This window comes from Streptomyces sp. NPDC005017, assembly GCF_042873115.1.
GTDB lineage: Bacteria > Actinomycetota > Actinomycetes > Streptomycetales > Streptomycetaceae > Streptomyces.
In genome coordinates this window covers 226,529-338,432 of record NZ_JBIALD010000001.1, presented here as the reverse complement: position 1 = coordinate 338,432, position 111,904 = coordinate 226,529, and the positions used below count along the sequence as shown (strand labels likewise).

At 72.4% G+C, this 111,904-nt stretch carries 101 protein-coding genes and 1 pseudogene (1 of these 102 only partly in view); 47 read left to right on the top strand and 55 right to left on the bottom strand.

Going from position 1 to position 111,904, the window contains the following annotated elements:
- Positions 1 to 113: 113 nt before the first annotated feature.
- From murJ to ACFYR0_RS01410, 5 genes are read left to right on the top strand one after another with little or no spacing between them, the layout of a single operon-like run.
- On the top strand, positions 114 to 1,886 hold the full coding sequence (gene murJ, locus ACFYR0_RS01430; protein WP_389321101.1) for a murein biosynthesis integral membrane protein MurJ: 1,773 nt from the start codon (positions 114 to 116) through the stop codon (positions 1,884 to 1,886).
- Positions 1,870 to 2,622, top strand: a complete 753-nt coding sequence (locus ACFYR0_RS01425) for a polysaccharide deacetylase family protein (RefSeq protein WP_389320421.1) — start codon at positions 1,870 to 1,872, stop codon at positions 2,620 to 2,622. The genes murJ and ACFYR0_RS01425 overlap by 17 nt, the downstream gene beginning before the upstream one ends.
- A complete protein-coding gene (locus tag ACFYR0_RS01420; protein ID WP_389320418.1) occupies positions 2,619 to 3,767 on the top strand; it encodes a glycosyltransferase in 1,149 nt (382 codons plus the stop codon). The genes ACFYR0_RS01425 and ACFYR0_RS01420 overlap by 4 nt, the downstream gene beginning before the upstream one ends.
- Positions 3,767 to 4,423: a lipopolysaccharide biosynthesis protein gene (locus ACFYR0_RS01415; RefSeq protein ID WP_389320415.1), complete on the top strand. Its 657-nt coding sequence runs from the start codon at positions 3,767 to 3,769 to the stop codon at positions 4,421 to 4,423. Before ACFYR0_RS01420 ends, ACFYR0_RS01415 begins: the two co-directional genes overlap by 1 nt.
- The gene (locus ACFYR0_RS01410; RefSeq protein ID WP_389320413.1) at positions 4,420 to 5,529 is read left to right on the top strand and encodes a GNAT family N-acetyltransferase; all 1,110 of its coding nucleotides are present in this window, start codon (positions 4,420 to 4,422) and stop codon (positions 5,527 to 5,529) included. Before ACFYR0_RS01415 ends, ACFYR0_RS01410 begins: the two co-directional genes overlap by 4 nt.
- A 31-nt stretch (positions 5,530 to 5,560) precedes the next feature.
- Here the strand turns inward: ACFYR0_RS01410 and ACFYR0_RS01405 are convergent, their stop codons facing one another.
- Entirely contained in the window at positions 5,561 to 6,805 is a 1,245-nt protein-coding gene (locus ACFYR0_RS01405; protein WP_389320410.1) for a glycoside hydrolase family 26 protein, read from the bottom strand.
- Between the two features lie 132 nt (positions 6,806 to 6,937).
- Here ACFYR0_RS01405 and ACFYR0_RS01400 point away from each other — a divergent pair, with 132 nt between their 5' ends.
- On the top strand, positions 6,938 to 8,224 hold the full coding sequence (locus ACFYR0_RS01400; RefSeq protein WP_389320408.1) for an ATP-grasp domain-containing protein: 1,287 nt from the start codon (positions 6,938 to 6,940) through the stop codon (positions 8,222 to 8,224).
- A 106-nt stretch (positions 8,225 to 8,330) separates the two neighbouring features.
- Here the strand turns inward: ACFYR0_RS01400 and ACFYR0_RS01395 are convergent, their stop codons facing one another.
- From ACFYR0_RS01395 to ACFYR0_RS01385, 3 genes are all read right to left on the bottom strand, one after another.
- The gene (locus ACFYR0_RS01395; protein WP_389320405.1) at positions 8,331 to 9,131 is read right to left on the bottom strand and encodes an LPXTG cell wall anchor domain-containing protein; all 801 of its coding nucleotides are present in this window, start codon (positions 9,129 to 9,131) and stop codon (positions 8,331 to 8,333) included.
- Between the two features lie 109 nt (positions 9,132 to 9,240).
- The gene (locus tag ACFYR0_RS01390) at positions 9,241 to 9,468 is read right to left on the bottom strand and encodes a chaplin (protein WP_386380628.1); all 228 of its coding nucleotides are present in this window, start codon (positions 9,466 to 9,468) and stop codon (positions 9,241 to 9,243) included.
- Positions 9,469 to 9,772: 304 nt separating this feature from the next.
- Positions 9,773 to 10,186, bottom strand: a complete 414-nt coding sequence (locus ACFYR0_RS01385) for a rodlin (RefSeq protein WP_389320402.1) — start codon at positions 10,184 to 10,186, stop codon at positions 9,773 to 9,775.
- Positions 10,187 to 10,478: 292 nt separating this feature from the next.
- Between ACFYR0_RS01385 and ACFYR0_RS01380 the strand changes: the two genes are divergently transcribed.
- The 3 genes from ACFYR0_RS01380 (at position 10,479) to ACFYR0_RS01370 (ending at position 12,619) form a co-directional block, all read left to right on the top strand.
- The gene (locus ACFYR0_RS01380) at positions 10,479 to 10,877 is read left to right on the top strand and encodes a rodlin (protein WP_389320399.1); all 399 of its coding nucleotides are present in this window, start codon (positions 10,479 to 10,481) and stop codon (positions 10,875 to 10,877) included.
- Between the two features lie 107 nt (positions 10,878 to 10,984).
- Positions 10,985 to 11,998 (top strand): LCP family protein, encoded by a 1,014-nt coding sequence (locus ACFYR0_RS01375; protein WP_389320396.1) that lies wholly within the window; start codon positions 10,985 to 10,987, stop codon positions 11,996 to 11,998.
- A 225-nt stretch (positions 11,999 to 12,223) separates the two neighbouring features.
- Positions 12,224 to 12,619 carry a rodlin gene (locus ACFYR0_RS01370; protein WP_386380632.1) on the top strand — a complete coding sequence of 132 codons (396 nt, stop codon included), beginning with the start codon at positions 12,224 to 12,226 and terminating at the stop codon, positions 12,617 to 12,619.
- Between the two features lie 551 nt (positions 12,620 to 13,170).
- Here the strand turns inward: ACFYR0_RS01370 and ACFYR0_RS01365 are convergent.
- From ACFYR0_RS01365 to ACFYR0_RS01355, 3 genes are all read right to left on the bottom strand, one after another.
- Complete coding sequence (locus tag ACFYR0_RS01365) at positions 13,171 to 14,727, bottom strand: von Willebrand factor type A domain-containing protein (protein WP_389320393.1); 1,557 nt, start codon at positions 14,725 to 14,727, stop codon at positions 13,171 to 13,173.
- A 151-nt stretch (positions 14,728 to 14,878) separates the two neighbouring features.
- The gene (locus ACFYR0_RS01360; protein WP_389320390.1) at positions 14,879 to 15,733 is read right to left on the bottom strand and encodes an ABC transporter permease; all 855 of its coding nucleotides are present in this window, start codon (positions 15,731 to 15,733) and stop codon (positions 14,879 to 14,881) included.
- Complete coding sequence (locus ACFYR0_RS01355; RefSeq protein WP_389320387.1) at positions 15,730 to 18,381, bottom strand: alpha/beta fold hydrolase; 2,652 nt, start codon at positions 18,379 to 18,381, stop codon at positions 15,730 to 15,732. The genes ACFYR0_RS01360 and ACFYR0_RS01355 overlap by 4 nt, the downstream gene beginning before the upstream one ends.
- Before the next feature lie 115 nt (positions 18,382 to 18,496).
- On the opposite strand from ACFYR0_RS01355, the gene ACFYR0_RS01350 reads away from it, so the two are divergent.
- Positions 18,497 to 18,907, top strand: a complete 411-nt coding sequence (locus tag ACFYR0_RS01350) for a GNAT family N-acetyltransferase (RefSeq protein WP_389320385.1) — start codon at positions 18,497 to 18,499, stop codon at positions 18,905 to 18,907.
- Between the two features lie 85 nt (positions 18,908 to 18,992).
- Positions 18,993 to 19,829: a hypothetical protein gene (locus tag ACFYR0_RS01345; RefSeq protein WP_389320382.1), complete on the top strand. Its 837-nt coding sequence runs from the start codon at positions 18,993 to 18,995 to the stop codon at positions 19,827 to 19,829.
- A gap of 39 nt (positions 19,830 to 19,868) precedes the next feature.
- Here the strand turns inward: ACFYR0_RS01345 and mmsA are convergent, their stop codons facing one another.
- From mmsA to iolC, 5 genes are all read right to left on the bottom strand, one after another.
- Positions 19,869 to 21,377: a CoA-acylating methylmalonate-semialdehyde dehydrogenase gene (gene mmsA / locus ACFYR0_RS01340; protein ID WP_389320380.1), complete on the bottom strand. Its 1,509-nt coding sequence runs from the start codon at positions 21,375 to 21,377 to the stop codon at positions 19,869 to 19,871.
- Between the two features lie 14 nt (positions 21,378 to 21,391).
- Complete coding sequence (gene iolD, locus ACFYR0_RS01335; RefSeq protein WP_389320377.1) at positions 21,392 to 23,269, bottom strand: 3D-(3,5/4)-trihydroxycyclohexane-1,2-dione acylhydrolase (decyclizing); 1,878 nt, start codon at positions 23,267 to 23,269, stop codon at positions 21,392 to 21,394.
- The gene (iolB, locus tag ACFYR0_RS01330) at positions 23,266 to 24,078 is read right to left on the bottom strand and encodes a 5-deoxy-glucuronate isomerase (RefSeq protein ID WP_389320374.1); all 813 of its coding nucleotides are present in this window, start codon (positions 24,076 to 24,078) and stop codon (positions 23,266 to 23,268) included. The genes iolD and iolB overlap by 4 nt, the downstream gene beginning before the upstream one ends.
- 8 nt (positions 24,079 to 24,086) lie before the next feature.
- Entirely contained in the window at positions 24,087 to 24,971 is an 885-nt protein-coding gene (locus tag ACFYR0_RS01325; RefSeq protein WP_389321098.1) for a deoxyribose-phosphate aldolase, read from the bottom strand.
- Between the two features lie 266 nt (positions 24,972 to 25,237).
- A complete protein-coding gene (gene iolC, locus ACFYR0_RS01320) occupies positions 25,238 to 26,188 on the bottom strand; it encodes a 5-dehydro-2-deoxygluconokinase (RefSeq protein ID WP_389320371.1) in 951 nt (316 codons plus the stop codon).
- 145 nt (positions 26,189 to 26,333) lie between these two features.
- Here iolC and ACFYR0_RS01315 point away from each other — a divergent pair, with 145 nt between their 5' ends.
- From ACFYR0_RS01315 to ACFYR0_RS01305, 3 genes are all read left to right on the top strand, one after another.
- On the top strand, positions 26,334 to 27,260 hold the full coding sequence (locus tag ACFYR0_RS01315; protein ID WP_389320368.1) for a sugar phosphate isomerase/epimerase family protein: 927 nt from the start codon (positions 26,334 to 26,336) through the stop codon (positions 27,258 to 27,260).
- A 504-nt stretch (positions 27,261 to 27,764) separates the two neighbouring features.
- On the top strand, positions 27,765 to 27,965 hold the full coding sequence (locus tag ACFYR0_RS01310) for a helix-turn-helix transcriptional regulator (protein WP_386380643.1): 201 nt from the start codon (positions 27,765 to 27,767) through the stop codon (positions 27,963 to 27,965).
- Positions 27,966 to 28,016: 51 nt separating this feature from the next.
- Positions 28,017 to 28,580 (top strand): GNAT family N-acetyltransferase, encoded by a 564-nt coding sequence (locus ACFYR0_RS01305; protein ID WP_389320364.1) that lies wholly within the window; start codon positions 28,017 to 28,019, stop codon positions 28,578 to 28,580.
- Here ACFYR0_RS01305 and ACFYR0_RS01300 read toward each other — a convergent pair.
- Positions 28,561 to 29,604 carry a zinc-dependent alcohol dehydrogenase family protein gene (locus ACFYR0_RS01300; protein ID WP_389320361.1) on the bottom strand — a complete coding sequence of 348 codons (1,044 nt, stop codon included), beginning with the start codon at positions 29,602 to 29,604 and terminating at the stop codon, positions 28,561 to 28,563. The two genes, ACFYR0_RS01305 and ACFYR0_RS01300, sit on opposite strands and share 20 nt — an antisense overlap.
- A gap of 176 nt (positions 29,605 to 29,780) precedes the next feature.
- Between ACFYR0_RS01300 and ACFYR0_RS01295 the strand changes: the two genes are divergently transcribed.
- The 3 genes from ACFYR0_RS01295 to ACFYR0_RS01285 all read left to right on the top strand — a co-directional run bounded on the left by ACFYR0_RS01295 (position 29,781) and on the right by ACFYR0_RS01285 (position 33,388).
- Positions 29,781 to 30,728, top strand: coding sequence for a PrsW family intramembrane metalloprotease (locus ACFYR0_RS01295; RefSeq protein ID WP_389320358.1), 948 nt, complete (start codon positions 29,781 to 29,783; stop codon positions 30,726 to 30,728).
- 73 nt (positions 30,729 to 30,801) lie between these two features.
- Positions 30,802 to 31,032: a heavy-metal-associated domain-containing protein gene (locus ACFYR0_RS01290; RefSeq protein WP_389320356.1), complete on the top strand. Its 231-nt coding sequence runs from the start codon at positions 30,802 to 30,804 to the stop codon at positions 31,030 to 31,032.
- 79 nt (positions 31,033 to 31,111) lie between these two features.
- Positions 31,112 to 33,388 carry a heavy metal translocating P-type ATPase gene (locus tag ACFYR0_RS01285; protein ID WP_389320353.1) on the top strand — a complete coding sequence of 759 codons (2,277 nt, stop codon included), beginning with the start codon at positions 31,112 to 31,114 and terminating at the stop codon, positions 33,386 to 33,388.
- A gap of 691 nt (positions 33,389 to 34,079) precedes the next feature.
- On the opposite strand, the gene ACFYR0_RS01280 is transcribed toward ACFYR0_RS01285, so the two are convergent.
- The 6 genes from ACFYR0_RS01280 to ACFYR0_RS01255 form a co-directional block, all read right to left on the bottom strand.
- Complete coding sequence (locus ACFYR0_RS01280; RefSeq protein WP_386380649.1) at positions 34,080 to 35,369, bottom strand: citrate synthase; 1,290 nt, start codon at positions 35,367 to 35,369, stop codon at positions 34,080 to 34,082.
- 277 nt (positions 35,370 to 35,646) lie between these two features.
- Positions 35,647 to 37,902: an ATP-dependent RecD-like DNA helicase gene (locus tag ACFYR0_RS01275; protein WP_389320349.1), complete on the bottom strand. Its 2,256-nt coding sequence runs from the start codon at positions 37,900 to 37,902 to the stop codon at positions 35,647 to 35,649.
- 77 nt (positions 37,903 to 37,979) lie between these two features.
- Positions 37,980 to 38,390, bottom strand: a complete 411-nt coding sequence (locus ACFYR0_RS01270; RefSeq protein ID WP_389320346.1) for a cytidine deaminase — start codon at positions 38,388 to 38,390, stop codon at positions 37,980 to 37,982.
- Between the two features lie 396 nt (positions 38,391 to 38,786).
- A complete protein-coding gene (locus tag ACFYR0_RS01265) occupies positions 38,787 to 39,650 on the bottom strand; it encodes a sugar phosphate isomerase/epimerase family protein (protein ID WP_389320343.1) in 864 nt (287 codons plus the stop codon).
- Positions 39,617 to 40,768, bottom strand: coding sequence for a dihydrodipicolinate synthase family protein (locus tag ACFYR0_RS01260; protein WP_389320340.1), 1,152 nt, complete (start codon positions 40,766 to 40,768; stop codon positions 39,617 to 39,619). Before ACFYR0_RS01260 ends, ACFYR0_RS01265 begins: the two co-directional genes overlap by 34 nt.
- Positions 40,765 to 41,922 (bottom strand): Gfo/Idh/MocA family protein, encoded by a 1,158-nt coding sequence (locus tag ACFYR0_RS01255; protein ID WP_389320337.1) that lies wholly within the window; start codon positions 41,920 to 41,922, stop codon positions 40,765 to 40,767. Before ACFYR0_RS01255 ends, ACFYR0_RS01260 begins: the two co-directional genes overlap by 4 nt.
- Positions 41,923 to 42,258: 336 nt before the next feature.
- Between ACFYR0_RS01255 and ACFYR0_RS01250 the strand changes: the two genes are divergently transcribed.
- A complete protein-coding gene (locus tag ACFYR0_RS01250) occupies positions 42,259 to 43,305 on the top strand; it encodes a LacI family DNA-binding transcriptional regulator (protein ID WP_389320334.1) in 1,047 nt (348 codons plus the stop codon).
- A 266-nt stretch (positions 43,306 to 43,571) separates the two neighbouring features.
- Here ACFYR0_RS01250 and ACFYR0_RS01245 read toward each other — a convergent pair whose 3' ends face one another.
- Entirely contained in the window at positions 43,572 to 43,949 is a 378-nt protein-coding gene (locus ACFYR0_RS01245; protein WP_389320331.1) for a VOC family protein, read from the bottom strand.
- 122 nt (positions 43,950 to 44,071) lie between these two features.
- On the opposite strand from ACFYR0_RS01245, the gene ACFYR0_RS01240 reads away from it, so the two are divergent.
- From ACFYR0_RS01240 to ACFYR0_RS01230, 3 genes and pseudogenes are all read left to right on the top strand, one after another.
- Entirely contained in the window at positions 44,072 to 44,506 is a 435-nt protein-coding gene (locus ACFYR0_RS01240; protein WP_389320328.1) for a nuclear transport factor 2 family protein, read from the top strand.
- A 106-nt stretch (positions 44,507 to 44,612) separates the two neighbouring features.
- Positions 44,613 to 44,948 (top strand): annotated as a pseudogene (locus ACFYR0_RS01235) (GNAT family N-acetyltransferase); the annotation flags it as partial.
- Positions 44,949 to 44,998: 50 nt separating this feature from the next.
- Complete coding sequence (locus ACFYR0_RS01230) at positions 44,999 to 45,799, top strand: sugar phosphate isomerase/epimerase family protein (protein WP_389320325.1); 801 nt, start codon at positions 44,999 to 45,001, stop codon at positions 45,797 to 45,799.
- Positions 45,800 to 45,839: 40 nt separating this feature from the next.
- Here the strand turns inward: ACFYR0_RS01230 and ACFYR0_RS01225 are convergent, their stop codons facing one another.
- The 14 genes from ACFYR0_RS01225 to ACFYR0_RS01160 all read right to left on the bottom strand — a co-directional run bounded on the left by ACFYR0_RS01225 (position 45,840) and on the right by ACFYR0_RS01160 (position 56,995).
- Positions 45,840 to 46,454, bottom strand: coding sequence for an OmpA family protein (locus tag ACFYR0_RS01225; RefSeq protein WP_389320322.1), 615 nt, complete (start codon positions 46,452 to 46,454; stop codon positions 45,840 to 45,842).
- Between the two features lie 8 nt (positions 46,455 to 46,462).
- Positions 46,463 to 47,044, bottom strand: a complete 582-nt coding sequence (locus ACFYR0_RS01220) for a hypothetical protein (protein ID WP_389320319.1) — start codon at positions 47,042 to 47,044, stop codon at positions 46,463 to 46,465.
- A 37-nt stretch (positions 47,045 to 47,081) separates the two neighbouring features.
- Entirely contained in the window at positions 47,082 to 47,678 is a 597-nt protein-coding gene (locus tag ACFYR0_RS01215; RefSeq protein ID WP_389321095.1) for a pilus assembly protein TadG-related protein, read from the bottom strand.
- Entirely contained in the window at positions 47,675 to 47,863 is a 189-nt protein-coding gene (locus tag ACFYR0_RS01210; protein ID WP_389320317.1) for a Flp family type IVb pilin, read from the bottom strand. The genes ACFYR0_RS01215 and ACFYR0_RS01210 overlap by 4 nt, the downstream gene beginning before the upstream one ends.
- Before the next feature lie 69 nt (positions 47,864 to 47,932).
- Entirely contained in the window at positions 47,933 to 48,697 is a 765-nt protein-coding gene (locus ACFYR0_RS01205; protein ID WP_389320314.1) for a response regulator, read from the bottom strand.
- Positions 48,694 to 49,971, bottom strand: coding sequence for a sensor histidine kinase (locus ACFYR0_RS01200; protein WP_389321092.1), 1,278 nt, complete (start codon positions 49,969 to 49,971; stop codon positions 48,694 to 48,696). Before ACFYR0_RS01200 ends, ACFYR0_RS01205 begins: the two co-directional genes overlap by 4 nt.
- 47 nt (positions 49,972 to 50,018) lie before the next feature.
- Positions 50,019 to 50,906 (bottom strand): DUF5936 domain-containing protein, encoded by an 888-nt coding sequence (locus ACFYR0_RS01195; protein WP_389320311.1) that lies wholly within the window; start codon positions 50,904 to 50,906, stop codon positions 50,019 to 50,021.
- A gap of 10 nt (positions 50,907 to 50,916) precedes the next feature.
- Complete coding sequence (locus tag ACFYR0_RS01190; protein ID WP_389320308.1) at positions 50,917 to 51,864, bottom strand: type II secretion system F family protein; 948 nt, start codon at positions 51,862 to 51,864, stop codon at positions 50,917 to 50,919.
- Positions 51,865 to 51,873: 9 nt separating this feature from the next.
- Complete coding sequence (locus tag ACFYR0_RS01185; RefSeq protein WP_389320305.1) at positions 51,874 to 53,211, bottom strand: CpaF family protein; 1,338 nt, start codon at positions 53,209 to 53,211, stop codon at positions 51,874 to 51,876.
- Positions 53,208 to 53,549, bottom strand: coding sequence for a TadE/TadG family type IV pilus assembly protein (locus ACFYR0_RS01180; RefSeq protein ID WP_389320302.1), 342 nt, complete (start codon positions 53,547 to 53,549; stop codon positions 53,208 to 53,210). Before ACFYR0_RS01180 ends, ACFYR0_RS01185 begins: the two co-directional genes overlap by 4 nt.
- Before the next feature lie 220 nt (positions 53,550 to 53,769).
- Complete coding sequence (locus tag ACFYR0_RS01175) at positions 53,770 to 54,153, bottom strand: TadE family protein (protein ID WP_389320299.1); 384 nt, start codon at positions 54,151 to 54,153, stop codon at positions 53,770 to 53,772.
- Positions 54,150 to 55,385: a CpaE family protein gene (locus ACFYR0_RS01170; RefSeq protein WP_389320296.1), complete on the bottom strand. Its 1,236-nt coding sequence runs from the start codon at positions 55,383 to 55,385 to the stop codon at positions 54,150 to 54,152. The genes ACFYR0_RS01175 and ACFYR0_RS01170 overlap by 4 nt, the downstream gene beginning before the upstream one ends.
- 10 nt (positions 55,386 to 55,395) lie before the next feature.
- Positions 55,396 to 56,103 (bottom strand): Flp pilus assembly protein CpaB, encoded by a 708-nt coding sequence (cpaB, locus tag ACFYR0_RS01165; RefSeq protein ID WP_389320293.1) that lies wholly within the window; start codon positions 56,101 to 56,103, stop codon positions 55,396 to 55,398.
- Between the two features lie 49 nt (positions 56,104 to 56,152).
- Positions 56,153 to 56,995 (bottom strand): hypothetical protein, encoded by an 843-nt coding sequence (locus tag ACFYR0_RS01160; protein ID WP_389320290.1) that lies wholly within the window; start codon positions 56,993 to 56,995, stop codon positions 56,153 to 56,155.
- Between the two features lie 490 nt (positions 56,996 to 57,485).
- Here ACFYR0_RS01160 and ACFYR0_RS01155 point away from each other — a divergent pair, with 490 nt between their 5' ends.
- Positions 57,486 to 59,198: a chitinase gene (locus tag ACFYR0_RS01155; protein WP_389320287.1), complete on the top strand. Its 1,713-nt coding sequence runs from the start codon at positions 57,486 to 57,488 to the stop codon at positions 59,196 to 59,198.
- Between the two features lie 43 nt (positions 59,199 to 59,241).
- Here the strand turns inward: ACFYR0_RS01155 and ACFYR0_RS01150 are convergent, their stop codons facing one another.
- Positions 59,242 to 59,481 carry a hypothetical protein gene (locus tag ACFYR0_RS01150; RefSeq protein ID WP_389320285.1) on the bottom strand — a complete coding sequence of 80 codons (240 nt, stop codon included), beginning with the start codon at positions 59,479 to 59,481 and terminating at the stop codon, positions 59,242 to 59,244.
- A gap of 659 nt (positions 59,482 to 60,140) precedes the next feature.
- Between ACFYR0_RS01150 and ACFYR0_RS01145 the strand changes: the two genes are divergently transcribed.
- On the top strand, positions 60,141 to 61,496 hold the full coding sequence (locus ACFYR0_RS01145; protein WP_389320282.1) for a M14 family metallopeptidase: 1,356 nt from the start codon (positions 60,141 to 60,143) through the stop codon (positions 61,494 to 61,496).
- Between the two features lie 6 nt (positions 61,497 to 61,502).
- On the opposite strand, the gene ACFYR0_RS01140 is transcribed toward ACFYR0_RS01145, so the two are convergent.
- From ACFYR0_RS01140 to ACFYR0_RS01125, 4 genes are all read right to left on the bottom strand, one after another.
- Positions 61,503 to 62,033, bottom strand: coding sequence for a hypothetical protein (locus tag ACFYR0_RS01140; RefSeq protein ID WP_389320279.1), 531 nt, complete (start codon positions 62,031 to 62,033; stop codon positions 61,503 to 61,505).
- Positions 62,034 to 62,148: 115 nt separating this feature from the next.
- Positions 62,149 to 62,559, bottom strand: coding sequence for a RidA family protein (locus tag ACFYR0_RS01135; protein ID WP_389320276.1), 411 nt, complete (start codon positions 62,557 to 62,559; stop codon positions 62,149 to 62,151).
- Entirely contained in the window at positions 62,559 to 63,320 is a 762-nt protein-coding gene (locus tag ACFYR0_RS01130) for an IclR family transcriptional regulator (RefSeq protein ID WP_389320273.1), read from the bottom strand. The genes ACFYR0_RS01135 and ACFYR0_RS01130 overlap by 1 nt, the downstream gene beginning before the upstream one ends.
- Positions 63,317 to 64,477, bottom strand: coding sequence for a sugar kinase (locus tag ACFYR0_RS01125; RefSeq protein ID WP_389321089.1), 1,161 nt, complete (start codon positions 64,475 to 64,477; stop codon positions 63,317 to 63,319). Before ACFYR0_RS01125 ends, ACFYR0_RS01130 begins: the two co-directional genes overlap by 4 nt.
- A 121-nt stretch (positions 64,478 to 64,598) precedes the next feature.
- On the opposite strand from ACFYR0_RS01125, the gene ACFYR0_RS01120 reads away from it, so the two are divergent.
- Both ACFYR0_RS01120 and ACFYR0_RS01115 read left to right on the top strand, forming a co-directional pair.
- Positions 64,599 to 65,864 carry an amino acid deaminase gene (locus ACFYR0_RS01120; RefSeq protein ID WP_389320270.1) on the top strand — a complete coding sequence of 422 codons (1,266 nt, stop codon included), beginning with the start codon at positions 64,599 to 64,601 and terminating at the stop codon, positions 65,862 to 65,864.
- A gap of 13 nt (positions 65,865 to 65,877) precedes the next feature.
- Positions 65,878 to 67,488 carry an amidohydrolase family protein gene (locus ACFYR0_RS01115; RefSeq protein WP_389320268.1) on the top strand — a complete coding sequence of 537 codons (1,611 nt, stop codon included), beginning with the start codon at positions 65,878 to 65,880 and terminating at the stop codon, positions 67,486 to 67,488.
- A gap of 20 nt (positions 67,489 to 67,508) precedes the next feature.
- Here ACFYR0_RS01115 and ACFYR0_RS01110 read toward each other — a convergent pair whose 3' ends face one another.
- Positions 67,509 to 68,354 (bottom strand): serine protease, encoded by an 846-nt coding sequence (locus tag ACFYR0_RS01110; protein WP_389320265.1) that lies wholly within the window; start codon positions 68,352 to 68,354, stop codon positions 67,509 to 67,511.
- Between the two features lie 411 nt (positions 68,355 to 68,765).
- Positions 68,766 to 69,509 carry a hypothetical protein gene (locus tag ACFYR0_RS01105; protein ID WP_389320262.1) on the bottom strand — a complete coding sequence of 248 codons (744 nt, stop codon included), beginning with the start codon at positions 69,507 to 69,509 and terminating at the stop codon, positions 68,766 to 68,768.
- 124 nt (positions 69,510 to 69,633) lie between these two features.
- On the opposite strand from ACFYR0_RS01105, the gene ACFYR0_RS01100 reads away from it, so the two are divergent.
- The 6 genes from ACFYR0_RS01100 (at position 69,634) to ACFYR0_RS01075 (ending at position 76,371) form a co-directional block, all read left to right on the top strand.
- Positions 69,634 to 70,845 (top strand): pyridoxal phosphate-dependent aminotransferase, encoded by a 1,212-nt coding sequence (locus ACFYR0_RS01100; RefSeq protein WP_386380689.1) that lies wholly within the window; start codon positions 69,634 to 69,636, stop codon positions 70,843 to 70,845.
- Positions 70,846 to 70,962: 117 nt separating this feature from the next.
- Complete coding sequence (locus ACFYR0_RS01095; protein ID WP_386380690.1) at positions 70,963 to 71,367, top strand: hypothetical protein; 405 nt, start codon at positions 70,963 to 70,965, stop codon at positions 71,365 to 71,367.
- Between the two features lie 417 nt (positions 71,368 to 71,784).
- Positions 71,785 to 72,852, top strand: a complete 1,068-nt coding sequence (locus ACFYR0_RS01090) for a hypothetical protein (RefSeq protein ID WP_389320258.1) — start codon at positions 71,785 to 71,787, stop codon at positions 72,850 to 72,852.
- Between the two features lie 219 nt (positions 72,853 to 73,071).
- Entirely contained in the window at positions 73,072 to 74,235 is a 1,164-nt protein-coding gene (locus ACFYR0_RS01085) for a toxic anion resistance protein (RefSeq protein WP_389320255.1), read from the top strand.
- On the top strand, positions 74,232 to 75,767 hold the full coding sequence (locus tag ACFYR0_RS01080; protein WP_389320252.1) for a substrate-binding domain-containing protein: 1,536 nt from the start codon (positions 74,232 to 74,234) through the stop codon (positions 75,765 to 75,767). The genes ACFYR0_RS01085 and ACFYR0_RS01080 overlap by 4 nt, the downstream gene beginning before the upstream one ends.
- The gene (locus tag ACFYR0_RS01075; protein ID WP_389320249.1) at positions 75,754 to 76,371 is read left to right on the top strand and encodes a hypothetical protein; all 618 of its coding nucleotides are present in this window, start codon (positions 75,754 to 75,756) and stop codon (positions 76,369 to 76,371) included. The genes ACFYR0_RS01080 and ACFYR0_RS01075 overlap by 14 nt, the downstream gene beginning before the upstream one ends.
- 190 nt (positions 76,372 to 76,561) lie before the next feature.
- Here ACFYR0_RS01075 and ACFYR0_RS01070 read toward each other — a convergent pair whose 3' ends face one another.
- On the bottom strand, positions 76,562 to 78,385 hold the full coding sequence (locus tag ACFYR0_RS01070) for a phosphoenolpyruvate carboxykinase (GTP) (protein WP_389320246.1): 1,824 nt from the start codon (positions 78,383 to 78,385) through the stop codon (positions 76,562 to 76,564).
- A 328-nt stretch (positions 78,386 to 78,713) separates the two neighbouring features.
- Here ACFYR0_RS01070 and ACFYR0_RS01065 point away from each other — a divergent pair, with 328 nt between their 5' ends.
- Positions 78,714 to 79,427: a hemolysin III family protein gene (locus ACFYR0_RS01065; RefSeq protein ID WP_389320243.1), complete on the top strand. Its 714-nt coding sequence runs from the start codon at positions 78,714 to 78,716 to the stop codon at positions 79,425 to 79,427.
- A 495-nt stretch (positions 79,428 to 79,922) separates the two neighbouring features.
- A complete protein-coding gene (locus ACFYR0_RS01060) occupies positions 79,923 to 80,666 on the top strand; it encodes a Mut7-C RNAse domain-containing protein (RefSeq protein WP_389320240.1) in 744 nt (247 codons plus the stop codon).
- Here the strand turns inward: ACFYR0_RS01060 and ACFYR0_RS01055 are convergent.
- Together ACFYR0_RS01055 and ACFYR0_RS01050 are read right to left on the bottom strand one after the other, a co-directional pair.
- Positions 80,653 to 83,142 (bottom strand): galactose oxidase-like domain-containing protein, encoded by a 2,490-nt coding sequence (locus ACFYR0_RS01055; RefSeq protein ID WP_389320237.1) that lies wholly within the window; start codon positions 83,140 to 83,142, stop codon positions 80,653 to 80,655. The two genes, ACFYR0_RS01060 and ACFYR0_RS01055, sit on opposite strands and share 14 nt — an antisense overlap.
- 116 nt (positions 83,143 to 83,258) lie before the next feature.
- The gene (locus tag ACFYR0_RS01050; protein WP_389320234.1) at positions 83,259 to 84,614 is read right to left on the bottom strand and encodes a phospholipid carrier-dependent glycosyltransferase; all 1,356 of its coding nucleotides are present in this window, start codon (positions 84,612 to 84,614) and stop codon (positions 83,259 to 83,261) included.
- A 603-nt stretch (positions 84,615 to 85,217) separates the two neighbouring features.
- Between ACFYR0_RS01050 and ACFYR0_RS01045 the strand changes: the two genes are divergently transcribed.
- Together ACFYR0_RS01045 and ACFYR0_RS01040 are read left to right on the top strand one after the other, a co-directional pair.
- The gene (locus ACFYR0_RS01045) at positions 85,218 to 86,444 is read left to right on the top strand and encodes a glycosyltransferase (RefSeq protein ID WP_389321086.1); all 1,227 of its coding nucleotides are present in this window, start codon (positions 85,218 to 85,220) and stop codon (positions 86,442 to 86,444) included.
- Positions 86,441 to 87,637 (top strand): glycosyltransferase, encoded by a 1,197-nt coding sequence (locus tag ACFYR0_RS01040; RefSeq protein WP_389320231.1) that lies wholly within the window; start codon positions 86,441 to 86,443, stop codon positions 87,635 to 87,637. Before ACFYR0_RS01045 ends, ACFYR0_RS01040 begins: the two co-directional genes overlap by 4 nt.
- 127 nt (positions 87,638 to 87,764) lie before the next feature.
- Here ACFYR0_RS01040 and ACFYR0_RS01035 read toward each other — a convergent pair whose 3' ends face one another.
- Entirely contained in the window at positions 87,765 to 89,795 is a 2,031-nt protein-coding gene (locus tag ACFYR0_RS01035) for a thioredoxin domain-containing protein (RefSeq protein ID WP_389320229.1), read from the bottom strand.
- A 249-nt stretch (positions 89,796 to 90,044) separates the two neighbouring features.
- On the opposite strand from ACFYR0_RS01035, the gene ACFYR0_RS01030 reads away from it, so the two are divergent.
- Complete coding sequence (locus ACFYR0_RS01030) at positions 90,045 to 93,233, top strand: tetratricopeptide repeat protein (RefSeq protein WP_389320227.1); 3,189 nt, start codon at positions 90,045 to 90,047, stop codon at positions 93,231 to 93,233.
- Between the two features lie 550 nt (positions 93,234 to 93,783).
- On the opposite strand, the gene ACFYR0_RS01025 is transcribed toward ACFYR0_RS01030, so the two are convergent.
- Complete coding sequence (locus tag ACFYR0_RS01025) at positions 93,784 to 94,032, bottom strand: hypothetical protein (protein ID WP_389320224.1); 249 nt, start codon at positions 94,030 to 94,032, stop codon at positions 93,784 to 93,786.
- On the bottom strand, positions 94,025 to 94,885 hold the full coding sequence (gene mca / locus ACFYR0_RS01020) for a mycothiol conjugate amidase Mca (RefSeq protein WP_389321083.1): 861 nt from the start codon (positions 94,883 to 94,885) through the stop codon (positions 94,025 to 94,027). The genes ACFYR0_RS01025 and mca overlap by 8 nt, the downstream gene beginning before the upstream one ends.
- Before the next feature lie 170 nt (positions 94,886 to 95,055).
- On the opposite strand from mca, the gene ACFYR0_RS01015 reads away from it, so the two are divergent.
- Together ACFYR0_RS01015 and greA are read left to right on the top strand one after the other, a co-directional pair.
- Positions 95,056 to 95,454 carry a DUF4307 domain-containing protein gene (locus ACFYR0_RS01015; protein ID WP_386380704.1) on the top strand — a complete coding sequence of 133 codons (399 nt, stop codon included), beginning with the start codon at positions 95,056 to 95,058 and terminating at the stop codon, positions 95,452 to 95,454.
- A 187-nt stretch (positions 95,455 to 95,641) separates the two neighbouring features.
- Positions 95,642 to 96,148, top strand: a complete 507-nt coding sequence (gene greA, locus ACFYR0_RS01010; RefSeq protein WP_389320221.1) for a transcription elongation factor GreA — start codon at positions 95,642 to 95,644, stop codon at positions 96,146 to 96,148.
- Between the two features lie 140 nt (positions 96,149 to 96,288).
- Here greA and ACFYR0_RS01005 read toward each other — a convergent pair whose 3' ends face one another.
- The 3 genes from ACFYR0_RS01005 to ilvA all read right to left on the bottom strand — a co-directional run bounded on the left by ACFYR0_RS01005 (position 96,289) and on the right by ilvA (position 99,947).
- Positions 96,289 to 97,134, bottom strand: a complete 846-nt coding sequence (locus ACFYR0_RS01005; RefSeq protein ID WP_389320218.1) for an ABC transporter permease — start codon at positions 97,132 to 97,134, stop codon at positions 96,289 to 96,291.
- Positions 97,131 to 98,153 (bottom strand): ATP-binding cassette domain-containing protein, encoded by a 1,023-nt coding sequence (locus ACFYR0_RS01000; protein WP_389320215.1) that lies wholly within the window; start codon positions 98,151 to 98,153, stop codon positions 97,131 to 97,133. Before ACFYR0_RS01000 ends, ACFYR0_RS01005 begins: the two co-directional genes overlap by 4 nt.
- 564 nt (positions 98,154 to 98,717) lie before the next feature.
- Complete coding sequence (ilvA, locus tag ACFYR0_RS00995) at positions 98,718 to 99,947, bottom strand: threonine ammonia-lyase (protein WP_389320212.1); 1,230 nt, start codon at positions 99,945 to 99,947, stop codon at positions 98,718 to 98,720.
- A gap of 163 nt (positions 99,948 to 100,110) precedes the next feature.
- On the opposite strand from ilvA, the gene ACFYR0_RS00990 reads away from it, so the two are divergent.
- The 3 genes from ACFYR0_RS00990 (at position 100,111) to ACFYR0_RS00980 (ending at position 101,723) form a co-directional block, all read left to right on the top strand.
- Entirely contained in the window at positions 100,111 to 100,620 is a 510-nt protein-coding gene (locus ACFYR0_RS00990; RefSeq protein WP_389321080.1) for a MarR family winged helix-turn-helix transcriptional regulator, read from the top strand.
- A 299-nt stretch (positions 100,621 to 100,919) separates the two neighbouring features.
- Complete coding sequence (locus ACFYR0_RS00985) at positions 100,920 to 101,429, top strand: sigma factor-like helix-turn-helix DNA-binding protein (protein WP_389320209.1); 510 nt, start codon at positions 100,920 to 100,922, stop codon at positions 101,427 to 101,429.
- Between the two features lie 45 nt (positions 101,430 to 101,474).
- Positions 101,475 to 101,723, top strand: a complete 249-nt coding sequence (locus tag ACFYR0_RS00980; protein WP_386380710.1) for a hypothetical protein — start codon at positions 101,475 to 101,477, stop codon at positions 101,721 to 101,723.
- A gap of 3 nt (positions 101,724 to 101,726) precedes the next feature.
- Here ACFYR0_RS00980 and ACFYR0_RS00975 read toward each other — a convergent pair whose 3' ends face one another.
- Positions 101,727 to 102,881, bottom strand: coding sequence for a cystathionine gamma-synthase (locus ACFYR0_RS00975; protein WP_389320206.1), 1,155 nt, complete (start codon positions 102,879 to 102,881; stop codon positions 101,727 to 101,729).
- Between the two features lie 264 nt (positions 102,882 to 103,145).
- Between ACFYR0_RS00975 and ACFYR0_RS00970 the strand changes: the two genes are divergently transcribed.
- The 5 genes from ACFYR0_RS00970 (at position 103,146) to ACFYR0_RS00950 (ending at position 107,048) form a co-directional block, all read left to right on the top strand.
- Positions 103,146 to 104,264, top strand: coding sequence for a hypothetical protein (locus ACFYR0_RS00970; RefSeq protein WP_389320203.1), 1,119 nt, complete (start codon positions 103,146 to 103,148; stop codon positions 104,262 to 104,264).
- A gap of 129 nt (positions 104,265 to 104,393) precedes the next feature.
- Positions 104,394 to 105,059 (top strand): peptide-methionine (S)-S-oxide reductase MsrA, encoded by a 666-nt coding sequence (msrA, locus tag ACFYR0_RS00965; protein ID WP_389320200.1) that lies wholly within the window; start codon positions 104,394 to 104,396, stop codon positions 105,057 to 105,059.
- Positions 105,060 to 105,148: 89 nt separating this feature from the next.
- A complete protein-coding gene (locus ACFYR0_RS00960; protein ID WP_389320197.1) occupies positions 105,149 to 105,739 on the top strand; it encodes a hypothetical protein in 591 nt (196 codons plus the stop codon).
- Positions 105,740 to 105,779: 40 nt separating this feature from the next.
- Entirely contained in the window at positions 105,780 to 106,103 is a 324-nt protein-coding gene (locus ACFYR0_RS00955; protein WP_389320194.1) for an antibiotic biosynthesis monooxygenase, read from the top strand.
- A gap of 312 nt (positions 106,104 to 106,415) precedes the next feature.
- On the top strand, positions 106,416 to 107,048 hold the full coding sequence (locus tag ACFYR0_RS00950; protein WP_389320192.1) for a hypothetical protein: 633 nt from the start codon (positions 106,416 to 106,418) through the stop codon (positions 107,046 to 107,048).
- Positions 107,049 to 107,080: 32 nt separating this feature from the next.
- Here the strand turns inward: ACFYR0_RS00950 and ACFYR0_RS00945 are convergent, their stop codons facing one another.
- Positions 107,081 to 107,464, bottom strand: a complete 384-nt coding sequence (locus tag ACFYR0_RS00945; protein ID WP_389320189.1) for a VOC family protein — start codon at positions 107,462 to 107,464, stop codon at positions 107,081 to 107,083.
- 313 nt (positions 107,465 to 107,777) lie between these two features.
- On the bottom strand, positions 107,778 to 108,818 hold the full coding sequence (locus ACFYR0_RS00940) for an NAD(P)-dependent alcohol dehydrogenase (RefSeq protein WP_389320186.1): 1,041 nt from the start codon (positions 108,816 to 108,818) through the stop codon (positions 107,778 to 107,780).
- Positions 108,819 to 108,988: 170 nt separating this feature from the next.
- On the opposite strand from ACFYR0_RS00940, the gene ACFYR0_RS00935 reads away from it, so the two are divergent.
- Positions 108,989 to 109,894, top strand: a complete 906-nt coding sequence (locus ACFYR0_RS00935; RefSeq protein WP_389320183.1) for a helix-turn-helix domain-containing protein — start codon at positions 108,989 to 108,991, stop codon at positions 109,892 to 109,894.
- Positions 109,895 to 109,976: 82 nt separating this feature from the next.
- On the opposite strand, the gene ACFYR0_RS00930 is transcribed toward ACFYR0_RS00935, so the two are convergent.
- A complete protein-coding gene (locus tag ACFYR0_RS00930) occupies positions 109,977 to 110,747 on the bottom strand; it encodes a group II truncated hemoglobin (protein WP_389320180.1) in 771 nt (256 codons plus the stop codon).
- A 148-nt stretch (positions 110,748 to 110,895) separates the two neighbouring features.
- Positions 110,896 to 111,904 carry the end of a S8 family serine peptidase gene (locus ACFYR0_RS00925; protein WP_389320177.1) on the bottom strand. The gene runs 2,291 nt beyond the window's last position, so 1,009 of the gene's 3,300 nt are visible here — the last part of the coding sequence; its start codon lies beyond the right edge, outside the window; it ends in the stop codon at positions 110,896 to 110,898.

The following is a 111,904-nucleotide window of genomic DNA, read 5'->3' as shown; positions in this document are numbered from 1 at the left end:
TACCGACCGGACAACCGACGGCGAACGAAGCCGCCGTACCGACCGCAAAATCGGCCTCCACGGCCCGGCCCGCGCCCCGTCCCGCCGCCCCGACCGGGCACACCACCGGAGAGCTGCACACCCCGGACGCCCCCACGGCACCGGCCGGGCACGCCTCAGTCGGCCGGAACACCCAGGCCTCGCCACACCCGCGTACTCAGGCCTCCCCGCACCCGCGTACTCCGGCCCCGCCCACCGCCCGCACCCACCGCTCCACCGGGCACCTTCCTCCCGTTCCTCCCGCCGGCCCTCCCCCGCGCCCCGGCGACCCCGCCGGGCTCCCCCACCCCACCAGCCGGTTCCTGGCCCGTGCCGCGCTGGTCACCGCGTTCCTGTCGATGGCCGGGGCGGTGCTCGGCCTGGTGCGCGACCAGGCGCTGGCGAGGCTGTTCGGGGCGGGGAGCGGCACGGACGCGTTCCTGGTCGCCTGGACCGTGCCGGAGTTCGCGGCCACCCTGCTGATCGAGGACGGCCTCGCGTTCGCGCTGATCCCCGCGTTCAGCGTGGCCCTGGCGCGGCGGGCCCGGGGAGGCGGCGGGGACCCGGTGCGGGCGCTGGTGGCGGCCACCCTGCCCCGGCTGGCCCTGGCCCTGGTCGCGGCCGGCGGACTGCTGGTGCTGATCGCGCCGTGGCTGGTCGGGGCCCTGGCCCCCGGCCTGCCCGACCCCGGCCTGGCCGTCGACTGCACCCGGCTCACCGCGACCTGCGTGGTCAGCTTCGGTCTCGCCGGGTACTGCAGCGCCGTCCTGCGGGCGCACCGCCGTTTCCTCGCCCCGGCGGCGATCTACGTCGCGTACAACACCGGCATCATCACCGGCATGTTCGTCCTCGGTGGGCGCTGGGGGGTGCGCTCGGCGGCGGCCGGTGTGGCGGTGGGCGGCTGTCTGATGTTCCTCGTCCAGCTCCCCTCGCTGATGCGGCAGTTGCGCCGCACCGCGCCGCGCGAGCCGGGCCGGGGGCGGGAGCGGGACCGCAGGGTGGGGATCGCCCTGGTCGCCACCGTGCTGCTGTTCGCCCTGTGCCGTCAGTCCCAGATCCTCGTCGAGCGGTTCCTCGCCTCGCACCTGCCCTCCGGCGCCATCTCGCATCTCAACTACGCCCAGAAGGTGGCGCAGATGCCGATGGTGCTGTCGCTGATGCTGTGCACGGTCACCTTCCCGGTGGTCGCCCGCGCACTCGCCGACGGCGACACCGAGCGCGCCCGCGGCCGGGTGGAGCGGGACCTGGCGCTGGCCGCGTGCATGGTGCTGCTGGGCACGGCGGCGGTGGTCGCGTGCGCCCCGCAGATGATCGAACTCCTCTTCCAGCGCGGCGCGTTCACCGCGCGGGACACCGAGGCCACGGCCGGAGTCATGCGGGTGTACGCGCTCGGACTGCTCGGGCAGACCCTGGTCGGGGTCCTGGCCCGCTCCTACTTCTCCGCGGCCCGCGCCAGCTGGTACCCGGTCGGCGCGATGGCCCTCGGCATCCTCGCCACGACCTGGACCGGCGTCCTCGCCGTCGGCCCCTGGGGGGTGCTCGGCATCGCCGCCGCCAACGCCGCCGGGATCACCGTCACCGCCGCGCTGATGCTGGCTGGCACGCGCGGCCGGGGCGTCCCCGTCCGGCTCCGGCCGGTGCTGGGCGAGCTGAGCCGTCCGGTGCTGGCGGCGCTGGCCGCGGGCGCCGCCGGGGCGTTCGCCGCGAGCCGCTTCGAGGGGGCGCTGCCCGGCCTGGCCGCGGGCGGCACCACCGTCACCATCGTCTTCGTCCTGCTGGGCTGGGCGCTGGGCGCCCAGGGCATCGCACCGGCACTCCGATCCGTACGTCCCGCGACCCTAAGGCGCCCCTATGGCCGTAACCGTTGACACCGGCAGATCACCGTCGAGGACGTCCGCCCCCTGGGTGGCCATGTACCACTCGGTGGCCGACTGCGCCGACGACCCCTACCGCATCACCGTCACCCCCGAACGGCTCGACGGACAGCTGGCCTGGCTGCGCAGACGCGGTCTGACCGGTGTCGGGATGGCCGAACTGCTGGCCGCCCGGGCCCGCGGCCGGGCGCAGGGGCTGGTCGGGCTGACCTTCGACGACGGGTACGCCGACTTCGTCGACGCCGCCCTGCCGGTGCTGCGCCGCCACGGCTGCAACGCCACCCTGTTCGTGCTGCCCGGCCGGCTCGGCGGCGACAACGCCTGGGACCCACTGGGCCCGCGCAAGCCCCTGCTCACCGCCGACGGCATCCGGCACGCGGCCGCCGAGGGCGTGGAGATCGGCTCGCACGGTCTCACCCACGTCGACCTGACCGAGGCGGACGACCGGGTGCTGGCCGCCGAGCTCGGGGAGAGCAGGACGCTGCTCGCGGAGCTGACCGGTGCTCCGGTCGCCGGGTTCTGCTACCCGTACGGGACCGTCGACCGCCGGGTCGTCGACGCCGTCGCGGTCGCGGGCTACGACTACGCCTGTGCCATCGACCCGGGCCCGCTGACCGGTCCGCTCGCCCTGCCCCGGGTGCACATCGGGCAGCGCGACACCGCCGTACGCCTGTATCTCAAGCTCCGGCTGCACGGGCTGCGCCGGCGGCCCGTGGGAGGTCCGCGATGAAGGCGCTCCACGTGATCACCGGGCTCGGGGTGGGCGGCGCGGAGCAGCAACTGCGGCTGCTGCTGCGGCATCTGCCGGTCGACTGCGACGTGGTGACGCTCACCAACCCCGGCGCGGTCGCCGAGGGGCTGGCCGCCGACGGGGTCCGGGTGACCGACCTCGCCATGGTTGGGAACCGCGACCTGGCGGCCCTGCCCCGGCTGGCCCGGCTCATCCGCAGCGGCGGCTACGACCTGGTCCACACGCACCTGTACCGGGCCTGTGTCTACGGCCGGCTCGCCGCGCGGCTGGCCGGGGTGCGGGCGATCGTCGCCACCGAGCACTCGCTGGGCGACTCCCAGATGGAGGGCCGCCGGCTCACCCGGGGTGTGCGCGGCCTGTATCTGGCCACCGAGCGGCTCGGCCGCTCCACCGTCGCCGTCTCGCCGACGGTCGCGGACCGGCTGCGCCGCTGGGGCGTGCCGGCGCCCCGGATCGAGGTCGTCCCCAACGGCATCGACCTGACCCGCTTCCGTTTCGACCCGCTCCTGCGCCATCGCACCCGCCAGCGCCTCGGCCTGCCCGAGGGCGCCTACGTCGTCGGCGGTGTCGGCCGTCTCACCGCCGGCAAGCACTTCGACGTGCTGGTCCGTGCGCTGGCCCTGCTGCCCGGCGACCACTGGCTGCTGCTGGTCGGCGGCGGCCCCGAGGAGAACGTCCTGCAGCGCACCGCGCACGAGGCCGGGGTCGCCGACCGGGTGCTGTTCACCGGAGAGCGCCCTTGTGTGCCGGACGGCTCGCCGGGCCCCGATCTGCCCTCCCTGACCTCCGCGATGGACGTGCTGGCCTCGCCGTCCCCCGAAGAGGCGTTCGGGCTGGCCGTGGTGGAGGCCCTGGCCGCGGGCCTGCCCGTGCTCTACGCCTCCTGCCCCGCCGTCGAGGACCTGCCGCCGGGCGCGGCCGGTACCGCCCGCCGTGTCACGGGCGGAGCCGGGGAGTTCGCGCGCGCGGTCACCGAGGTCCGCGCGTCCGCCCCCGCGCCGCGCACCGCCCCCGAGGCGGCCCGGCACTACAGCATCACCCGCAGCGCCGCCCGGCTCATGGACGTGTACGCGGCGGCGGTCGCCCCCTCGTCGTCCCCCTCAGCCCAGGAAGTGAGCTCCTGATGACCGACAACCCCACCGCCCAGCACCGCGCGCCCCGCCCGCTGGCCCGCGCCAGGTCCCTGCCGCCGTGGACGGTGATCGCAGCCGGCGTGCTGGCCGGGGGTGTGCTGGGCGGCGCGTACGGCGCGCTGAAGACGCCGTCGTACACCGCGACCGCGTACGTCGTCGCCGTCCCCGCCGACAAGGCCGACCCGGCGGCCGCGCTCGGCTTCGCCCAGGCGTACGGCCGGGTCGCCACCCAGGTGGCGGTGCTCGGCGACGCCCAGGTGTGGGCGGGCGTGCCGGCGGCGACGCTCCGGTCCGCCGTGACGACCGCGACGTCCCCGGACGCCCCGATGGTCGCTGTCTCCGCCACCTCCTCGCGGCCCGACCTGGCCGCCGACATGGCCAACGCCGTCTCCCGTGCGCTGACCCGGCACGCGGCCGACAGTTCGGGCGCCACCAACGTGGAACTCCAGCAGTTCGCCCGTGCCGTCAAGCCCGTCGAGCCGTCCTCCGCGTCCCCGGCGCTGACCGGCCTGGTCGGCGCGAGCGCGGGCGGGCTGCTGGGCGGCATGGTCCTGCTGGTCCGGCCCCGGCGGGTCCCGCGCGCCGCGGAAGCCGCGGCCTCCCTGCCCGCCCCGGCCGTCGCCGCCGACACCCGCGGCGCCCTGTGAAGGCGTCGTACACCTCCGAACTGATCACCACCGACGCCGGTTTCGCCGCCCTGGCCGCCGACTGGGGCCGCCTGTACCGCCGTTGCGCCGCCGCGACACCGTTCCAGAGCCATCCCTGGCTGCACTCGTGGTGGCTGTCGTACGGCCGGCGCGGGCGGCTGCGGCTGCTCCTGGTCCGCGCGCCGGGGGGCGAACCGGTGGCCGCCGCGCCGCTGATGGCCGTACGACGTCCGCTGCCCGCGCTGGTGCCGATCGGCGGGGCGATCTCCGACTACGCGGACGTCCTGCTGGACGACGCGCACGCCGAGGGCGCGGTCGCGGCGCTCACCGAGGGGCTCGCGGCGGCCGCCCGCAGCGCGCTGATCGACTTCCGCGAGGTCCGGCCGGGCGCCGCCGCCGAGCGGGTCTTCGACCGCTGGGACGGCCCGCGCCACCGGGTGAGCGACTCCGTGTGCCTGGAGCTGCCCGCGCTGCCCATGGACGAGCTGGTCGCGCGGCTGCCCTCCGCCAAGGCGCAGCAGCGGGTGCGCGCCAAGCTGCGCAAACTGCGCGCGCTCGGTGTGCACCGCTCCGTCGTGCGCCCCGACGGGGTGGACGACGCGCTGCGCCGGCTGCTGGAGCTGCACCGGCTCCAGTGGCAGGGCCGCAAGGTGACCGGCGAGCATCTGCGGCCCCGGTTCGGGGAGCATCTGGCGCGCTCGGTCGGCCCGATGGTGCGCTCCGGCGACGCGGTGGTCACCGAGTTCCGGCTGGACGACGACGTGGTCGCGGTCGATCTGACCCTGATGTCGCCGCGCCTGGCCGGCGGCTATCTCTACGGCGCCCACCCCCGGCTGCGCGAGCGGAAGGCGGACGTGGCGGTGATGCTCCTGGACGCCTGCGCCGAGCACACCCGCGGCGGCGGTCACGGCACGCTGAGCCTGCTGCGCGGGAACGAGCCGTACAAGCACCACTGGCGTCCCGAACCGGTCGTCAACCAGCGGCTGCTGCTGGCCCGTCGGCGCACCGCCCCGCTGCTCGGTGCCGCCCTCGCCGAGGTCGCGGCCCGGCAGCGGGCCAAGGAACTGCTGCGCCGGAAGGAGCACGACGGTGGCGGCGGGTCCTGAGAGGGCCCGCCGCCACCCGGCGCGTGCGCGGTCAGCGCAGCCGCGACCACCAGTCGAACTTGAGGCACAGCTTCCCGCCGAGCCAGTGCTCGACCCAGTCGCCCAGCTCCACCGGCGAGCAGTTCGCCGGGGGCTGGGTGGGTGTGGTCGGTGTCGGGGTGGGCACCGTCGGCGTCGGGGCGGGCGTCGGCTCCTGCGGGCGGGCCGACAGCATCTCGCGGTACACCGCCGAGGCCCCGGGGTTGCGCCCGCACTGCCACACGCCGTGCGGACAGTAGTCCGTCACCGTGTTGTACAGCGGTTTGTGCTGCTCCATCCAGGCGAGCATGCGGCGCATGTACTCGGCGTTGTCGCCGTTGCGGAACAGTCCCCACTCGGGGAAGGAGATGGCCTTCCCGTGGGCCTTCGCGAAGTCCACATGGGCCTGGAGCCCGTACGGCTCCTTCACCTGCTGGTCGAAGGACATGCCCTCCGGCTGGTCGTACGCGTCCATCCCGATGATGTCGACGGTGGCGTCACCGGGATAGCACTGCGTCCACGGCACCGCGTCGCGCCCACGGCTCGGCGTGAAGTCGAACTTGAACTCCTGGCCGGGCACGGACCGCATGGCGGTGACGATCCGGTTCCAGTACGTCTTCCAGGCCGCGGGGTCCGGTCCGCAGCGGTGGGTGTACGTGATGCCGTTCATCTCCCAGCCGAGCACGATCACCGTGTCCGGCACCCGCAGCGCCACCAGCCGTTCGGCCAGGGTGCGGAAGTGACGGTCGAACGCCCCGGACGCGCCCTGCCGCAGCAGCCGGCGCACCTCGGCGTCCGACAGGCCCTCCTCGTTGCGCTCCAGCATGGGCACGTTGAGGACGAACATCCGGTCCTCACGTGCGGTGCGCCAGTCGGCCCACACGTCCAGGAAGCCGGGCAGCCCCTCGATGTTGCTCCAGCGGTCGCCGGGCAGGTAGGTGTGGCCGACCCGTACGTCGGCGCCGCCCAGCCAGGAGCTGAACTCCGCGATCCGGGCCACGCCGCGGGAGCCGTAGTCGAGGTAGGCGCCGAAGGCGGGCCGCTGCTCCGCCGCCGCGGCCGGGGCCGGGGCCTGTGCCGGGGCCGGGTCGCCCGCCGCGGGCGCGGGAGATGCCGCGGGGGCGGGAGGGTCGCCGACGGCCACCACTCCGATTCCCGCGGCAAAACCTGGACCGGACGCCAGGACGGCCGATGCCGCGGCCGTCGCCGCGACCAGCGCCAGGCGCCGGGACCGGGACCGACGTTGCTGTGGGGCCATACCTGCTCCCTTCTTCTCTCTCGCGCTCAGTACTGACACTCAGTCATATGAATGTGCTCCCCGCCAGCGCCGTTACGGCGTCCGTGTGCCCCGCTCGCCCACCCGGGTGATCCGACGTGAGGAAATCCGTCCGTGCCCCTGTTCGATGTCCGTGTTCCCGCGGTGCTGCTGCGGATCGACCGCAATCCCTTCCACCACGGGACGCTCGGGGCGGTCCGTTCCCTGGGCCGGGCGGGCGTGGAGGTCCATGTGGTCGCCGACTGCGCGCGGAGCCCGGTGCGTGCCTCGCGCTTTCTGCGCGGGCTGCACGCCCCGCCGCCGCCCGGCGCGTCCGACGCCGTGGTCACGGAGGTACTGCGCAAGGTCGCCGCCCGGATCGCGCGCCCGGCAGTGCTGGTGCCGATGGACGACGCGGGCGCGGTCGCGGCGGACCGGCTGCGCGGCGAGCTGGCCTCCTCCTATCTGCTGCCCGGCCCCTCCCGCACCGCGCCGGAGCACGTCGCCGACAAGGCGGAGCTGGCCTCGGTGTGCGCGGCGCTGGACGTACCGCATCCGCGGACGCTGCTCCCGGACAGCCCGGCGGAGGCCGCCTCGGCCGCGTGGCGGCTGGGCCTGCCGGTGGTCGCGAAGTGGAGCCGGCCGTGGCTGCTGCCGCCCGGCAGCGGACTGCGCAGCACGGTCCTGGTGCGGTCCGCCCGCGAGGCGCGGGAGCTGCACGCGCGCGGCACGGAGGCGGGCAGCGCGCTGCTGCTCCAGGAGTTCCTGCCGCCGGGCGAGAACCGCGACTGGTTCTTCCACGGCTACGCCGACCGCGGCGGCTCGGTGCGCGGGGGCGGGTCCGGCCGCAAGCTGCGCTCCTGGCCGCGCGCGGCGGGGCTGACCGCCGTCGGCACCTGGACCCCCAACCCGCGGGTGCGGGCGCTCGCCGAGCACCTCACCGCGGGGCTCGGCTACCGCGGTGTCCTCGACCTGGACTTCCGGCTCGGCGGTGCCGGCGACTACCACCTGCTGGACTTCAACCCGCGCCCCGGCGCCCAGTTCCGGCTCTTCGCCGACGGCGCCGGTCTGGACGTCGTCCGCGCGCTGCATCTGGACCTGCCCCACCGTCCGCTGCCGCAGGGGCGGCCGCGGCCGGGGCGGGAGTTCGTCGTGGAGAACTACGCCCCGCTCACCGCTCTGCGGCCGGCGCCCGCGGGCCGGGAGCTGGCCTGGCACGCCGCGGACGACCCGGCGCCGGGCCGGGCGCTGCGCGCGCTGTGGTCGCGGCATGTGGCGGGCCGGCTGCTGGACCGGCTGCCCGCGCCGCGGCAGGAGCCGTCGGCCGGGGCGCCCCGGGTGGTCCGCCAGGGCGGCGCGCCCCTCGGGAACGGCCCGGCCGCGGGCCGGCCCGTGGACGACGAGAGGGCCGGCAGCCACTGAGCCACACGGGCGCCGTACGCACGGGCGCCCCGGGTGACGGCGCGAGGGACGCCACCCGGGGCGCGGGGCGGCCGGCCGGGGCCCGCCGTGGCTCAGCGCTCGGCGCTCAGCGGTGGGAACCGGTCCTGCGGCCCCGGCGGAAGAGCAGGGCGCCGGCCGCGATCAGCGCGGCGCTGACTCCCGAGGCGGCGATCAGGGCTTTGCCGCTGCCGGTGTCGGGCATGTGCGGCGGCCCGCCGGGGTGGCCGGGAGGCTTGGTGCCACCCGTGTGGGGCGGCTGCGTCGGGGGCTGCGTGGTGTGCGGCGGATGGGTCGTCGGCGGGTGCGTGGTGTGCGGGGGCTTGGTGTGGGGCGGTTTGGTGTGCGGGGGCTTGGTGTGCGGGGGGTGCGTGTGCGGGGGCTTCGTGTGGGGCGGCTTCGTGTGCGGGGGGTGGGTCGTCGGCGGGTGCGTGGTGTGCGGAGGCTTCGTGTGGGGCGGCTTCGTGTGCGGGGGCTTGGTGTGCGGCGGGGACGTCGTCTGCGGCGGGGAGGACGGGGTGTCGCCGTAGCCGCCGTCGGAGTCCTCGTCGCCGTAGCCGCCGCCGGAGGAGTTCTCGGCGCCGTTGTCGCCGTAGCCGCTCTTGTCGATATAGCCGCCCTCGTCGTCGCAGCGCTGTCCGAAGGGGCCGGCGCCCATGGCGAGCGCGTCGAAGGCCTCGTCGCACAGGCCGGACACGGAGGAGCCGGACGAGGTCTCGCCGTGACCGGAGTCGTCCGGGGCGGTCCGGTGGGTGCCCGACGTCGCGCCGGGCGAGGCGGAGGCGGTCCCGCCGGACACGTAGTCCGCGAGGGCGGGGCTGCCGCACAGGGCCAGGATGCTCGTCGCGGCGGCGGCCGCGACCATTCCCCTGCTCAGGGTCTGACGCACGCTCGTTTCTTCCTGCTCGATGGGATGAGAAAGGCCGGCCCCGGAACGGTGTTGAGGATCGCTCCGGGGCCGGCCTGGGCGCGGCCGCGCGGTGTGCAGTCGAACGACGTCAGTCGTTGACGCAGACGTTGCCGAGCGTCGGGTTGAGCAGGCTGAGCACGTTCACGGAGTTACCGCAGACGTTGACCGGGATGTGCACCGGGATCTGGACGACGTTGCCCGACAGGACCCCCGGGGAGCCGACAGCGACGCCGGTGGCGTCCGAGTCGGCGAAGGCCGGAGCGGCGCCGCCGAGGGCCAGGATCGCGCCCGCGACGAGGGCAGCGGTCTTCTTCATGGACTTTCCCTTCTTCTGCGGTCATGCCTCTTTGACGGCCGAAGCCGAGCGGGCTCGACTGGAGTGGGCCCGCACCATGACCGGCAGGTTGTAGAACGAGGGATAGACGGAAGAGGAAACTGACGAACGCGAGTCGCGGGGGAATTCACTCGTACGTCCGCACATAATTGACGCCCGGTGAGAGCAGCTGAGGAAACGCTTCGCCTGAGCGGAGGAAATTCGGCGGGTAATACGTTTGACATGGACGGGGCCGCCCGGAACGGGTGTGTGAAACACCTCGTTCCGGGCGGCCCCTGACGGTGGATCAGCCGTTCTTCACACCGTTGCCGGACAGCGCCGAGATGTCGCTGAGGATGTGCGACAGCGCCTCGTCGCCCTTGGCCTGGGTGGAGTTCTCGGCGCACTGCTGGTTCTGCGGGGCGGCCAGCACGTTGATGTCCTGGGCCGAGACCGGCAGCAGCACACCGAGGACGGGGCCGACGTTGGCCTTGGCCGGCAGGCCGGCGCAGAGCTTGTTGACGGAGCCCTGCACCAGGGTGGCCTGCGGGCTCATGTCGCCCTTGGTCACCGAGTTGCCGAACGCGGAGTGGGCGCCGTTGCCGCTGGCGGACTTCGTACCGTCGTCGTTACCGATGGCAAGCGCCTGGGGGGCGGCCGCCGCCGCCACGCCCACGACGGACGCGGCGACCGCCGCAGCGGCCATTGCCTTCTTCAGCATTTCGCTTTCCTTTCCTGACCCACCACGCGGGTTTCGTGTCCCGTCACGCGGGTTCTGCTGACCCGTCAAGCGGGTGCCTGCTCCCGCATCAACCCCGGGGCACGGGATTGGTTGCGGGCATTCACCCGGAAGGATCGTCCGGCGGACGGACATTCATGGAATGCGCCCCGAATGCCCCTGGCGCACCTCCGCCCGCGTGGGCCATTCGAGTGAATGGGGGCAACCAAGCACGCCGGGAGGAGTTGGTCAGGAGGCTCCGGTGGACGGGGTTTCTCCAGAAGGGACTTAGCAAGTGATCAAGAAGGTTCTGGCCGTCGCCGCGGTCGCCGCCTCCGTTGCCGGTGCCGCCTCGCCGGCCATGGCGATCGGCAACGACGACGGTACCCACTCCGCCAGCGGCAACGGCGCCTCGCAGTCGTTCGGAAACTCGGCCACGTACGGCAACATGAGCCCGCAGATGGCGCTCATCCAGGGCTCGCTCAACAAGCCCTGCATCGGTCTGCCCGCCAAGGCGAACGTCGGCTCCCTGCTCGGCCTGGTGCCGATCGCGGTCCAGGACGTCAACGTGCTGTCCTCCCCGCAGAACCAGCAGTGCGTCGAGAACTCCACCCAGGCCAAGGGCGACGAGCCGCTGTCGCACATCCTGGACGACATCTCGGTGCTCGCCGGCAACGGCACGGGCAACCACTGACCCTTCGCGCCACTCGGGCTCACCCTGTGAGCCCTGGGGCTGTATTCCGCAGCCCCGCCCAGCGGGCCGCCGAACTCTCGGCGGCCCGCTGGCTTACCTTGCGTCGCGTGACGATCAATAAGACCCTGCGGCTCGCCGTGCCAAGCCTCGCCCTGGCCACCACCGCGGGCCTGCTCGGCGCCGCTGTGCTCCCCGACCGACAGGCGCCGCGCGCCATGAACATCCTGCTGATGGGCACCGACACCCGGGACACCACGACCGCCGAGGAGCAGCGCGAGTTCTACGCGGGCGGTGTCGCCTGCGACTGCACGGACTCGCTGATGCTGGTCCATGTCTCGGCCGACCGGGACCGGGTGAGCGTCGTGAGCCTGCCCCGTGACTCCCTCGCCGAGATCCCCTCGCACCGCGACGCGGACGGCCGGGAGTACCCGGCCCACCCCGCGAAGATCAACGCCGCCTACGCCGAGGGCGGGCCACGGCTCGCCGTCGACACCGTCGAGTCGATGACCGGCGTGGAGGTCGACAGCTACCTCCAGGTGGACTTCCGGCGGTTCATCGACTCCGTCGAGCAGGTCGGCGGGGTCGAGGTGTGCACCGCGCGCACGCTGCGGGACCCCGCCACCAAGCTCGACCTGTCGCCCGGCACGCACAGGCTCGGCGGCGGTCAGTCGCTCCAGTACGTGCGCGCCCGCAAGACGGACGGCAGCGCCGACCTCGGGCGCATCCAGCGCCAGCACCGGTTCCTGGTCGCGGCGCTGAGGGGCCTGCAGGGGCGCGGTCTGCTCGCCGACCCCGCGCGCATGAAGCCGCTGGCGCGGACCCTGATGGGGCAGGTGGAGCAGGGACTCGACGCGGGCGGGCTGCTGGAGCTGGCGGCGGCCCTGCAGAAGGTGCCGCCCTCGGCGACGGAGTTCGCCACGGTGCCGGTCGCGGGGTTCAACCCGGAGATCCCGAAGGTCGGTTCGACGCTGGCCTGGGACCGTACGAAGTCCGCCGAGATGTTCACCAAGCTGCGTGAGGACCGGCCGCTGCTCGAGGCCGGTGAGAATCCCCTGCCCAAGGACCCGCCCGGTTTCGATCCCGCCCCGCCCGTGCGCGGCAGCGCGCTGGCCTGCGACTGAGCCGCGCTCGAAGGCGGCCCGGGCACACGTCCGGGCCCGTCGCGGGTGGGCGGAGTGGGCGGGGGAGGTGTGTGGGCGGCGCGGGTCGCGGCGCGTCCGGGGGCGTTCGTCCCATGATCGGAGTGCGCTGCGCCGATCGGGGGGTTTTCCGCAACCCCGGCCCCGTTCCTGCCGTTGTCGATCATGCAACTCCCCACCGGGGTCCGCTTTTCGAAGGGAAAGATCATGAAGAAGCTGTGGGCAACCGCGGCTATCGCCGCCACCGTCGTCGGCGCCGCCTCCCCGGCCATGGCGATCGGTGACGGCGACGGCACCCAGTCCGCCAGCGGCAACGGCGCCTCGCAGGAGTTCGGCAACTCGGCCACGTTCGGCGACATGAGCCCGCAGCTCTCGCTGGTCCAGGGCTCGCTGAACAAGCCCTGTGTCGGTCTGCCGCTGAAGGCCAACGTCGGCTCCCTGGTCGGCGCGATCCCGATCGCCGTCCAGGACATCAACGTGCTGTCCTCCCCGCAGAACCAGCAGTGCGTCGAGAACTCCACCCAGGCCAAGGGCGACGAGCCGCTGTCGCACATCCTGGACGACATCTCGGCCCTCTCGGGCAACGGCGCGGGCAACGGCTGAGCCTCCCCCCCTCCCCCGCGACGGCGGGCCACCGGTCCCACGGTGGTCCGCCGTTCGCATGCCCGTGGCCGGGGCTGCGACCAGGGGCGGGGTGCGGGCCTCGCGCACCGCGCGGGCGCCGTCCCTGGTCGGCTCGACCGCCGCGCGGGCGGCCAGATCGGTGCGCTGCTCCCGGTGCCCGCATGCCGGTCAACGACCCTGGCGCGACGCCAACTTACTCACGCATAAGAAATCCTCAACGGCCAAGGCACAAAGGGTTCACCACCCCGCCGCCTCCCCCACCGCCCCAAGGGCGCGAGGAACGACGCGACAGATCACCACCGCCCCAAGGGGCGCGGGGAACTGCGCGAACAACCCGCACCGGCCCGCAGCCGAAAACCCACCCCCATAGAGGGGCGCGGGGAACCGCGCGAACAGCCCACGGGCCCGCAGCCGAAAACCCACCGCCCCATCCACCCGGCCAGAAGGGGCGCGGGGAACTGTGCGAACCCCCCACCGGCCCGCAGCCGCAGCACAGCCCCGCACCCCGCCCCCGCCGGACGGCGCACCACTCACATCAGCCGATCCGCCTGCCGCACCGCGTCGGCCAGCTGCCCCACCGCCGGATCCTCCGTGCGGTCGGCCAGCTCCTCTGCCTGGTCGGCGAGGCGCCCGAGACCGGGCGTGCCGGGCAGCGGACGATAGCGCTCGGCCTCGCCGGAGCGGCGCAGGGCGTCGGCGAAGTAGGCCGCGGCCACGGTCACCTGGAAGCGGGGGGCCGCACTGCGCACCGACTCGTGCAGCGACGCCCCCTCCAGCTGCCCGGAGCGCTCGTACGGGGTCCGCGTCTCGGGGTCGAGCCAGCGGACCGTGGCCGTGGCCAGGTGGCCGGACGCGCCCGGCGCGGTGCGCACCGCGTACAGCGCGGTCACGGTGTGGCCGGGGCCGACCTCTCCACCGTCGACCCGGTCGTCGCGGAAGTCCTCGTCGGCGACGGCCCGGTTCTCGTAGCCGACCAGGCGGAACTCCTTCACCGTGGCCGGGTCGAAGGCGACCTGGGCCTTGGCGTCGCGGGCGGTGAGGTCGACGTGGCGGGGCAGTTGCTCGCAGAACACCTCGCGGGCCTCCTTCTCGCCGGAGACATAGACGGTGTGTCCGTCGCCGTGGTCGGCGAGGCGTTCCATCAGGGCGTCGCCGTAGTCGCTGCCGACGCCCACGCCGAAGAGGGTGATGCCGTACTCGCGTCGGGAGGAGTCGATCTTCTCCAGGATGGAGTCCGCGTCGGTGTCGCCGGTGTTGGCGAGAGCGTCGGAGACCAGCACGACCCGGTTGGTGGCGCCCTCGCGCAGGCCCTCGACGGCGGTGGCGTAGCCGTTCTCCACGCCCGCGCCGAGGTTGGTGGAGCCGAGGACCTCCAGGCGGTCGACGGCGCCGTGGATCTCCTCGCGGTGGCCGCCGAGCCGGGTCATCGGCAGCACGGTCTCGGCCTCGTCGGAGAAGGTGACCAGGGCGACGGAGTCGTCGTCGCGCAGCCGGTCGGTCATCACGCCGAGGGATCGCTTCGCGAGGTCCAGCCGGCCGGGCTCGGCCATGGAGCCGGAGACGTCGACGACGAAGGTGAGCGCGGCGGGCGGGCGTTCGCCCCTCTCCTCGGGCAGCCGGGTGGCGAGGCCGACGCGGACCAGCGACCAGTCGTCCTCGGCGGTGCGGGCGCCGTCCACGGACACCGAGAAGCCGTTGCCGTCGGGACGCTCGTACTCCTGGCGGAAGCTGTTGACGAACTCCTCCGGGCGCACCTGCGAGGGTTCGGGGGCGCGGCCCTCGGCGAGGACGCGGCGGGTGTAGCCGTAGGAGGCGGTGTCCACGTCGAGGGCGAAGGTGGAGAGCAGGTCGGGGGCCCGCTCGGTGTCCTCGCGCAGGCCCTGCTCGTCGTCGCCGCCGGTCGGCCGCGGTGCGGCCGGGGCGGGGAGGCCGGAGGACTCGCCCATCGAGCTGTCCTCGGTGTGGCTGCTGCCGGAGCCGCTCCCGCTGCATCCGGTGAGCAGCAGACCGCCCGCCGCGGCGAGGGCGGTCAGCGTGCCGCCGAGCCGCCCCGCGCGCCGCCGCGTCCGTGTGCCGTAGCGCTTCATCTTCCGTGCCCCCTCGGTCCGTTGACGTCGTGGTACGTCTGTGACTGTGACGTCGTGGGGGCGCGGAACGTGCGCGACGGGGCGTTGCGGATGGGTCTCGAAGCGGGCACGAAAGCGGCCCGCCGAGACCGGTGGGTGACCCTCCGGTGACCTAGGAGACGACGTCCTTGCGGGCGAAACCGCGGAAGGCCAGCGCGAACAGCACCAGGGCGTACGTTATGGAGAGCGCGGTCCCCTGGATCATGCCGGACCACTCCATCCGGGGCTGGATCGCGTCGGCCCAGGCGAACTGCCAGTGCGCGGGCAGGAAGTGGCGCCAGTCGCCGAGGGCGGTCACCGCGTCCAGCACATTGCCCACGATGGTCAGGCCGACCGCGCCGCCGACCGCGCCGAGCGGGGCGTCGGTCCTGGTGGACAGCCAGAACGCGAGTCCGGCGGTGACCAGTTGGGACACGAAGAGGTAGCCCACGACCACCACGAGCCGCTGCGCCGCGGTCGCCGCGTCCAGCTGGCCTCCGGTCGGGATCGCGAGCGGGCCCCAGCCGTAGGCGACGGTGCCGACGGCGAGGGCGACGACCGGCAGCAGGATCATCGCGGCGAGGCTCATGCCCAGCCCGACCATCAGCTTCGACCAGAGCAGCCGTGCCCGGGGCACGGGGGCGGCCAGCAGATAGCGCAGGGAGGACCAGCCGGCCTCCGAGGCGACGGTGTCGCCGCAGAACAGGGCGACGGGGATCACCAGCAGGAAGCCGGCCGACACGAACAGGTTGACCGCGGCGAAGTTGGCGCCGGACGCGGTGGCCGTGTCCAGCAGGGTCACCCGGTCGTTGCGGGCGCCGGGCTCGCCGCCGATGGCGAAGGCGACGACCAGCACGAAGGGCAGGGCGGCGAGGATCGCGGCCATGACCAGGGTGCGGCGGCGCCGCAGCTGGCGGACCAGTTCCACGCGCAGGGGCAGGGTGCGGGCCGCCCGGTAGCCGGAGGCGGCCTCGGTGAGCGTGCTCATGCGCTACCTCCGATCAGGGTGAGGAAGGCGTCCTCCAGGCGGCGGTGGGGGCCGACGGAGGTGACGGGCACGTCCAGCCGGACCAGTTCGGCGACCAGGCGCTGCGGGGTGCCGTCGGCGCTGTCGCCGGCCAGCCGGACCAGCAGGCCCTCCTCGGTGCGGGTGGCGGTGGCGACCCCGGGCAGGGCGGCCACCTTGTCCACGACCACCTCCTCCAGCGGCTCGGACGTGCCGACCAGGAGGGTGTCGCCGTTGCCGGTGATCTCGCCGACCGGGCCGGCCTGAACCAGCCGGCCGCGGTCCATCACGACGAGGTGGGTGCAGGACTGCTCCACCTCGGCGAGGAGATGGCTGGAGACGATGACCGTGCGGCCGACGGCGGCGTAGCGGATCATCACCTCGCGCATCTCGCGGATCTGCGGCGGGTCCAGTCCGTTGGTGGGTTCGTCGAGGATCAGCAGGTCGGGCAGGCCGAGCATGGCCTGGGCGATGGCGAGGCGCTGGCGCATGCCCTGGGAGTAGGTGCGCACCGCGCGGGCGAGCGCGTCGCCGAGCCCGGCGATCTCCAGGGCCTCCTCCAGGTGGGCGTCCTCGGGCGGGCGGCCGGTGGCACGCCAGTACAGCTCCAGGTTCTCCCGGCCGGACAGATGCGGCAGGAAGCCGGCGCCCTCGACGAACGCGCCGACCCGGGACAGCACGGGCGCGCCGGGGCGGATCGCCTGGCCGAAGACGCGGATCTCGCCGCCGTCGGGCCGGATCAGGCCCATCAGCATGCGCAGGGTGGTGGTCTTGCCCGCGCCGTTCGGCCCGAGGAGGCCGAGGACCTGGCCCTTCTCCACCCGGAACGACAGGTCGCGGACGCTGTAGCGGTCGCCCTTGGCGTACTTCTTGCTCAGGTCGGTGATCTGGAGGGGCACCTCGGCCAGGGCCGGGTCGGGCGCGGGGGCGGCGGTGCGGCGGCGGGCGCCGAGCAGCAGCGCGGCGGCGACGACGGCCGCGGCGGCCGGGAGCCACCACACCCAGGCGGGCAGGGGCGCGGCGGCGGTCTCCACGCGCGGGGCGGTGGGCACCGACAGGGGGCCCGTGACGGAGACCTGGTAGGTCGCCGGGGCGGCCGGGGAGGCGTAGCCGAGGTCGGTGGAGGCGAGGACCAGGCGCAGCCGGTGGCCCTTGTCGATCTCGTGGTCGATCACCGGGAGGGTGAGGGTGACGTCCCTGCCCTCGCGGGCGCCCTCGACCCGGACGGGCGCGACGAGCTGGGCGGGCAGCACCTGCCGGGTGCCGTCCGGGCCGACGTCGTAGACCTTGCCGAACAGGACGGCGTCCTCGGTGCTGGACTCGACGTGGACGGTGACGGTCGGCGAGCCGGTGACCCGCAGCGGGGCCTTCAGGGGTGCCGAGTCGAAGCGGGCGTGCTGGCCGGGGAAGTCGAGGGAGACGCCGACGCCGAGGGAGGACAGCTGGGCGAGGCCGCCGCCGGTGCCGAGGCCGGGCAGGGCGGAGACGGCGGGCGGGCTGGCGCCGGCCGGGTTGGCGAAGGTCTGCCCCCGGCCGCGCAGGGTGATCTCGCGGGGGTCGGAGCGCAGGCCCGGGTAGGTGTCGGAGCTCGCGCCGCGCAGCTGGGCGGTGCCGTCGGTGCTGTCGATGCCGCCGGTGCGGGTGACGCGGAAGGCGGGTCCGGTGTCGGCGGACTTCTCGTCCTTCAGGTAGCGGTCGAACCAGGCCGTCACCCGGGCGCGGACGCGGTCCGGTTCCAGGTCGCCGCCGTCGTGGCCGCCGGCGATCCAGTCGACGTCGACCGGGGCGCCGTTCGCCCGGATCGCGCGGGCCGCTGCGTCGGCCTGGCCGAGCGGGAAGAGGGAGTCGGACTGGCCCTGGACCAGCAGCGTGGGCACCTTGATGCGGTCGGCGACGGCGGACGGGGAGCGGGCGTCCAGCAGCGCGCGGGCCCCGGCGTCGGGCGTGCCGGACTCGGCGACCCGCTCGTACATCCGGCACAGGCCGGGCTCGAAGGCCCGGCAGCCGCCGCCGGAGGTGACGAAGACGCCCGCCCACAGCTTCTTGAACACGCCGTCGGGGAACAGGGCGTCGGAGAGGTTCCAGTAGGTGATCGCCGGGGCGAGGGCGTCCACCCGGTCGTCGTGTCCGGCGGCCAGCAGGGCGATCGCCCCGCCGTAGGAGGCGCCGGCGACGCCGACGCGGGGGTCGCCGGGCTCGTCCAGCCGGACCTGGGGGCGGCCGGCCAGCCAGTCGATCAGCTTCGAGACGTCGGCGACCTCGCCCCGCGGGGCGTTCAGCCCGATCCTGCCGGTGGAGGCGCCGAAGCCGCGGGCGGACCAGGTGAGGACCGCGTACCCGTCGCGGGCGAGGTCCTCGGCCTGCTCGCGGACGTCGTCCTTGCTGCCGCCGAAGCCGTGCCCCAGCAGCACCGCGGGGCGGCGGCCGGCTGTCGCGGACGTGAAGTACGAGGTGTCGATCCGCACCCCGTCGGCCACGGTCATCACCTGGTCGGTCCGGCGTACGGAGGGCGCGTCGCCGTCGGCCGACGCGGCCGTCCATGTCCCGGCCCCGGCGAGCACGAGGACGGCGGCCGCGGCGGCGAGCAGCCGCCGGGGCCGCCGCGGCGGGCCGGGCAGTCGAAGATCCATGCGTCAACGGTACGGGGCACCGCTGACAGCCTCGGCAGACCGCAGACGGAACTGTCCGGCATCCCTGAGTCGTATACCGGGTCGTCGGCGTACAGCGGTCGTGGTACACGGACCTATGGAGATTCGCAGAGCCACGAGCGCCGCCGAGCTGAAGGCGGCGGAGCACCTCTTCGACGACGCCGTGCGCCCCGAGTGGGCGGAGCGCTTCCTGGCGGCCGGCGGACACCACCTCTTCCTCGCCTACGAGGGTGCCGAGCCGGTCGGTTTCGTGTCCGGGGTGGAGACGGTCCACCCGGACAAGGGCGCCGAGATGCTGCTGTACGAGCTGGGGGTCGACGAGGCCCACCGGCGCCGGGGCGTCGGCCGGGCGCTGGTGGAGCGGCTCACCGCGCTGGCGCGCGAACTCGGCTGCTACGGGCAGTGGGTGCTGGTGGACACCGGCAACGACGTGGCGCTGGCGGCGTATCGGAGCGCTGGCGGTGTGACGGACGGCGGTTGCACGGTGCTGACCTGGGAGTTCACCTGAGCAAATCCGTTTGTCCACAAGGCTGTCAGTGGGTTTCGATACAGTCGCCGTTCACAACTGACAGACAGCGATGGGGTGGGGACCGATGAAGCTGCGACACACGGCCGCCTGGGCCGGCGTCACGGCCGTAGCACTCGTGACGACGTCGGCGTGCGGGGCGGGCACCGCCCGCCAGGCCGCGGACGCGGTAGGCGACGCCGACGTGATCATGGCCGCGCTGGCGCGGGCGACGGACCGCACGGAGGAGCTCGGCTCGGCGCAGATCGACCTGACCGCCGACATGGGCACCGGCACGCCGGTCAGCATGGACGGCACGTACTCCTGGGGCGACGGCTACGCCTTCGACGTGGAGATGGACACCGCGGCCGTCCAGATGCAGACGCTCCAGGACGCGCCGACGACCCGGATGCTCTTCGTGGACGGCGTCTACTACTACGACGTCGATCCGCAGCCCTCCGGTCCGCTGGCGGGCAAGGAGTGGATGAGCATCGACGCGTCGGCGATCTTCGGGGAGAAGGGCGCCGACGCCCTCAGCGGCTCCGCCGGCACGGGCAGCCCGGCCGCGTCCATGCGCAGCCTGAAGTACGCGAAGAACGTCTCCGACCTCGGCGAGGAGACCGTCAACGGCAAGCCGACGACGCACTACCGCGCCGAGCTCGGCAAGGAGGAGCTGGGCAGACTCGCGGACGTCTACAGCGGTGAGGAGAACCCGTTCAACTCGGCGACGGGCGCCGTCACCACCGTCGTCCTGGACATCTGGGTGGGCGGGGACGACCTGCCGGTCCGGCTGAAGCAGGACATGGGCAGCGCGGACGTGACCATGGACTTCAAGAAGTTCGGCGCCACGGCCACCGTGACGCCTCCGCCCGCCGCGCAGACCGGCGACCTCACCGAGCAGGTCGCGGGCATGCAGCAGGGCTGAGCCCGGGCACCTGGGCGCCCGGGCCCGCCGAGGGGGACCTCAGTGGTTGCGCGGGAAGCCCAGGTCCACGCCCGCCGGGGCCTCGGAGGGGTCCGGCCAGCGGGTGGTGACGACCTTGCCGCGGGTGTAGAAGTGCGTGCCGTCGTTGCCGTAGATGTGGTGGTCTCCGAAGAGGGAGTCCTTCCAGCCGCCGAAGGAGTGGTAGCCGACGGGGACGGGGATCGGCACGTTCACGCCGACCATGCCGGCCTCGATCTCCAGCTGGAAGCGGCGGGCCGCGCCGCCGTCCCGGGTGAAGACCGCGGTGCCGTTGCCGAACGGCGAGGCGTTGATCAGGGCCACGCCGTCTTCGTAGGTGTCCACCCGCAGCACGCACAGCACCGGGCCGAAGATCTCGTCCTGGTAGGCCTTGGCGGTGGTGGGCACCTTGTCGAGCAGCGAGATGCCGATCCAGTGGCCGTCCTCGAAGCCGTCGCCTTCATAGGTGTACGCCGAACCGTCCAGGACGACCTCGCAGCCCTCGGCCGCCGCACCCTGGACGTAGGAGGCGACCTTGTCGCGGTGGACCTTCGTGATCAGGGGGCCCATCTCGGAGCTGGGGTCGTCGCCGGGACCGATCTTGATCTTCTCGGCGCGCTCGCGGATCTTGTCGACCAGCGTGTCGGCGATCGCGCCGACCGCCACGACGGCCGAGATGGCCATGCAGCGCTCGCCCGCCGAGCCGTAGGCGGCCGACACGGCGGCGTCCGCGGCCGCGTCCAGGTCGGCGTCCGGCAGGACCAGCATGTGGTTCTTGGCGCCGCCGAGGGCCTGGACGCGCTTGCCGTTCGCCGAGGCCGTGGTGTGGATGTAGCGGGCGATCGGGGTCGAGCCGACGAAGGACACCGCCTTGACGTCGGGGTGCTCGAGGAGCCGGTCGACGGCCACCTTGTCGCCGTGCACGATGTTGAACACGCCCTCGGGCAGACCGGCCTCGGCCAGCAGCTCGGCGATCCTCATGGAGGCCGACGGGTCCTTCTCGGACGGCTTGAGCACGAAGGTGTTGCCGCACGCGATGGCGATCGGGAACATCCACATCGGGACCATCGCCGGGAAGTTGAACGGCGTGATGCCCGCGACCACGCCGAGCGGCTGGCGGATCGAGGACACGTCCACGCGGCTGGCGACCTGGGTCGACAGCTCTCCCTTGAGCTGCACGCTGATGCCGCAGGCCAGGTCGACGATCTCCAGGCCGCGGGCCACCTCGCCGAGGGCGTCGGAGTGCACCTTGCCGTGCTCGGCGGTGATCAGCGCGGCGATGTCGTCGCGGTGGGCGTCGAGCAGCGCGCGGAACTTGAACAGGATCGACGTGCGCTGGGCCAACGAGGACTGGCCCCAGGTCAGATAGGCCTCCTTCGCGGCCTGTACGGCGGCGTCGACCTCGTCGGCCGAGGCGAAGGCGACCTTCGTGGTGACCGCGCCGGTGGCCGGGTCGGTGACCGGGCCGAAGTTGCCCGACGCGCCCTCGACGGTCTTGCCGCCGATCCAGTGGTTGACGATCTTCGTCATGACCAAGAACTCCTTCACAGATGGCGGCGTCGGGTGGAGACGTGCCGGTCGTACTCCTCGCGGGCCCTCACCGCCGACGCTCGGGTCGCGGTCTCGGCCACAGGAACATCCCACCAGGCCTGCGCGGGCGGCGGGCCCGACACTGTGTCTGCCGTTTCGGTCTCGACGTAGACACATGTGGGAGTGTCGGCCGCCCGCGCCTCGGCGAGGGCCGTCCGCAGGTCGGCGACGGTCCGTGCACGCAGCACGCGCATGCCGAGGCTGGCCGCGTTGGCCGCGAGGTCGACCGGGAGCGGGGCGCCGCGGTAGCCGCCGTCCGCGTCCCGGAAGCGGTAGGCGGTGCCGAAGCCCTCGGCGCCCACCGACTCCGACAGGCCGCCGATGGAGGCGTAGCCGTGGTTCTGCACCAGCAGGATCTTGATGGCGATCCCCTCCTGGACGGCCGTGACGATCTCCGTGGGCATCATCAGATACGTCCCGTCGCCCACCAGCGCCCACACCGGCCGCTCGGGCGCGGCGAGCTTCACCCCGATGGCCGCCGGGATCTCGTAGCCCATGCACGAGTACCCGTACTCCAGGTGGTACTGGTCGGCCGACCGGGCCCGCCACAGCTTGTGCAGGTCGCCCGGGAGCGAGCCGGCCGCGTTGACGACGACGTCCGTGCCGTCGACCAGGGCGTCGAGCGCGCCGAGCACCTGCGCCTGGGTGGGGCGGGCTGCGGGGTCGGCGGCGGTGAAGCAGTCGTCCACGCGGCGCTCCCAGTCCGCCTTCCCGTCGCGGTACCCGGCGACGTAGGCCTCGGGCACCCGGTGACCGTGCATCACCAGGGCCTCGGTGAGTTCGGCCAGGCCGCTGCGGGCGTCCGCGATCAGCGGGGTGCCGGCCTGCTTGTGGCCGTCGAAGGGGGCGATGTTGAGGTTGAGGAAGCGGACGCCCGGGTCCGCGAAGAGGGTGCCGGAGGCCGTGGTGAAGTCGGTGTAGCGGGTGCCGACGCCGATCACCAGGTCGGCGCCGCGGGCGAGCGCGTCGGCGGTGGCGGTGCCGGTGTGGCCGATGCCGCCGACGTCCTGGGGGTGGTCGTACGGCAGGGCGCCCTTGCCCGACTGGGTGGCGGCGACCGGGATGCCGGTGGCCTGCGCGAACTCGGCGAGGGCGGCCTCGGCGCGGCTGTGGCGGACCCCGCCGCCCGCGATCAGCAGCGGCCGCCGGGCGGCGCGGACCATCCGCACGGCCTCCGCCAGCTCGGCCGGGTCGGCCCCCGGTCGCCGTACGGCCCAGGTGCGGGCCGCGAAGAACTCCTCCGGCCAGTCGTACGCCTCGGCCTGCACGTCCTGCGGCAGGGCCAGGGTGACCGCGCCCGTGTCGACGGGGTCGGTGAGGACGCGCACGGCCTGGAGCAGGGCGGGGATCAGCGCCTCCGGCCGGTGGACGCGGTCGAAGTACCGGGACACCGGGCGCAGGCAGTCGTTCACCGAGACATCGCCCGCGTACGGCACCTGGAGCTGCTGGAGGACGGGGTCGGCGGGGCGGCCGGCGAACACGTCGCCGGGCAGGAGCAGCACCGGGAGGTGGTTGATCGTGGCGAGGGCGGCGCCGGTGACCAGGTTGGTCGCGCCGGGGCCGATGGAGGTGGTCACGGCGTGGGTGGACATCCGGCCCGACTGGCGGGCGTAGCCGACCGCCGCGTGCACCATGGACTGCTCGTTGCGGCCCTGGTGGAACGGCATGACCTCGGCGTGCTCCACGAGCGCCTGGCCGATCCCGGCGACGTTGCCGTGGCCGAAGACGCCCCAGGTCGCGCCGATCAGCCGGCGGCGTTCGCCGTCGCGCTCGGTGTACTGGGCGGCGAGGAAGCGGACCAGTGCCTGCGCGACGGTGAGCCTGACGGTCATCGGTATCCCTCCGCGTGGTCGGGGTGGAAGCAGATCCGCCACTCCCGGGTCGCGCCGGGGCCCGCCATGACGTTCAGGTAGTACATGGCGTGGCCGGGCTGGGCGACGGACGGGCCGTGCCAGCCGTCGGGGACGAGCACGGCATCGCCGGTGCGGACCTCGGCGAGGACGTCGGCGCCGCCCTCGCGGGAGGGTGACACGCGGTGGTAGCCGAAGCCGTGCGGGCCGTCGATCTCGAAGTAGTAGATCTCCTCCAGCTCCGACTCACGGCCCGGCCGGTGCTCGTCGTGCTTGTGCGGCGGGTACGACGACCAGTTGCCGCCCGGGGTGATCACCTCGACGGCGATGAGCCGGTCGCAGTCGAAGACGTCGGCGGCGGCGAAGTTGCGTACCTGGCGGGCGCAGACACCGCTGCCGCGCTCTTCGACGGGAACCTCCGGCGCGGGGCCGTGGCGGGCGGGGAGTCGTCGCTCGCACTTCGCTCCTGCCAGGGCGAAGCGGCCTCCCGCGCCGGAGGCGATCTGGACCCGGGCGTCACGGGGCACGTACGCGAAGTCGGTCACCGACGCGAACACGCTGTCCCTGCCCTGGAGTCGGATGACCCCGTCCGGTGTGTGGACGCTACAGCCGCCACGGAGCGGCAGCACGATCCACTCGCTGTCCGCCGTGTCGAACACATGCGTGTCGCCCGCCGCGAGTTCGAGCACACGCAGACTGCTGCGGGTCCAGCCGGCCCGTTCGGGGTCGATGTCGACGGCGTAGGCGCCGTGCGCGCTGGCGCCCCGGGGGATGTGCAGCTCCTTGCTCATGGCGGCCCTCACAGCAGTCCGACGGCGGTGTCCACGGCGGCGGCCACGTCGCCGTCCGCCGGGTAGAGCAGCGAACGGCCCACGACCAGGCCGCGCACGGTGGGCAGCCGGAGCGCCGCGCGCCATGTCTCGTAGGCCCCGGACTGCTCCTCGGCGGAGCCTGCCACGTCTCCGCCGAGCAGCACGGCCGGGAGGGTGGTGGTCTCCATGACCCGGGCCATGCGGCCGGGGTCCTCGGTGACCGGGACCTTCAGCCAGGTGTACGCCGAACTGCCGCCCAGACCCGAGGCGATGGCCAGGGACCGGGTGACGGCGTCGGCCGACAGATCGTTGCGCAGCCGTCCGTCGGGGTCGCGACGGCTGATGAACGGCTCGACGAACACGGGGAGTCGGCGCGCGGCCATGGCGTCGACGGCGCGCGCGGCCGTCTCCAGGGTGGCGAGCGAGCCCGGGTCCTCGTAGTCGATGCGCAGCAGCAGCTTGCCCGCGTCGAAGCCGAGCCGTTCGAGGTCCTCGGGGCGGTGTCCGGTGAAGCGGTCGTCCAGCTCGAAGCGGGCTCCCTGCAGTCCGCCGCGGTTCATCGAGCCCATGACGACCTTGTGGTCGAGGGCGCCGAGCAGCAGCAGGTCGTCGAGGACGTCGGCGCTGGCGAGGACCCCGTCGACACCGGGCCGCGACAGGGCGAGGACCAGCCGGGCGAGCAGACCGGCGCGGTCGGCCATGGCGAGCCCGTCGCCGCCGGCGCCGAGGGCGCCGCGGGCCGGGTGGTCGGCGGCGATGATCATCAGCCGGCCGCTGTCGCCGACCAGGGGGCGCCGGGGGCGCCGGGCGGCGGCCTCGGCGACGGCCTCGGGGTGGTGGGCGCGCAGCCGGACGAGTCCGGCGACGTCCACGGCTGGGAGGGCGGGCGCGTGCCGCGGCGTGGTCGGGGGCCGGTGGACGGGTGCATGGTCCGGCGCCTGGGACGGCTGGCGCGCGGGGTCGTTCCCGGACGCCTGGGACGGCTGGCGGACGGGGGCGTTCTCGGACGGCTGGTACGCGGAGGCGTTCTCGGACGGCTGGTACGCGGAGGCGTTCCCGGACGCCTCGGACGGCTGGCGGACGGGGGCGTTCTCAGGCGACTCGGACGGCTGGTGCGTCCTGCCGACGCGGCCGCCCCTCACCGCACCGCTCCCTCGCTCAGCGCCGCCGCCACCTCGGCCGCCGTCGGCATCGCCGAGGAGCACTCCAGCCGGGAGGCGACGATCGCGCCGGCGGCGTTGGCGTGGCGCATGGTCGTCTCCAGGTCCCAGCCCGCGAGCAGACCGTGGCACAGGGCGCCGCCGAAGGCGTCCCCGGCGCCCAGGCCGTTGAGGACGGTCACCGGCAGCGGCGGGACCTCGGCGCTCTCACCGTCGGCGCCGACCGCGAGAACGCCCTTGGGCCCCTGCTTGACGACGGCGAGCCGGACCCCGGCGGCGAGCAACGCCCGTGCCGCGGCGTGCGGTTCGCGCAGCCCGGTGGCGACCTCCACCTCGTCGAGGTTGCCGACGGCCACGGTCGCGTGCCGCAGGGCCTCGGCGTAGTAGGGGCGGGCGGCCTCGGGGTCGCGCCAGAACATCGGGCGCCAGTCGAGGTCGAAGACGGTGGTGCCCGACCGGGCGCGGTGGGCGAGCGCCGCGAGGGTCGCCGTACGGCTCGGCTCCTCGCTGAGGCCGGTGCCGGTGACCCAGAAGACCCGGGTGTCGCGGATCGCGTCGAGGTCCAGGTCCCCGGCGTGGATCTCCAGGTCGGGCGCCTTGGGCCGCCGGTAGAAGTACAGCGGGAAGTCGTCCGGCGGGAACACCTCGCAGAAGGTGACCGGTGTGGGCAGCTCGGCCACCGGCGTCACGAAGCGGTCGTCCACGCCGAACCCGCCCAGCGCCTGGTGCAGATACGTGCCGAAGGGGTCGTCCCCGGTGCGGCTGATCAGCGCCGTGCGGCGGCCGAGACGGGCGGCGGCGACGGCGACGTTGGCCGCGGAGCCGCCGAGGAACTTGCCGAAGGTCGTCACCTGCGCCAGGGGCACACCCGTCTGGAGCGGGTAGAGGTCCACGCCGATCCGCCCCATGGTGATCAGGTCGTACGCCATCGAGTTCCCTTCGTGCGTCGGGCCGGCTCACGGACGGGTTTCCCCAGACGGTTTGTAGTCCGCTCGCGGCAACCCTGTCAATGTTTTGTCCGGACATTCGGACCAGCCCTTGACACCCCTTCCGGCGGCCCGCACGCTGGCGCCCATGACGACGACGCCGGCGCAGTCGCTCCCCACCTCACTGTCCCGCATCCGCATCGGTTCGGCGCCCGACTCCTGGGGCGTGTGGTTCGCCGACGACCCCCGTCAGGTGCCCTGGCGGCGCTTCCTCGACGAGGTCGCGCGGGCCGGGTACGAGTGGATCGAGCTGGGGCCGTACGGGTATCTGCCCACCGACCCGGCCGTGCTCGCCGAGGAGACCGCGCGGCGCGGCCTGAAGGTGTCGGCCGGCACGGTCTTCACGGGCCTGCACCACGGCCCGGCCGTCTGGGAGAGGACCTGGGCGCATGTCGCCGACAACGCGGCGCTGGCCCAGGCCGTGGGAGCCCGGCACCTGGTGGTCATCCCCTCCTTCTGGCGGGACGACAAGACCGGCGAGGTGCTGGAGCCGGACACCCTCACGCCGGAGCAGTGGCGGAACCTGACCTCGCTGACCGAGCGGCTCGGGCGTGAGGTGCGCGAGCGGTACGGGCTCACGATCGTCGTCCACCCGCACGCCGACACCCACATCGACACCGAGCGGAACGTCGCCCGTTTCCTCGACGGCACCGACCCCTCCCTGGTCTCGCTGTGCCTGGACACCGGTCACTACGCCTACTGCGGCGGCGACAGCGTCCGGCTGATCGAGACCTACGGCGAGCGGATCGGCTATCTCCACCTCAAGCAGGTGGACCCGGAGATCCTGGCCGAGGTGCGCGAGCGGGGCACGCCGTTCGGGCCGGCCGTCGCCCGCGGCGTCATGTGCGAGCCGCCGGCGGGGGTGCCCGCGCTGGGGCCCGTCCTGGAGGCGGCCCGGAAGCTGGACGTCGATCTGTTCGCGATCGTCGAGCAGGACATGTACCCGTGCGAGCCGGACCGCCCGCTGCCGATCGCCCGCCGGACCCGGGCGTTCCTGAGGTCCTGCGGGGCCTAGGGCCCTCTGGTCCGCCGGGTCCCTGGGTCCCCGGGCCCCTGGGTCCCTGGGTCCCCGGGCCCCTGGGTCACCGGGCCCCTGGGCCACCGGGCCACCGGGCCACCAGGTCACCGGGCGGGGCCGGGCCACCGGGCCACCGGGGCACCGGGTCACCGGGGCACCGGGTCACCGGGCGGGGACGGGGGGTGGGCGGTACCGGGTCGCCAGACCGCCGGGTCACCGGGCGGGGCGCGGCGGCGCCGGGCCGCTCTAGCACAGTCGTCCCCGCCGCCGGGCGGGTCCGGTGCGATCCGATGCGTCACCTCCGTCACGGACGTCACTCTCTTGTCACACATGTCCCGGATACGCGGGTTTCGCGTCACACAAGGTCCACAGCCGCTTTCTCTCTGTAACGGAGCGTCGTTCACGAGGCACAGGCCTGGTGATCGCCAGCACCGCGCCACGGCTCCCCCGACGGCCGCCCCCCGGCCGGGCCGTGGCGCACCGCGCAGGGAGGTGCGACACATGACCGACCGACGGCTGTGGTCCTACAAGGAGATCGCGGCGCACATCCGGGTGCAGCCGGACACCGTGCGCTCGTACCGCAAGCACGGACTGCTGCCGCCACCCGACCACGTGGAGGGCGGCAAACCGTACTGGTACCCGGACACCGTCCGCAGCTGGGTCGCCTCCCGGCCCGGAAACCGGGGGCGCCGGACCGACTGACGAGGAAAAACGGGCTGTGCCCCGCCCCGGCGGTGGGGCACAGTGCGGTGCATGGACTTCTCGATCAAGCCGGTGCTGACCGGCGAACGAGCCGCCCTGCGGCCCTTCACGCGGGACGACGTGCCGGTGATGGCGCGCATCCTCGCCGACCCCGAGGTGCTGCTCCTGACCGGCAGCCCCGTGGAGGAGTTCGACCCGGACCGGCTGCGCGCCTGGTACGGCAGCCGCAACGAGCAGGGCGACCGGCTCGACCTCGGCATCGTCGACCGGGCGAGCGGCGAGCTCGTCGGCGAGGCCGTCCTCAACGAGTGGGACGAGCACAACCGCAGCTGCAACTTCCGCATCCTGATCGGCCCCGGCGGCCGGGGCCGCGGCCTCGGCACGGAGGCCGTCCGGCTGATCGTCGGCCATGCCTTCGGGCAGCTCGGTCTGCACCGCGTGTCCCTGCACGTCCTGGCCCACAACCCGAGGGCCAGGCACGTCTACGAGAAGGCCGGTTTCGTGGCCGAGGGCGTCGACCGGCAGGCGGTACGGCTGGGCGAGGAGTGGGTCGACGCCACCCGGATGGCGCTGCTCGCGCCCGAGTGGGCGGCCCTCAACGCCACGGCTCGATGACCGTCACCCCGGCCCCCGGCGCCGTGCCCAGCCCGGCGAGGGCCGCGGGTACGGCGTCCAGGCCGATGGCCGACGTCACCAGCAGGTCGGGCCGCAGCACGCCCGCGCGCACCGCCTCCAGCATCGCCGGGTAGGTGTGGGCGGCCATGCCGTGGCTGCCGAGGAGTTCCAGTTCGAGGGCGATGACGCGGGCCATGGGGACGGGGGTCGTGCCGTCGGCCGAGGGCAGCAGACCGACCTGCACGTGCCGGCCCCGCCGACGCAGGCTCTCCACCGAGGCGGCACAGGTGACGGGCGAACCCAGGGCGTCCAGGGAGAGATGGGCCCCGCCGCCGGTCAGCTCACGCACGGCGTCGGCGGTGCCGACGACCCGCGAGGCGTCCAGGACGTGCGCCGCCCCGAAGCCGCGGGCCAGTTCCAGGGCGCGCGGCGAGACGTCCACGGCGACGACCCGGGCGCCCGAGGCCGCCGCGATCATCACCGCGGACAGCCCGACCCCGCCGCAGCCGTGCACCGCGACCCACTCCCCCGCCGCGAGGCGGCCCTGCTGCACGACCGCCCGGAACGCGGTGGCGAACCGGCAGCCGAGCGAGGCGGCGGTGGCGTACGACAGCCCGTCGGGGATCGCGACGAGGTTGACGTCGGCGTGGTCGAGGGCGACGTACTGCGCGAAGGAGCCCCAGTGCGTGAAGCCCGGCTGGGTCTGGCGCTCGCACACCTGGTGGTCGCCCGCCGCGCACGAGGGGCAGGTGCCGCAGCCGCACACGAAGGGAACGGTCGCCCGGTCGCCGGGGCGCCAGCGGGTCACGCGTGATCCGGTCGCCTCGACCACCCCGGCGAGTTCATGGCCGGGCACGTGCGGCAGGACGATGTCCGGGTCGTGGCCCATCCAGCCGTGCCAGTCGCTGCGGCACAGGCCGGTCGCCTCGACGCGCACCATGACCCCGTGCTCCGCCGGACGCGGATCGGCCACCTCGCGCACCTCGGCCGGCTCGCCGAACCGCTCGAACACCACCGCTCGCATACGTCACCCCTCGCCGCTTCCCGCGGCGAACGATAGGGCCTTTCCGGCGGATCTCCGGAAGGGCGTGCCCCCGCGAGGCGTCGCCGGAACCCTCGTACTGCACCAAAGGTCCACCCCACATAAAGTGCGGACAAACCGCCCTGTCCGAGCTTCAGGAGTACGAGGGGACCCCGCCCGTGAGCCACTCCCCGCCGCCCGGCACACCGCGCGCCCGCATCCCCGGCCCCCAGCATCCGCCGGACGACATGCGGGTCCGCCGCGGCCTGTGGCGGCGCTGCCTCTGGGGCGGGCTGGCGCTGTGGGTGCTGACCGCAGCGGTGACGTACGGGACGCGGAGCACCGCCCCGCTGCCCACGCTGATCCTGCTGGGCAGCTTCCTGGTGCCGGTCGTCTTCGTGCTGTGGGCCTACGAGACGCACGGCCGCGACCTGGGCGCGGGAACGGTCCTCGGCTGCTTCCTGGCCGGCGGGGTCCTCGGCGCGCTGGGCGCCTCGCTGATGGAGTACCACCTGCTGCATCCGTCGCTGGGGATGTTCGCCGGGGTCGCCCTGGCCGGGGAGGCGGCGAAGCTCGGCGCGCTGGTGTTCGTGCTGCGCGGCCGGCCGCGGATCCGCGGGACCCGGGCCGGTCTGGTGCTGGGCGCGAGTGTGGGCGTCGGCTTCGCGGCCCTGGAGAGCGCGGGCTACGCCTTCAGCGCGGCCGTGTCCACCGAGGGCGTGGATCTCAGGGCGCTGCTGGAGACGGAGATCCTGCGCGGGGTGCTCGCCCCCTTCGGGCACGGGCTGTGGACGGCGATCGCCGGTGCCGTGCTGCTGGCGCACCGCCGCACGGACGGGCGTTTCCGGTTCGACGCGCCGGTGTGGGGCACCTGGCTCGGCGTCTCGCTGCTGCACGCGCTGTGGGACTCCGCGCACGGCGTCGCGCTCTGGCTGGTGTCCCGGCTGACCGACATCGGCGTACGGCGGGATCTGTTCTCCGAGGGGTATCTGCCGCGGCCGACCGAGGCGCAGCAGCACATGTTCACCGTGTTCTCGGTCGCGGGGCTGGCCGTCGTGGCGATGGCGGGGCTGCTGTGGGCGCGCTCGCTGGCGCGTCGGGACCTCCCTTGGAGAAGTACCCCCTAGGGGTATACAGTGGGGAGTGCGGGAGCCACCGTGGACCGCATCAGCCCCATACGCCTCGACGAGGAGTAACGAGATGACCGCCCAGACCGACACCGTCACCGCCGTCTACAAGGTCAGCGGCATGAGCTGCGGCCACTGCGAGGGCGCCGTCTCCGCCGAGCTCTCCCAGATCCCCGGCGTCACCTCGGTGCAGGCCGTCGCCTCCGCCGGTGAGGTCACCGTGGTCTCCGCCGCCGCGCTGGACGAGGAGGCCGTGCGCGCCGCCGTCGACGAGGCCGGTTACGAGCTGACCGGCCGCGCCTGAGCCCCCTGCGCGTCACGGGCCGTACCGGGCCGCCGATACTGGCCCGGTACGGCCCGGTCTTCTTTTCTGGAGTACGGCGATGACCAGCACCCCCCAGGCACCCCCGGCCCCGGCCGAGGTCGAGCTGCTGATCGGCGGGATGACCTGCGCGGCCTGCGCGAACCGCATCGAGAAGAAGCTCAACCGGATGGAGGGCGTGACCGCGACGGTCAACTACGCCACCGAGAAGGCCCGGATCAGCTACCCCGAGGGCGTCGGGGTGGCCGACCTGATCGCCACCGTCGTGAAGACGGGCTACACGGCCGAGGAGCCCGCCCCGCCCGCCCCCGAGGAGGAGTCCGGCGAACCCGCGCGGGACGAGCCCGAGTCGGCGGCGCTGCGGCAGCGGCTGGCCGTCTCCGCCGTGCTCGCGGCGCCCGTGGTCCTGCTCGCGATGGTCCCGGCGCTCCAGTTCGACAACTGGCAGTGGCTGTCCCTCACCCTCGCCGCGCCCGTCGTCGTCTGGGGCGGGCTGCCCTTCCACCGGGCCGCCTGGACCAACGTCCGGCACGGCGCGTCCACCATGGACACCCTGGTGTCGCTCGGCACGCTCGCCGCGTTCGGCTGGTCGCTGTGGGCGCTGTTCCTGGGCGACGCGGGCATGCCCGGCATGCGGCACGGCTTCGACCTCACCGTCTCCCGCGCGGACGCCTCCTCCACGATCTATCTGGAGGTCGCCGCCGGGGTGACCGCCTTCCTGCTGCTCGGCAGATATCTGGAGGCCCGCGCGAAACGGCGCGCCGGGGCGGCCCTGCGCGCACTGCTGGAGCTGGGCGCCAAGGACGTGTCCGTGCTGCGGGACGGCCGCGAGGTGCGGGTGCCGGTCGGCACGCTGGCCGTCGGCGACCTGTTCGTCGTACGGCCCGGCGAGAAGATCGCCACCGACGGCGTCGTCACCGAGGGCGCCTGCGCCGTCGACGCGTCCATGCTCACCGGCGAGTCCGTGCCGGTCGACGTGGCGCCCGGGGACGCGGTGACCGGCGCGACCGTCAACGCCGGGGGCCGGCTCGTCGTCCGGGCCACCCGGGTCGGGGCCGACACCCGGCTCGCGCGGATGGCGAGGCTGGTGGAGGAGGCGCAGAGCGGCAAGGCCGCCGTGCAGCGGCTCGCCGACCGGGTCTCCGCGGTGTTCGTGCCGGTGGTGCTGCTGGTGGCGACCGCGACCTTCGGGCTGTGGCTCGGCGCGACGGGCGACACCACCGCCGCGTTCACCGCGGCCGTCGCCGTTCTGATCATCGCCTGTCCGTGCGCGCTGGGCCTGGCCACGCCGACCGCGCTGCTGGTCGGCACCGGGCGCGGTGCCCAGCTCGGCATCCTCATCAAGGGCCCCGAGGTGCTGGAGTCCACCCGCCGCGTCGACACGGTCGTGCTCGACAAGACCGGCACGGTCACCACCGGCCGGATGACCCTGCGCGAGGTGTACGCCGCCGAGGGCGTCGACGAGAAGGAGCTGCTGCGGCTCGCGGGCGCCCTGGAGCACGCCTCCGAGCACCCGGTCGCGCGGGCCGTCGCCGCCGGGGCCGAGGAGCGGGTCGGCCCGCTGCCCGCGGTCGAGGGCTTCGAGAACGTGCCCGGGCGGGGCGTGCGCGGACGGGTGGAGGGCCGCGAGGTGGCCGTGGGCCGGCTGTTCGACGTGGTCCCGGACGACGTGGCCCGGGCCCTCCGGGAAGCCGAGAGCGGCGGCCGTACGGCCGTGCCGGCCGGCTGGGACGGGGTGGCCCTGGGCGTTCTCTCGGTCGCCGACACCGTGAAGGACACCAGCGCCGAGGCGGTGCGGGCGCTGCGCGGCCTGGGACTCACGCCGGTGCTGCTCACCGGGGACAACCGGGCGGTCGCCGAGGCCGTGGCCCGCGAGGTCGGGATCGAGCAGGTGGTCGCCGAGGTGCTGCCCGAGGACAAGGTGGACGCCGTACGGCGGCTCCAGGCCGAGGGGCGCGTGGTCGCCATGGTCGGGGACGGTGTGAACGACGCGGCCGCGCTGGCCGCCGCCGACCTGGGGCTGGCGATGGGCACGGGCACCGACGCGGCGATCGAGGCGGGCGATCTGACGCTGGTGCGCGGGGATCTGCTGGTGGCCGCGGACGCGATACGGCTCGCGCGGCGCACCCTCGCCACCATCAAGGGCAATCTCCTGTGGGCCTTCGGCTACAACGTGGCGGCGCTGCCGCTGGCCGCCGCGGGTCTGCTCAACCCGATGATCGCGGGCGCCGCGATGGCCTTCTCGTCGGTCTTCGTCGTCACCAACAGCCTCCGGCTGCGGACGTTCCGTGCCGCGAAACCCGGGGGCGGTCTGGAGTCCGGGGCGGCCCTCACATAAGCTCTTCACAAGTCTCGCGCATCTTCCTTACGCTGGGGCATCGTTCTCCGAACGGACCTCTTGCGCATACAACGGGACATTTGCAAGAGACGCAGATCACAGTGATGTGAACGTAACCATCGAAGGGGTTCGAAGGTCTAAGTTGGCGATGTCGGAAGGCGTCTTGGGGGGCGCCGACTGGCATCTGAGGCTGTCTTGGGGGACGGCCTCAGTGATTGCGTTGCCGGGGCCACGCACACCGGGAAGCTTTGAGCGGCCCTCCCAGCGTGTGCGTTGTCCCGGCAGACCGCACCCGAACCGGAGCAGCCGCGGGCGTGTCCGTCCGCCCTGCTCGACTCGACAGCGATTCAGGCGCTGTGTCCTCACAAGCGCCCGGCCGGATCCCGTGGGGGGAATCCGCACCGGGACTGGGAAGGCGCCCTGGTCGTCGGCCCGTGGGGGGACCGGCGCCGGGGCGCCTTCCGCTTTTCCGGGCGCCTTCCGCTTCCCGGAGCACCTTCTGCTGCTCCAGGCGCCAGCCGCTGCCTTCCGCTTCTCCGAGCGCCTTCTTCGCCGGGTGCCATCGGGCGCGTCCCGCACGCCCCTTCCGCTTCCCCACGCCCCCAGCGGGCCCCGCACACGACAAGGCCCCGCGCCCGGGAAACGGGGCGGGGCCTGGAAAGCTGCGGCTCTACGCCTCGACGCGGAAGCGTCAGCGCTCCTCGACGGGGACGAAGTCACGCTCGACCACACCGGTGTAGATCTGGCGCGGGCGGCCGATGCGGGAGCCCGGCTCCTTGATCATCTCGTGCCACTGGGCGATCCAGCCCGGCAGGCGGCCGAGGGCGAAGAGGACCGTGAACATCTCGGTCGGGAAGCCCATGGCCCGGTAGATGAGGCCGGTGTAGAAGTCGACGTTCGGGTAGAGGCTGCGCGAGACGAAGTAGTCATCGGAGAGCGCGTGCTCCTCCAGCTTCAGGGCGATGTCCAGCAGCTCGTCGGACTTGCCGAGGGCCGAGAGGACGTCGTGCGCGGCGGCCTTGATGATCTTGGCGCGCGGGTCGAAGTTCTTGTAGACCCGGTGGCCGAAGCCCATCAGACGGACGCCGTCCTCCTTGTTCTTCACCTTGCGGATGAAGGAGTCGACGTCGCCGCCGGAGGCCTGGATGCCCTCCAGCATCTCCAGGACGGACTGGTTGGCACCGCCGTGCAGCGGGCCCCAGAGCGCGGAGATGCCGGCCGAGATGGAGGCGAACATGTTCGCCTGCGACGAGCCGACCAGGCGGACCGTCGACGTCGAACAGTTCTGCTCGTGGTCCGCGTGCAGGATCAGGAGCTTGTCCAGGGCCGAGACGACGACGGGGTCGAGCTCGTAGTCCTGGGCCGGGACGGAGAACGTCATGCGCAGGAAGTTCTCGACGTAGCCGAGGTCGTTGCGCGGGTAGACGAACGGGTGGCCGACCGACTTCTTGTAGGCGTAGGCCGCGATCGTCGGAAGCTTGGCGAGCAGACGGATCGTGGAGAGGTTGCGCTGCTGCTCGTCGAACGGGTTGTGGCTGTCCTGGTAGAACGTGGACAGGGCCGAGACCACCGAGGACAGCATCGCCATCGGGTGCGCGTCGCGCGGGAAGCCCCGGTAGAAGTTCTTGACGTCCTCGTGCAGCAGGGTGTGCTGCGTGATGTCGTTCTTGAACACGGTGAGCTCGTCGACGGTCGGCAGCTCGCCGTTGATCAGCAGGTACGCCACCTCCAGGAAGGTGGAGCGCTCGGCGAGCTGCTCGATCGGGTAACCGCGGTACCGCAGGATCCCCGCCTCGCCGTCCAGGTAGGTGACGGCGGATTTATAGGCGGCGGTGTTGCCGTAGCCGCTGTCCAGGGTCACCAGACCGGTCTGGGCACGCAGCTTCCCGATGTCGAAGCCCTTGTCCCCGACGGTGCTGTCGATCACCGGGTAGGTGTACTCGTCGCCGTTGTACCGCAGTACTACAGAGTTGTCGCTCACGTCTTCCCTCACCGACTTGTGCCTCATCTTCGAGGTGCCCTGACTGTCTCTACCATCCCCCATTTGGCGCAGGAGAGTGCACTCGGGGTCGACCATTGGGCTTATCGGCGGCACTGAGTGCCGCCAACTTGCCCATCCTGCCCCCTCCGTCGGGCCACGGGAAGTGCTCTGTGACCTTCGCGACTCGTTTGATCGATCATTTTTCGCCGCAAGGAGGACGCGGCGTGCTTTTGGGCGGATCCGGGCGGCGCGGACGACTCCCCGGCCGGTTCCGCGGTCAGCCGCCCGCGAGCCTGAAGTCCAGCGCCGTGCAGCGCCGGCCGGCCGACACCGTGCGCACCGCCTGGGCTATCGCCCGGCGCGAACCGACCAGCACGACCAGCTGTTTCGCCCGGGTGACCGCCGTGTACAGCAGGTTCCGCTGAAGCATCATCCATGCTCCCGTGGTGACGGGGATCACCACGGCGGGATATTCACTCCCCTGGGAGCGGTGAATGGTGACGGCGTACGCGTGGGCCAGTTCGTCCAGTTCGTCGAACTCGTAGGGGACCTCCTCGTCCTCGTCCGTCAGCACCGTGAGGCGCTGCTCCACCGGATCGAGCGAGGTGACCACGCCCACGGTGCCGTTGAAGACACCGTTCCTCCCCTTGTCATAATTGTTGCGGATCTGCGTGACCTTGTCCCCCACGCGGAAGACACGCCCGCCGAACCGCTTCTCCGGCAGGTCGGGGCGCCCCGGGGTGACGGCCTGCTGGAGCAGCCCGTTGAGGGTGCCCGCCCCCGCGGGTCCCCGGTGCATCGGTGCCAGCACCTGCACGTCCCGGCGCGGGTCGAGACCGAACCTGGCCGGGATACGCCGTGCCGCCACGTCCACGGTGAGCCGGCCGGCCTCCTCGGTGTCGTCCTCGACGAAGAGGAAGAAGTCCTTCATGCCGTCGGTGACCGGATGCTGCCCGGCGTTGATGCGGTGCGCGTTGGTGACGACCCCCGACTGCTGCGCCTGCCGGAACACCCGGGTGAGCCGCACGGCCGGAACCGGACCGCCCTCCGCGAGAAGGTCGCGCAGCACCTCCCCCGCCCCGACGCTCGGCAGCTGGTCGACGTCCCCGACGAAGAGCAGATGCGCGCCCGGCGGCACGGCCTTCACCAGCTTGTTGGCCAGCAGCAGATCCAGCATCGACGCCTCGTCCACCACCACGAGGTCGGCGTCCAGCGGTCGTTCCCGGTCGTAGGCGGCGTCCCCGCCGGGCTTGAGTTCGAGCAGCCGGTGGACCGTGGACGCCTCGGCCCCGGTCAGTTCGGCCAGCCGCTTGGCCGCGCGGCCGGTCGGAGCGGCGAGCAGCACCTTGGCCTTCTTCGCGCGGGCCAGTTCGACGACGGAGCGCACCGTGAACGACTTGCCGCAGCCCGGCCCGCCCGTGAGCACGGCGACCTTCTCGCTCAGGGCGAGCCGCACCGCCGCCTCCTGCTCGGGGGCGAGTTCCGCGCCGGTGCGGGTCCTCAGCCAGGCGAGCGCCTTGTCCCAGTCGACGTCCCGGAAGCCGGGCATACGGTCCTCGCCGGTGCGCAGCAGCCTCAGGAGCTGGGCGGACAGGGAGAGTTCGGCGCGGTGGAAGGGGACGAGGTAGATCGCGGTGACCGGTCCGGCGTCGGGGTCCTGGCCGGGCACCTTCTCGCGTACGACACCGGGCTCCTCCCCGTCCGGGCCGGGCTCGGCCAGTTCCGCGAGGCACTCGATGACCAGGCCGGTGTCCACCTGGAGCAGCTTCACGGCGTCCGCGATCAGCCGCTCCTCGGGCAGATAGCAGTGGCCCTGGTCCGCCGACTGCGACAGCGCGTACTGGAGGCCCGCCTTGACGCGCTCGGGGCTGTCGTGCGGGATGCCGACGGACTGGGCGATCTTGTCGGCGGTGAGGAAGCCGATGCCCCAGACGTCGGCGGCGAGGCGGTAGGGCTGCTCCTTCACCACCGCGATCGAGGCGTCCTCGTACTTCTTGTAGATGCGCACGGCGATCGACGTCGACACCTCGACCGTCTGGAGGAACAGCATGACCTCCTTGATCGCCTTCTGTTCCTCCCACGCGTCGGCGATCTTCCTGGTGCGCTTCGGCCCGAGTCCCGGCACCTCGACGAGCCGCTGGGGCTCCTCCTCGATGATCCTCAGCGTGTCCGTGCCGAAGTGCTGGGTGATGCGGTCGGCGAAGACCGGCCCGATCCCCTTGACCAGGCCGGAGCCGAGGTAGCGGCGGATGCCCTGCACCGTGGCCGGCAGCACGGTCGTGTAGTTCTCCACGGTGAACTGCTTGCCGTACTGGGGGTGCGAGCCCCAGCGGCCCTCCATCCGCAGCGACTCCCCCACCTGGGCGCCGAGCAGCGCGCCGACGACGGTCAGCAGATCACCGGCGCCCCGGCCGGTGTCGACCCGCGCGACCGTGTAGCCGTTCTCCTCGTTGGCGTAGGTGATCCTCTCCAACACGCCTTCGAGGACGGCGAGGCGCCGCTCGCCGTTGGGGTTCGCCGTGTCGTTGGGCATGGTCCGACGTTACCGGTGGGGTGTGACAGCGACACGCGCCTTCCCCGACCGGGCGGGCTCGGGCACGGGCGGCGTGCTCAGGTGTCGAGCTGGTGGTCGGCCCAGACGTAGGTGGCGGGCAGCAGGTCCCCGACGGGGACGGCACGGGGTTCCCCTCCCTCCTCCACGACGACCCGGAGCGAGGGGAAGTAGTCGAGCAGCACCTGGCGGCACCGCCCGCACGGGGGAACGACTCCCCTCTCGCGGTCGCCCACGGCCACGATCGTGTCCAGTTCGTAGACGCCCTGGGCGGCCGCCGTGCCGATGAGGACCAGTTCGGCGCAGGGGCCGCCGGTGAAGTGGTAGGCGTTCACCGCGGTGACGATCCGGCCGTCGCGGGCGCGGGCCGCGGCCGCCATGGTGTGGTTGTCTCCCCGGCAGCGGGTGCGCGCCACCCGCGCGGCGGCCTCGACGAGTTCCCGGACGGCTTCGTGCGGCGGTTCGGTCATCCCCGCAGCGTAAGGGGCGTGCCGGGCCTGGTGTCGGCCGGGCACGCCCCTCTGCTCTCCCTCCCCTTTCAGAACCCCCGCAGATCCCCCCAGATCTTCCCCCCAAGAGTCCTGACGCCCTCTACGACACCCGATGACGGCGAATGGTTGCACGGAGACCGCCGGGACCCTCACCGGGCCGCGTCCTTGGGATGGCGCGTGCTCAAGCGGTAGCCGTGCGGTACGCGTCGGGGGCGTGGCCGTGCTGGTGGACGAGTACCGCACCGAGCCGGTTCACCTTTCTGGAGCGGGCGGCGTTCGTCCGCGACCTCGGCACGGTCCTGGACGCGGCCGCCCGCGGCTCGGAGACGGACGGGGACGACCGGTGCGCTGAACTCCGCTGCGGTACCGGCCGGTTCAGCCGGTCACATGGCGTACGAAGCGTTCGGCCGTCTCCGCGAGGACCTCGCGGCCGTCCCGCGCCCAGAGCCCGTCGTTGAACAGCTCGACCTCGACCGGGCCGGTGTACCCGGCCCTCTCGACGTGTCCGAGCCACTCGCGCATGTCGATCGAACCGTCCCCGAGCTGCCCCCGGCCGGTGAGCACGCCGTGCGGCAGCGGGGTGGTCCAGTCGGCGAGCTGGAAGGTGTGGATACGGCCGGCCGCGCCCGCGCGGGCGATCTGCGCGGGCGCGGTGTCGTCCCACCAGACGTGGTACGTGTCCACGGCGACGCCCACCTGCCGGGCGGGGAACCGTTCGGCGAGGTCGAGGGCCTGCCCGAGGGTGGAGACGACACAGCGGTCGGCCGCGTACATGGGGTGCAGCGGCTCGACGGCCAGGCGTACGCCGTGCTGTTCGGCGTACGGCCCCAGTTCCGCGAGTGCCTCGGCGATCCGCTCGCGCGCACCGCGCAGGTCTGTCGACCCGGACGGCAGTCCGCCGGAGACCAGGACGAGCGTGTCCGTGCCCAGGACGGCCGCCTCGTCCACCGCGCGGCGGTTGTCGTCCAGGGCACGGGACCGCTCCGCCGGGTCGACCGCCGTCAGGAAGCCGCCCCGGCACAGGGTCGTGACGGTCAGCCCGGCGTCACGCACGAGCTTCGCCGTGGCCTCGGTCCCGTACTCCTGGACGGGTTCGCGCCACAGGCCGACGTTCCCGACGCCCAGTTCCAGGCAGGCGGCGGTGAGTTCGGGGAGGGACAGCTGTCTGACCGTCATCTGGTTGACGGAGAACCGCGTCAGGCCGCTCACTGCTCCACCCCCTGCACGGCCAGCAGGCATTTCATCCGCTCCTCGGCGAGCTTCGGGTCGGGGAACAAGCCCAGGGAGTCGGCGAGTTCGTAGGCGCGGGCGAGGTGGGGCAGGGAGCGGGCCGACTGGAGGCCGCCGACCATGGTGAAGTGCGTCTGGTGGCCGGCCAGCCAGGCGAGGAACACCACGCCCGTCTTGTAGAAGCGGGTCGGGGCCCGGAAGAGGTGCCGGGACAACTCGACGGTGGGATCCAGCAGTTCACGGAAGCCCGCGACGTCCCCCGTGTCCAGCACCCGGACCGCCTCGGCCGCCAGCGGGCCCAGCGGGTCGAAGATGCCGAGCAGGGCGTGGCTGAAGCCCTTCTCGTCGCCCGCGATCAGCTCGGGGTAGTGGAAGTCGTCGCCGGTGTAGCAGCGCACCCCGTCCGGGAGGCGCCGGCGCAGGTCGACCTCCCGCCGCGCGTCCAGCAGCGAGACCTTGACGCCGTCGACCTTCTCCGGGTGGGCGGCGACGACCTCCAGGAACGTGGCGGTCGCCGCGTCCAGGTCCGTCGAGCCCCAGTAGCCCTCCAGCGCCGGGTCGAACATCGGGCCGAGCCAGTGCAGGATCACCGGCTCGGCGGCCTGCCGGAGGAGGTGGCCGTAGACCTCCAGGTAGTCCTCGGGTCCGGCCGCGGCGGCGGTGAGCGCGCGGGAGGCCATCAGGATCGCCTGCGCCCCGCTCTCCTCGACGACCGCGAGCTGCTCCTCGTAGGCCGCGCGGACCTCGGCGAGGGTGCCCGCGGCGAGCTGGTCGGTGCCCACGCCGCAGGCGATGCGGCCGCCGCACGCCCTGGCCTCGGCGGCGCTGCGGCGGATGAGCCCGGCCGCGCCCGCCCACTCGAGGCCCATCCCTCGCTGGGCGGTGTCCATCGCCTCGGCCACCCCGAGCCCGTTCGCCCACAGATGGCGGCGGAAGGCGAGCGTGGCGTCCCAGTCGACGGCGGCGGGCGAGTCGGGCGTGGTGTCGGCGTACGGGTCGGCGACGACATGCGCCGCGGAGAGGACCGTACGGGAGGCGAGCGGCGGGCCGGGGCGCACGGTGAGAGGCTCGGCGCGCGGCTCGTAGAGGCGCAGGGCGCCCGTGGCGTCGGGCAGCCGGATGCTCACAGCGCGATCTCCGGTACGTCGAGGCGGCGGCCCTCGGCCGAGGACCTCAGCCCCAGTTCGGCGAGCTGGACGCCGCGGGCGCCGGCCAGCAGGTCCCAGTGGTAGGGGGCGTCGGTGTGGACGTGGCGGAGGAACAGCTCCCACTGGGCCTTGAAGCCGTTGTCGAAGTCCTGGTTGTCCGGGACCTCCTGCCACTGGCCGCGGAAGGCCTCGGTGGCGGGGATGTCCGGGTTCCACACCGGCTTGGGGGTCGCGGAGCGGTGCTGGACGCGGCAGGTGCGCAGCCCGGCGACGGCCGAGCCCTCGGTGCCGTCGACCTGGAACTCGACCAGCTCGTCGCGGTTCACGCGCACCGCCCAGGAGGAGTTGATCTGCGCGACGGCGCCGCCCTCTAGCTCGAAGATCCCGTACGCGGCGTCGTCGGCGGTGGCGTCGTAGGGCTTGCCGTCCTCGTCCCAGCGCTGCGGGACGTGCGTGGCGGTGAGGGCCTGCACGGAGGTGACGCGGCCGAACAGCTCGTGCAGGACGTACTCCCAGTGCGGGAACATGTCGACGACGATGCCGCCGCCGTCCTCGGTCCGGTAGTTCCAGCTCGGGCGCTGGGCGTTCTGCCAGTCGCCCTCGAAGACCCAGTAGCCGAACTCCCCGCGCACGGACAGGACGCGGCCGAAGAAGCCGCCGTCGATCAGCCGCTTCAGCTTCAGCAGGCCCGGCAGGAACAGCTTGTCCTGGACGACGCCGTGTCTGATGCCCTTCTCCCGCGCCAGCCGGGCCAGTTCGAGGGCGCCGGCCAGGCCGGTGGCGGTGGGCTTCTCGGTGTAGACGTGCTTGCCCGCGGCGATCGCCTTCCTGATCGCCTCCTCACGGGCGGAGGTGACCTGGGCGTCGAAGTAGATCTCCACGGCGTCGTCGGCGAGGACGGCGTCCAGGTCGGTCGAGACGAGCCGCGGGTCCAGGCCGTGGCGCTCGGCCAGCGCCCTCAGCGCGTGCTCGCGGCGGCCGACCAGGACCGGCTCGGGCCACAGCACGGTGCCGTCGCCGAGGTCGAGTCCGCCCTGCTCGCGCAGTGCCAGGACGGAGCGGACCAGGTGCTGGCGGTGGCCCATGCGCCCGGTCACCCCGTTCATGGCGATACGCACCGTCTTGCGTGTCACGTCGTTCCCTTCGTCGGCGTCGCACGGGCCTGCCGGATCGCCCGGACGGCGGGGGCGCGAGGCCCGCGGAACGCCGGGGTGTCCATGCCCGCGCGCATCCGTCATCTGCCGAGCCATCACAGCAAGCGCATGCAGCAAGCGCTTTCTACGTGCAGAGAAGCTAGCCTCTGATCAGCGGTCGGACAAGGCCGCGACGGTCTCGATTCGTTCGAGGGGGCGAACATCCGGGGCGAGGCGCCGTAAGGTCTGCTCGCAACCGGCCGCCCCTCCCCGCGGTGGCCGGTGTACGAGGACGTACGAGCACGTACGACACATGCGCGACCGGAGGACTACGAGATGACGGTGACCCTGGCGGACGTGGCGGCCCGCGCCCAGGTCTCGCCCGCGACGGTGTCGCGCGTACTGAACGGCAACTACCCTGTCGCCGCCTCCACCCGGGAGCGGGTGCTCAAGGCGGTCGACGAGCTCGACTACGTCCTCAACGGTCCCGCGAGCGCGCTCGCCGCGGCCACCTCGGACCTGGTCGGCATACTCGTCAACGACATCGCCGACCCGTTCTTCGGGATCATGGCCGGGGCGATCCAGTCGGAGATCGGCGGCCCCGGCGGCCGGGCGGGCGGCGAGCGGCTGGCCGTCGTGTGCAACACGGGCGGCTCACCCGAGCGCGAGCTGACCTATCTGACCCTGCTCCAGCGGCAGCGGGCCGCGGCCGTGGTGCTGACCGGCGGCGCGGTGGAGGACGCCCCGCACGCGGAGGCCGTCGCGGTGAAGCTGCGCAAGCTGGCCGAGGCGGGGACGCGGGTGGTGCTGTGCGGGCGGCCGCAGGCGCCCGGCACCCACGCCGTGACACTGGCCTTCGACAACCGCGGCGGCGCCCAGCGGCTCACCGACCACCTGCTCACCCTCGGCCACCGCCGGCTCGGTTACATCGCGGGCCCGGAGGAGCGCACCACCACCCGGCACCGGCTGGAGGGCCATCGCGCCGCGCTGGCGGCGGCGGGCGTCGCGGACGACCCCGCCTGGACCGTCCACGGCCGCTACGACCGGCAGTCCGGCTACGACGCCACCCTCGAACTCCTGCGCAGGGACCCGACGCTGACCGCCGTGGTCGCCGCCAACGACTCCGTCGCGCTCGGCGCGTGCGCGGCCCTGCGGGAGTCCGGGCTGAGCATCCCGCGGGACGTGTCCGTGGCGGGGTTCGACGATCTGCCGTTCAGCGTGGACGCGGTACCGGCGCTCACGACCGTACGGCTGCCGCTGGCCGAGGCGGGGGCACGGGCCGGACGCATCGCGATGGGCCGGGAGGAGCCGCCGCCGGGCGGGATCGCGGCGGTGCGGGGTGAGTTGGTGGTGCGGGGGTCGACGGGGGTACCCAAGGGCTGAGCGGGGTGGGGGTCGGGGTCTTTCGAGGGTCCTTCGGGGGCTTGCGGCTTTCGGGGGCCTCTCTGGGGGCTTTCTCCCGCGGGCTCCTTGGGGGCTCCTGCCTGGGGGCTTCTCCCCGCGGGTTTCTCTGGGGCTTCTCGGAGCTTCTCCCTGCGGGTTTCTCGGGGGCTGCCCGGGGGCTTCTCCGGGGCTTCTCGACGGTGTGGGGCGCCTCGGGATCGGGGGGCGGGGGTGTCCGGGGGCGGGGGTGTCCGGGGGCGGGGGTGTCACCGCGCGGCGCGTTCCGCGGCGCTGCGCTCCACGCAGAACTCGTTGCCCTCGGGGTCGGTCAGGGTCACCCAGCCGGTGCCGTCGGGGCGGCGGTGGTCGCCCTGGATCTTCGCGCCGAGGGCGAGGAGGCGGTCGACCTCCGCGTCGCGGGTGCGGTCCTGGGGCTGGAGGTCCCAGTGGACCCGGTTCTTCACGGACCGGGCGTCGTCGACGCGGACGAAGAGCAGGGTGGCCGTGGCCGTGGTGACCGTGGCTTCGGGGTCGCCCGGGTTGTCGTCCTCGGCGAGCCTGCCGTCCAGGGCCTGGGCCCACCAGGAGGCGAGGGTGAAGGCGTCCGTGCAGTCGACGGTGATGTGCCGGATGAGTGAGCTCATGGGGTCACCGGATCACGGGGCCGGCGGCCCTCGCAAGGGAATTGCGCGGGTGGGCGCGGGACGCGGTCCGGCTCCCCAACGCCCTTGACCTCAAGCCTGGTTGAGGGATTTGGGTGGCGTTCATGAGCACTCACGAAGATGCCAGGGAGATCGGGACCCTCGTCCACCGCATGTTCCGCGCCCTGGACGCCCGCGACTTCCGGCCCGGCTGGATGCTGCCGTACGCCACCGGCGACGCCCGCATGGAGACACCTCTCGGCGACGGCTCGGGGGACGAGGCGGTGCGGGCCGCCGAGACCGCGCTCGGGCGGTACGTCCGCACCCAGCACATCGCCTCCGGGCTCCTCGCGGAGATCGACGGCGACCGGGCCACCGCCTCCTGGAACGCGCTGATGACCCATGTGCACGCCGACGAGTCGGCCTTCACGGTCGGCGGGGTCTACGAGGGTGATCTGGTGCGGACGCACGGGGGCTGGCGGTTCGAGCGGGTCGCGGTGCGGGCGGTGTGGACGCGGGGGAGGCCGCCGGCCGGGGTCGGGGGCGAGGCGGGCGCCTGAGGCCGGGGGCCGGGGGCCGGGGGCGGCGCCTGAGGCCGGGGGCGGGGATGGGGGGCCGGGAGCGCCGTCGCCTCGCGGGAGTGGATTTCCCGGGGTGCGATGAGTGCGGGTGTGGATCGCCGGGCTGGACGGCCGCCCGGTGGGCTGCGTGATGTGCGTACGCGACGAGGCACCGGGCGCGGCCAGGCTGCGGCTGTTGCTCGTCGAGCCGGACACACGCGGGCCGGGCATCGGGGACCGCCTGGTCACGGCGGTGATCGAGTTCGGGCGCGGGGCCGGCTACCGCGAGCTGGTCCTGTGGACCCACGACGTCCTGTCCGCCGCGCGCCGCATCTACCAGCGGCACGGCTTCGTCCTCGCGGCGGAGACCCGGCACCGGTCCTTCGGGCACGACCTGGTCGGGCAGGACTGGCGGCTGGAACTGCGGGAGGGCGGGGACTGACCCGGGCTCGTGCCGCGCGCTCGGGGCCGGGCGCCAGTAAGGTCACGAGCATGAAGCTGGCGTTCTCCACCCTCGGCGTTCCCGGTCTGCCCCTGCCCGACGTACTGCGGCTCGCCTCGGCCCACGGGTTCCACGGCGTGGAGCTGCGGACCCACCCGGAGGAGCCGGTCAACCCGGGGCTGAGCGGAGCCGAGCGGGCGCGCGTGGTGGCGCAGTTCGAGGCGTCGGGCGTCGAGCCGCTCTCCGTGGCCGGGTACACGCGGGTGGCCGGGCCGGGCCCCGACGACCCCGTGGTGACGGAGCTGCGCGAGCTGGTGGACCTGGCCGGGGATCTCGGCGCCCCGTACGTCAGGGTCTTCCCGGGCGCCGACGTGGACCAGCCCGCCGAGGACGCCGACATCACGGCGGCCCGCCGCCTGGCCACGGCCGCCGAGCACGCCGCCGACGCCGGGGTGAGGATCCTGCTGGAGACCCATGACTCGCACCGCACGGGCGCGGACGCGATCCGGGTCCTGGGCCTGGTGGGCCATCGCAACGCGGGCGCCCTGTGGGACGTCATGCACACCTGGCTCGGCGGCGAGCAGCCCGCCGAGTCCTACGCCGCCCTCGCCCCCTACCTCGGCTACGTCCAGGTCAAGGACATCGCCTCCGCCGACGACACCCTGCCGCTCGGCCTGGGCGCCGGGGTCCTGCCGCTGACGGAGTGCGTCGACGTCCTCTCCCGGCACGGCTGGGACGGCTGGCTGTGCTGGGAGTACGAGAAGCGCTGGTACGAGGCGGCCCGCCCGCTGCCCGACCTCCTCACTCCCGGCCACGACCACCTCTGCCGCCTCCTCAACGAGTCGGCGTAGCCCCGGCGCGACCCGGGCCCCACCAAACCGTCGGGCTCTGTCAGTCGCCCCGGGGGAAGGAGATCTCCACTCGGCGGTTCTTCTTGCGGCTGGCCTCGGTGGCGTTGGAGGCGATGGGGTACTGCTCGCCGTAGCCGCGCACCTCGAAGGTGATGCCGGCCGCGTTCAGGGCGCTGTCGAGGACCGCGTGGACGGCGTTGGCGCGTTGCTTGGAGAGGACGTCGCCGTGGGCCGAGGAGCCCAGGTTGTCGGTGAAGCCGAAGACCCTGACCTTGGTCGCGTTCTGGGCCTTGATCTCCTCCGCGATCGCGTTGATGCGGGACTTCGCCTCCGGGTCGAGTCTCGCGCTGTCCTTGCCGAAGAGGACCTCCGCCTGGAGGGCGAACTTCACGTCCGCGTTGGTGTCCTCCCGGCGTTCGTCGCCGCTCTGTTCCTCGACCACCTGCTTGATGTCCAGCACCTTCGGCTCCGCCAGGGTGGCACCCTCGGGGAGCTTGAGGTCGGGGTCGTTGCCGTCCACGTCGACGGGGGCCGACGCGGTCGGCTCGGTGCCCGGGGGGACGCTGGGAGTGTCGTCCGCCTGGACCGTCGTGGTGGCCAGGAGAAGCGTCGTCGCTGTCAGGGTCAGGGCCAGAGTGAGGCGGGTCGGGGTCATGGGAGGGCTCACCCGGTGATCTGGATGGGAGCGGCGGCGAACATGGGCAGTTGGAAGGTAACCTCTGACGCTTCGGCGGGTGGCGCAGGGAACTGCATGAACACCGGGACGGTCTCTCCCGACTTCACCGTCGAAACGCCCGTTGTGGTCAACGGGCGGCCATCGGTGTCGCGCAGCACGTAGTACCGCTTCTTGCCCTGTGCATCGACCAATGTGGCACCGCCGAACGACCGGCCGTGGCGCAGCACCTCCGTCTCGTCCCCACTCAGCTGGGCGGGAATCGTGAGCGACTTGTCACTGTCGTTCTTCAGTTCACCGCCCACCGTGACAAAGCCGCCTGAGTCTCGCTGTGCGGAGGTGATCTGGAGCTGAAGACCGTTGGGCCCCTTCAGCTCAGCAAGAGGTACCTCCGACTCCCCTTCCTGCGTACTCGCCTGGGACCGTGCGTCACGAGAAGGAGAAGCCGACGTTTCTGGCTTCTTGTCGTCGCCGCCTCCACCCCCGCAGCCGACCAGGCCAACGGCAAGTCCGGCTGCAACGGTCAACGCGACCATCCCCCTGTGGGCCTTAGCCGTGAACCGAACGCTCATGACTCCGCTTCCTTCTCCCTCACTCGTCGCTCGCATATCAGTCAGCCAGATGGACGTCGAAAAGGTCCTCGGGTTTCGGAAGGTCGACCAAATCTTCCGGGTCGAGCTCCCAGACCTCGCCGTCGTCGCACCGCAGGCTTGGCAGCACGTCGTCGTCGGCGCCCGCACCGAGAGGGTCGAAGTCGCAGCGCGGTTCGATCACGGCGGTGGCGGTCTCCGTCGACTTCTTCCCTTCCGTGCCCGGCACGATGGACTCCCCGACAGGCTTGTTGGTCCTCGCCTCCACGTGAACTCGCAGTGGAGAGTCCCAATTGCAGGTCGCCTCCGCGTCATTCATCGCGGCCAGCTCGTACGCACGTCCACACGCGTCTACGACTGGCGCGTTGCCGTCAAAGATGTCCTGCCACTCATCGGGATCGAGAACGACCTCTATCCACGCGTCGGTGAGCTGGTCCCGTGCTTCCTGTGCCGCCGCCAGTGCGGCCGCGTCGGCCGCAGTCTGGGCACCGTTCCGGTTCGCCGCCGCCTGACCGACCGCGAGGTACGCGAACGCAAGAAAGAGCAGGCCCGCCACCACCACGATGTAGATGGGGAAGGCCTGCCCGACGTCGCCGAACCTGCTGAAGCGCGTCAGCCGCCAACGACCTCGTTGATCTTGTCCGTGATCGCGTTGTAGATGGTTTGCCCGATGTCCGTCCCCGTGATCGCCAACACGATCGCCACCACCACCGCGATGATCCCCAGGTACTCCACCGCGGTCTGACCCTTGTCGTTGCGCATGGCGCTGCCCTCTCGCCGCACTGGAAACTCTGTCGTCATCGCTAGCAGTACCCCGGGAGCGGGGTGGGGAAGAGGGTCCGTGGGCCCAACCGGGGGCCCAAGGTCCGGTCATGAGGGGCCTCCCGGACAACCAGGCGCGGTTCCCAGCCACTTGGCGGCGGCTTCTCCGCGGGTGGTGCTGTGGAGTTTGGCGAAGATGCGGTTGATGTGGTTCTTGACCGTCTTCTCGGAGATGAAGCAGGCGGCGGCGATCTGGTGATTGGTCATGCCGGAGGCGATGAGGTTCATGATCTCGGCCTCCCTGGCGCTGAGTCGGTAGCCCGATCGGTCGGGGCCTGACGAAGTCGACTGTCTCACAGTCGCTTGCAGTTGCGAAAGGTTTTCGGGTTTTCGATCGCCTTTGGAGAAAGGGATTTGACTGGTGTTCATTGCAGTCGCACCTCCTTGCAACTGCGCCAGCACCACCGCCCCGGCGCTCGGGGTGAAGTGGGGCCGGCCGCGTCTCACGTCCCGTACGGCCGTCACCAGCTCGTCGGTCGTGAACTCGCCGTGGACCAGGTAGCCGACGGCACCGCGCCGCAGGGCCTCCTGGACCGTCTCGGACTCGCGGCTGTAGGTCAGCATCAGCACCGGGGCGAGCCGGACCAGGTGCGGCAGGGCCGAGAGGCCGTCCAGGCCGGGCATGCGGACATCGAGGAGGACCACGTCGGGGGCGTGCCGGGCGGCCGCCTCGCAGGCCTCGCGGCCGTCCGCGGCCTGGGCCACCACCGTGATGTCCTCCCGGGCGGAGAGCAGCGCGGCGAGGCCCGCGCGGACGACCGGGTTGTCGTCGGCCACGACGACCCGCAGATGTCCTGCGTGTTCGGCGTTCACCCCGGCTCCCTCCCCGACGGCAGCGGCATCCGCAGACGTACCTCCGTGCCCCGGTCCCCCTCGCCCGGCCCGATGTGCAGGTGCGCGCCGAGGAAGTCCGCGCGCTCGGTCATGCCCAGCAGACCGAAGTGGCCGGAGCGGCGGAGATTCTCGAGGGTCGTCCCGGGCGGGAGTCCGGTGCCGTCGTCGTCCACCGTGAGCGTGAGGAGGCCGTCGGCGGCGGTCAGGCGGACCCGGACGCGGGTCGCCGCCGCGTGCCGGTCCGCGTTGTCCAGCGCCTCGCCGACGATCGCCAGGAGGTGGCGGGCCTGCACCCGGGGCAGCTTGGGAAGCGGGCGGCCGGCCCCCGTGCGCGCCTCGTACGTCGTCCTCGGCCGCGGGCCCGGCGCGAAGTGCGCGACGCGGGCGGCGAGTTCCGCGTCGAGGTCCACGGCCGCCGCGCCCTCCTCGCCCGAGGCGCGTCTCAGGTCGGAGAGCAGCTCGCGCGACTCGGCCGCCGCCCGCCGGGCCGAGCGGGCGATCAGGTCCGCCTGCGCCCTCAGGGCCGCCGGGTCCGGGGCGGGCGCGGCGGCCGAGCGGGCGAGGGCCTCGGCGGCCAGGGCCACCCCGCACAGCGTCTTCGCCACCGAGTCGTGCAGATCCCGGGCCAGCGCGGCGCGTTCGGAGTTCACCGCCTCCGAGACCGCGAGCCGCGACCGTACCGCCGTGAGGGCCTCGGTCGCCTCGCCGAAGCGCAGGAGCAGGTTGCGCAGGGTCGAGCCGACGGCCCCGGTGATGACGCACAGGCCGGGCAGCAGCAGCGACTCGGCGAGGTCCTCGCCGGGGCCCAGCGTGGCGTGGACCAGGAGCAGGATCAGCCCCTGGAGGGAGGCGAAGAAGGCCGCGCCCCGCCAGCCGTAGACGATGCCGGCCAGCAGGGGCGTGCAGACGCTGACGTACGCCAGGGTCGTGTCCGGGCCCGCGGAGATCAGCAGCAGCGCGCCGAAGAGGGTGTCGGCCGCCAGCAGGCTCGGGTGGGCGAGCAGCAGCGGGCCGAAGCGCTCCCAGTCGCGGAAGAGGACGTAGGAGCCCATGAAGGTGACCACCACGGCCGCGCCGACCAGGCGTACGCCGAGGCCCGGGCCCGCGCCCAGCAGGGCCGCCGGGGCCGCGACGGCGATCATCGCGAGGCGGAAGCCGAACACCTGGCGGCACATCGCCTGCACGGCGTTGACCTGGAGGGGCAGGGCCGCCGAGTCGGCCGCCACGGAGGCGGTCCCCCGGCGTCTGAGCAGCCCGGCGTTCCCGCGGGCCGTCGTCGCGATCGTCGCCACGGTTCCCCCTACCGGCCCGTGACCGAGCCGAAGTCGGTGCCGGAGCCCAGGAGCAGACCCGCTCCCAGGAGCAGCATCGTGGCCGGCACCATGAACGTGGTGATCATCATGGTGGCCTTGGGGACCGCGCGGGCGGCCTTGCGGCGGGCGTTCTGGGCGTCCGTGCGGCGCATGTCCTTCGCGAGGGCGACCAGGGTGTCGACGATCGGCGCGCCCAGTTCCTCGCCCTGCTGCAACGCCGTCACGAACATGGCCACCTGCTCGCTGTCGTTGCGGCGGCGCAGTTCCGCGAACGCCTGGCGGCGGCTCATGCCGAGGTCCATCTGGCGCAGTGTGATGCGGATCTCGTCGGCCCAGGGGCCCTCGTAGCGGGAGGCCACCCGGTCCAGCGCCTGGCGGAAGCCGAGGCCCGCGCCCACCACGACCGCGAGGACGTCCAGGAAGTCCGGCAGGGTGCGCTCGATGACGTCCCTGCGCACCCGTATCGCCGACCAGATGCCGACCTCGGTCCACAGCGCGCCGAAGGCGAGCAGGAGCAGGGCGACCAGGTAGTCGCCGCGCAGCAGGAACACCAGCGTCCCCACCCCGCCCAGGGCGCCGTAGACCGCGCGGCGGGCGGCGTAGCGGTCGATGGTCAGACCGCCGGGGTTGCCCGCGAGGTCGATCTTGCGGCGGTACCTGGCGACCTGCCGCGGGCCCATCAGGCGCAGTACGGCGGGGGCGTAGCGCATGCCCATGCGGTCGATGAGGGAGTCGACGGCGCCGGTGCGGGTGGCGCCGACCTCCAGGGCGAGGGCGAGGTCGCCGGGCAGTTTCGCGTCCGCCCGGTACATCCGGATCCCGGCGAAGGCGCCCCAGACGCTGAGACCCGTCAGCAGGGCGAGCAGCAAGGCCATGGCAACCTCCTCAGACGTCGATGCGGGACAGGCGGCGGATGAGGAAGAAGCCGACGGCGTACAGCCCGAACGCGATGATCACGCAGGCCTGGCCGACCGGGGAGCCGGTCATCCGGTCCAGTGCGCCGTCCTTCACGCCGTTCATCAGGAACAGCGAGCCGACGCCCATGACCGGTACGGCGTAGGAGGTCATGCTCACCTGGGAGAGCTGGGTGCGGATCTCGCGGCGGGTCTCCTTGCGCTCCTCCAGCGTCTCGGTGAGGTTGCGCAGGGCGCCGACCACCTGGCCGCCGGCCCGGTTGGAGAGCACCAGGGTCGTGACGAGGACTACCAGTTCGCGGGAGGGCAGGCGGTCCGCGAGCTCACCGAGGGCGTCGTCCATCGAGGCGCCCATCGCCAAGTGGCTGGCCACCTTGGTCAGTTCCTCGCCGGCCGGTGCCTCCAGCTCCTCCGCCGCCATGCCGATGGCGGTGCGCAGGGCGAGACCGGCCTGGGTGGCGTTGGCCAGGATGCGGGCCAGTTCGGGCAGTTGGTTGATGAACCGCTCGATGCGTTTCTGCCGCTGCCAGTTGAGGAACTGCCAGGCCGCCCAGACGCCGAGGAGTCCGGCGATCGGGCCGAAGAACGGGGCGAGGACCGCCTGTCCGACCAGCCAGAGACCGGCGACCGTGAACAGCATGGCGGCGAAGAACTCGCCCGGTGTGACATCGAGGCCGGTGGAGACCAGGCGCAGTTCCAGGGAGCGGCCCGGGCGGGTGCGGCGCAGCCTGCGGTCCAGGCCCGGGAAGTAGCGCCTTCGGCCGGTGGCCGCGCCGTGGCCGCTCTCGATCGCCAGCCGCTCCACCAGCGCCTGCCGCTGGGCGCGGCCCGTGGCGTACGCGTGCACGCCGAGGACGGACAGCACGCAGGCCAGCAGGGTGAGGCCGGTGGTGAGCTGGACTAGGGTGCTCAGTTCCATGGGGTGGTCCTACCTGGCCTCTCGGGTGGCGAGCTGTTCGTCGTGCCGGGCGACGCCGTAGGCCTGCGGGACGGGCTGGCTCGCCATGTAGAGGCGGTCGGCGGTGCGGCGCGGCAGCGGGAAGTACCGGAAGGCGCCGTGGACCCGGCCGTCGGGGGTCATCGGCTGTGCCTCGAAGCGCGCCACCGTGGCGAGGCGGTACGGCTCCCCGCCGGCGCTGTCCAGGATCGCGATCTCGGTGATGCGCCGGGCGCCGTCCGCGAACCGGGTCAGCTGGACCAGGACGTCCACCGCGCTGTTGATCTGGTCGTGCAGGGCGACGAACGGGATCTCCACGTCGGACATCGAGGCCAGGGTCTGGAGGCGGGTGAGGGCGTCCTCGGCGCTGTTGGCGTGGACGGTGGCGAGCGAGCCGTCGTGGCCGGTGGACATGGCCTGGAGCATGTCCAGGGACTCCCCGCCGCGGACCTCGCCGACGACGATCCGGTCGGGGCGCATCCGCAGGGAGTTGCGGACCAGGTCGCGGATGGTGACGTGGCCCTTGCCCTCGACGTTCGGCGGGCGGGACTCCAGGCGGATCACATGGGACTGCTGGAGCTGGAGTTCGGCGGAGTCCTCGATGGTGATGATGCGTTCGCCGCCGGGGATCAGGCCGGACAGGGCGTTGAGCATGGTCGTCTTGCCGGTGCCGGTCGCGCCGGACACGATGATGTTGAACTTCGCCTGCACCAGGCCCGCGAGCAGGTACAGCATGTGTTCGTCGAGCGAGCCGAAGCCGATCAGCTCCTGGAGGGTGAAGGAGCGCGGGAAGCGGCGGATGGTGAGGATCGGGCCGGTCAGCGAGAGGGGCGGGATGATCACGTTGACCCGCTCGCCCGAGGGCAGCCGGGCGTCGACCATCGGGTTGGACTCGTCGACCCGGCGGTTGACCGTCGAGACGATCCGCTCGATCGTCTGCATCAGCTGGTCGGCGGAGGCGAACCGCATCGGCAGCTGCTCGACCCTGCCGCCGCGTTCCACGAAGATCGCGTCCGGGCCGTTCACCATGATCTCGGTGACCGAGGCGTCCTCGAGGAGCGGTTCGAGGATGCCGAGGCCCAGGGCCTCGTCGACGACCCGGCGGATCAGCTGCGAGCGCTCGACGGTCGACAGCACCGGGCCCTCGCGGCTGATGATGTGCCCGAGCACTCGCTCCAGGCGGGCCCGGCGCTCGGCGGCCGCGAGCGAGCTCATCTCGGCGAGGTCGATCTCCTCCAGCAGCTTGGCGCGGTAGGAGGCGACCAGATGACCGTCCTCGCCCCGGCTGCCTTTCTCCTCCGGGGAGTTGATGCGTGCGCGCAGGCTCATGGCTGACCGGACTCCTCGTCGGTGTGGTCGAGGGGCATGGTGGCGGTCTTGGTCGCGTCCCCGAAGTCCCAGCCGGGGACGAACCGGGGTATCCGCACGACGGCCGTGACCGTCACCTCGTCGCCGCCGGAGGAGGCCCCCGAGCAGTCGACGTCGATCCAGTCGCTGACCGCCTGCGCACAGCCCTCCTGCGCGCTCTCCCCCAGTGACGCGCTGCGCGCTCCCGCCCGCGCCGCCGTACCCGCCTGCTGGCCGGCGTAGGCGATGAGCCCGATCTGGACCCCCGCCATGGCGACGAGGATCAGGACGGGGAGGAACCCCAGGTACTCGATGGCCACCTGACCGCGGTCGCGGCGCCCGGAGCCACGGGGGCCGTGAGGGCCGTGGGAGGAGCCCTGGGACCCCCAGGGTCCCTGGGAGCCGTGTGACCCCTGGGAGCCGTGGGACCCGTCGGACCCAGGCGAGTCGTAGGACCCGCCGGACCCGCCGGACCCGTGGGAGCCATGGGAATCGCGGGAGCCATGGGCTCCCTGGGAGCCATGGGAGTCGTACGTCATGTCAGTCCGTCTCCTCCTCCACCGCGCCCGCGTGGCCCTCCACCTCGAAGAACGGGAAGGCCCCGACGCCCGGGAACAGCACGGGCACCTGAAGCGTGACGTCGGCCGTGACGTAGCCGGTCCCTCCGCATTCGACCCCGCCCGACCAGGCGTCCGGCAGCTTCTCCAGGCCGGCCGCCTCGCATACGCCCTGCCGCTCCCCCGCCGGCACGGCGGTCCCCGCGCGCACGGCCTCGTCGGCCGCGTTGCCCGCGAGCGTGAACGTGTAACCGACCAGCACGAACTGCCACATCAGCACGAGCGTGATCAGTATCGTCGGCGTCATCCCGAGGAACTCGACCGTGACCTGCCCCGAGTCCCGCCGCGAGGGGCCGGGCCACCTCATCCCGCACCGTCCTTGCGCCGCCGCTCGCCCCGCAGCCGGCCGTGCCGCTGGGCCCCGGCCTGCGCCTTGACCAGGCCCAGTTCGCCGGCGAGGGCCCACAGGGACTGGCGGACCTGGCCCTTGGGGTCGAGCTCGTGGACGCGGCCGGCGTCGACCGCGGACTGGAGTTCCCTGAAGTGGGCGGGGATCGCGGTGGCCGCGAGGGCCGTGCCGGTGATCTTCCGGATCAGGGACGGCTGGATCTCGGCGCTGCGGCTGTGGCGGTTGACGACGACCGTCGTCTCCTCCGCCTTGCGGATCTGGAGCCGGTCCCACATGCGGACCGCGCGTTTGGCGCCGCGTACGGCGATCACGTCCGGCGTGGTGACCAGCAGGGCCGTGTCGGCCATCTCGACGACGGCCGCGCCCGCCCCGCCCAGCTGGGCGCCGCAGTCGACCACGACGATCTCGTAGCGGGAGCGCAGGGCGCTGACGATCTGTCGGGCGGCGCGGTCGGTGACCTCCTCGCCGCGTTCGCCCTCGGCGGGGGCGAGGAGCAGGGCGATGCCGGACTCGTGGCGGAAGACGGCGTCGGCGAGGACGCGCGGGGAGATGTCGGTGATGCCGGCGAGGTCGACGACGGAGCGGCGGAACTGGACGTCCACGTAGGAGGCGACGTCACCGGTCTGGAGGTCCAGGTCGACCAGGGCGGTGGAGCGGCCGGAGGCCTGGGCGGCGAGGGCGAGCTGGATGGCGGTGAGGGTGGTGCCGACACCGCCCTTGGCGCCGCTGACGGTGACGACGGTGCCGCCGACGCCGGTGAACACCTCGGCGCCGTGGCCGAGATGGCGGCGTACGCCCACGGACCAGGCGGCCACGGCCTGGACGCGGCTGGCGAGTTCCTCGTACGACAGCGGCAGCGCGACCAGGCCTCGGGCGCCGGAGTCCATGGCGGCGGAGAACAGGCCCGGGCTCGCGTCGGTGGTGACGAGGATGACGCCGACGGCCGGGAAGCGCAGGGCGACCTCGCGGACCAGCTCCAGGGCGGGCACGGGTCCGATGCGCTCGTGGACGACGACGACCTCGGGCAGTTCGTCGACGGACTCGGCGGCGAGGCGGGCCAGGGTGTCGACGAGCTGGGTGGAGTCGACGACGGGGGCCACCGGTTCGGCGTCGGGGAGCTGGCTGAGCAGCGTCGTGATGGACCGGACCGCGTCCGCGTCGCCGACGGCCGGGAGGATCCTCGTGGGCATACCGGGCCTCTCACTTGTCCTGGGCGAGTTCGTAGGTGCGGTCCTTGTCGGGTACGGCGGTGTCGGTGCCGGGAGCGACGAGGGCGAGGCGGACGCGCTGGGCGAAGGACTCGGCGTAGGTGAGGCGCTGGGCGTCGAGGGTGGAGAGGGCGAAGGTGATGGGCACGGCCTCGGTGGTGCGGCGGGAGCGCTCGCTCGCGCCGGGTTCGAGGGGGGTGAGCTCGCCGACGTCCAGGACCCGGGCGTTGGTGACGATGATCTTCGACTGGTCGGGGTCGGTGTCGCGCCTGCCCTCGAAGGTGGCGTAGACGTTGACCTTGGAGCCCGGGGTGATCTTGCCGGCCACACCGGTCGCCGCGTCGATCATGATGGCCACCTCCTGCTCCCCCGGGGCCAGTTCGGGCTGGTCGACGATCATGTCGTCCTGGAGCAGGCTGCCCTTCTTCAGGGTCGTCACCGCGATCTTGCCCCGGATGCGGGAGAGGTCGGTGACCGCGTTCGAGGACAGCCAGCGCTCGGGCATGCTGATCTCGCGGAACTGGGCCGCGGTCAGGGCCGTGTAGGGCTGCACGTCGCTCTTGAGCTCGTACGCCGTGACCTCGGGGCCGACCTTGGACTTCACGTCGTTGACGACGGAGAGCACCCCGCCGAAGGCGCCCAGGGCACCGAGGACCGACAGGAGCAGGAGTATCACGCCGCGGCGCTGACGGGAGTTCATGAACCGTGCAACCTCTATGGGGGTGGGTTGGTGGGCGGGGTGCGGTGGGTCAGCCGGTGAGCATGCGGCTCTCCGAGGCGGGCGGGGTGGCGGAGCAGAACACACAGCGGTCGCCGATGACGTCCAGGCCGCACCAGTGGCACACGCTCTGCCGGACCGAGGTCACCAGCTGGTAGAGGACGGACAGGTCGGGCAGGAAGCTGCAGAACTCGGTCAGCCGGCCGGTCCCCCACCAGCCGGGCGACTCGGCGGGCAGCGGCGCCTCGCGCAGGCCCTGGGCGTTCCAGGCCGGGGCGAGCGTGCCGGTGACCCAGTCGGACTGGAGCTGGCCCTTGGCCACCAGCATCCAGGTGCCGAACTCCGGCCCGGCGAGGGTGGCTTCGGGACCGACGCGGACGAGCTGGGGCTCGGGGTGGGCGACCACGGCGAACTGGCTGCCCGGCACCCAGGACTTGGCGTGCGCCTTGAGGGTGACCGGGACGCGGTCCAGCCTGGCCACCGAGCCCAGCACGGCCCCGGCGTGGATGTAGTGGGTGAGCAGCCGCCCGGCGGAGGCGAGCACGCCGGGGCCGAGGTCGCAGGAGGCCAGCTGGCGCAGCTGCCGGGCGAGGACGGCGATGCCCAGGGGCGGCAGGTCCGGGCGGAACAGGGCGATCCGGTCGCTCTCCAGCAGGGAGCGGACCGTGCGCAGCCGCCGTTCGACGGCGGGCGGGACGGCGGGCGAGAACACGACGACCAGATGTCCGTGCTGCTCGACCAGCAGGGACAGCCGGGCGACCGCCTGGTCCAGCGGCTCGCGGTCGATGTCCGCGAGGACGGTCGCGGGCAGGGTTCGCTCGTCCAGCGGCGGCAGCGCCAGGTCGGCACTGGTCACGGCGACGGCAGTTGACACGCGCAGCTCCCCGAATCCCCGCCGGTCGGCGCCGCCGGGCGTTACTCCGGTGCACCGAGATGACTTCATTGCGTGACTACCTCGGCACTTTACCCACGCCCCTGACACCGGAGAACAGCGTTTGGTGAGCTCCTGGGGAACTACTGGCGCACAACTCGCGCCAAAACGGGTCAGGTTGCGCACAGAGCCCTTCAATTCCGGTGCCCGCGGGGTGGGTGCGGGCGTCGCGGGGGGCCGGCTCAAGCAGGGAGCGGCGGGCATCGCCGGGGGTCGGCCCACACAGGGAGCCGCGGACGCCGCGCGGGACCCGGCCCACGCAGGGAGCCGCGGGCGTCGCGCGGGCCCCGGCCCACGCAGGGAGCGCTCTCAACTGCCGCTCAGAAAACGGAGTTGGTCTGGACCTCTTGACAACTCCAATTGGTCTGGACCAACTTGGACGTCCAACGGTGGCCACCGTCCTCCCCGTCCCTCTCCCCCACCGGAGGCCCCAGTGGACCGCGCACAGCCCTCGCCGCCCGGCCGCAGACGACGCACGAGCCTGTGGGCGGGCGTCGTCACGGCCGCACTCGGCCTGTCCCTCGTCACCGCCGGCCAGGCGTCCGCCGCCGACGTCAACAACGCGAAGAACGCCGGGTTCGAGTCGGGCCTGGCCAACTGGACGTGCAGCGCGAACAGCGGCAGCACCACCGGCTCGCCCGTGCACGGCGGCACGGCCGCGCTGAAGGCGACCCCGGCCGGGCAGGACAACGCCCGCTGCACCCAGACCGTCGCCGTCAAGCCGAACTCGACGTACACCCTCAGCGCATGGGTGCAGGGCGGCTACACCTACCTCGGCGCCACCGGCACCGGCACCACCGACGTGTCGACCTGGACGCCGGACTCGTCGTCCTGGAAGCAGCTGTCGACGACCTTCAGCACGGGCGCCTCCACCACGTCCGTCACGGTCTATCTGCACGGCTGGTACGGCCAGGCCGCCTACCTCGCCGACGACGTCTCGGTGTTCGGCCCCGACGGCGGCGGGGGCACCGACCCCGGCCCGACGGTTCCGGGCGCCCCGGCGGGCCTCGCGGTCTCCGGCACGACCTCGACGTCGGTGTCGCTGGCCTGGAACACCGTCTCCGGCGCGACCGGCTACAGCGTCTACCGCGACGGCACCAAGATCACCGCGGTCACCGGCACCTCCGCGACCGTGACCGGGCTCTCCGCGTCCACCAGCTACTCCTTCCAGGTCACCGCGACCAACTCGGCCGGCGAGTCGCCGAAGTCGGCGGCCGTGACCGCCGTGACCGGGCCGACGGACCCGGGCGGCGGCGGCAACCTGCCCAAGCACGCGGTGACCGGCTACTGGCAGAACTTCAACAACGGCGCGACCGTCCAGAAGATCTCCGACGTGCCGAACCAGTACGACATCATCGCCGTCGCCTTCGCCGACGCCACCGCCACACCCGGCGCCGTCACCTTCAACCTCGACTCGGCCGGCCTCGGCGGCTACACCGTCGACCAGTTCAAGGCCGACATCCGCGCCAAGCGCAACGCGGGCAAGAAGGTGATCATCTCCATCGGCGGCGAGCTCGGCACGGTCCGGGTCAACGACTCCGCCTCGGCGACGAACTTCGCCAACTCCGTCTACTCCCTGATGCAGACGTACGGCTTCGACGGCGTCGACATCGACCTGGAGAACGGCCTGAACGCCACCTACATGACGCAGGCGCTGCGCTCCCTGTCGGCGAAGGCGGGCCCGTCGCTGATCCTCACGATGGCCCCGCAGACGATCGACATGCAGTCGACGTCCAACTCGTACTTCCAGACGGCGCTGAACGTGAAGGACATCCTCACGGTCGTCAACATGCAGTACTACAACAGCGGTTCGATGCTCGGCTGCGACGGCAAGGTGTACTCGCAGGGCTCGGTGGACTTCCTCACCGCCCTCGCCTGCATCCAGCTGGAGGGCGGCCTGGCCCCGTCCCAGGTCGGCCTCGGCGTGCCGGCCTCGACCCGGGGCGCGGGCAGCGGCTATGTCTCGCCGTCGATCGTGAACAACGCGCTGGACTGCCTCGCCAAGGGCACCAACTGCGGCTCCTTCAAGCCGTCGCGCACCTACCCGGCCCTGCGCGGCGCGATGACCTGGTCCACCAACTGGGACGCCACGGCGGGCAACGCCTGGTCGAACGCGGTGGGCCCGCACGTGCACGCGCTGCCGTGACGGCGGTGGAGCGCTGAGCGCCAGCCGTGGCCGGAGTCCGGGCTCAGAAGAACTCCGGCCACGGCTGGTCCCTGACCTGTTTCACGCACAGCACCGGGAACAGCGGCCCGGCCGGCGCCGGCATGGTGTTGCTCAGCGGCCCGTCGCACCACTGGCTCGGCGCACGGGCGGAGTCGAGCAGCCACAGCAGCGGTCCGATGTGGCGCCGACCGGCCCGGCGGGGCGCGGGGTTCGGTTCGGGTGAGACGCCTGATGGCGGGGAGTGTCCCGCGGTGTCCGCCATGTGCGCCGAGTAGGCGCAGTCCACGGGCGGGCGGCAAAGGGGGCCTGCCGGGATCTCCACCCGATGCGCGCGGAAGTCGCCCCCGTGACGAGGAGCCGGGTGATGCCGGGCGCTCCTGGTGGTCCCGCTCCGCCTCCGGCGCTCCCGCCCGGCCCCGGCGGCCGCGCCCCCCACCCGGACCTCGGACCCCGGCGGGCGGGTTCGGCCGGGGTCCGGGCCCTCCGGGGACGGACACGTACGGGTCCCCGGACTCGCGTGCCACGGCTGTCGCCGACCGCAGCCGTGGCACGCGCACAGGGCCGGGTTCCGTCCCCGGCACGGAAATCGACGCGCCGGGGCCGCCACTCTGACGCGGGCGGCGCGTTTCCGCACGCCCGCTTCACACCTCCGGGTGGACTTCGCCGCAGCACCCGCCCCGAACAGCCCCCGCGCGTACACTGCCCGGCCGATTTCCGCCTGGTCCGGGCCACGGAACACGACGGCCCTATTGACCTGCTCATGCCACGCCCGCACCATGAGCGCCACACCCGCACCCGGACCCGGCCCACAGGGACCCCACAGTCACCGGCAGGGTCCGCGCACGTCGCACGGAAGAACCACCCCCCGCTCCACTCCCCGTTCCGGAGACCCCGGAACTCCCGGAGAACCAAGGAGATTTCATGCGACTTCGCATCCGCGGCTCGGGCGCCCGCGGCACCCGCAGGACGGCCGCCCTGGCCGCCGTCCTCGCGCTCGCGCTCGCCGCACCCGTCTCGGCCGAGCTGACCGGCGACAGCGCCAGCGCGGACAGCGCGGCGAGGCCGGTCCGCGCGGCCGACGACATCCGGCAGTACGAGGTCCACGTCCACAACAGCACCGCCGCCGAGCGCACGGCCGTCATGGCGGCCGGTGTGACCGTGGACCAGGCCGACGAGGAGGGCCTGGTCGTCTCCGGCCGCGCCGACCAGATCCGCGCCCTGCGCGCCAGGGGCTACGAGGTCAGCGCGCTGGCCGACCCGGCGGCCCGGATCGCCGAGGACGAGATCCGGCTCTTCGACTTCCCGTCCGCCGACTCGCGCTATCACAACTACGCCGAGATGAGCACGGAGATCGACCAGCGCATCGCCGCCTACCCGGGCATCATGAGCAAGCGCGTGATCGGCAGGTCCTACCAGGGCCGCGACCTCGTCGCCATCAAGATCAGCGACAACGTGGCGTCCGACGAGGCCGAGCCCGAGGTGCTGTTCACCCACCACCAGCACGCCCGCGAGCACCTCACGGTGGAGATGGCGCTGTACCTGCTGCGCGAACTCGGCGCGGGCTACGGCACCGACTCACGCGTCACGAACATGGTCAACAGCCGCGAGATCTGGATCCTGCCCGACCTCAACCCCGACGGCGGCGAGTACGACATCGCCACCGGCTCCTACCGCTCCTGGCGCAAGAACCGGCAGCCCAACTCCGGTTCCTCGTACGTCGGTACGGACCTCAACCGCAACTGGAACTACCGCTGGGGCTGCTGCGGCGGATCCTCCGGCTCCAAGTCCTCCGACACCTACCGGGGTACGGCTCCCGAGTCGGCGCCCGAGGTGAAGGTCGTCTCCGACTTCGTGCGCAGCCGGGTGGTGGGCGGCGTCCAGCAGATCAAGGCGGGCATCGACTTCCACACGTACAGCGAGCTGGTGCTCTGGCCGTTCGGGTACACGTACTCCGACACGACGACCGGCATGACCGCCGACGACCGCAACGCCTTCGCCGCGGTCGGCCAGAAGATGGCGTCGAGCAACGGCTACACGCCGGAGCAGTCCAGCGACCTGTACATCACGGACGGGTCGATCGACGACTACCTGTGGGGCGTGCACAAGATCTTCGGGTACACCTTCGAGATGTACCCGTCCAGTGGCGGCGGTGGGTTCTACCCGCCCGACGAGGTCATCGAGCGGGAGACCTCCCGCAACCGCGACGCGGTCCTGCAGCTCCTGGAGAACGCGGACTGCATGTACCGCTCCATCGGCAAGCAGTCGCAGTACTGCTGAAGCCCTCTACTCCTCGAAGTAGGCGTCGAGCACGGCGTCCAGTTCCGTCTCCCAGTCCCTGTGCTGGGAACGGGACCCGGCCTCGATCTCGATGGGGTACCAGCGGCGGTCGGGGGTGTGGACCGTCACGGTGAACCGCTTGCCGAACCGAGGCGACTCGGACTCGATCGCACCGACCTCGTCCCAGCGGAACTCGCACTCCTGGTCGTCCAGGGCGAGCCGGACACCGGAGGAGTCGGCGACGATCCGCGCGCGCCGGTCGGCGGCCTCGAACACGGGGCCGTCGGCGGGCGCCTCCCCGGACTCCGCCGCGTCCCTCACGTCCTCGGCGTCCGGCGAGCCGGTGGCCTCGGACGACCCGGACGGCTCCGACGCCGTCTCCGCGTCGTCGCCGTTGTCCTCCGCCGCCGCGACGGCCTCGTCCTCGGGCCCGGTCTCCTCCGTGTCCTTGGACAGGGGAACCGTGATCCCGGGGATGTGCGCCGGGTTCACTCCGGCGTCCAGGGGCTGACTGCTCGAACCTATGCGCTGCTCCACAGCGCAGCAGTATGGTCGAAGATCCTGTGTCGGGGACAGCCAGCCCCGGCTTCGTTATACGACGATGTCCAACTCCGCCTCGGGTCCCGCCCCCCAGCCCGGCTCCGGGCCCGCCTCAGCCGAGGACGGCGAGGGCGTCGATCTCGATCAGCAGCCCGGCGGGGAGGCCGACGTAGACCGTCGTGCGGGCGGCGGGCGGGGCGGTCAGGTTCTCCGCCTCGAAGTAGGCGTCGTAGATCTCGTTCATCTCCGCGAAGTGGTCCACGTCCGTGAGGTAGACCCGGATCATCACCACGTCGTCCCAGCCGGAGCCGCCCTCCTCGAGGATCGCCTTGACGTTGGCGAGCGTCTGGAGCGTCTGCTCGCGCAGGGTGGGCCCGGCGGGCGTCGGCGGGCGCCCCTCGACGGCCGGCAGGAAGCCGACCTGACCGGCGACCTGGAGGATGCCGCCCTTGCGCACTCCGTGGGAGAACCTCGCGGGCGGGGTCGTGTGGGTCTTCGGGGTGAGCGCGGTCTTCTCGGTCATCACATGACTTCCTTGGCTGGGGTCCTGCCGGAGTACTCGCCGCTGACGGCGTCCGCGGTACGGCGCACCAGCGGGAGCAGGGTGAGGAGTCCGTCGGCGCTGACGACGACGTTGGGCGCGGACACCGACATCGCGGCGACGACCCTGCCGTCCGCTCCCCTGACGGGCGCGGCGACACAGTTGATGGACTCCTCGTGGCCGCCGAGGTCGGTGGCCCAGCCCTGTTCGCGCACCTGCGTCAGCTCCCGGAGGTAGGCCTCCGGGTTCGGTGTCGAACGGGCCGTGTACAGGGGGTAGTCGAGCTTCTCCGCGACCGCCCGGCGCTGCCCCTCCGGCAGGTCGGCGAGGAGCAGCTTGGCGACCGCCGCGACGGTGATCGCGACGGGCTTGCCGATCCGCGAGTACATGCGCACCGGGTAGCGGCTCTCGACCTTGTCGATGTAGAGCACCTCGTTCTCCTCGTACACCGCGAGGTGGACGGTGTGTCCGCACTCCTCGTTGAGGCGGACCAGGTGGGGGTGCGCGATCTCGCGGACGTCGAGGTTCTCCATGGCCTCCTGGGCGAGCGCGAACAGCCGGGCGCCGAGGCGGTAGCGCTGGTCGGACTGGCGGTAGACCAGCCCGTGCTCGTGCAGGGTGCGCAGCAGGCGCAGCGCGGTGCTCTTGTGCACGCCCAGCCGCTCGGCCACCTGGCCCAGGTCGGCGGGCCCCTCGGCCAGCAGCGGCAGGATGCTCAGCGCCCGGTCGACGGTCTGGCTCATGGTGCGGGTACCTCCTCGACGACCTCACCGGCTCGCGTCCAGCCGGGACCGAGTCGAAGTCTCCCCCACGCCTCGTCGTCCAGCGCGACCAGCCGCTCGGCGTGGCCCCGGGAAGGCGGCGGCGCGAGGTCCCCGTCCACGGTCAGCGCGACGGCGGCCCACAGATGCCCGTGCCGCAGCCGCTCCCGCGCGGACAGGCCCCGCAGGGTGCCCGAGAGAAACCCGGCGGCGAAGGCGTCCCCGGCTCCTACGGCGGCGGCGACCCGGACCTTCGGGGCGGCGACGTGGTGCACTGCCACGAGGGGCGGGGGCGCGACCCCCTCAAGGGGCGCGGGGCCGTCCTCGGCATGCGGCGTCCGCCGCGTGGGCGCGACGAGCCCACGACGACCCGCACCCGGAAGCGCGCGGCCACCACCCCGCTCATAGGCCGTCGCCCCCGAAGCCCCTCGCTTGACCACCACGAGCCCCGGCCCGGCCAGGGCCTCCAGCAAGACCCCGTCGTCGCGAAGCCCCCAGGCGTCACACGCCTCGTCCGCCCCCACGAACACCACATCCGCCGCCCGCGCCAGCTCCAGCAGCACCCGCGCCTCACCGCGGTCCCCCCACAGCCCCGGACGGAAGTTGACGTCGAAGGAGATCAGCGGCCGCCCGGCCCGCGGAGCGACCAGCTCCCTCATCAGCTCCAGGCAGCCCCGCGACACCGCGGCGGTGATCCCCGACAGATGCAGCACCCGGCACGCCCTCACCACGTCCAGGTCGACGTTCGTCACGGACATCGCGGACGCCGCGGACCCGGCCCGGTAGTACGCCACCTCATGGCCGCGGGACCCCCGCTCGCCGGCCGTACGGAAGTACACGCCGGTGGGCCGCCCGGCGTCCCGCGCAACGGCGGACACGTCGACGCCGTGCGCCCCGACCGCCTCCACCAGGTGGTCCCCGAACCCGTCCGCGCCCACCCGGCTGACCCACCGCACCGAGTGACCGCCGCGGGCCAGCGCACAGGCCACGTTCGACTCCGCGCCCCCGATGCCCCGCTCGAAGGACGGGACGTCGGCGAGCCGCCCCGGGCGGCTGGGCAGGAACGTGACCATGGACTCGCCGAGGGCGACGACGTCCACGGTCTCGGGGCCCGCTCCGGTGACAGTCACGATGGTCAGATGCTCCTTCGGGCCGCGCGGACCGCTCCGTTGACCCCGCGTCGGCCGAGATGTTAGACAGCGGTAGCGGTGTACGCAACGGTCGTTGCAGATGACGCAACGACCCTGATGGGGAGGTTCCATGAGCACCGAGTCGCTGGCCCGGCTGGACGCGGAGACGGTCGACCACCGTTTCAAGGGCCTCCCGCCGGACGCCGACGGGCTCACCGTCGGCGAGCTCGCCGCCCAGCGCCGCAACCTCTTCACCGGCGGCTTCGCCACTCCCGTGCTCGCGCTCTCGGCGGAGCGCCTGGAGCACAACCTGCGGCTGATGGAGACGTACGCCGAACGCCACGGTCTCGCCTTCGCCCCGCACGGCAAGACGACCATGGCGCCCCAGCTGTTCCAGCGGCAGATCGAGCACGGGGCGTGGGGCATCACGCTCGCCGTGCCGCACCAGGTGCGCGTGGCCCGCGCCTTCGGTGTCCGGCGGGTCTTCCTCGGCAACGAGCTGGTGGACCGGGCCGCCCTGAAGTGGGTCGCCGCCGAACTAGCCGCCGACCCGGACTTCCGGCTCGTCTGCTACGTCGACTCCGTACGCGGCGTGGAGCTGATGGACACGGCGCTGGACGGCTGCGCACGCCCCGTGGACGTCGTCGTGGAGCTGGCGGCCGGCGAGGGCGCGCGCACGGGCGTACGCACGGAGACGGAGTGCGCGCGGGTCGCCGAGGCCGTCGCCCGCACACGCACCCTGCGGCTGGTCGGCGTCGCGGGCTACGAGGGCGAGGTGCCGCAGGCGACGCCGGAGCGCGTGCACGCCTGGCTGCGCCGGCTGGTGGCGCTGGCCGTGGACCTGGACAAGGCCGGGCTGTTCGCCGGCACGGACGAGATCGTGGTCAGCGCGGGCGGCAGCGCCTGGTTCGACGCGGTGGCGGACGTGTTCGCGGAGATCCCCGAACTGTCGCGGCCCGTACTGAAGCTGCTGCGCTCGGGCGCGTACGTCTCGCACGACGACGGCCACTACCGCAGGATCACCCCGTTCAACCGGATCCCCGAAGAGGGCGCCCTGGAGCCCGCCTTCCGGCTCTGGGCCCAGGTCGTCTCCCGGCCCACGCCCGAGCAGGCCTTCGTCAACGCGGGCAAGCGGGACGCGGCGTACGACATCGACCTGCCGGTCGCGCAGGTCGTCCGCCGTGACGGTGTGGAGCGCCCGGCCACCGGCATCGAGGTGACCGCCCTGTCCGACCAGCACGCGTGGCTGCGCACGAGCGGCGAGGCGGACCTGGAGATCGGCGACTGGCTGGGCATGGGCCTGTCCCACCCGTGCACGTCGTTCGACAAGTGGCCGCTGATCCCGGTGGCGCAGGCGGACGGCACGGTCGTGGAATTGATCCATACGTTCTTCTAGACGGGAGCGGTCGATGGAGGACCTGGTCATCCGGGACGCGGACGTCGTCGACGGCGGCGGTGAGCCGTCGTACCGCGCGGATGTCGTCGTCGACGGCGGCAGGATCGTGTCGATCGTCAAGGAGGCCGCCGCGGCGGGCTGCCAGCGGCCGCGCGCGACGCGCGAGCTGGACGCCGAGGGCCTGGTCCTGTCCCCCGGCTTCATCGACATGCACGCGCACAGCGACCTGGCACTGCTGCGCGATCCCGACCACAGCGCGAAGGCCGCGCAGGGCGTGACCCTCGAAGTCCTCGGCCAGGACGGGCTGTCGTACGCGCCGGTCGACGACCGCACCCTTCAGGAGGTGCGCCGGGCGATCACCGGCTGGAACGGGTACGGCGACGACATCGACTTCGACTGGCGTTCCGTCGGCGAGTACCTGGACCGGCTGGACCGGGGCGTCGCCGTCAACGCCGCCTATCTGATCCCGCAGGGCACGGTCCGCGCGCTCGTCGTCGGCTGGGAGGACCGGGCGGCCACGGCCCAGGAGCTGGACCGGATGCGGCAGTTGGTCGCCGAGGGCCTCGAACAGGGCGCGGTCGGCCTGTCGTCGGGGCTGACGTACACCCCGGGCATGTACGCCCCGAACGCCGAACTGACCGCGCTGTGCCGGGTGGTGGCCTCCTACGGCGGCTACTACTGCCCGCACCACCGCTCCTACGGCGCCGGGGCGCTCGCGGCGTACGCGGAGATGGTCGAACTGACCCGCGCGGCGGACTGCGCCCTGCATCTGGCCCACGCCACCATGAACTTCGGCGTGAACGAGGGCCGGGCGCCGGAGCTGCTGGCCCTGCTGGACGAGGCGCTGGACGCGGGGGCCGACATCAGCCTCGACACCTACCCGTACACCCCCGGCAGCACCACCCTCGCGGCGCTGCTGCCGAGCTGGGCGGGCGAGGGCGGCCCCGAGGCCCTGCTGCGCCGACTCGCGGACGAGGAGACGGCCGAGCGGGTCCGGCACGACCTGGAGGTCACCGGCGCGGACGGCTGCCACGGGGTGCCGGTGGAGTGGGAGACGATCGAGATCTCCGGGGTCGCCGATCCCGCGCTCGCCGAGTACGTCGGCCGAACGGTCCGCGAGTCGGCGGACGCGCGCGGCGAGACCCCCTGGACGACCGCGCGTCGGCTGCTGCTGCGCGACCGGCTCGGGACGGCGGTCCTCCAGCACGTCGGCCACGAGGAGAACGTACGCGCCGTCATGTGCCACCGGGTGCACACCGGCGGCTCCGACGGCATCCTCCAGGGCGCCAAGCCGCACCCGAGGGCGTACGGCACCTTCCCGCGCTACCTCGGTCACTATGTGCGCGAACTGGGCGTGCTCTCGCTGGAGGAGTGCGTCGCCCGGCTCACCTCGCGTCCCGCGGCCCGGCTGCGGCTGCCGGACCGCGGGCTGGTGCGCGAGGGGTACCGCGCCGACCTGGTGCTGTTCGACCCGGCGACGGTCGCGGCCGGGGCCACCTACGACCGGCCCCGCACCCTGCCGACGGGTATCCCGTACGTCCTGGTCGACGGCCGGTTCGTGATCGACGACGGCCGGCGCACGGACGTGCTGGCGGGCCGGTCGGTGCGCAGGACCGTGACGTGACCCTCGGCCCCGGCCACCGGCTACGGCTTGGGCAGGGTGCAGCCGCTCAGGCTCAGGTTCAGCTTGTTGCCGGTGGTGAAGCAGCCCGGGATGTTGTAGGTCTCCTGGGCGTAGTTGATGCCCTGGCGGACGGTGACGTTGCCGCTCGCGTCGACCTCGCAGGGGTTGTTGTCGGTGCAGCGCCCGCCGTCCTCGTTGCCCGTGTTGTTGACGGCGACGACCTTGCCGGTGGCGTTGTCGACGACCGGGGAGCCCGACGTACCGCCGATGGTCTGGCAGGCGGAGGTGTAGCGGACCGAGTCCTTCCAGGTCCAGTCGCCCTCCTTGAGCCGGTAGGCGAACCCGTCGATGTTGCAGGCGTAGGTCCGCTTCCAGTAGCCGGAGACGACGGTGATGGCGGTACCGGCGGCCGGGTGCGTGTCCTGCATCGTCAGCGCGCTGATCCCGTAGCTGCTCTTGATCTGCGCGTACGTGGTCGTCAGCTGGTAGAGCGCGACGTCCGTGTCGGTCATCGTCGAGTACACGATCCTGTTGGCGCGCAGGGTGCCGACCCGGGTGGCCGAGGCGTTGAGCAGGCCGAAGCTGCGGCTGGACGCCCGGTTGACGATCACCTGGCCGGGCGCGGGGAAGCCGGTCTCCAGACAGTGGCCGTTGGTCATCACCAGTGCCGGGTCGCTGTCCACGGACGCCGGGAGACGCACGACCGAGCCGGAGCAGTTGCTGAGCGAGACGGTGCCGGCGAAGTTCACGGCCTTGACCGTGGGGGCCGCGACGTCCGTGCCGGTGCCGGGGGCCGCGAGCGCGGGGGCCGCGCCCGTCCCGGTGATCACCAGGGCGGCGAGCGCGGCAAGGAGAGGCTTGTTCATGTGGGGTCCCCTCTTCATGCGTGAGCGACCGGAGATCTTCCGGCCGCCCGTGCTTGTCATGTGCATTGTTAATGCAGTGACAGGAGGGGACAAGGAGGCGTATCCGGCCCGGGTGGCCGGTTAGAGACGGTCGCGCGCGCCGGTCCGCGCCCTGGGGGCACGGGGACCCGTGGGGCCGGACGTCCGAGATCGCCGGACCCGCGGGGCCGGGCCCCGGGATCACCGGGACCCGTGGGGCCGGGCCTCTGCGATCACAGGGGCCTGTGGGGCCGAACCTCTGCGATCACCGGGGCCCGTGAGGGCGGGCCTCGGTGATCACCGGGACCCGCGGGGCCGGGCCCCCGGGATCACCCGGACCCGTGGAGCCGGGCCTCCGGGATCACTGAGACCCGTGGAGCCGGACCTCCGGGATCACTGGGAGCCGCGGGATCTGCCGAGGCCGCGGCCCGGCTTGCCGTCCCCGTCGCCGTTCCCGTCCTGCGCGGAGTCCCCGGTGGGCGTGGGCTGCGCGGCCGGCGTGGTGGGCGCCGTGGTCGTCGGGCGCGGCGACGCGGTGGTCGCCGTGGGGGTGGGCGTCGGGGAGCCGGAGGGGGCCTTGCTGGGCGTCGGGGAGACGGACGGGCCGTCCTGGCCGGTGCCGGAGGGCGTCGCCTCGGGACCGGCCGAGTCCTCCGCCGTCGCTCCCGTACGGTCCTTGGGCCCCCCGGACTCGTCCTCCGAGGGGCCGCTGAAGGACAGACCGGCGACGAGCGCGGCCAGGGAGACGACACCGAGGGCACCGGCCGCGCCCAGCACACGGCGGTCGCGGCGCCTGGCGGCGGCCCGGCGGGACCGGCGGTGCCCGCCGGGCGGGGCGGACGCGGAGCCGGCGGGGCCGGCCGGGCCGCCCGGTCCGCCGTCGGACCCGGGGTAGGCGGCCGGGTCGGCCACCAGGGGCAGCGGCGCCGTCTCGTCGTAGGCGTTCTGCCAGCCGTGGGCGGCCGCCGGGTCGGCGTACCCGTCGTAGGCGGGAACGGTCCCGGTGCCCTGCGGGTGGTAGACGTTCGGCGGCACGTCGGGGACCTGGTGCGCGGCATGCACGTCGTACCCGCCGGTAGCGCTGCTCGCGGCGTTCATCGCGGACATCCCGTTGTCGGGCTGACGGTGCTCGGACATGGCCGCGCATTGTAGAGACTGACGGGTAGGTTGGCCCAGCCACCGGAGAAAACCTGACATAGTGCCGTCTCACGTGGCGGGAAACACGGCGCCTGCGGCATTACCGGGCCGTAAGCTCCGAGGCATGCAGGTGATCCAGTCGACCAAGCTCGCCAACGTCTGTTACGAGATCCGCGGCCCGGTGCTCGAGGAGGCCATGCGGCTTGAGGCCGCGGGTCACCGCATCCTCAAGCTGAACACCGGCAACCCGGCCGCCTTCGGCTTCGAGTGCCCGCCGGAGATCCTGGAGGACATCCTCCGCAACGTCTCCTCCGCCCACGGCTACGGCGACGCCAAGGGCCTGCTGGCCGCGCGCCGGGCCGTCGTGATGCACAACCAGACCCTGGGCATCGAGACCGATGTCGAACACGTCTTCATCGGCAACGGCGTCTCCGAGCTGATCGTGATGGCGATGCAGGCGCTGCTGGACGACGGCGACGAGGTGCTCGTCCCGGCGCCCGACTACCCGCTGTGGACGGCCGCGGTGTCCCTGTCGGGCGGCACGGCGGTGCACTACCGCTGCGACGAGCAGGCCGACTGGATGCCGGACCTGGCGGACATCGAGCGGAAGATCACCGACCGCACCAAGGCGATGGTGATCATCAATCCGAACAACCCGACGGGCGCGGTGTACGACCGGGCCATGATCGAGGCGCTGACGGACATCGCCCGCCGCCACAACCTGCTGGTCTGCTCGGACGAGATCTACGACAAGATCCTCTACGACGGCGCCACCCACACCCCGACGGCCTCGGTCGCCCCGGACCTGCTGACGCTGACCTTCAACGGCATGTCGAAGGCGTACCGGGTGGCCGGCTACCGGGTGGGCTGGATGTCCGTCTCGGGTCCGCGCACGCACGCCGAGTCCTACATCGAGGGTCTGACGATCCTGGCGAACATGCGGCTGTGCGCGAACATGCCGGGACAGCACGGGGTGGTCGCCGCGCTGAGCGGGCGGCAGTCGATCAACGACCTGGTGCTGCCCGGCGGGCGGCTGAAGGAACAGATGGACGTCGCGCACTCGATGCTCACCCAGATCCCGGGCGTGAGCTGCGTGAAGCCCAAGGGCGCGCTGTATCTGTTCCCGCGCCTCGATCCACAGGTGTTCAAGATCAAGGACGACCGGCAGATGGTCCTGGACCTGCTGCGCCGGGAGAAGATCATGGTCGTCCAGGGCACGGGCTTCAACTGGCCGGAGCCCGACCACTTCCGGGTGGTGACCCTGCCGACGTCGAGGGACCTCACGGACGCGATAAGCCGGATCGGGAACTTCCTGGACGGCTACAGCCAGCCGTGACGCCGCAGCCGGCCGCTTCAAACCCGAAGCGGCCGGTTTTTCGTTCAGTTTCTCTGATCGGTCAACTTTAGACTCGATCTAAGCTAGGATGGCTTCTGTAGCTACAGGAGGCCATCCATGTACGAACCGATCCGCACGAAGTCGGTCCACAGCACGATGGCCGGCACGTCCTCGGACTTCCCCCACCGCTCTCGCGAGGAGGAGCTGGACATCCAGCTCGCGGGGCATCTCGGCGCGCTGCTCGCCGTCACCGACGAACTGCGCGCCCTGACCCCGTCCGCCGAGCTGGACAGCGCGGCGGCACGTCTCGCCGAGCAGGTGGCACGACTGCGGGGCGGCGCCGTGCCGGTTCGCGCGGTGCCGAGCGCCACGGCCGATTCCGCCGCTCTCCATCAGCGTGCGCACGCCCTTGCGGGGCGGGCGCTGGTGGTGGCCGCGTCCCGTGCGGACACGGCGGCGGCGATTCTTTCGGCGCAGCGGATGGACGCACATTCCGAGGCCCTTCAGCCGGCCCTTCCCTGAGCCCTTCCGGGCTCCCCCTACGGCCCCGGTCCGCGTGCGATCGCAGCGACGCGCGGACCGGGTGCCATGGCACTGCGTTGGCTTCGGCGGGGTGTCGTGGTGGGGGTGTGTGTGGTGGGCGGGCTTGTGTCGGGGGTGGCTGGTCGCGCAGTTCCCCGCGCCCTTCGGGGGGTGTCGTGCTGGTTTCTCGGGATCTTCTCGGCGTTGAGGTTTTGCGCAGTTCCCCGCGCCCCTTTTTTGGGGGTGTTGCGCTGGTTCTCGGGGCTGGGGTTTTGCGCCGTTCCCCGCGCCCCTTTGCGGGGGTGGTGGAGGCTGGGGGTCCGGTTGCATACCGGGAAGGGGGTGACACCTGGCGTTCATCTTGGGCACACGGGAAGTTGGGGTTCCGCGAGCAGTCTCCGCGGTGTGAGACGACTTATGGGAATCGTTCTTGCGGCTCTGCTGGTCGGCGGTGTGGTGGTGGCCGTCGTCATCGGGCAGGGCGGTGAGGACCGGAGTACGGCAACGAAGACCGTACGCGCGGTGATCGGGTCGGAGAAGGCGGAGTTCTTCGCCGATCCGCAGGTGGTGAAGGCCCTGGCCGCCGAGGGCTACACCGTGAAGGCCGAGACCTCCGGGTCCTGGGCCATGGAGGGACTGGAACTCGACGGGTACGACCTCGCGTTCCCGTCCAGCAAGGCGCCCGCCGACGAGCTGGCCGGGAAGTACAAGGTGCGGCAGCCGCTGCCGAGGCCCTTCTACTCGCCCCTGGTCGTCGTCGCGCACCGCAGCGCCGCCGAGGTGCTGGCCGGCAACGGGCTGGCCGCGCTGGAGAAGGGCACCGGCCGGGGGGTGCTGAAGATGGAGGCCTATCTCGCCGCCGCCCGCGCGGACCGGACCTGGCAGGAGCTGAAGGGGGCCGACAGGTACGGGGAGCTGAGCGGCACGCTCTATGTCGCCAGCACCGACCCGGAGACCTCCAACTCCGGCGCCCTGTACCTCGCCACCGCCTCGTACGTGGCCAACGGCGGCCGGGTCGTCGCCGACGGCAAGGGGCTCGACGCCACCGCCCCCCTGATGCGCAAGCTCGTCAGTGTGCAGGGCGCCCAGCAGTCCAGCTCGGACGCGGCGTTCCGGGACTTCGTCAGCGGGGTCGGCAACCCGCTGGTCCTGGTCTACGAGTCGCAGGTGGCCTCGCTGCTGAACGAGCAGCAGGACCCGGGCGACCTGACCGTCCTGTACCCGGACACCACCGCCAACAGCGACCACACCGTCGTACCGCTGACCGAGAACGGCCGGGCGGTCGGTGAACTGCTGAGCACCGACAAGGAGTTGCGGCGGCTCGCGGTGAAGTACGGATTCCGGCCGCAGGGGGCGGCCGCCGAGTTCACCGCGGCCACCAAGGCCCACTCCGCCCACCTCAACCAGACGCTGACCGGCGTCCGGCAGGCGCCCGTGCCCACCTCCGCGGTGCTGCACGAGATGGCGCGCCGGGCCCGGAACTAGGGGCTGTCGTTCGGATCACGCCGACGTCGCGAGGTCTGGCACGCACACCCCCAGAGGGGGCACCCCCAGCCGCGTTGTCGTCACTCGCCGACGCTCCGCGTCGACTCCCTTCTCCGCCTTGCAGCTGCACGCACCAGACCTCGCTCGGAGTCGGCCGGAAGGTGCTCTCCCTTTCATGGCCGACCCGATCCAAACGACAGCCCCTAGGGGGAACTCCGCATGACCGACAACGAATTCACCCTCACCCCGCCCGAGCCCGTCGTGGCCGTGCCCAAGGACAGGGCCGGCGGGCTGGTGCCCGTCGAGGACTCGGTGCGCGACGACATGGCGCGCAAGGCCGCCGACTACGTCCTCGGACTGGCCGTGCTCGACGCCCGCTCCCCGGAGTTCGCCGGGAAGGTCGGGGAGATCACCGGCCTCGGCGCCGGGGAGATGCGCACCGCGGCCGCGCAGTCCAACCGCATGCTGGAGCGCACCGTGCGCTCCCTGCCCGACAAGGGCGGCGACGCCTCGGCGAAGGTCGCCGGGTCGCTGGTCGAGCTGCGCCGTGTCGTCGAGGACCTCGACCCGCGCGACCTGCCCGCGGCCAGGGGACGCAGGTTCCTCTCGCGGCTGCCCGGCGGCGGCAAGCTGCGCGACCACGTCGCCAAGTACGCCTCCGCCCAGGGCACCCTCAACAGGATCGTCGGCTCGCTGCGCGGCGGCCAGGACGAACTGCGCCGCGACAACGCCGCGTTGCAGACCGAGCGGGTCCGGCTGTGGGAGACCATGGGCAAGCTCCAGGAGTACGTCGTCCTCACCGAGGCCCTGGACACCGCCGTCGAGCAGCACATCGCCGGGGTCGGCGACCCCGAGGCGGCCGACTCGCTGCGCGCCGACGTGCTGTTCCCCGTGCGGCAGAAGCACCAGGACCTGCTGACCCAGCTCGCGGTGTGCGCGCAGGGCTACCTCGCCATGGACGTCGTACGGCGCAACAACGAGGAGCTGATCAAGGGAGTCGACCGGGCCGCCACGACGACCGTGTCGGCGCTGCGCATCTCCGTGATGCTGGCCTCCGCCCTCGACAACCAGAAGAAGGTCGTCGAGCAGGTCAACGCCCTGCGCGGCACCACCGAGGACCTAATCCGGGGCAACGCCGAGATGCTCGCCACGCAGAGCGGGGAGATCCAGCGCATCGCCGCCGACCCGGCCGTCGGCGCGGAGACCCTGCGCACCGCGTTCCAGCAGATCTACCGCACCCTCGACGCCATCGACAGCTACAAGGTGCAGGCCACCGAGGTGATGGCGACGACCGTGGAGAACCTCACCGCGGAACTGCGGAGCGCGGGCACCTACCTGGCGCGCGGCCGCTCGCAGTCCGCGCTGGAAGGCGGCCCCGCATGAGACGCGTGCTCGCCGCGGCGCTCGCCTGTGCCGCCCTGCTCACCGGCTGCGGGGCGACGGACGAGCCCGACCGCCCCGCCGCCACCTACGAGGCCGGCACCCTGCGCGTCCTCGCCTCCAGCGAGCTCGCCGACATGACGCCCGTGCTGGACAAGGTCCGCGAGAAGACCGGCATCACGGTGCGGCCCACCTACATGGGCACACTGGACGCCGTCGACCTGCTGGCACGGGGCCGGGCCAGGGGCACGTACGACGCGCTGTGGCTGTCCTCGAACGACTATCTGCGGCTGCGCCCCGAGGCGGCGAAGGAGATCGTCTCCGAGACCCCGGTGATGTCCAGCCCGGTGGCCGTCGGCGTGCGCACGGCCACCGTGAGGAAGCTGGGCTGGAAGCCCGGTGACACGACCTGGGCGCAGGTCGAGAGGGCCGTCGCCGACGGCAGGCTCACGTACGGCATGACGGACCCGGCGCGTTCCAACTCCGGTTTCTCGACGCTGGTCTCGGTGGCCTCCGCGCTGTCCGGGGCGCAGTCCGCGCTGACGGACGCCGACGTCACGAAGGCCACGCCCCGGCTGAAGGAGTTCTTCGAGGGGCAGAAGCTGACCTCGGGCTCCTCGGGCTGGCTGGCCACCGCCTACCAGCGGCGCGGCGACGTGGACGCGCTGCTCAACTACGAGTCCGTGCTCGCCGGAATGCCGGACCTGACGGTGATCCGCCCGCGCGACGGGGTCGTCACCGCCGACTACCCGCTGTCCTCCCTGGCCTCGTCGAACGCCACGGCCCGCGAGGACGTGCGCCGGTTGTCCGACGCGCTGCGCTCTCCGGAGATCCAGCGCGAGATCACCACCCGCACGCACCGCCGCCCGGTCGTGCCCTCGGTGGACCCGGCGCCCGGCCTGGACACCGAGCGGCGCCGCGAACTGCCCTTCCCGGGCAGCCGGTCGGTCGCCGACGGACTGCTCGACTCCTACGAGAACGAGCTGCGCCGGCCCTCGCGCACGGTGTACGTGCTGGACACCTCCGGCTCGATGGAGGGCGACCGGCTCGAACGGCTGAAGACGGCGCTGGCCGGGCTGACCGGCGACTTCCGGGAGCGCGAGGAGGTCACGCTGATGCCGTTCGGGTCGGACGTGAAGAGCGTGCGCACCCATGTGGTCGATCCCGCGGACCCGGACAAGGGCCTGAAGGCGATCCGGAAGGACACCGACGCGCTCACCGCCGAGGGCGACACCGCGATCTTCACCTCGCTCCAGGAGGCGTACGAGCATCTGGGCGGCAGCCGGGACACGTTCACCTCCATCGTGCTGATGACGGACGGCGAGAACACCACGGGCGCGAGCGCGGGGGCGTTCGACGCCTTCTACGCCGGGCTCGACCCGGCGCGGCGGGCCACTCCCGTCTTCCCCATCCTCTTCGGCGACTCCGACCGCGGGGAGCTGGAGCACATCGCCGAGCTGACCGGCGGCCGTCTCTTCGACGCCCGGCAGGGCTCGCTGGACGGCGCCTTCGAGGAGATCCGTGGCTATCAGTGAGTATCTCGGGTCCCGGAAGAACATCACCGGGAGCGTGTGCGGGCTGGCCGGTCTCGCGCTCACCTTCACCGGGCTCGCGGGCACGTACTGGCCGGTGGTGGTCCTCGGGCTGTACGGCGCGGGCGCGCTGATCGCCCCGCCGGAGCGGCCCGCGCTGCCGGACTTCCCCGACCCCTCGGCCCAGCTGGACGAGCTGCGGGAGGACTTCGGCAGGCTGCGCGGCTATCTCGCGGACGTGGAGCTGCCGCCGGCCGCCGCCGGGGGCCTGGCCGAGCTGACGGGGCTGCTGGCCGCGCTGCTGGAGCCCGGCTGGGTGGCCGAGGCCCTGGCCGGTGACCCGGAGGGCGTGCACGCGCTGTCCCGGGTGGTGCGCCAGGACGTCCCGGAGGCCGTCGACACCTTCGTACGGACCCGGTGGTGGTCGCGGATGACGCCCGGTCAGGAGCCGCCCGAGCGGCATCTGGAGCGTCAGCTGGGGCTGCTGCGCCGGGAGGCGGAGACCCTGGCGGCCGGCCTGCGGGAGATCGAGGTCCGCCGACAGGAGACCCACACCCGGTACCTGGAGGACCGGGGCGGGTCCGCGGAGATCCAGGGCCCTTCTTGACGGATCTCCTCGGCGCCATGCCGTCCGGGGGCGGGCTCACACGCAGCACGGCCCCGCACGCCATTGTGCGGGGCCACGGTTCGTGACAATGTGCCGCCTCCCGCGGCCGGCCGTGACGATCACTGGTCAGGGCTCCCATCGAGCCGGCCGCGGGGGATCTTGGGGGGCCTGCGCCCCGGTTACCGGGTTGTCAGCCCAGGCGCTCGACCAGAGCGCGGTACTGGTCCCACAGCTCCTTCGGGGTGTGGTCGCCGAAGGTGTTGAGGTGGTCGGGCACCAGCGCGGCCTCCTCGCGCCACACGTCCTTGTCGACGGTGAGCAGGAAGTCCAGGTCGGAGTCGGACAGGTCGAGACCGTCGGTGTCCAGCGCGGCCTTGGTCGGCAGCACGCCGATCGGGGTCTCGACGCCCTCGGCCTTGCCGTCCAGTCGCTCCACGATCCACTTCAGGACGCGGGAGTTCTCGCCGAAGCCGGGCCAGACGAACTTGCCCTCGTCGTTCTTGCGGAACCAGTTGACGTAGTAGATCTTCGGCAGCTTGGACTGGTCCTTGTCCTTGGCCACGTCGACCCAGTGCCCCATGTAGTCGCCCATGTTGTAGCCGCAGAACGGCAGCATGGCGAAGGGGTCGCGGCGCAGCTCGCCGACTTTGCCCTCGGCGGCGGCGGTCTTCTCGGAGGCCACGTTGGCGCCGAGGAAGACGCCGTGGTCCCAGTCGAAGGACTCGGTCACCAGCGGGACGGCGGTGGCGCGGCGGCCGCCGAAGAGGATCGCGGAGATCGGCACGCCCTTGGGGTCCTCCCACTCGGGCGCGATGATCGGGCACTGCGAGGCGGGCACCGTGAAGCGGGCGTTGGGGTGTGCGGCGGGAACCTCGGACGCGGGCGTCCAGTCGTTGCCCTTCCAGTCCGTCAGGTGGGCCGGGGTCTCCTCCGTCATGCCCTCCCACCAGATGTCGCCGTCGTCGGTGAGCGCGACGTTGGTGAAGACGGAGTTGCCCCACAGGGTCTTCATCGCGTTGGCGTTGGTGTGCTCACCGGTGCCGGGCGCGACGCCGAAGAAGCCGGCCTCGGGGTTGATGGCGTACAGACGGCCGTCCTCGCCGAAGCGCATCCAGGCGATGTCGTCGCCGATCGTCTCGACCGTCCAGCCGGAGATCGTGGGCTCCAGCATGGCGAGGTTGGTCTTGCCGCAGGCGGACGGGAAGGCCGCGGCGACGTACTTGGACTCGCCGGTCGGCGGGGTCAGCTTCAGGATGAGCATGTGCTCGGCCAGCCAGCCCTCGTCGCGGGCCATGACGGAGGCGATACGCAGGGCGTAGCACTTCTTGCCGAGCAGCGCGTTGCCGCCGTAGCCGGAGCCGTAGGACCAGATCTCGCGGGTCTCCGGGAAGTGGGAGATGTACTTCGTCTGGTTGCACGGCCACGGCACGTCCTGCTCGCCCGCCTCCAGCGGGGCGCCGAGGGTGTGGACGGCCTTGACGAAGAAGCCCTGGTCACCGAGCTCGTCGAGGACGGGCTGTCCCATGCGGGTCATGGTGCGCATGGAGACGGCGACATAGGCGGAGTCGGTGATCTCGACGCCGATCGCGGACAGCGGCGAGCCGAGCGGGCCCATGCAGAAGGGCACCACGTACATGGTCCGGCCCTTCATGGAGCCGCGGAACAGGCCCTGGTCACCGGCGAAGATCTCCCGCATCTCGGCGGGGGCCTTCCAGTGGTTGGTGGGGCCCGCGTCCTCCTCCTTCTCGGAGCAGATGAAGGTCCGGTCCTCGACCCGCGCCACGTCGGTGGGGTCGGAGGCGGCGTAGTAGGAGTTCGGGCGCTTGACCGGGTCGAGCTTCTGGAAGGTGTCCTTGGCGACCAGCTCCTCGCAGAGCCGCTCGTACTCGGCCTCGGATCCGTCGCACCAGACCACGTTGTCCGGCTGGGTGAGTTCGGCGATCTCGTTGACCCAGGTGACCAGTTCCTGGTGGTTGGTGGGAACGACGGAGGGAGCCGCGATGTCTCGCGCCACGATTGCTCCTAAGAGAGGGTTTTTTGTCCTTTTCCGCCCCGTGGGGGCCACGACCCGGATGCTTCGTAGGCGCTCATCCGGTGCCGACTGCACTCATTTGATCATCCGACGTTACTGCGCATCTGTCCAGAGGGCCTCACAGGTGAGCGGAGTGAGGATCGCCACGTGTAACGACGTTTCTTTGCGTCCACATGGCGTTCAGCGGAAAGTCCTTTGCCTTGACAGGGGGCGGACGCCCGACAAGGGAACGTGAGAAGATGGCCACTCGCGGCCTGTCATCTCGCCGCGCTGATCCGCAACTTACGGTTCCGTAGGTACGATGCGGCCCATGACTGCGTCCGCCACCGACGCGCCTCTGGACTCGCCGGACGCCGGCAGTGGTCCCCAGGCGTCCTCACATCCCCATCCGATCAAGCCCAAGCTCCGGGGCTGGCTGCACCTCGGCATGTTCCCGGCCGTACTGATCGCCGGCCTGGTGCTCACCGCGCTGGCGGACTCCCCGCGCGGCCGCATGGCCTGTGGCATCTACGTGCTCACCGCCTGTCTGCTGTTCGGCGTGAGCGCGCTGTACCACCGGGGCAACTGGGGCCCGCGCATGGACGGCGTCCTGCGCAGGCTCGACCACGCGAACATCTTCCTGATCATCGCGGGCACCTACACCCCGCTGACCCTGCTGCTCCTGCCCGACGGCAAGGGGCGGTGGCTGCTGTGGGGCATCTGGGCCGCCGCGGCCGCCGGGATCGTCTTCCGGGTGTTCTGGGTCGGCGCCCCGCGCTGGCTCTACACCCCCTGCTACATCGCCATGGGCTGGGCCGCGGTGTTCTTCCTGCCCGACTTCATGCGCGCGGGCGGGATCGCGGTGCTGGTCCTGGTCATCGTGGGCGGTCTGCTCTACAGCGCGGGCGGCGTGATCTACGGCATCAAGCGGCCGAACCCGTCGCCCCGCTGGTTCGGCTTCCACGAGGTCTTCCACTCGTTCACCCTGGCCGCGTTCGTCGTCCACTACGTCGGCATCTCCCTGGTCGCCTACCAACACGCCTGACGTCACCCGCGGGCCGGTCCATGGCTTGTCGCGCAGTTCCCCGCGCCCCCATGACTTCGCCCGCGGGCCGGCCCGTGGCTGCTCGCGCAGTTCCCCGCGCCCCTGAACACTTCACTCGCCGGCCCGTACGTGGCTTGTCGCGCAGTTCCCCGCGCCCCTGAAAGCGGGGCGGCCACCCGCCGGCAAGGCTCTGAGCGCAGAACCTTTGAGGGCGCGGGGAACGGCGCAAATCTCTAGGGGCGCGGGGAACTGCGCAGAGCTTTTGGGGGCGCGGGGAACTGCGCGAACGGCCACGACGAGCCCGCACCCGACGACGCGGCCGAGCCACGCAGCTCCTCAGGGGCGCGGGGAACTGCGCAAAGCTTTCAAGGGGCGCGGGGAACCGCGACCAGCCACGACGCACCCGCACCCGGCAGCACGGCGAAGCACGCAGCTCCTCAGGGGCCCGGGGGAAACCCGGGGGACGGGGCCGGGGCCACGTGCCATCCTGGCCCCGTGAGCGCACCCGAGATCCACGTCCAAGTAAGCCCCGACCTCGCCCTGTTCGTCCCGCACGCCCGCCGCGGCCCGGCCACCCCCCTCGCCGTGGACGGCGTCTCCACCCTCGGCCACGTCGTGGAGTCCCTCGGCGTACCCCTGACCGAGGTCGGCGCCCTGCTCGTGGACGGACACGAGGTGCCCGTCTCGCACATACCCGCACACGGCGAGTCCGTCGAGGTCCGCCCGGTCCCCCGCCCCCAGCAGGTCCCCGGCGCCCCCCTGCGCTTCCTGCTCGACGTCCACCTCGGCACCCTCGCCCGCCGCCTGCGGCTGCTCGGCGTGGACACCGCCTACGAGTCCACCGACATCGGCGACCCGGCGCTCGCCGCCCGCTCCGCCGCCGAGCGGAGGGTCATGCTCAGCCGCGACCGCGGTCTGCTGCGGCGCCGCGAGCTGTGGGCCGGCGCGTACATCTACAGCACCCGCCCCGAGGACCAGCTCGACGACGTCCTCGGCCGCTTCGCCCCCGAGCTGCGCCCCTGGACCCGTTGCACCGCCTGCAACGGCGTACTGCGCCAGGCCACCAAGGAAGAGGTCGCCGACCAGCTCGAACACGGCACCCGGGCGACGTACGACGTCTTCGCGCAGTGCGGCGCCTGCGGGCGCGCCTACTGGAAGGGCGCCCACCACGACCAGCTGGAGGCGATCGTGGAGGGCGCCCTGAGGACGCGCGCGGACCGGCGGATCAGCGGCGTCTGACCAGGTCTCCCCTGCCGCAGGCGATGCCGTCCCCGTCGCGGTCCAGGCGGTGGCGGTCACGGCCGTGGACCGCGAGCGCGGTGCCGTAGCCGTTCTTCTTCAGCCAGGCGCACCGGTCCCCGCGCGGCACCTCGGGGAACTTCCACGGCACGCACTGGCTGATGGTGCCGTAGGAGTGGTCGCAGCCGTCGTAGCCCTTGGGCATCGTGACGCCCTGGTGCCCCGCGTGGCCGCCGCCCGGGGCCGTGGCGCCGTGGTCGTGTCCGCCGGTGGCACCGGGGGCGGCCCGGTCCGCGCCGCCCGACGCCGGGCTCTCCTCCAGATCCGTGGCGTACGCCTGGACCCGCGCCTCGGCGACCTGGCCGGTGGCGCCGACGCGCACCCACCTGGACACCGAGGGCACACCGTTCGCGTCGACCACGCTCAGCATGTAGTACCCGGGCGGTGCGATGTTCGGGTTGCTGGTCAGGCTGAGGTCGACGGTGTTGCCGTCGACGGTCATCGGCAGGTCGACGTAGCGCTGGTTGGGGTCGGAGGAGTGGGTGACCGCGGCCGGGCGGATCAGCGAGGCCTTGACCACCGGCTTGTCGACCGTGACGCGCTGTGTGCTGCCGTACGCCCAGGCCGTGTGCTCCAGCGAGGTGATCTGCGGCCGGGCACCCTTGAACAGGTACGGCGGCTTGTAGATCGACACGCGCTGGTCGAAGGAGCCGTCGCCCGGGTTGTCGCCGATGCTCATGACGCGGCCGTCGGGCAGCAGCACGGACGAGGAGTGGTACGTCCGCGGCACCGGGTCGGTGGCCAGGCCGGGCTGGAAGGCGTTGGTCGCCGGGTCGTACATGGAGGCCTCGAAGACGGGGTCCTCGCGGTAGGTGTGCAGGGCGCCGCCGGTCTCCAGGACCTTGCCGTCCGGGAGGATGACCGCGGAGACGTACACCTTGCCCTGGTCGCCGGTCTGCGGCTGCCCGTCGCGGTAACGGCCCTGCGGCAGGTTCGGTCCGGGCACGTAGGCCGGGGAGCCGGCCTTCATGTCGATGACGTCGACGAGCCGGTGCGCGTCGGGCGAGACGGTGTGGTTGCCGCCGCCGATGGTGACGACCTTCTGGTCCTGGGCGGGCGGCAGCAGCACCGACATCGACTGGTCGCGCTCGTCCTTGCGGCGCAGGCCCGGGATCTCGCTGACGGTGTTCGCGGCGTAGTCGTACACCGAGGCGCCCGTGCCGGACAGGCCCGGCCCGAAGACATGGCTGCCGGTGTAGAAGAGGCGGCCGTCCTGGAGCAGGATCATCGACGGGTACAGGCCCCAGAAGGCCCAGGCCTGCTTGGCCTCGCCCATCGGCAGCCACTTGTTCTGGGCGTAGGAGAAGTGCTCGTTGACGACCGTGCCGGAGGAGTCCTCGCCGAGGCCGCCGAGCGAGATGACGTCGCCGTTGCCCATCGCGGTGGCCGACGGGTACCAGTGCCCGGCCAGCATGTCGTTGGTCTTCACATAGCTGTTGGTCGCCGGGTCGAAGACGTAGCTGGTCCTCAGGCCCTTGTAGCCGACGCTGCCGTCGGGCGCGGCGTAGTCCTTGTTGCCGCCCATCACCAGCACGCGCCCGTCGGGGAGCTGGACGTGTCCGGCGCAGAAGAAGTCCGAGGGCGTCGGGATGTCCGTGTAGGTGCCGGCGACCGGGTCGAACAACGTCGTCCTGAAGGTGCCGGCCCGGAACATGCCGAGGTCGTTGCCGGAGCCTGCGATCAGCAGCACCTTGCCGTTGTGCAGCAGCACGGAGTGGATCGCGCGCACGGGTGACCGGAGCGTCTGGACGGTCCACTCGCCCTTGCACTCGGGGCCCGTGCCGCCCGCCTCGCAGGGGTCGGGCCCGGTGGGGACGGTGGCGTCCGTCATCGCGTAGTCGTCGGTGGTGAGCCGTCCGACGCCGTAGAGGGCGCCGCCCCAGGTGACCTGGTCGGTGTTCGGCGGGATGACCGGGGTGCGGACCTCGGTGCGGCTCCAGTCCGCGGACTGCTCCAGGGTCTTGAGGTCGGTCCAGTAGACCCAGCCGAGTTCGGTGTCGTGGCGGAAGATGGTGAAGGCCACGTTGGGGGTCGTGGACTTGTACCAGAACGACAGGTCGTACTGGTGGCCGGAAGTGACCTGCGGGGCACAGGAGTTCTCCAGCATCATCGTCTTGCGGTCGCCGTCGCCGCGCCGGGTCAGCTCGATCCGTACGGCCTTGCCGCCGGCGTGGGCGTCGTCGGTGACGGTGAAGCTGAAGTCGTTGTCGCCCCAGCCGGACTTCTCGAAGCACTGCGGGAACTGGGACGGGGAGTCGAGTATCTCCAGGCCGGGGTTCCTGACCAGGTTGGTGGCGGCGGTGGCGGGTTGGGCGCCGAGCGGGCCGAGGCCGAGCGCGGCGGCGAAGAGGATGAGGGATGTGGTCAGCACACGGCCGGTTCTGCCGCGTGCTGGTCTTCGGGCTCGAAGGTGCATGGTCGTCCCCCCTTGTTCACGAACCCCTTGCTGATGAGGGACCCCCGGCGGCTTCCGGGCGCCTGGGGTCCCTTTGTGTCCACGGGTGCCGGGCGGCCCGGGGCGGGCCGCCCGGGTCACCCGTCGTCGCGGACGCGCAGGACGTCGATCCGGCCGCCGCCCTCGCCGAAGGTGGCGACCGGGGTGGCGTGCGCGAACAGGTCCCGCAGCGTGGGCAGATGCTGTCGTTCGCCGCGCAGGGCGGGCGTGGACACGACGTAGTCGATGTCCCTCCAGCCCTGCGGCAGCGTCCTGGTGACGGCCGGGTCCTGGTCCAGCTTGTAGTGCCAGATGACGCCCGTGCCGGGCCGGTAGCCGGCGTCGACCGCGTCCAGCCACAGCACGCCGTCGGTGACGACGCGTACCTTCGCGCGGTCGCCGACCTCGGCCTCGTGCAGCCAGCGCGCGGCCTGGCGGTAGACGCCGTTGTCGTCGTCGGACATGGCCGCGCGGTCCCGCTCGTACCAGTGCGGGGCGACGAGCACGGCCCCGGCGGCCAGCGCGGCGACGGCCGCCGCGGGCCGGAGCCAGGCCCGCGGCGCGGGCAGCCGGGTGACGGCGGCTTGGGCGAGCCCGGCGACGGTGAGCGCCAGGAAGGGCAGGGCCTGCACGATGTACATCTGCGGCAGATAGCCGCCGGGCCGCAGCGCCACCAGCGCGAGCACCAGCACGGCGAGCGCGGCGGGCCGCAACCGCCGTACGGCAAGCGCGACGAGGGCCGCCGCCGCGCCGCCCGCCAGCAGATACGGGTCGCGCTCCAGCCAGTCGGTGAACAGCCGGTGGGCGTCGGTGCCGTCCCGGAACGCCGAGCCGCTGCCCTCGCGGCCGCCGAGCTGGAACTTCAGCGTGCCGAGCAGCGAGACATGTCCGGCGCCGGGCAGCAGCTCGCCCTTGAGCAGGGCGTACAGCGGATAGAACAGGGCGGTCAGCACGAAGCCCGAGCCGAAGCCGGCCAGGGAGAACTTGCGCGTGCTGGCGTGGCTGCCCTGCCAGACGGCGACCACCAGCACGGGCAGCAGCACCGCGATGGTCTCCTTGGAGAGCACCGCCAGCGCGAAGGCGATGCCGGCGGCCGCGTGGTGCCACAGATGGCGGCGCGGCGAGAGCGCGAGGGCGAAGGCGACGAGGACCCACAGGACGGCGAAGTTGTCCAGGTAGATCTGCCGGTGCAGGACGACCGCGAGCGGGGAGAGCGCGTACAGCAGCATGGCCGCCGCGGCGGTGGGCCGGGCGAGGCCGAGGCGCCGTCCGATCACGTACACCAGGACCATCGCCGCCGCGGCCACCGGCAGCATCGCGACACGGCCCTGGACGTAGGCGGGCAGCCCGGGCAGCAGCCGGTCGGGCGCCCAGGACAGCCCGGCCAGCTGGACCCAGCCCAGCGGCGGGTGGTCGTACCAGTAGGTGTAATGCGCGAGTCCGCCTCGCCTCACGGCCCACGCCTGGGCGAGATACGTGCCCTCGTCGTCGTTGGGGAAGGGGAAATCGCCTATTCCGACAGCCCTTACCAAAAGACCGGCCGCGAGAACGGGCGCAACCCAGAGATAACCGGGCCGAAACATACTCCGGCGCCCTGACCGGGAAACGGAAGGAGCGCGTTCGGAAGTTTCGGCCTCGTTTCTGACACGCATATCGGTGTATGACACACCTGTCCCCATGCGGAATCCCCCCACCCACTTAGCCGCCCCGACCCGCGAGGGCTTCCCCCTCGAAACCCCCCGGAATCAGGCAGGACGCTGCATCATGGCACAGCTTCCGGCAGAACAAGAGGGGAATTGCGGATTCCGTTCGAGGCGAAGATCATCGCGTCAAGGCCGCATTGCGACAGAAATGCCGAGCTGCTATTTTCGGACCGACTTTACACAGGGCGAAGATCACGATCACGCTCAGGAAGCCACGTCCGCCGGGGGGCCGATACGGACGTCGAACGTTCCGCGCGATCGATTCGTACCAACAGTTCACAGCAAGGATGACCAGAAAGACCGAGGGGGGAATTCGTGGTCTCCGTTGTGCTCTTCATAGATTCCGTCGTGCTCATGGCCGCCGCGGGAGCGACGCTGTGGTGGATGCTGCACGCCTGGCGCACGCCCGAGACACTGGAGTCGACGGCCTTCGCGGCACCCGACGGCCGCGCCGAACTCTCCTTCTCGCTGCTCGTGCCGGCCCGCCACGAGGAGGCGGTGCTGCGGCACACGGTCGAGCAGATGCTCCACATCGACCACCCCTCCTACGAGATCATCCTGATCGTCGGCCACGACGACCCGGGCACCTCCGCCATCGCCCGTGAACTCGCCGCCGAGCACCCCGGCACGGTGCGCACGGTCGTCGACACCCACGAGAGGAAGAACAAGCCCCGCGCCCTCAACACCGCCCTGCCCCACGCCCGCGGCCAGGTCGTCGGGGTCTTCGACGCCGAGGACGTGGTGCACCCCGAACTGCTCACCCACGTCGACTTCGCCTTCCGCCACGAGAACGCCGACGTCGTCCAGGGCGGCGTCCAGCTGATCAACTACGAGAGCAGCTGGTACAGCCTGCGCAACTGCCTGGAGTACTTCTTCTGGTTCCGCAGCCGACTGCATCTGCACGCCCGCAAGGGGTTCATCCCGCTCGGCGGCAACACGGTGTTCGTCCGGTCCGCACTACTGCGCGAGACCGGCGGCTGGGACGGCGACTGCCTCGCCGAGGACTGCGACCTGGGCGTACGGCTGTCCTCCGGCGGCGCCAAGGTCGTCGTCGCCTACCACTCCGCGCTGGTCACCCGCGAGGAGACGCCCGGCTCCATCAAGGCGCTCTACAAACAGCGCACCCGCTGGAACCAGGGCTTCCTCCAGGTGCTGCGCAAGGGCGAGTGGCGCCGGCTGCCCGGCGTGGGCCAGCGGCTGCTCGCCCGCTACACCCTCAGCACCCCGTTCGTGCAGGCCGCGACCGGCGTGATGATCCCGCTCGGCATCCTCTTCGCCGTCATCGGCGGAGTGCCGCTGCCGTTCTCGCTGGTCGCCTGGCTGCCCATGCTGCCGATGGCCGCGATGATCGTCTTCGAGGCCGTCGCCCTGCACGACTTCGGCCGCGAGTACGGCTTCCGGATCGGCTTCGGCCACTACGCCAAGCTGATCCTCGGCGGACCCGTCTACGCCGTCATCCTCGCCGCCGCCGCCCTGCGCGCGGTCTGGCGCGAGTACACCGGCCGCCGCGACTGGGAACTCACCTCCCACGTCGGCGCCCACCTCGCCCAGCCCGCCCCCCAGCCCCAGGAGGCCCGGTGACGGCGCCGCCCGCCGATGTGTCCGTCGTCGTCCCCACCTTCAACGAATCCGGCAACATCCGCGAACTGCTCACCCGCGTCGCCGCCGCGATCCCGCCCGGCACCCGCGCCGAGGTCGTCTTCGCCGACGACTCCACGGACGACACCTGCCGGGCGGTCGAGGAGGCGGCCGCCGACTGCCCCGTGCCCGTGGTCCTGCACCACCGCGCCGTCCCCGAGGGCGGCCTGGGCGGCGCGGTCGTCGAGGGCATCGGGCTCGCCCGCGGCGACTGGATCGTCGTCATCGACGCCGACCTCCAGCACCCGCCCGAGCTGATCCCCGCCCTCGTCGCCCACGGCGAGGCGAGCGGCGCCGAACTCGTCGTCGCCAGCCGGTACGCGGTCGGCGGCGACCGCGCCGGCCTCGACGGCGGCTACCGCCGGCTCGTCTCCAGCGGCTCCACCCTGGTCGCCAAGTCCCTCTTCCCACGGGCCCTCGGCGGGCTCACCGACCCGATGAGCGGCTTCTTCGCGATCCGCCGCGAGGCCGTCGAACGGGCCTCGGCCGACACCGGCCCGGAGGAGGGCCTCCAGCCGCTCGGCTACAAGATCCTCCTCGAACTCGCCGTACGCTGCCGGCCGCGCGGCATCGCCGAGGTGCCCTACGCGTTCGGCGAGCGGCACGCCGGGGAGTCCAAGTCGACCGCCCGCGAGGGGCTGCGCTTCCTGCGCCATCTCGTCACCCTGCGCACCGCCGACCCCCGGGCCCGCGCGGTCGTCTTCGGCCTGATCGGCCTCTCCGGCTTCGTCCCCAACTTGCTGCTGCTCTGGCTGCTCACCCGCTGGGGCCTGGCCTACACCCCGGCCGAGATCGTCGCCAACCAGGCCGGGCTGCTGTGGAACTTCGCGCTGATCGACTCCTTCGTCTACCGCAACCAGCGGCGCCACCACCGCCGCGCCGTACGGCTGCTGACCTTCGCGGCGGTGGGCAACGCTGACCTCGTCGCCCGCATCCCGCTCGGCGCGCTGCTGATGAGCTCGGCGGGCATGGCCGCGGTACCGGCGACCGCGCTGGCGATGGCCCTCGTGTTCATCGCGCGGTTCCTGGTCGTGGACCGGCTGCTCTACCGGCGCCTGAGCGGGCGCCGGGCGGAACCCGCGAGGGTGGCCCTGCCGGAGCCGGTCGCGGACCCCGTGCCGGACCCGCTGGGCTGACCGGCCACCGCACGAGCCGGGCCCGAGACGCGACGGCGCGCCTCGGGCCCGGCTTGCGCCACTCCGGCCCGGATCAGGGCTTGCGCCACTTCGACCCGGATCAGGGCGTCCGCCACTCCGGCCCGGATCAGGGCGTGAGCCTCGCCCGCAGCGCCGCCTCGTCCGTCACGGGCAGCTCGCACACGAAGTTCCGGCAGACGTACGCCGTCGGCGCACCGCCCACCAGGACGCGGTCGGCCAGCAGCGGGAACTCGTCGCTGCCGACCGTGCCGTACGCGACGACCGCACCCGGCGCGGTGGCCAGCAGCGCGGTGCGGTGCAGCGCCCGCGCGGCCGGATCGTCGGCCGAGGACCCGACCACGGCGACCTCGCGCGGCCCGTCCAGCAGCGCCTCGGCCACGGCCAGCCCCCAGCCGATGAACCGCGGCACCCGCGGGCCGAGCGCCCTGACCACGCCCAGCGCCCGCTCGGCGGCGGCCCGGTGGGGCTCGGCACCGGTGTGCGCCGCGTAGCTCAGCAGGGCGCCCGCGGCCGCCGTCCAGCCGGAGGGGGCGGCGTTGTCGGTGGGGTCCTGCGGCCGGCGGATCAGCCGCTCGGCGTCGGCGGCCGTGTCGTACAGCGCACCCGACTCCTCGTCCACGAACCGGGCCAGCACATGGTCGAGCAGCAGCCCGGCGAACTCCAGCCAGACGCCCTCGCCGGTCACCGAGGCCAGCGCGAGGAAGCCCTCGGCGACATCGGCGTAGTCCTCCAGCACACCGGCGTTCGCGCCGGCCCGGCCGTCCTTGCTGGTCCGGGCGAGCCTGCCGAAGTCGTCCAGATGGACCCGGACGAGCAGGTCCGCGGCGGCGACCGCGGCCTCGACCAGGTCCGGCCGGCCGAAGGCGGCCCCGGTCTCGGCGAGCGCGGCGACGGCCAGTCCGTTCCAGGCGGCGACGACCTTGTCGTCCCGCCCGGGAGCGGGCCGCCCGGCCCGGGCGGCGAGCAGCCGGGCCCTGACGGAAGCGATCCGCTCGGCGTCGAACACCTGCTCCTGCTGCGGGAGCTGCAGCACCGAGGAGCCCTCCTCGAAGGTGCCCTCCTCGGTCACACCAAAGTACTGCGCGGCGAGTTCCGCGTCGTCCCCCAGCGCCTCGGCGAGCTGCGCGGGCGTCCACACGTAGTAGGCGCCCTCCACATGCCTGCCGCTGCCGTCGTCGCTGTCGGCGTCCAGCGCGGAGGCGAACCCGCCCTCGGGAGTGCGCAGTTCACGCACCAGGAAGTCGGCGGTCTCCAACGCCACCCGCCGCGCGAGCTCCGACCCGTCCGCCCGCCAGAGATGGGTGTAGACGCGGCAGATCAGCGCGTTGTCGTAGAGCATCTTCTCGAAGTGCGGAACGACCCACTCCCGGTCCACCGAGTAGCGGGCGAACCCGCCCCCGAGCTGGTCGTAGAGGCCGCCCCGGGCCATCCGCTCACAGGTGTCCCGCGCCATCTGGAGTGCGCCCTCGGCACCGGTCCGGGCGTGGTGGCGCAGCAGGAACTCGATCACCATGGACGGGGGGAACTTGGGCGCCCCGCCGAAGCCGCCCCGCTGCGCGTCGTACTCCCGGGTCAGCCCGAGCAGCGCCTGCGCGAGCTCCTGCTCGCCCGGCGCCTCGGTGCCGCCGAAGTCCAGCTCCCTCCCGGCCAGGTCCCGCACGATCTTCCCGGCGACCTCGGCGACCTCCTCCCGCCGTTCCGTCCAGGCCTGGTGGACCCCCTGAAGCACCTGGCGGAAGGACGGCATGCCGTGGCGCGGGGCGGGCGGGAAGTACGTCCCGAAGTAGAACGGCTCCCCCTCGGGCGTGAGGAACACCGTCATCGGCCAGCCGCCCTGCCCGGTCGCCGCCTGCACGGCCTCCATGTACACGGCGTCGACGTCGGGGCGCTCCTCGCGGTCGACCTTGACGCTCACGAAGTGCTCGTTGAGGTAGTCGGCGGTGGCCTGGTCCTCGAAGGACTCGTGGGCCATGACATGGCACCAGTGGCAGCTGGAGTACCCGACGCTGAGCAGCACCGGCCGGCCGCTGCTCCGTGCCTCCTCGAACGCCTCGTCCGACCAGGGCCACCAGTCGACCGGGTTGTCGGCGTGCTGGAGGAGGTAGGGGGACGTCTCTTGGGCCAGTCGGTTCGGCATGGGTCCATCCTGCCCCAGGGCCCCCACCCTGAACGCGAGGCCGCTGCCACCCGGTCACCTCGAGTCCGGCGACCCGGATCACCATCCCGACGCCCCACCGGGCCCGGCGGGGCGGACGCGGCCGCCGGCACGGCGTCGTCCCCGCCCGGTTGGGCGCCCGGCGTGCAGGTCTCCGGACGCCCCCTCGCCCCGGAGGGCCCGCCGCAGCACACTGATCCCGACAGTGTTGCCGCAGGAGGGGGACGTGGCATGAGGGACAGTCACCGGGCCCAGGCCGAAGGGCTGTTGGTCCGGGCCGTGGAGGAGGAGATACGCCGGTCGGGGGGCCGCGGCGACGGCACGTCGCTGCTGGCGCGGGCGCGGGGCTCCCTGGACGGCATGGCGGCGGCAGCGGCCGAGGAGTACGACGCCTACGTACGGGCGCTGGAGGAGTCGGAGGCCGGGCAGCTCACGTTCGCGCAGCGCTGGGCGCGGGAAGGCGGCGGGGCTCCGCTGCTGGTGGCGGCCGTGGCGGCGGGCGCCGCGGTGGTGGCCGACCTGGCACTCGGCACCGGGACCGGCACCGCGCTGGGCGCGGGCGCGACGGTCGGGGTGGTGGGGGCCGCGGCGACCGTGGTGAAGGTGGCCGGGACGCATCTGCCGGCCACGCACCGGCGGGCGGGCGCCGCCGCACAGCCCGGCGGACCGGAGGCCCTGCGCCTCCAGTGGCTCACGGCACTCGAGGTGCGCGGGATCAGGCCCTTCCTGGACCAGCAGCGGATGCTGGCGGCGCGGACGGGCGTGAAGAAGGCGGCGCCGAAGCTGATGGGCCAGGACAAGAGCGGGGCGGCCCGCGTCCGCCGGGTGCTGGAGCAGTCCTTCGGGCACCTGCCCGAGCCGTCGGAGCCGTTCGCCGGGCGGCGCGGGGAACTGGCCCGCATCCGGCAGTGGGTGCAGGCCGCCCGCGCCCACACCAGCACCCGGCCCACGGTGGTCGTGCTGTACGGGGCGTCCGGCAGCGGCCGTTCGACGCTGGCGGTACGGGCGGCGCACGATCTGCGGGACCAGTTCCGCGGGGCCTGTCTGGTCGATCTGCGCGGCGACAGCGCGGAGGAGCCGCCGCTGCCGACGCGGGACGCGCTGCTGCACCTGCTGAACCGGCTGGGCGCGCCGCGCGAGCAACTGCTGTTCCGGGAACGTTCGTCCGCGGACCAGCAGCTCAAGCGGCTGAGCGAGCTGTACCACCAGCATCTGACGGGCGTGCCCGTCATCGTCCTCCTCGACGACGCCTCCGACCCGGAGCAGGTGCGCGCGCTCGTCCCGGAGCGCTCCGACAGCCTGGTGCTGGTGACCGCGCGCGAGCCGCTGGAGCTGCCCGCCGATGTGCCGGCCTGGGTGCATCAGCTGCCGGTGGAACCACTGGAGGCGGACGGCGTGGCGGAGCTGCTGGGCACGCCCGACGGGCCGTACGACGCGGAGGCGGCCGAGCGGATCAGGTCGCTGTGCGGTGGGCTGCCGCTCGCGCTGCGGATCGCCGTGTCCTCGCTGGGCGCACGGTCCGCAGAGAACCTGGCCGCCGGCCTCGGGGCGTACGGCCCCGTCGAGCCGGTCCAGCGGGCGCTGTGGCTGCGCTACACCGACCAGTCGGACGCCGCCCGGGCCCTGCTGCGGCGGCTCGCCCTGGCGGGACGCACCTCGCTGGGCGCGGCGGCCGCCGCCTCCCTGCTCGCGACCGACGAGGCGGAGGCCACCCGGCACCTGGTCGCGCTGTCCCGGGCGGGCCTGCTCGACCACGTCCGTGGCAGCCGCTACCGGCTGCACGACGTCGTACGGGCCTTCGCGCACGCCCGACTGCTGGACGAGGAGGACCCGGCCGAGCGGACGGCGGCGCAGGAACGGCTGATCGTCAACTACGCCGACCTCGCCGACTCGGTGCTTCGCCTGGTCGACGGGAACATGTCGACCCGCTCGGACCGCTTCGGCCCGCACGGCTTCACCTCGCTGGACGAGGCACTGCGCTGGCTGGACGACGAGTCGAGCTTCATCACCGCCACGCTCAGGCACGCCGAGGGCGTGAACCAGGCGGCCGTACTGAATCTGCTCGGCGCCCTGTGCGACTACTGCCTGCTGCGCGGCGACCTGTACCGGCTGGGCGAGATCAACGAACTGGCGCAGGCCGTGGACCAGGGCCTGCTGATCCGTTCCGTGCAGTGGCGCACCGGTATCGCGGCCCGGCAGCTGGGCGAGCTCGACCGGGCGCGCACCACGCTGACCTCGGTCGTCGACCTGTACCGCGAGGCGCATCACGAGGCGGGCGCGGCGCGGGCCCTGTGCTCACTGGGGATCACCCTGCACCACCAGGGGGCTCTGACCGAGGCGGCGGCGAAACTGCGGGAGGCGCTGGACCTCCAGGCCGCGCCGCAGCTTGCCACGGACCGGGCCTGGACGATGCACGCGCTGGCGGCCGTAGAGCGCGACCGCGCGCACCTCGCCGAGGCCCTGGACCTGCTGAACCGCTCGCTGGAACTGCACCGCGCGGGCGAGTCCGTGCACGGTGAGGCCTGGGCGCACTACCAGCTCGGCCAGCTGCGGCTGCGGCTCGGCGACGTCCCGCACGCGGAGGCGGAGCTGCGCAGCGCCCTGGAGCTGTACGGCAGGACGCGGGACGCCCGGGGTGAGGCCTGGGCGCTGACCCAGCTCGCACGGGCCCGGCTCGTGGCGGGCGACGCCGCGCCGGCCGCCGAGGCGCTGCGGCAGGCGGAGGCCCGGCACCGGGAGAACGAGGACGCCCGCGGTGAGGCCTGGACCCTCTACTACCTGGGCCAGGCGCTGGAGGAGTCCGGCGACCTGGACCGCGCGGTACGGGCCCTGGAACGCTCACGCACCATGTTCTCCCGTATGCGCGACGTCTACGGCCTCGCCTGCGCCCGGCACCACTCGGCCCGGGTGACCCGCGACCAGCGCGCCGCGCAGACCGGCTCGCTGCGCAACTCCGGCTTCGCCCGTCAGCTCCTGGTGGACGCCCGCGCCGACTTCCAGCGGATCGGTGTCGCCCACGGCGAGGCGTGGACCTGTCTGGAGCTGGCCGTGGTGGACGCCGGGAACACGCGCACCGCCCAGGCGCTCGCCCTGTGCGACGAGGCCGTCGGCCTCTTCGCCGGCTACGGCGACCGCCGCGGCGAGGACTGGGCCCGTTTCCTGCGCTGCACGCTCCTACCCTACGCGGCTCCCGGCGGCCTGGAGGTCGGCACCGCCGTCGCCCAGGAGGAGCTCGTCCAGCTGTCCCGCGGCGGTCACCCCCTGCGCGACGAGAAACTGGAGGACTTCATCGAGGCCCTCCATCTCCTGCTGGAACGCGGCGTGACCCTGGAGGCGGGCTGGCAGGCCTGGCGCCTCCAACTGCTCCCGAACCGTCACGCCCGCGAGGTGATGGGCGTGACCATGGGAACGACGCCCTAGGACCCGCCGTCTCCAACGCCCCGCCCTCGGGACGCGAAGAACTGCGATGCCGCCTCCGACGCCCCAGAACCACAACACCCTGGGGACGCGGGAAACTGCGGTACCGCCTCCGACGCCCCAGAGGCGCAACGCCCTGGGGGCGCGGGGAACTGCGCGAACACCCACCGGGGGTCAGCCGCCGGACGCACGAAGACCCCCTCGCAGAACGCGACGCCCCGGGGCACACCGCCTCGGGGGCGCGGGGAACTGCGCGAACACCCCCACCGCCAGGCAGCCGGCCGACGCACGCGGACCACCCCTCAGAACGCGACGCCCCGGGGCACACCGCCTCGGGGGCGCGGGGAACTGCGCGAACGCCCCCCGACGGCCAGCCGGAATCGGCCCCCGTGAGGACGGTCGCCCGGCGAGCCGACCCGGCGCCGGGCAGCCCTGCGAGACCCGGGGGCGGTTGACACGAGGTCGCCCACCCGGGGTCGCCGGCCCGCGAGGCCGGCAGACGGGGGTCAGCCCTGACAGGGGCCGGTGGATCAACCCTTGCAGGAGCCGGCGGTCAGCCCTTGGCGGGCGAGCCCCCACCCGCACCCGAGGAGGCGGGCGCCTCAGCCTCCGTTTCGGGGGTCTCCTTGAAGTCGACCTTCCCCATATGGCGGTTCATCGACTTCATCAGGCCCCACACGGCCAGGGCCATCACCGCGAAGACGATGAAGCCGAGAACGCCAGGGGTCACCTTGTCCTTGTCGAGTTCCTTGGCGAGGGGGACGAGGTGGGTCAGTGCCAGGCTTGCGGTCATGTCAGGCATTGTCGCGGATGCCCGCGAAGAGGTCGTCCTCGGGGAGGGAGGTGTCCACCAGCGACTTGGCGAGCTCGTACTCCTCCGTCGGCCAGACCTCCTTCTGGATCTCCATCGGGACCTTGAACCAGCCGCCGTCGGGGTCGATCTGCGTGGCGTGCGCGATCAGCGCCTTGTCACGGATCTCGTAGAACTCCGCACACGGGACATGCGTGGTCAGAGTGCGCTCGGCACGCTGGAACTCGTCCCAGCGCTTGAGCCACTCCCCGTACGGCGACTCCAGACCGCGGTCCAGCATCGCGTGGTGCAGCGCCTCGGTGCGCGGCCGGTTGAAGCCCTGGTTGTAGTAGAGCTTGAGCGGCTGGTAGACCGGCCCGAACTCCGACTCCGGGAACTTCTCGCCGTCCGCGGCCCCCTCGAACGCCACCATCGAGATCTTGTGGGTCATGATGTGGTCCGGGTGCGGGTATCCGCCGTTCTCGTCATAGGTGGTGATCACCTGCGGACGGAAGGAACGGATCTGCTTCACCAGCTCCCCCGCCGCCTTGTCCACGTCCTCCAGGGCGAAACAGCCGTCGGGCAGGGGCGGCAGCGGGTCCCCCTCGGGCAGACCCGAGTCGACGAATCCGAGCCACTCCTGCTGGACTCCGAGAATCTCGCGGGCCTCGTCCATCTCCTTCTTGCGTACCTCGTGGATGTGCTCCTCGATGTACTTGTCGCCCTGAAGCTTCGGATTGAGGATGGACCCGCGCTCCCCGCCCGTGCAGGTCACGACCAGCACGTCCACCCCCTCGGACACGTACTTGGCCATGGTGGCGGCACCCTTGCTGGACTCGTCGTCAGGGTGGGCGTGGACGGCCATCAGTCGCAGCTGGTCAGTCAAGACACAATCCTCAAGTCGAAGTCGGCGCCCTCGGTGCGTCGGCGCGATCGGCGGCTTCTATAGTGACCGAATCGGGGGGCGAATAATTCCGGCTCCGGGCCCCGGAACCCCTTTCGGGACGTTCGTCCCGCACTGCCGAAAGGACGATCATGAGCACGGCGAGTACGCGAGTGCCCGAGGGCCGCTACGGCCGCTCCTCGGACGAGCGCACCGACCGCAGGCTCAAGGTCGTCGGCATCACGCTGGGTGCCGCCCTGCTCGCCGTGGTGGGCTGGTTCGGTTATCACCATGTGGCGGGCGCCGGCATCAGCGCCGAGGTGATCAGCTTCAAGGCGGACGACGAGCGGGTCCAGGTGCATCTGGAGGTGCGCAAGGACTCCGGCGCCACCGGGTACTGCACGGTCCGCTCCCAGGCCGCGGACGGCGCCGAGGTCGGCCGGGCCGACTTCCGCTTCGACGGCTCGGAGACCCGGATCGACGAGGTCGTCACGCTCCGTACGACGTCCCGGGGCACAACGGCCGAGCTGGTCGGCTGCCACGAGGACTGACGTCAACCGGCCACCGGCGCCCTGCGAAGGAATACGCGAGGCTGACCTGCGTTGACGGGATTTTAGTGACTTATGTCCTCCCCCTTCCGCCCCTGAATTGTTAGGCTCGTGGTTTCGCCCACTCGTGAAGGAACATTCTTCTGGGTAGGGCGATGCTTTGTATTCCCAGTACCGACGAGGAGCACCTGTGACCCAGACCAGCGAGAACGTCACCTGGCTGACCCAGGAGGCGTACAACAAGCTCAAGGACGAGCTTGCGCAGCTTACTGGTCCTGCGCGCACGGAGATCGCCGCCAAGATCGCGGCTGCGCGCGAGGAGGGCGACCTGCGCGAGAACGGCGGGTACCACGCGGCCAAGGAAGAGCAGGGCAAGCAGGAGCTCCGTGTGCGCCAGCTGACCCAGCTCCTGGAGAACGCCCAGGTGGGCGAGGCTCCTACCTCGGCGGACGGCACCGTGGCTCCCGGCATGGTCGTGACGATCGCCTTCGACGGGGACGAGGACGAGGACGACACGATGACCTTCCTGCTCGCCTCCCGCGAATACGCGAGCACCGACATCGAGACCTACTCCCCGCAGTCGCCCCTCGGCTCCGGCGTGATCGGTCACAAGGTCGGCGAGGACGCGGAGTACGAGCTGCCCAACGGCAAGAAGGCCTCCGTGCGGATCCTCAAGGCCGAGCCGTACCAGAGCTGACCCCACTGCCCGTTCCGGCGGCCCCCGGTGTCCATCGAGACACCGGGGGCTTCGTCGTACCGGGCGTGGCCCGAACCGGCCGGGCGCCGCTCAGCCCCTGCGGCCTGCCGAGCCCGAGCAGCGTCCGGTGCCAGGCGAGGTCAGGCGGAGGCCGAGCGGTACTTGCGGACCGCCAGGGTGCGGAACAGGACGATGATCAGGATCGAGTAGATCAGCGAGGCCCACACCGGGTGCTCCATCGGCCACGCGGTCGAGTCGGACACCCCGGGGTTGCCGAACAGCACCCGGCAGGCCTGGACCGTGGCGCTGAACGGGTTCCAGTCGGCCACGTGCTGGAGCCAGGGCGTCATCTGGCTGGAGTCCACGAACGCGTTCGAGATGAACGTGACCGGGAACAGCCAGATCAGACCGCCGGAGGTGGCCGCCTCGGGGGTGCGCACGGACAGGCCGATCAGCGCGCCGACCCAGGTGAACGCGTACCCGAGCAGGAGCAGCAGACCGAAGGCGCCGAGCACCTCGCCGAAGCTGGTGTGGGTGCGCCAGCCGACCAGCAGGGCGACGATCGCCAGGACGAACAGGGTGAGTGCCGTCTGCACCAGGTCGGCGAGGGTCCGGCCGGTCAGCACCGCGCCGCGCGCCATGGGCAGCGAGCGGAAGCGGTCTATCAGGCCCTTGTGCATGTCGTCGGCGATGCCCGCGCCGGCACCGGCGGTGGAGAAGGTGACGGTCTGGGCGAAGATGCCGGCCATCAGGAACTCGCGGTACACGGAGGGTTCCGTGGTGCCGCCGATGTTCATCGAGCCGCCGAAGACATAGCTGAACAGCACCACGAACATGACGGGCTGGATCAGCCCGAAGATGATCATCTCCGGGATGCGCGTCATACGGATGAGATTGCGCTTGGCGACGACGAGCGAGTCCCGGATCGACTGGACCACCGGGTTGTGGCTCGCCGCGGCAGGTACGGCGTCGGTGACGGCGCTCACTGGCCGCCCTCCTTTCTGCGGTTGCGGGAGCGGGCGTCGGCGGGGGCGCCCTCGCCGTCCTCGTCGCTGCCGGGCTTGGTCTCGGCCGTGTGGCCGGTGAGCGAGAGGAACACGTCGTCGAGGGTGGGGCGGCGCAGGCCGATGTCGTCGAGCTCGATGCCGCGCGCGTCCAGCTCGCGGATGACCTCGGCGAGCAGCTTGGCGCCGCCGGTGACGGGCACCGTGAGCTGGCGGGTGTGCTCCTCGATGTTGGTGTCGCCCTTGCCGAAGCCGGTGAGCACCTCGGAGGCGGCCTGTATGTCCTCGCGGTTGTGCACGACGAGCTCGACGCGCTCGCCGCCGGTGCGGGCCTTGAGCTCGTCGGAGGTGCCGCGGGCGATGACCCGGCCGTGGTCGACGACCGCGATGTCGTGCGCGAGGTGGTCGGCCTCCTCCAGATACTGCGTGGTCAGCAGCAGGGTGGTGCCGCCGGAGACGAGGTCCTTGATGACCCCCCACAACTGCTGGCGGTTGCGCGGGTCAAGGCCGGTCGTCGGCTCGTCCATGAACATCACGGGCGGAGACACCACCAGCGCCGCCGCCAGGTCGAGCCGGCGCCGCATGCCGCCGGAGTAGGTCTTGGCGGTGCGGTCGGCGGCCTCGGCGAGGTTGAACTGATGGAGCAGTTCCTCGGCCCGGGCCTTCGCGGCCTTGGCCTTCATCTGGTAGAGCTGGCCGACCATCTGCAGGTTCTCGCGGCCGGTGAGCAGCTCGTCGACCGCCGCGAACTGGCCGGACAGGCCGATGGAGCGACGGACCTCGTTGGGATGCTTGAGCACGTCGAGGCCGGCGACGACCGCCCGGCCGCTGTCGGGGCGCAGCAGTGTCGTGAGACAGCGGACCGTCGTGGTCTTGCCCGCGCCGTTGGGCCCGAGCAGGCCGAGGACAGTGCCCTCGGGGACATCGAGGTCGACGCCGTCCAGTGCCCGTACGTCGCCGAAGGTCTTCACCAGACCTTCGGCATGAATGGCGCCTGGCATATGAGTCTCCACGTCGTTGAGGATTCTTCGGAAAGCCTAGGTTTCTGCTTTTCGCCCTGCCCGGGATTTTTCCGAGCCCGTCGGAGTGTGGGAGCGCGGCCACCATCACACCGTATCGCGATGTATCGCGTTGCTCAATGCTCTTACTTCGAACGAGTGACCCCGGGGCCGCCACCTCGGACGACGCCCGCGAACACCCCGGCAACACCCCGTCCCACGCCCGTGAACGCCCGGCCGCCGAGCCGTGAACAGCGCGGCAGACCGACGGCCGAGCGGAGGCACCGGGTCCGCGGTACCGCCCGTCGGCGGCCCGCAGGTCACCGGCCAGCACCATGTCAGCGACACGTCAGACCCGTCGGCCGCATGTCAGCCGCCCGTCGGCTGCCGACCGGTCTGTCCTCCGCCACCTCAGGGCTCGGTGCGGGACCGAGCCGACCGCCGGAGCGTGAGCCGGCCGGGGAGGGACCGAGCGGACCGCCCGGGCGGGACCCAGGGCCCTTGCCGGCCGCCGGGTCTCCCGTCGCAAACCGCAAGCCGCACGCGGCCGAACCGACGCGCGCGACCTCAGTCGATGACCGTGTAACCGGCCTCGCGCAGCGCCCTGCCGACCTCCGCGCAGTGGGCGGGCCCCTTCGTCTCCAGGTGCAGATCCACCTCCGCCTCCGTGAGCCCGAGCCGGGGATCGGTCCGTACATGGCCCACGTCGAGCACGTTAGCGTCGGCCACTGACAACACCCCCAGCAGCGTCGCGAGCGCCCCCGGCCGGTCGGTCAGCCGCAGCCGGACCGCCAGGTAGCGGCCCTGCGCGGCCATGCCGTGCCGCAGCACCCGCTGGAGCAGCACCGGGTCGACGTTGCCGCCGGAGAGCACCGCGACCACCGGGCCCTCGAAGGCGCCCGGGTTGCCGAGCAGCGCGGCGACCGGGCTGGCCCCGGCCGGTTCCACGACCAGCTTGGCCCGCTCCAGGCACAGCAGCAGCGCGGTCGCCAGCTCGTCCTCGGTGACCGTGCGCACCTCGTCGACGTACTCGCCGACCAGGGCGAACGGCACGTCGCCGGGCCGTCCCACCCTGATTCCGTCGGCCATCGTCACCGGGTTGGGCAGCGCGACGGGCCGCCCGGCCGCCAGCGAGGGCGGGTACGCGGCCGCGCCCTCCGCCTGCACACCGACGATCCGTACGTCGGGCCGGAGCGCCTTCACCGCGACCCCGATGCCCGCGGCGAGACCGCCGCCGCCGACACCGACGACGATCGTGCGCACCTCGGGGCACTGCTCCAGGATCTCCAGGCCCACGGTGCCCTGGCCGGTGATGATGTCGGGATGGTCGAAGGGATGGATGAGGACCGCGCCCGTCTCCCGCGCGTACTCCTCCGCCGCCGCGAGCGACTCGTCGACGACCTGGCCGTGCAGCCGCACCTCGGCGCCGTACTCGCGGGTGGCGCTGATCTTGGGCAGGGGCGCACCGTTGGGCATGAACACGGTGGCCCGTACGCCCAGCAGGGAGGACGCCAGCGCGACGCCCTGCGCGTGGTTGCCCGCGCTCGCCGCCACCACACCGGCGGCCCGCTCCTCGGGCAGCAGCCCGGCGATCCGGACGTAGGCGCCGCGCAGCTTGAACGAGCCTGTCCGCTGGAGGTTCTCGCACTTGAGGTGGACGGGTGCCCCCACCAGCTGGCTGAGATGCCGGCTGCCCTCCATCGCGGTCTCCCGCGCCACCCCCGCGAGCATCTTCCGCGCACCGCGCACGTCGTCCAGGGTGACCCGCGGCAGAGGATCGGCCTTGAGGTGGTTCATGGCTCAAGTCTCGCAGTTCACACGCGTCGATCACGGGTGTGACCAACCTCCGAGACCGGATTGCGCAGGCCCGGTACGGCCCGTCCCCCATCCGCGTACTCTGTCCCCCAACTCAGCCGCCCTTTCATGAAGTGAGCCTCCGGCCATGCCCACAACACCTGACATGTCGATGGACATGACGACCGTCGGTGACACCGGCCTTCTCGACTCTCTGCAGCACGAGGTGGCGGTGTTCGCCCGCCGAGCCGAACAGACCCGCCTGGGCGGGGTCGGGCAGCTGCGCAACTCCATGGACCGTGCCGCGTATCTGCTGCTCAACCGGCTCGACAAGGAGGGCCCGATGGGTGTCAAGGCGCTCGCCGCGAGCATGGGGATCGACTCCTCCACGGTCACCCGGCAGGTGGCTCCGCTCGTCGACACCGGGCTCGTCAAGCGCACCTCGCACCCCGACGACGGCCGTGCCGTGGTGCTCCAGCTGTCCCCGCGCGGGCTGTCACGGCTGGCCGAAGTGCGCTCCTCGCGCCGTCAGTTGATGGACGAGTTGACCCACGACTGGGCGCCCCAGGAGCGCGAGGCGTTCTGCGCGCTCCTCACGCGCTTCAATGACGCCCTGTCCGCCCGGATGTCTCCGGCCGGGGTGGTCCCGGGCCAGGACCCGACGACGGCCGGCTGACCCGCCTGTCACGACGACGACCGCGCCCGCGCGCGAGGACTGCCTGCACGCCGACCGCAGGGAGCAGTTCGCCTGCGGGTCCTGTCTCCTCCCGCCCGTCCGGGGACTCCGCAGGCCGCTCCCGTGAGGGCCGCGGCGGCCCGGCTGCCGCGCGGCTCTTGACCGAAAGGGCACCCCTGGCCTCATATGAGACCGGGTCCCTCACAGGGGACCGGGTCCTCGTCGCACGCGGGTCCGTCTCAGGGCGGCCGGACGCGGCGGGACCGGATTCTTCAGGGTCGCCCTCAGGGGGAGGCGCGGTGCGAGAACGGCAGGCGGCGCAGAGCGCCGGACGTGACCGGGAGTTCGAGGCGTTCGTCGCGGGCGCCGCGGGGCGGCTGCTGCACACCGCCACACTGCTGACGGCGGAGACCCCGGCCGACAACCCGCGCGCGCGGCGCCTGCTCACGCTCGCCCTCGCGCACACCTACGCGTGCTGGAACCGACTGCGCGGCGAGGATCCGTACGACCACACCCGCCGGTATCTGGCCACCCACTTCGCCCGCACCGCCTGGCACCGGTACGGCGGCCTCGGCCGGGCACGTCCGCAGCCCGGCAGCGTCCTGGCCGCGCTCGCCCCGCAGGAGCGGCTGATCCTCGTCCTGCGGTTGTACGAGGGGGTCGCCGAGGAGCAGGCCGCCGCGCTGCTGGGCATGCCCGTGGAACGTGTACGGGCCATCTGCGACCGCGCCACCGCGATCGTGCTGCACCCGCCCCGGGGTCCGGCCCCGGCCGTCACGGGCGCGAGCGCGAAGGCGGTGGCGTCATGAGGAAGGGAGTCCTCAGATGAACGGGCCGGACGGGGAGAGACCGGGATGAGCCGCGCCGACCGGGAGGCCGCGGCGCGGCGGATCATGGAGCGGACACCGCCGCCGGTGCCGCCGGAGCTGCACACCGACGCCGTACGCCAGGGCAGCCGGCTGCTGCGCCGGCAGACACTCGCGCGCCGCCTGCTTTGGCTGGCGCTGTGCGCGGCGGCGGTCGCCTTCGCGGTGTGGGCCGCGCTGGTCCAGCCGTGGGTGGAGCCGCCGTCGGACACGACCCCACCCCTCACCGGCTGGTGACCGTCAGCCGAGCGCCTGCTGGAGGTCCTCCAGGAGGTCCTCCACGTTCTCGATGCCGACGGACAGACGGACGAGGTCGCCGGGGACCTCGAGGGCCGAGCCGACCACGGAGGCGTGCGTCATGCGGCCCGGGTGCTCGATCAGCGACTCCACACCGCCCAGGGACTCGCCCAGGGTGAAGATCTTGGCGCGGTTGCAGACCTCGACGGCCGCCTCCTCGCCGCCTTCCACCTGGAAGGAGACCATGCCGCCGAACGCCCTCATCTGCTTGGCCGCGACCTCGTGGCCGGGGTGCTCGGGCAGGCCCGGGTAGAGCACCTTCGTCACGCGCGCGTGCCGGGTGAGCATGTCGGCGATCTTGGTGGCGTTCTCGCTGTGCCGGTCCATGCGCACCGACAGCGTCTTGGCGCCGCGCAGCACCAGCCAGGAGTCGAAGGGACCGGCGACCGCGCCCATCGCGTTCTGGTGGTACGCCAGCTCCTCGCCGAGCGCCTCGTCGGCCGCGACCAGGGCGCCGCCGACCACGTCGGAGTGGCCGCCCATGTACTTGGTCAGGGAGTGCACCACCACGTCGGCGCCGAGCGACAGCGGCTGCTGGAGGTACGGCGTCGCGAAGGTGTTGTCGACGACCAGTTTCGCGTCGGCGTCCCGGGCGATCTGGGCGACGGCGGCGATGTCGGTGATGCCGAGGAGCGGGTTGGAGGGGGTCTCCACCCACACGGCCTTGGTCTTCGGCGTGATCGCGGCGCGCACCGCGGCCGGGTCGCCGGTGTCGGCGACCGACCACTCCACGCCCCAGCGGGCGACGACCTTGGCGAAGAGCCGGAACGTGCCGCCGTACGCGTCGTTCGGGATCACCACGTGGTCGCCGGGGCTGAGCAGCGTACGCAACAGGCAGTCCTCGGCCGCCAGTCCGGACGCGAAGGCGAGGCCGCGGCGGCCGCCCTCCAGGGCGGCGAGGTTCTCCTCGAGCGCGGTCCTGGTCGGGTTGGCGCTGCGGCTGTACTCGTAGCCGCCGCGCAGGCCGCCCACCCCGTCCTGCTTGTAAGTGGACACCTGGTAGATCGGCGGAACGACCGCCCCGGTCAGGGGATCGGCCGTGTTGCCCGCGTGGATGGCGAGCGTCTCGAAGTGCTGACTGATGTGCCTGTCGCTCATGTGCACCGAGCGTAGTCCGCCTGAAGGCCTGCTGCCGGACGAGTGGGGGACACGGGCGGGGCGGGGGACGGCCGGGGGCGGCCGGACGCGTCGCCCCGGGACGGTGATCACGTCGGCGCGGGAGCCCGGTCACGGCGGGAGGGAGCAGCCCGGCACGGTGGTCAGGGGCGGTGGCGGGCGGTCCCGGACGGTGGCGGGCGGGAGTTTTCCACAGGCCGGTGACCAGGTTGGCCAATTGTCGGTGCGGTCTGGTTCGCTGGAGGCATGGAGATTCTCTGGGTCCTGATGGCCCTGCTCATGCTGAGTCTGGTGCTCGGTCCGTTCGTCATGCGCCGGCGCCGCGGCATCGAGCTGGTGTCCCCCGGGCACCCGGACGCCGCCGACCCCGCGCACTACGGGTTCGTACGGCAGGAGGAGCTGGACGTCCGCATGCCCGGCCCCGATCAGGACCTGGTGGACGTGCTGGACCTGGTGCAGCGCACCCAGGACCACCGGGCGGCGGCGCAGCTGCTCGCGGGCACCGAGAAGGAGGGCGAGCGCCGCTGGCAGCGCGTGCAGGCCTTCGCCGGGGCGGCGGCCCTGGAGCTCCAGCAGCGGCCGGGCGGGGTCAGCGACACCCCCGGCGGGCAGTGGCTGCGGGTGTGGCGCGCCGAGCAGACCAAGGACGCGGGCGGGGCGGCGGTGCACGCCGAGTTCCTGGTGCAGCAGGCGTGGCGTACGTCGACGCCCGGCACGGACGACTTCCGGATCATCATGGAGGAGGCGAGAGCGGCGTGCGCGCAGGCCGCTCTGCTCGCCCCCGGTGACCCCGTCCCCTACATCATCGAGCTGTCCGTGGCCCGCGGACTCGACTACCCGCAGCCGGAGTTCGAGCAGCTCTGGCTGAAGATCCTGGACCGCGCGCCGAACCACATGGGCGCGCACCTGGCCGCCCTGCACTACTGGTGCGAGAAGTGGCACGGCTCGCGCGAGCAGGCCTACTCCTTCGCCGAGGCCGCCGCCGCGCGGGCGCCCCAGGGTTCGCTGCTCGCGGCCATGCCACTGTTCGCCGTCTTCGAGCACCTGCCCGAGGTCAACCTGGTCTCCGGCTTCTACCAGAGCGAGGTCGTCACCAAGGCGATGCACGGCGCCCTGCACGCGGTGCACACGGCCCGGCCCGACGATCCGATGCTCGCCCATGTCCGGCACATGCTCGTCTTCTTCCTGGTGCGCGCCGAGCGCTGGGCGGAGGCGATGAGCCAGCTGGTGCTGGTCGACGGCCATGTGGGTGCCCTGCCGTGGACCCTGTCCCCCGATCCGGCGGCGGAGTTCGCGGTCTACCGCGCGCTGGCGGTCGCCGGCTTCGAGGCGAACGGCGGGACGCCGGCGACGCTGCGGGGCTGAGCGCCGGGAACGTGTGCCGAGGGGCCGGGCGGAAGGAATTCCCGGCCGGCCCCGGGCGTTGACGAGTCACACCGGCGGCACCGGTCAGGACGACCGCGGATACGCGGCCGAGCGACACAGGGAGACGCGATGTTCTTCGGCAGGCCCCCTCGGATGCCCACGCCCGGGCAGGCGCTCCCCGGCCGCGCGACGGCCCTCTTCGCGGTCCCGGACCGCCACACCGTCCTGGGCAACCCGCTGCTCGGCCCCTACCCCGAGGGCCTGGAGGTCGCCGACTTCGGCCTCGGCTGTTTTTGGGGCGCCGAGCGGAAGTTCTGGCAGCTCCCGTCGGGCGTGTGGACGACCCTGGTCGGCTACCAGGGCGGCTACACCGAGCACGCCACCTACGAGGAGGTCTGCTCCGGCCTGACCGGCCACACCGAGGTCGTCCGCGTGGTCCACGACCCGTCGCTGATCTCCTACGAGCGCCTCCTCAAGACCTTCTGGGAGTCCCACGACCCCACCCAGGGTTTCCGCCAGGGCAACGACGTGGGCACCCAGTACCGCTCCGCCGTCTACACCCACACCCCCGCCCAGGCCGCCACGGCGGAGGCGTCCCGCACGGCGTACCAGAAGGTCCTCGGCGAATCCGGCTACGGCGAGATCACCACCGAGATCCTCCCCGCCGCGACCCACCCCTTCTACCCGGCCGAGGGGTACCACCAGCAGTACCTCCAGAAGAACCCGGCCGGGTACTGCGGACTGGGCGGGACGGGTGTCAGCTGTCCCGTCGGGGTCACGAAGGGCGAGGGCTGACCTCGGCCGTGGCATTCGGAACGGACGCGCGGAGGGTTCGCGACGAGCGGCTCCCGCCCGCCCGGCGGCACGCCGCGCTGAGGTGTGCCGTGGGGCAGTACCGCCCGCTGGGGTTCAACGCCACCTGGGCCTACCTGAGCGCGACCGCCGTCCCCGCTCCCGACCTGCGCGCGGACCCGGCGGCGCTGCTGCGCGCGCTGGACACGCTGGAGGAGAGCCGGGCCGTCAGCATCGCGGAGACGGCCGCATTCGCCGTCCGCCGCACTGCGGAGAAGGCCGCCGGGCGACGTACTCCGTCGGCCTCCGACAAGGCTGCCCTGCGCGGACCTCGCTGGCCGAGTGCGGTGCCCCCGTCCCGGCTGGGTCTGGTCGCCGCCGTGGCGGACCGTCACAAGGCCTTCCGCGGACTCCGGTACCCCGACGAGACGCTCACCACCGACGGCGAGGGACACCGGATCGCCGGTCTGTACGCCCGGCTCGACACCTCGGCCCACGCCTATCTCTCGGCGCTCGGTCACCTCGACCGCCCGGCCGTGGAGGAACTCGCCGCCGTCGTCGACGGCATCACCGGCCACGTCCGGCCCGGCTACTCCCCCCTCAACATGCACCTGCTGCCCTGGCTCCGCTTCGCCGGCCTGCTCGCCTACGCCGCCAGGACCACCGCCGTGGGCGGGCGATGACCGGTGGGCCCGCTGAGGGGCCGCGCGCTACGCTCGGCCCATGATCTGTCGTGTGTGGCGGGGCTGGACGACCAAGGAGAACGCCGACGCGTACGAGCGCATCGTGCGCGGGGAGGTGATTCCCGGGATCGAGGAGCGGCGGATCCCCGGGTTCCTCTCGATCGACCTGGTCCGGCGGGAGCGGGACGAGGACGTCGAGTTCATGACGCTGATGTGGTTCGAGGCCCTGACGTCGATCCAGGCGTTCATGGGCGAGGACTACGAGACGGCGCACGTACCGGCGGCCGCCCGGGCGGTCCTCTCGGACTTCGACGAGCGGTCGGCGCACTACGAGGTCCTGGACCGCCGCGAACAGTCGCCCTGAGCGGGCTGCCACGGAACGCCCCGTTGTGGGTCGACCGCACCCTTCTCAAACATCGGTCTGCAAGTTCTGACGGACAACAGCTTGATGGAGTGAAGCGACTCCGATCGCATTGCGTGCGATTGCCGGGAAGTGGGAGCGTCGGTCTCCCCGGCATGACCGGCAGGAGCCAAATTGACGCATCGGGCACATCGGAATTCCCTCCTGCGCCTGGCCAGGCAGAGGCCGCGCCCGGGCACCATGCGGGTTCCCTCTCGGGCAGCGTTGCCGGATGCACCGCGGTGGCGTCAGGTCGACCTTGCGCGGTGGGCGACGATGGCAGGCGCCGCAGTGGGTATTGGAAGCCTGGTGTTCACCGGTGTCGCCACGTACTACGGAGCCAGGATCGCCCAGCAGCAGCTTGAGCAGTCCAGGAGCCAGGAAGAGGATTCGGCACGTTCCCAGGCCGCCCGCGTCGCCTACTGGGTGGAAGAGACACAGGGCCCGACCCTTGTGCATCTCACCAATCAGTCACCCGGTCCGATCACCGATGTGCGAATCGAGTTCTACTGGGCAGTACTGAAAGAGAGGCCGGGCGAGCGGTCCGTCTACGAACGAGTGAGCTTCGCGGTTCCGCTGGAAAGCATGGCGCCGTGCACCGAGGTCACCCTCAATGCGCGAGACATGAAGCGGCTCTCCGATCGAGGCTTGCCGATCAAGCTGGAGCACGTGGGCCTTTCCCTCACGGTGCAGTACGCCTCCTTCAGGGACGATAGCGGCGCGTACTGGATTCGTGACGCCGACGGCCTCACACGGGCGAAGAGCAAGGGCGAGGCCCTCCTCACGAGTCCGTCCGTTCCGCCGGCACCCGCTGGTGCCGCCCTCCGCGAATGGGGCGGGTCAATCCCCTCAAGGCCCGTGGAGAAACTTGCGCGAGCATGCGAGGCCACTGCTACGGCTGGGATCTGAGGGTCGACGTACCCTGCGTGGCCCCGGCCGCGTCACCCTCCGCTTCCGTACGGCCGCGTCAGTATCTCCAGCCTGTGGCCGTTCGGGTCGTCGAAGTACGTGCCGCGGCCGCCGTCGTTGTGGTTGATCTCGCCGGGGCGGGAGTGGGAGGGGTCGGCCCAGTAGGTCAGGCCGGCGTCGCGGATGCGGCCGAAGATGGTGTCGAAGTCGGCTTCGGAGACCAGGAACGCGTAGTGCTGCGGGGTGATCTCGCCGGGGACCTCCATGAAGTCGAGGGTGACTCCGTTGGGGATCTCGACCGGGATGAACGGGCCGTACCGCGGGCTCACTTCGAGACCGAGGACGTCGGCCAGGAAGCGGGCCGAGGCCTGCCTGTCGTGCGCGGCGACGATGGTGTGGTTGAGCTGGACGGTCATCGCGGGTGCCTCCCTGTCGCGTCGGGCCCGCCGATCCCTGCCGGCGTTCGCTGCGTCCGGGCCGGGCCGGCTGCTTCCACGCTAGGCAACCGCACCTCCCCGGCACCAGCGCCCGCGGGAGCATCCCGGTGGGCCCAGGGGCCTACGTCCCGGGTACGGCCACGGCCCTCCCCGGGCGTACGCCGAGGCCCCCGGGACGGGTACCGGGGGCCTCGGCTCGCCGGTCGGCCCAGGCGGTACGGCCACAGCGGTACGGCAGCGCGCGGTGCGGGGCGCACTGCACGCACTGCCCACTCCGCCCCGCCCGCTCGCCTCAGATCGTCGCCGTGTCGATCACGAAGCGGTAGCGGACGTCGCTTCCCAGGACGCGGGTGTACGCGTCGTTGATCTCGGTGGCGGCGATCAGCTCGATCTCGGCGCCCAGGCCGTGCGCGGCGCAGAAGTCGAGCATCTCCTGGGTCTCGGCGATGCCGCCGATCATGGAACCGGCGAGGGTCTTGCGCTGTCCGATCAGGGAGAACAGGTTGAGGCTGACCGGCTCCTCCGGGGCGCCGACGTTGACCAGCGCGCCGCCGGTCCTCAGCAGGCCCAGGTAGGCGTTGAAGTCCAGCGCCACGGAAACCGTGGAGACGATCAGGTCGAAGGTGCCGGCCAGTTCCTCGAAGGTCTTCGGGTCGCTGGTGGCGTAGTAGTGGTCGGCGCCCAGCCGGAGGCCGTCCTCCTTCTTGCGCAGGGACTGCGACAGCACCGTCACCTCGGCGCCCAGCGCGTGCGCGATCTTGACGCCCATGTGGCCGAGGCCGCCCATGCCGAGGACGGCGACCTTCTTGCCGGGGCCCGCGCCCCATTGCTTGAGCGGGGAGTAGAGGGTGATGCCGGCGCACAGCAGCGGCGCGGCCTCGTCGAGCTTCAGCCCGTCCGGGATACGCACGACGAAGTGCTCGTCGACGACGATCTTCTCGGAGTAGCCGCCGTAGGTGGGCTCGCCGTCCTTGCCGACGCCGTTGTACGTCATCACGTTGCCGCCGGTGCAGTACTGCTCCTGGCCGGCCCTGCAGTTCTCGCACTCGCGGCAGGAGTCGACCATGCAGCCGACGCCCACCCGGTCGCCGACGGCGAACTTCGTCACGCCGGGGCCGACCGCGGAGACGACTCCCGCGATCTCGTGGCCGGGCACCATCGGGAACACGGCCTCGCCCCAGCCCTCGGTGGCCTGATGGATGTCGGAGTGGCAGATGCCGGCGAACCTGATGTCGATCAGGACGTCGTGCTCACCCACCTCCCGGCGTTCGATGGTGGTCCGCTCGAGGGGAGCCTTGGCGGCGGGGGCGGCGTACGCGGCGACAGTGGTCATGCCGGGGTCTCCTAAGCAGAGTGGTCGCGTCCGGCCGCCTTCCGGCCGGGCACGTGCTCCAGCGTGCCGCCCCCGCCGGCATCCGCCCAGACCACGGCTCTGCCTACGTCCAGCGTTCCTACCACCGGCAAGGTCAGGCTTCCGGGCGTACGTACGGGAATACTGGACGCATGGACGAACAGCGCGATTCCGGCGCGGGCCTGGACCGCAGGGCCGAGCTCAGCGAGTTCCTGCGCACCCGGCGCGCCCGGCTGAAGCCGCAGGACGTGGGGCTGCCCGAGTTCGGCCGGCACCGCCGGGTGCCGGGACTGCGGCGCGAGGAGCTGGCCCAGCTCGCCGGGGTCTCCGTGGCGTACTACACGCGGCTGGAGCAGGGCAACGGACGCAATGTGTCCGCGGAGGTGCTGGACGCGATCGCCCGCGCGCTGCGGCTCACGGACGCCGAGCACGCGCATCTGACGCACCTGGCCAAGCCCAAGCAGCACAAGAAGAAGCCGGCCGCGCGCACCCAGCAGGTGCGGCCGTCGCTGAGGCAGCTGCTGGACACCATGGACGCGGTCCCGGCGTACGTCGTGGGGCGGCGCTCCGACATCCTGGCGTGGAACAGGATGGCGGCCGCGGTGTTCGGCGACTGGGCGGAGCTGCCGGCGGCGGAGCGGAACTGGGCGCGACTGGTGTTCCTGCGGCCCGACTACCGTGAGCTGTACGTGGGCTGGGAGCAGAAGGCGATCGACGTCGTCTGTCTGCTGCGGATGGAGGCCGGCTGCTACCCGGACGACTCGCGGCTGTCCGCGCTGGTGGGCGAACTGTCCGTGAAGAGCGAGGACTTCAGGCGGCTGTGGGCCACCCACGACGTCAAGGAGAAGACCCACGGCGTGAAGGAGCTGCGTCACCCGCTGGTCGGTGAACTCTCCCTGCGCTACGAGTCGTTCCGCATCGCCGACGACAGCGAGCAGTCCCTCGTCGCCTACCACGCCGACCCCGGCACGCCCTCCGCCGAGGCCCTGCGCCTGCTGGCGAGTTGGGGCTCGGACGCCACCCGGGCGGGCCAGGACCCGGCGAACCAGGCGGGCTGAATCGCCGACGGGACACCGGGCGTCACCGGCCCGGCGGCGACCGGTGTCCCGTCGGCGCGAGGCCGGCCCCCGCCCCGGCTTTTCAGCCCTGGTACGGCGGCGCGGCCCCCCACGTCCACTTCGGCACCGGCTGCTCGGCCGGAGGTACCGCGTCGGGGCCGGAGAAGTAGACCGCGAGGCGGGTGCCCCACTCCACGTAGGCGAGGAAGGCGGAGCGGAACTCCGCGTCGGTGGGGAGGCCGGCCTCGTCGGCGGCGTCCTGGATCAGATTGACCCAGCGGCGGCGCTGCGGCTCGGTGATGCCCTTGCCGAAGTGCTTGGCGACCATGTGGCCGTGGCCGCCCTGGGTCTCGGAGTAGCGGGCCGGGCCGCCGAAGACCTCGGCGAGCCAGAGGGCGACGTGCTCGGCGTGGGCGGGGTCGAGATGTGCGAAGAGGGGTGCCAGGAGGTCGTCCTCCAGCACCTTGTCGTAGAACACGGACGTCAGCCGGGAGAAGGCGTCCGCGCCGCCCGCCCAGTCGTAGAGGCTGGGGACGGCCGCGCCGCCGCCGTGCACGGGCGTCGGGGCGTAGTGCCGCATCTCCTCGATGTCGGAGACGTACGGCCGGATCTCGGCCAGGAAGCCGGGGAACAGCTCGGACTTGCGGAAGCCGTCGAGGTGGTCGGCGGTCGAGGTCCAGGTGATGCGCAGGATGTAGTGCTCGGAGTCCTCCTCGCAGCGGGTGAGTTCGTAGTCGACGCACTGGGGGGCCGCCGCCAGGTGCGGCGCGGCGCGGGTGTAGGCGGCCAGGAACCCGGCCGAACGCTCTTCGGGAATGCGGTACCGGATGTACTCCACGGTGTGAGCCGTCATGGGGTCACACAAACACGAACGGCCCGCCGGAAGCTCTGCTTCCTGCGGGCCGTTCGCTCACAGCTCAGGCTCGGAGAGCCCTTGGCTCAGGCTCGGAGAGCCCTTGGGCTAACAGAGCCCTCGTCTCAGAGAGCCGGAGCCACACCGCTCACTTGCCGTAGTAGGCGTTGTAGATCGACAGCGTCGACTTGTTGTTCTTCTTGTCCGTGATCTTGGCGTGGAAGGAGACACCCTTGTTCTTGGCGGGGTTCTTCACCTTGATCTTGCCGTTGGTCACGGTGACCTTCTTCCAGGTCTGCCCGTAGTCGTACGACACGTACACCGCGAGCGACTTGAGGTTGGTGCCGCGCGCCGCGCCCTCGACGGAGACCGGGATGGTCTGCGTCAGGCCCGCCGTGACACGGCCGTCGGAGCCGGTCTTGGCGTTGAAGCGGACGCTGGAGGCCGGCAGGGCCACCATGTCGTCGGTGCCGGGCTTCTTGGAGCGGAAGGTCCAGCTGGCGTCGATCCGGGTGGAGGCGGCCGCGACCTTGACGCTGCGCTTGACCGAGGTGGTCAGGCGGTACTCGGCGTCGGTGGACGGAACCGAGAACTCCTTCTCACCGAACAGCGGGTCGTTGTGCGTTCCGACCTTGACGCCGTTGCGGTAGAGGGTGGTGGCCACCGCGGTGAAGTCCGAGGACCCGGGGTGACCCGCGGAGTCGGCGTACAGCGGCAGCACGCCGCCGATCTTGTTGCCGGCGCGGTACAGGCCGTAGTCGGCGGTCAGCTTGGGACCGAAGACCGGCTTGTTGAAGGTGGTGGTGTAGGTCTTGCCCGCCGTGTAGGCCTTCAGGGCGTCGCTGGTGTAGAAGGCCTCGGTGATCGGGTTGCCCTCGGCGTCCTTGCCGCGGTACTGCTCGAAGTCGGTGCCCCAGACGATGCCGCCGGCCGTGGACACGTGCACCGTGCGCGTGCCGGGCAGCTTCTGCTCCACCGGGATGCCCATGACGAACGCCTGCGGGAAGAGGCCGTAGACGCTGAGCGCACCGGTCTTGCCGGGCGTGGCCGCGGCGAGGATGTTCTTCAGGGTGGCGAGCTCGGTGGTCTTGAAGTGCTTGACCTTGTCGCCCACGATCTTGGTGCCGTTGGCGGTCAGGGCCACGTCCCACTCGGTG

Bases quoted from the DNA above. Each gene is read 5' to 3' on its own strand.
- cpaB (WP_389320293.1), bottom strand. From the start codon at position 56,103: ATGAACTCCCGTCAGCGCCGCGGCGTGATACTCCTGCTCCTGTCGGTC.
- ACFYR0_RS00940 (WP_389320186.1), bottom strand. From the start codon at position 108,818: ATGACCACTGTCGCCGCGTACGCCGCCCCCGCCGCCAAGGCTCCCCTC.
- ACFYR0_RS01415 (WP_389320415.1), top strand. From the start codon at position 3,767: ATGACCGACAACCCCACCGCCCAGCACCGCGCGCCCCGCCCGCTGGCC.
- ACFYR0_RS01145 (WP_389320282.1), top strand. From the start codon at position 60,141: ATGCGACTTCGCATCCGCGGCTCGGGCGCCCGCGGCACCCGCAGGACG.
- ACFYR0_RS01130 (WP_389320273.1), bottom strand. From the start codon at position 63,320: ATGAGCCAGACCGTCGACCGGGCGCTGAGCATCCTGCCGCTGCTGGCC.
- ACFYR0_RS01355 (WP_389320387.1), bottom strand. From the start codon at position 18,381: ATGGATCTTCGACTGCCCGGCCCGCCGCGGCGGCCCCGGCGGCTGCTC.
- ACFYR0_RS01120 (WP_389320270.1), top strand. From the start codon at position 64,599: ATGAGCACCGAGTCGCTGGCCCGGCTGGACGCGGAGACGGTCGACCAC.
- ACFYR0_RS01185 (WP_389320305.1), bottom strand. From the start codon at position 53,211: ATGAGCCTGCGCGCACGCATCAACTCCCCGGAGGAGAAAGGCAGCCGG.
- ACFYR0_RS01405 (WP_389320410.1), bottom strand. From the start codon at position 6,805: ATGGCCCCACAGCAACGTCGGTCCCGGTCCCGGCGCCTGGCGCTGGTC.
- ACFYR0_RS01285 (WP_389320353.1), top strand. From the start codon at position 31,112: ATGACCAGCACCCCCCAGGCACCCCCGGCCCCGGCCGAGGTCGAGCTG.
- ACFYR0_RS01210 (WP_389320317.1), bottom strand. From the start codon at position 47,863: ATGACGACAGAGTTTCCAGTGCGGCGAGAGGGCAGCGCCATGCGCAAC.
- ACFYR0_RS00935 (WP_389320183.1), top strand. From the start codon at position 108,989: ATGGACGAACAGCGCGATTCCGGCGCGGGCCTGGACCGCAGGGCCGAG.
- ACFYR0_RS01270 (WP_389320346.1), bottom strand. From the start codon at position 38,390: ATGACCGAACCGCCGCACGAAGCCGTCCGGGAACTCGTCGAGGCCGCC.
- ACFYR0_RS01275 (WP_389320349.1), bottom strand. From the start codon at position 37,902: ATGCCCAACGACACGGCGAACCCCAACGGCGAGCGGCGCCTCGCCGTC.
- ACFYR0_RS00980 (WP_386380710.1), top strand. From the start codon at position 101,475: ATGAGCCGCGCCGACCGGGAGGCCGCGGCGCGGCGGATCATGGAGCGG.
- ACFYR0_RS01045 (WP_389321086.1), top strand. From the start codon at position 85,218: ATGGCCGCCGCGGGAGCGACGCTGTGGTGGATGCTGCACGCCTGGCGC.
- ACFYR0_RS00955 (WP_389320194.1), top strand. From the start codon at position 105,780: ATGATCTGTCGTGTGTGGCGGGGCTGGACGACCAAGGAGAACGCCGAC.
- ACFYR0_RS00945 (WP_389320189.1), bottom strand. From the start codon at position 107,464: ATGACCGTCCAGCTCAACCACACCATCGTCGCCGCGCACGACAGGCAG.
- ACFYR0_RS01030 (WP_389320227.1), top strand. From the start codon at position 90,045: ATGAGGGACAGTCACCGGGCCCAGGCCGAAGGGCTGTTGGTCCGGGCC.
- ACFYR0_RS01290 (WP_389320356.1), top strand. From the start codon at position 30,802: ATGACCGCCCAGACCGACACCGTCACCGCCGTCTACAAGGTCAGCGGC.
- ACFYR0_RS01025 (WP_389320224.1), bottom strand. From the start codon at position 94,032: ATGCCTGACATGACCGCAAGCCTGGCACTGACCCACCTCGTCCCCCTC.
- ACFYR0_RS01390 (WP_386380628.1), bottom strand. From the start codon at position 9,468: ATGAAGAAGACCGCTGCCCTCGTCGCGGGCGCGATCCTGGCCCTCGGC.
- iolD (WP_389320377.1), bottom strand. From the start codon at position 23,269: ATGACCGTCAGGCTCACCGTCGCGCAGGCACTGGTCCGCTTCCTCGCC.
- ACFYR0_RS01420 (WP_389320418.1), top strand. From the start codon at position 2,619: ATGAAGGCGCTCCACGTGATCACCGGGCTCGGGGTGGGCGGCGCGGAG.
- ACFYR0_RS01055 (WP_389320237.1), bottom strand. From the start codon at position 83,142: ATGCACCTTCGAGCCCGAAGACCAGCACGCGGCAGAACCGGCCGTGTG.
- ACFYR0_RS01135 (WP_389320276.1), bottom strand. From the start codon at position 62,559: ATGACCGAGAAGACCGCGCTCACCCCGAAGACCCACACGACCCCGCCC.
- ACFYR0_RS01035 (WP_389320229.1), bottom strand. From the start codon at position 89,795: ATGCCGAACCGACTGGCCCAAGAGACGTCCCCCTACCTCCTCCAGCAC.
- ACFYR0_RS01225 (WP_389320322.1), bottom strand. From the start codon at position 46,454: ATGACCCCGACCCGCCTCACTCTGGCCCTGACCCTGACAGCGACGACG.
- ACFYR0_RS01350 (WP_389320385.1), top strand. From the start codon at position 18,497: ATGGAGATTCGCAGAGCCACGAGCGCCGCCGAGCTGAAGGCGGCGGAG.
- iolB (WP_389320374.1), bottom strand. From the start codon at position 24,078: ATGAGCAAGGAGCTGCACATCCCCCGGGGCGCCAGCGCGCACGGCGCC.
- ACFYR0_RS00975 (WP_389320206.1), bottom strand. From the start codon at position 102,881: ATGAGCGACAGGCACATCAGTCAGCACTTCGAGACGCTCGCCATCCAC.
- ACFYR0_RS01100 (WP_386380689.1), top strand. From the start codon at position 69,634: ATGCAGGTGATCCAGTCGACCAAGCTCGCCAACGTCTGTTACGAGATC.
- ACFYR0_RS01305 (WP_389320364.1), top strand. From the start codon at position 28,017: ATGGACTTCTCGATCAAGCCGGTGCTGACCGGCGAACGAGCCGCCCTG.
- mca (WP_389321083.1), bottom strand. From the start codon at position 94,885: ATGGCCGTCCACGCCCACCCTGACGACGAGTCCAGCAAGGGTGCCGCC.
- ACFYR0_RS01110 (WP_389320265.1), bottom strand. From the start codon at position 68,354: ATGAACAAGCCTCTCCTTGCCGCGCTCGCCGCCCTGGTGATCACCGGG.
- ACFYR0_RS01385 (WP_389320402.1), bottom strand. From the start codon at position 10,186: ATGCTGAAGAAGGCAATGGCCGCTGCGGCGGTCGCCGCGTCCGTCGTG.
- ACFYR0_RS01220 (WP_389320319.1), bottom strand. From the start codon at position 47,044: ATGAGCGTTCGGTTCACGGCTAAGGCCCACAGGGGGATGGTCGCGTTG.
- ACFYR0_RS01195 (WP_389320311.1), bottom strand. From the start codon at position 50,906: ATGGCCTTGCTGCTCGCCCTGCTGACGGGTCTCAGCGTCTGGGGCGCC.
- ACFYR0_RS01245 (WP_389320331.1), bottom strand. From the start codon at position 43,949: ATGAGCTCACTCATCCGGCACATCACCGTCGACTGCACGGACGCCTTC.
- mmsA (WP_389320380.1), bottom strand. From the start codon at position 21,377: ATGACGAAGATCGTCAACCACTGGATCGGCGGCAAGACCGTCGAGGGC.
- ACFYR0_RS01370 (WP_386380632.1), top strand. From the start codon at position 12,224: ATGAAGAAGCTGTGGGCAACCGCGGCTATCGCCGCCACCGTCGTCGGC.
- ACFYR0_RS01105 (WP_389320262.1), bottom strand. From the start codon at position 69,509: ATGTCCGAGCACCGTCAGCCCGACAACGGGATGTCCGCGATGAACGCC.
- ilvA (WP_389320212.1), bottom strand. From the start codon at position 99,947: ATGAACCACCTCAAGGCCGATCCTCTGCCGCGGGTCACCCTGGACGAC.
- ACFYR0_RS01425 (WP_389320421.1), top strand. From the start codon at position 1,870: ATGGCCGTAACCGTTGACACCGGCAGATCACCGTCGAGGACGTCCGCC.
- ACFYR0_RS01150 (WP_389320285.1), bottom strand. From the start codon at position 59,481: ATGGCGGACACCGCGGGACACTCCCCGCCATCAGGCGTCTCACCCGAA.
- ACFYR0_RS01365 (WP_389320393.1), bottom strand. From the start codon at position 14,727: ATGAAGCGCTACGGCACACGGACGCGGCGGCGCGCGGGGCGGCTCGGC.
- ACFYR0_RS01315 (WP_389320368.1), top strand. From the start codon at position 26,334: ATGACGACGACGCCGGCGCAGTCGCTCCCCACCTCACTGTCCCGCATC.
- ACFYR0_RS01065 (WP_389320243.1), top strand. From the start codon at position 78,714: ATGACTGCGTCCGCCACCGACGCGCCTCTGGACTCGCCGGACGCCGGC.
- ACFYR0_RS01310 (WP_386380643.1), top strand. From the start codon at position 27,765: ATGACCGACCGACGGCTGTGGTCCTACAAGGAGATCGCGGCGCACATC.
- ACFYR0_RS01240 (WP_389320328.1), top strand. From the start codon at position 44,072: ATGAGCACTCACGAAGATGCCAGGGAGATCGGGACCCTCGTCCACCGC.
- ACFYR0_RS01115 (WP_389320268.1), top strand. From the start codon at position 65,878: ATGGAGGACCTGGTCATCCGGGACGCGGACGTCGTCGACGGCGGCGGT.
- ACFYR0_RS00970 (WP_389320203.1), top strand. From the start codon at position 103,146: ATGGAGATTCTCTGGGTCCTGATGGCCCTGCTCATGCTGAGTCTGGTG.
- ACFYR0_RS01190 (WP_389320308.1), bottom strand. From the start codon at position 51,864: ATGGAACTGAGCACCCTAGTCCAGCTCACCACCGGCCTCACCCTGCTG.
- ACFYR0_RS01265 (WP_389320343.1), bottom strand. From the start codon at position 39,650: ATGCCTGCTGGCCGTGCAGGGGGTGGAGCAGTGAGCGGCCTGACGCGG.
- ACFYR0_RS00990 (WP_389321080.1), top strand. From the start codon at position 100,111: ATGTCGATGGACATGACGACCGTCGGTGACACCGGCCTTCTCGACTCT.
- ACFYR0_RS01170 (WP_389320296.1), bottom strand. From the start codon at position 55,385: ATGCCCACGAGGATCCTCCCGGCCGTCGGCGACGCGGACGCGGTCCGG.
- ACFYR0_RS01345 (WP_389320382.1), top strand. From the start codon at position 18,993: ATGAAGCTGCGACACACGGCCGCCTGGGCCGGCGTCACGGCCGTAGCA.
- ACFYR0_RS01085 (WP_389320255.1), top strand. From the start codon at position 73,072: ATGACCGACAACGAATTCACCCTCACCCCGCCCGAGCCCGTCGTGGCC.
- msrA (WP_389320200.1), top strand. From the start codon at position 104,394: ATGTTCTTCGGCAGGCCCCCTCGGATGCCCACGCCCGGGCAGGCGCTC.
- iolC (WP_389320371.1), bottom strand. From the start codon at position 26,188: ATGGCGTACGACCTGATCACCATGGGGCGGATCGGCGTGGACCTCTAC.
- ACFYR0_RS00950 (WP_389320192.1), top strand. From the start codon at position 106,416: ATGGCAGGCGCCGCAGTGGGTATTGGAAGCCTGGTGTTCACCGGTGTC.
- ACFYR0_RS01230 (WP_389320325.1), top strand. From the start codon at position 44,999: ATGAAGCTGGCGTTCTCCACCCTCGGCGTTCCCGGTCTGCCCCTGCCC.
- ACFYR0_RS00930 (WP_389320180.1), bottom strand. From the start codon at position 110,747: ATGACGGCTCACACCGTGGAGTACATCCGGTACCGCATTCCCGAAGAG.
- ACFYR0_RS01080 (WP_389320252.1), top strand. From the start codon at position 74,232: ATGAGACGCGTGCTCGCCGCGGCGCTCGCCTGTGCCGCCCTGCTCACC.
- ACFYR0_RS01360 (WP_389320390.1), bottom strand. From the start codon at position 15,733: ATGAGCACGCTCACCGAGGCCGCCTCCGGCTACCGGGCGGCCCGCACC.
- ACFYR0_RS01015 (WP_386380704.1), top strand. From the start codon at position 95,056: ATGAGCACGGCGAGTACGCGAGTGCCCGAGGGCCGCTACGGCCGCTCC.
- ACFYR0_RS01175 (WP_389320299.1), bottom strand. From the start codon at position 54,153: ATGAGGTGGCCCGGCCCCTCGCGGCGGGACTCGGGGCAGGTCACGGTC.
- ACFYR0_RS01250 (WP_389320334.1), top strand. From the start codon at position 42,259: ATGACGGTGACCCTGGCGGACGTGGCGGCCCGCGCCCAGGTCTCGCCC.
- ACFYR0_RS01300 (WP_389320361.1), bottom strand. From the start codon at position 29,604: ATGCGAGCGGTGGTGTTCGAGCGGTTCGGCGAGCCGGCCGAGGTGCGC.
- ACFYR0_RS01095 (WP_386380690.1), top strand. From the start codon at position 70,963: ATGTACGAACCGATCCGCACGAAGTCGGTCCACAGCACGATGGCCGGC.
- ACFYR0_RS01090 (WP_389320258.1), top strand. From the start codon at position 71,785: ATGGGAATCGTTCTTGCGGCTCTGCTGGTCGGCGGTGTGGTGGTGGCC.
- ACFYR0_RS01000 (WP_389320215.1), bottom strand. From the start codon at position 98,153: ATGCCAGGCGCCATTCATGCCGAAGGTCTGGTGAAGACCTTCGGCGAC.